Genomic DNA, 113,189 nt, shown 5'->3' on the forward strand with positions numbered 1-113,189 from the left:
CCCCCGAACCCACCCCCCGCCCCCTCCCCCGAAGGGGGAGAGGGGGAGGGGGCGGGGGAGGCCGCGGAGCGCCGCTTATCGGCCTTGAGCCCGCCGCCTGCCCGGGCTTCCGAGCCCGCCGCCTGCCTGGGCCCCGAGCCCGCCGCCTGCCGGGCCCCGAGTCCGCCGCCGCTCGTTGAGCTGCCTCGCCTCGTTGAGCTGCCTCGCCCTCGTTCGGCCGCCTCACGTTCGTCCAGTCGCTTCGCCGCTCGTCCGGCCCACTTGCTGCTCCTGCGTCCCTGTCGTTGCTCCTGCTCGTAGCCCCAAAACCCGTCCACCGCCCCGGCATTGTCAGTGGCTCGTGCGAGCATGACGGTGCGTTGGGAAACGGCCGGGACGACGTAGCGGTACGAGCCGTGGGCAGGGCACGAGTGCGGCGGGAGGGGGGAGAGCTGATGAGGCGAGGACGAGGGGCGGTCGGCCGCCGTACGTGGCGAGCCGGCGCCGACCCCGTGGAGCGGTCAAGCCTCGACCCCACGGGGCAGCCGTGCCTCGACCCCACGGGGTGGCCGTGCCTCGACCCCACCGTGTGGCCGTGTGCCGGCCCCGCGAGGCAGTCAGGCGCCGGCCTCAAGGAGCCGGTGCGTTTCGGCCGGGGCGGGCGATCAGCCTTCCATCGGGGGGATTTCGCCGGAGCCGCGGGGGATCAGGCGGGTCGGGATCTCCGTGCGGTGCGGCGGTTCGGTGATGCCGTCGAGGCGGCGGAAGAGCAGCCCGGCGGCCGTGCGGCCCATCAGGGCCGGGTCCTGGGCGACGACCGTGACCGCCGGCCGTACGAGATCGGCGAGTTCGAAGTCGTCGAAGCCGACGAGCGCGACCGGCCGCGGCGCTGCGCCGAGGACCCGCACGGCGGTGACGGTGACGCGGTTGTTGCCCGCGAAGAGCGCGGTGACCGGCTCCGGCGCGTCCAGCATGGCCGCGGCGGCGGAGCGTACCCGCTCGGGCGCGGTGGAGCCCAGCGACACCCAGGAGTCGTCAACGGGCAGCCCCGCGGCGGCCATTGCGCTGCGATAGCCGCGCAGCCGCTCCCGCGCGGTGTGGATCCGCGGCTGGTCGCCGATGAAGCCGATCCGGCGGTGGCCGTGCGCGATGAGGTGGGCCACCGCGTCCCGTGCGCCGCCGAAGTTGTCGCAGAGCACCGCATCCGCGTCGATCCGGCCCGCCGGGCGGTCGACGAACACGGTCGCTATCCCCGCCGTGATCTCCGGCTCCAGATAGCGGTGGTCGTCCCCGGCCGGGATGATGACCAGCCCGTCCACCCGCCGGGCGCACAGCGCCAGCACCAACTCCTGTTCGCGCGCCGGGTCCTCGGCGCTGGAGCCGTTGATCAGCAGCGCGCCGTGACTGCGGGCGACCTCTTCCACGGCGCGGCTGAGCGGGCCGTAGAAGGGGTCGGCGAGGTCCTCCAGGACGAGTCCGATGCTGGCCGTGCGGCCCTTGCGCAGGATCCGCGCCGAGTCGTTGCGGCGGAATCCCAGGGCCGTGATGGCTTCCTGGACGCGGCGTTCGGTGTCCGGGGTGACCCCCGCCTCGCCGTTGACCACGCGGGAGACCGTCTTGAGGCCGACCCCGGCGCGCGCCGCGACATCCTTCATCGTGGGACGGGTGCCATAGCGGCGGGACGTGCCCCGCGCGGTGTCGGTCACGGTCTGCGGTCCTGTTTCTCTCGGCGCCTGGGTGTGGCGTCGAGCATAGCCTCTAGACAACGTTGTCAAACGAGGGAAGACTGGCGTTCTCAACGCCGGGCCGGCAGCCCCGGCCCCCGGGCCCACCAGGAGATTCCACACCGATGCAGACGGACCTCAGCGCAGCGCTGGACATTGGCGGCACGAAGATCGCCGGCGCTCTGGTGGACGCCCGCGGCAGACTGCTCGTACGGGCCGCCCGGCCCACCCCGGCCGACCAGGACGGGGCGACGGTGATGCGTGCGGTGGCCGAGGTGGTCGGCGAGCTGTCCGCGGCCCCTGACTGGGGCCGGGTGGCGACGGTCGGCATCGGCAGCGCCGGCCCGGTGAACGCCCGGGCCGGCACGGTCAGCCCGGTCAACATCCCCGGCTGGCGCGACTTCCCGCTCGTCGCCGGCGTACGGGCGCTCGTCGGCGGCCGTCCGGTCGTGCTGGTCGGCGACGGCGTCGCGATGACCGCGGCCGAACACTGGCAGGGCGCCGCGCGCGGTCACGCCAACGCGCTGTGCATGGTGGTCTCCACGGGAGTCGGCGGCGGCCTGGTCCTCAACGGGCAGCTGCACCCCGGCCCCACGGGCAACGCCGGCCACATCGGCCACATCAGCGTCGACCTCGACGGCGACCCCTGCCCCTGCGGCGGCCGGGGCTGTGTCGAGCGCATCGCCAGCGGCCCGAACATCGCCCGCCGTGCCCTGGCCAACGGCTGGCGTCCGGGCCCCGACGGGGACACCAGCGCAGCCGCCGTCGCCGCGTCCGCACGGGCGGGTGACGAGGTCGCCCTACGCTCCTTCGAGCGAGCCGCGCAGGCGCTGGCCGCCGGGATCGCCGCCACCGCCACGCTCGTAGAGATCGACATCGCGGTCATCGGCGGGGGAGTCGCGGGCGCCGGAGACATCCTGTTCACCCCGCTACGCTCGGCCCTGCGGGAGTACGCGACGCTGTCGTTCGTCGCCGGCCTGACCGTCGTACCTGCCCAAATGGGCACCGACGCCGGGGTGGTGGGCGCCGCCGCTGCCGCCGCGCAACAGTCCCGTCTCGATGCCTTCGCCGCCGCACCCTGACGCCACCACAGGCCCCCGCGCGCCCCTTAGTCTGGTGCCGACCGCGCCGGACGACGACGTGCCGGCGGCCGTGCGCCGGCACGCGTGAGGTGCCCGGCGTACGGAACGGACCTGGGTACCGAGGGGAATTGGCGACGGTGACATCGGGGGAGCGTGAGCAGCGCGGGCCGGACGAGGTACCGGGGGCGGGCGGGGCACAGGGCACGGAGGGGGCGAACGTCCCCGGGGAGCCAGGCGGAGCCCCGCCGCAGGGCACGGGTGACGGACCGGCCGGTGCGGCACCGGACAGCCCGGCCGGCGGCGCGCCGGGTGCGCCCCGCGCCGCCGAGGCGAGCGGTCCCCGGCGCGGCACCGACGACGATCTGACCGGACGGCTGCTCGGCGGCCGCTACCGCGTCACGGACCGGATCGGCCGCGGCGGTATGGGAGTGGTCTGCCGGGCCGTGGACGAGGTGCTGGGCCGCGAGGTCGCGGTCAAGGTGCTGCGCGCCTATACGGACGCCTCCGCACCGGAGCTCGCCGATCTGCGCACCCGTATGCAGCGCGAGGCGCGCGCCGCGGCCCGGATCCGGCATTCCGGTGTGGTCACGGTCCACGACGTCATCGACGAGGGCGGCCGGCCGGTCATCGTCATGGAGCTGGTGGACGGCCCGTCGCTGGACGACGCCCTGGCGGAGCGCGGCCCGCTCGACCCGCGGGAGATCGCCCGGATCGGCGCCCAGGTGATGGACGCGTTGGACGCCGCCCACCAGGTCGGCGTGCTGCACCGCGATGTGAAGCCGGGGAATGTGCTGCTCGACCGCACCGGCCGGGTGGTGCTCACCGACTTCGGCATCGCCAGCATCGAGGCCCCGGGCGACGGCGCGACCACGAACCTCACCCGCAGCGGCGAACTCGTCGGCTCCCTCGACTACTTGCCCCCGGAGCGGGCGCAGGGCCAGGACCCCACCCCGGCCTGCGACATCTGGTCGCTGGGCATGACGCTGTACGCGGCGGTCGAGGGCGGCGGCGCGCCGTTCCGCCGTACGTCGGTGTGGTCCACGCTCACCGCGATCGTGACCGAGGCGCTGCCCGAACCGCGCCGGGCCGGCCCGCTGACGCCCGTGCTGCACGCGCTGATGGCCAAGAACCCGGCCGACCGGCCGTCCGCCGCGGAGGCCCGGAGCATGCTGCGGGCGGTGGCCGAGGGACGGGACCCCGCGCCCGCCCCGGCGCCCGGCGCACCGCATCTGCCCACCGCGACCGATCTGCGGCCGCTCACCCCGCCGGTCCCGCCCCAGGAACTCCCACTGCCGCCGCAGCCCCAGGGGCACCACCACTCCCCGTCCCAGGTCCCGGGCCCCACCCAGGCGCACCCCCGACCCCACACCCCGGCTCCGTCCCCGGCCGCCGCCCAGCAGCCCGGCTTTTCCTACCCGACCCACGGTGCGGCCGCCGGCCCGCCCGCTGTGGTGGCCGGTCCGTCCGTGGGTGGCACGGGCACCCACCCGCACCCGGCGAACCCCGGCGAGCGGGACACCGAGCGGCTGCCCGCGCGGCGCCGCCGTCGGGTGGCGCTGGCCGTGGCGGCGGTGCTGGCCGTGCTCGCCGCCGGTGGCGGGGTGACGTACGCGCTGGTCGGCGGCGGTCCGAGCGATGCGGTCGCGGACCACGGCCGGCAGTCGCCGGATCCGGCCTCGACGCCCAGCGGGCCGGGCGCACCGGGCACGGCCACCGGCAAGGACGACGCCCAGGGCAAGGACCGGGGGAAGACGCAGGACGCGGGGGCGGACGGCGGGGCGGGCGCGTCGGCGTCCGCGTCGGGCCGGCCCACGGACGGTGCGACGTCCAAGGGCAAGGACACCAAGCCCGGCGGAACGGGCGGGAGTTCGGGCGGTGACGGGAGCGGCGGAGCGGCCGGCGGCCAGGACGGCAGCGGTGGCGGCAGCGGCTCGGGCGGGACGCACGGCGATGACTCCGGGAGCGGTGGCACCGCAGGCAGCGGCGACCCGACCCCGGCGCCGACGTCCTGTGTGTCCATCGGCGGCGGCAGGACCAACTGCGACGTCTGGCGCACCGCGAGTTCCTACACCGCGTCGTTCCAGCAGGTCGGCACGGTGAACATGGGCACCAACTACTTCTACTGCCAGGCGAACCTGGGCCGCCGTGAGACCTACGGGAAGTGGACGAACGTCTGGTGGGCCAAGACGGACGACGACAGCGGCAACGCGGGGGTCTACATCAGCGTCGTCTACCTCAAGGGCGGGGCGAACGACCAGCCCGTCCCCGGGCTGCCGGTCTGCTGACGGCCGTTCGCGCAGCGCGGAGGGCGGGCGGGGCCCGGTGGCGGAGCCCGGGAACCCGCCCGCCGTGAGCGCCGGTCCGGCACTCAACTGACCTATCAGCAGCTGAACTTGGCGTCCGCCCAGTCGGCGTGGTCGTAGTCGATGCCGTCCCCGCCGTCGGTGACGACGAGGCGGACGGTCTCGGCCCCGGCGACCGCGGCGGACAGCGTCCGGGCGGCGTCGGTGCCGGTCACCGTCCCGCTCGCGGCGACCCGTTCGCCGTCCGCCCAGACCTCGAAGCCGGCCGAACCCCGGTCACCGACCTCGTCGTCGATCCCGACCCGGGCGCTGAACGCGGAGCACCTCCGGCCGGTGTAGAAGGTGACGTCGCTGGCCGCATGGACGCCCAGGCCCTTGGTGAAGCCGGTGCCGCCGATCCGGAGCGGGCCGCCGTCCCCGGCCGCGCTCTCCCCGACACTGGTGTTCCTCTCGACCGGGCCCCAGCCGTTGGCGGCGGTCAGCCAGGGCAGTTCGGCGGCGTACGCGGTCCCGGCGGGCGGCGGCACCACGAGGTGGGCGGTGCCGGGCAGGGTGGTGGTGACCCGTTCGCCGCGCGGTGAGCGGTAGTCGGCGGTCAGCGGCAGGTCGTACGCGCCGGGGGCGGCGCCGGCCGGTGCGGCGATCCGCCAGGTGGTGGTGAGGGCCCGGCCGCCGGGCAGCGCTCGGACGGTGGCGGGGGAGACGGCCGTGGCGTGCCAGCCCTGCGGGGCCTTGAGCGTCACCGTGAGGTTCCGGGCGGGGGTGCCGCCCAGGTTGCGGACGGTGGAGCGGATGTCCGTGGACGCTCCGGCCTCGACCAGGGGCGCGCGGTCGGTGCCGGTCTCGACGGCCGGCGGATAGGTCGCCCAGTCCTTGTCGGCGGCGACCCGGTAGACGGTGGTGCCGTGCGCGGGGACGGTGGCGGCGATGGCACCCGTGGTGTGGGTGTCGCGGTGCTGCCACAGGTCACGCAGCCGGTAGCCGGCGGCCTGGGGGAGGCCGAGGGCCCGGGCGGTGGTGGCGATCCGCTGCGGCCGGTCGGTCTCGTTGAAGAGCGCCACCGCCCGCTCGCCGCCCGCGAGTTGCTTGACCAGGGTCCAGCGGCCGGACTCGGACGCCAGCACGGTGGCCTGCTTGCCCAGGGCGTCCTGGTCGAGCGCGATGACGTCCTTGTTGGCCAGGATCTCGAACGTCTCCGGGCCGGCCTTGCGCAGATCGGAGCCGATCAGCAGCGGCGCGGCCATCATCGACCAGAGGGAGAAGTGGCTGCGGTACTCGGTGTCCGTCATCCCGCCGTTGCCGACCTCCAGCATGTCCGGGTCGTTCCAGTGTCCCGGGCCGGCGTACGGCGCCAGCGGCAGGTTCTGCCGGGCGATCGCCAGCATGCTCGACCAGGAGTCACTGATGTCGCCGGTCGTGCGCCACAGATGTCCTACGTCCGACGCCCACTCCCAGGGCTTGTTCTCGCCCCATTCGCAGATGCTGTAGACGATGGGCCGTCCGGTGGCCCGCAGCGCGTCCCGCATCGCGCGGTACCGCTGCTGGGCGTCCACGCCCTGGTTATTGCAGTTGTCGTACTTGAGGTAGTCCACACCCCAGTCGGCGAACTGCTGGGCGTCGGACTTCTCGTGACCGAGGCCGCCGGGGAATCCGGCGGAATTGCAGGTCTTGGTGCCGGCGCTGGTATAGATGCCGAACTTCAGGCCCTTGGAGTGGACATAGTCGGCGACCGCCTTGATGCCGTGCGGGAATCGGCGGGGGTCCGGTACGAGCTTGCCGTTGGTGTCGCGCGTGGGCAGCGCCCAGCAATCGTCGAGATTGACGTACTGATATCCCGCGTCCTTGAGTCCCTTGGCGAGGAAGAGGTCGGCGATGCCCTTGACCATGTCCTCGGTGAACTCGGCGCGGCAGTGCGTGGAGTTCCAGTTGTTGAAGCCCATCGGGGGCGTCTTGGCGAGCCCGTCGGGGAGCCGCGGCGCGGGGTGCGCGGGGGCGGCCGGTGCCGCGCCGGGGTTGCCCGGGGTACGGGCCGCGGCGGGCGGCGCGGTCGCGCCCGCCGCACAGAGCAGGGCGAGGGACAGCGCTCCGACGATTCGTCGGTGACCCGTCCGGCGGATGGAGCGGATAGGAACGCGCATGGTTCGCGTCCTCCGTCTTCGCGAGAGGTGGGGTGAGGTCGGGTACCTGCCACTGGCGAGTGCTTACGGTAGAGCTTGTTGGAGTCTGTTGGAAGAGGAGCGGTAACGGTTGATGCTCTGCCTGCCAAAACCCTTGACGCACCCAGCAGTTCAGAGTGAGATCCCATCACTCGCGTTCGTTTCTGTTTGGTTCCACCCCTGAGGAGGGGGCCATGGCCCAGTCACCGTTCAGCGGTTCGGATGCGTACGGGGAAGTGGCAGGACGTCGGATGTCCCGCCGGACGCTGCTGAGGGGCGCCGCGCTCGGCGCCGGGGCGGTGGCCCTGCCGGCCCTGCTCACCGCCTGCGACAGCGGCCCCAGCGGAATCACGATGGGCTCCAACGCCTCGGACGCCGTACCGAAGAAGGCCTTCGCCGCGGCCTTCGCGGCGTACGAGAAGAAGTCCAAGAAGACGGTGAAGATCAACACCGTCAATCACGAGAACTTCCAGGAGAACATCAACCGGTATCTCCAGGGGAGCCCGGACGACGTCTTCATGTGGTTCGCCGGGAACCGCATGCAGTACTTCGCGCAGAAGGGTCTGCTCTTTGACATCAGCGATCTGTGGCGGCACTTCGACGGATTCACCGACGCGCTGAAGAAGCAGTCGACGGGACGGGACGGCAAGCAGTATCTCGTGCCGTACTACTACTATCCCTGGGCCGTCTTCCACCGTAAGAGCATTTTCCGGGAAAGGGGTTACGAGATACCCCGGACCTTCGACGAGTACCGGGCGCTCGCCAAGAAGATGCAGAAGGACGGGCTGGTGCCGTTCGCCTTCGGCGACAAGGACGGCTGGCCGGCGATGGGCACCTTCGACTACCTCAACATGCGCGCGAACGGCTACGACTTCCACCTCGCGCTGATGGACGGCCAGAAATCCTGGAACAGCCCCCAGGTCAAGCAGGTCTTCGACCTCTGGCGCGGGCTCATGCCCTACCACCAGAAAGGCGCCAACGGCCGCACCTGGCAGGAGGCCGCACAGACGCTCGCGCAGAAGAAGGCCGGCATGACCGTCCTCGGACTTCCCCACCCCGGGCAGCAGTTCAGCGCCGCCGACCGCCCGGACCTGGATTTCTTCCCCTTTCCGGAAATCGACCCGGCGCACGGCCAGGACGCGGTCGAGGCACCGATCGACGGATTCCTGATGTCGCGCAAGGCCAAGGACCCGGACGGCGCCAGAGACCTGCTGAAGTTCCTCGCCACCCCGGAGGCGGAGAACACCTACCTCACGTACGACCCCAACAACATCGCGGTCAACAGCGGCGCGGATACCACCGCGTACACCGCACTGCAGAAGAAGGCCGTGCACCTCGTCGCCGGCGCCAAGCAGATCTCGCAGTTCATGGACCGCGACACCCGGCCCGATTTTGCCTCGACCGTGATGATCCAGGCGATCCAGCAGTTCCTCAACAATCCGGATGACATCGACGGCCTGGTCAACGACATCGAACGCCAGAAGAAGCAGATCTTCGCCACCGGATGAGCCCGGGTCATCGACGTGAGCGACCTACCGCGAGAAATGACGGGGAGCGAACCGCCGTGGTGAAAACCAGTGCCCGGCGCGCCGGAAGACCGTGGCCGCGGCGGCACACCCGCCGCGACCTCGTCGTCCTCGGCGCCCTACTGGGCCTGCCGATCCTGCTCGATCTCGCCCTGATCTGGGGCCCGACGCTGGCCTCCGTCGGACTGTCCTTCACCACCTGGGACGGTATCGGCGACCTCAAATGGGCCGGGCTGCAAAACTACCGGAACCTGTTCACCGACTATCCGCCGTTCTGGCCCGCGGTCCGCCACAATCTGCTGTGGCTGGCATTCCTCGGCCTGCTCGCCGCCCCCTTCGGGCTGCTGCTCGCCGTCCTCATCGACCGCGGCGTCCGCTTCAGCCGCTTCTACCAGTCCACCCTCTACATGCCGGTGGTGCTGTCGCTCGCCGTCGTCGGCTTCATCGCCCAGCTGATCCTCTCCCGGGACCAGGGCGCGCTCAACGCCGTACTCGGCGGGAAGAATCCCACCGACTGGCTGGGAGACCCCGGCCTCAACATCTGGATGGTGCTGCTGGCGGCCTGCTGGCGGCACACCGGATACGTCATGATTCTCTATCTCGCCGGCCTGAAATCCGTCGACCCCCACCTCAAAGAGGCCGCCGCCATCGACGGCGCGAACGAACGGCAGGCATTCTTCCGGGTCGTACTGCCCACCCTGCGGCCGGTGAACGTCATCGTCGGCGTCATCACCGTCATCGAATCGCTGCGCGCGTTCGACATCGTCTACGCCGTCAACAAGGGCCGCAACGGCCTGGAACTGCTGTCCGTACTCGTCACCGACAACATCATCGGGGAGGCCGGCCGGATCGGCTTCGGCTCCGCCATCGCCGTCGTCCTGCTCCTCGTGTCGCTCGGATTCATCGTGACCTATCTCGTCCAGGAACTCCGAGGGGAGCACCAGCGATGACCGTATCGACCGCCCCGCTTCCGGTGCCGACGCGTACCGGACCGGCCCGCCGCGGCCGGTTCGGCGTGCACCTCTTCCTCACCGCCGTTTCGCTGGCCTTCCTCACCCCGCTGCTGCTGGCCGTCTACGCCTCCCTGCGGCCCTACGAAGAGACCGCGCAATACGGCTATTTCTCCCTCCCGCGCCATCTTTCCTTCGCTTATTACCGCCAGGCATTCGTCGACTCCGGAATGAGCAAGTATTTCCTGAACTCACTCGTCATCGCCGTCCCCGGAGTCCTGCTCACCCTCTTCCTCGCCTCGTTCGTGGCGTTCGCCGTCTCCCGGCTCCGGATCCGCGGCGGTACCGCCCTGCTGATGGTTTTCACCGCCGGGAACCTGCTGCCCCAGCAAGTGCTCGTCACCCCGCTCTACGTACTCTTCAACAAGATCCCGCTGCCGTACTGGATGTCCGATTCGATGACGCTCTACGACTCCCTCTGGGCCGTCATCGCCGTGCAGATCGCCTTCCAGCTCGGATTCTGCGTCTTCGTCCTGGCGAACTTCATGCGCACCCTGCCACGGGAAATCCTCGAAGCCGCGATCGTCGACGGCGCCGGCGTCTGGACGCAGTACCGGCGTGTCACCCTCCCGCTGTGCCGGCCCGCGCTCGCCGCACTCGGCACCCTGCAATTCACCTGGATGTACAACGACTTCCTGTGGGGCCTGGTCTTCCTTTCGGACGGCGACAAACTGCCGGTCACCTCCGCCCTCAATAACCTGCGCGGCCAGTTCTTCACGGACTACAACCTGCTCGCCGCGGGCTCCGTCCTCGTCGCCCTCCCCACCGTCCTGGTCTTCCTCCTCCTGCAACGGCATTTCATCGCCGGCCTGACCCTCGGGGCGGGCAAGGGCTGACACGCCGTGCGCGCCGCCGGAGCCGGGCACGATGCGCCCCCGTCATATGCGGATTCCGGCGGTTCCGCGCAGGTACGCGCACCGGGTGTGCGGGTGAGGGTTTCGGTGCTGGAGGGGCTGGGGAGCGCTTGTTTGCCGGGGCCTCCCCGGCCGGACCGGCGGTCGAACAGGCAGCGTTCCCGGCCGTGCGCGCGGCCCGTGACCCCGAGCGTTTCCGTGGCAGGGTGTTGCGGGCAACTCACCTGGGTCTAGGGAAGAGGGGAAACCGTGATCGTCTGGCTGAACGGCACGTTCGGTGCGGGCAAGACCACTGCGGCTCATGAACTGCTCGACCTGCTTCCCGGAAGCACGCTCTACGACCCCGAACTCCTCGGCAACGGGCTGCGGCTGATGCTGCCGGCCAAGCGCTTCGAGGAGGTCGACGACTACCAGGACCTGCCGTCCTGGCGGCGCATGGTGGTCGACACCGCGGCGGCGCTGCTCACCGAGGTCCCCGGCCCGCTGGTCACCCCCATGACGCTGCTGCGGCAGGAATACCGCGATGAGATCTTCGGGGCCCTCGCCGCCCGCCGGATACCCGTCCGGCACGTTCTCCTCCATGCGGAGGAAACGATCCTGCGCGCGCGGATAGCGCACCGGGAGGAAACGCCCGGAGACGACGCCGTCAATGCGTCCGTACGCCGCTGGTGCCTGGCGCACCTCGGCCCGTACGCCGATGCGCTGCCCTGGCTGACGACCGACGCCCATGTCGTCGACACCACCCGCCTGACGCCCCGGCAGACCGCCGAACGCGTCGCCGAGGCGCTCCGCACCGGCGCCGGCGCCTGCGACATCGTGCAGACCCCCGAACCGACCGCCGAGACCCTCGCCGCCGGCGTCCTGCTCTTCGACGACCAGGACCGGGTGCTGCTGGTCGACCCCACCTACAAGGCGGGCTGGGAATTCCCCGGCGGCATCGTGGAACGCGGCGAGGCCCCCACCCGCGCCGGCGTCCGGGAGGTCGCCGAGGAACTCGGCATCGAACTCCCGTGCGCGCCACGCCTGTTGGTGCTCGACTGGGAGGCGCCCCGCCCGCCCGGCTACGGCGGCCTGCGGCTGCTCTACGACGGCGGCACGCTGAGCGACGACCGGATCAGCAAACTGCTGCTGCCCGGCGCGGAACTGCGCGCATGGCGCTTCGTCACCGAGGCCGAGGCGGAGACGATGCTGCCCCCGGTCCGCTGGAACCGCCTCCGCTGGGCCCTGCGCGCCCGAGAACAGGGGTGCCCGCTCCACTTGGAGGCGGGCGTTCCCGTTTGATCCGGAGCTGCGGCGGCGCGGTTGCTGCTGGGATCCCGTAGGGGCGGGTCGAACAGATCCCGTAAGGGTTACGAGCGCCCCTTGCAGGGCCTCAACTCAACGAGCGGGAGAGGTATTCCCGCCACCCATGACCCGACGTACACCCAGCATGACGACGCCCACCCCCACCGGCCTCAAACCCCCCACCAACGGGAGGGGACAGACCGGAGGACGAAGTCTGTAGGGCTGTCACCGCGCCCAAAAACACCACGCCCGCCGCAGGCGCAACGGCGAACAAGCCCCGCGGCGGGACGGCCAGGTACGTGGGGGCGCCGCAAAGCGCAACGGCGAGCAAGCACCGCGGGGGGACAGTCACCTACGTGCGCGGCGCCGCAAAGCGCGCAACGGCGAGCAACCCCCGCGGCGGGACAGCCAGCTACGTGGGAGGCTCAGCCAAGCGCCGCGTACCGCCGGAGGAACAGCGCCTCCGCCAAGGAGAGCCGCTCCAGTTCCTCCGGCGACACGCTTTCGTTCACCGCGTGGATCTGCGCCTCCGGCTCGCTCAGCCCGATGAGGAGGATCTCCGCGTCGGGGTAGAGACCGGCCAGGGTGTTGCACAGCGGGATGGAGCCACCCATACCCGACGTTTGCATCTCCGCGCCGTCGTAGGCCTCCCGCAGCGCCGCCGCCATCGAGGCGTACGCCGGGCTGCTGGTGTCCGCGCGGAACGGCTGCCCCTGGCCGACCTGCTCCACCGCCACCCGTGCGCCCCACGGCGCGGCCTTCTCCAGATGCGCCGCCAGCAGCTCCGTGGCCGCCGCCGCGTCCGTGCCCGGCGGGACCCGCAGGCTCACCAGGGCCCGCGCCCCGGCCTGCACGGACGGGGTGGCGCCGACCACCGGCGGGCAGTCGATGCCCAGCACCGTGACGGCCGGGCGGGCCCAGATCCGGTCCGCGACCGACCCGTTGCCGATCAGTTCGACGCCGTCCAGGACCTTGGCGTCCCGGCGGAACTCCTCCTCCGGATACTGCAGGCCCTCCCACGTCGCGTCGCCGGTCAGCCCGTTCACCGTCGTCGAACCGTCCTCGGCGCGCAGCGAGTCCAGGATCCGGATCAGCGCCGCCAGCGCGTCCGGGGCCGCACCGCCGAACTGGCCGGAGTGCAGATTGCCCTCCAGGGTGTCGACCTGGACGCGCACCAGGGTCATCCCGCGCAGCGTCGCGGTCACCGTCGGCAGCCCGACCCGGAAGTTCCCCGTGTCACCGATGACGACGGCGTCCGCGGCCAGCAGCTCCGGGTGCGCCTCGGCGTACCGCTCCAGCCCGCCGGTGCCCTGCTCCTCGGAACCCTCCACGATCACCTTGACGTTGACCGGGACCCCGCCGTGCTCCTTCAGCGCGCGCAGCGCCGTCAGATGCATGATCAGCCCGCCCTTGCAGTCCGCGGCGCCGCGGCCGTACCAGCGGCCGTCCCGTTCGGTCAGCTCGAACGGCGGCGAGACCCAGGCGGCCTCGTCCAGCGGCGGCTGCACGTCGTAGTGGGCGTAGAGCAGGACGGTCTTCGCGCCCTCGGGGCCGGGCAGGTAGCCGTAGACGGATTGGGTGCCGTCCGGGGTGTCGAGCAGCGCCACGTCCTGGAAACCGTCCGCCCGCAGCGCCGCGGCGATCCACTCGGCGGCCGCCTCGCACTCGCTCGGGGGGAACTGGGCCGGATCGGCCACCGACTTGAAGGCCACGAGCTCCGCCAGTTCGGTCCTGGCACGGGGCTGCAGCGCGGCGACGGTCTGCGCGAGCGGGCTGGCGGACATGAACGCTCCTTGTGGGCGCGGCGTGTGGGGGACCGGCCGCCCGGCCTCGTGAGCCGGCCGGGCCGGACGCAGGGCACGGCTTCCCGTAGGGGCCCTGCGGGTGTGCATTCCACCGATCTTCCCACAGGCCCCGTGCGCAACAGCGGCCCGTAGGATGCGAGGGCGGTACGCAGCCAGGCATCGAACGGGAGCAGAAGCACAGGTGAGCAGCGAGCGGGCAGCCGAGGGCAACCAGCAGGTGTGGGATGTCGTGGTGGTGGGGGCGGGGCCGGCGGGCGCCTCGGCCGCACACGCCGCGGCCTGTACGGGGCGCCGGGTGCTCCTCCTGGAGAAGGCCGAGCTGCCGCGCTACAAAACCTGCGGCGGCGGCATCATCGGCCCCTCCCGCGACTCCCTCCCGCCCGGCTTCGACCTGCCGCTGCGCGATCGCGTGCACGCCGTGACCTTCTCGCTGAACGGCCGGCTGAGCCGCACCCGCCGCTCCAAGCACATGCTCTTCGGGCTGATCAACCGCCCCGAATTCGACGCCCGGCTGGTCGAGTCGGCCAAGGACGCCGGTGCCACGGTCCGTACGGGCGTCACGGTCTCCCGGGTCGAGCAGCACGGCGCCGAGGTCCCGGACCGCCGCACGGTCGCGGTGGTGCTGGGCGACGGGGAGGTGGTGCTGGCGCGCGCCGTAGTCGGCGCGGACGGCAGCGCCGGCCGGATAGGAGCGCACGTCGGGGTCAAGCTCGACCAGGTCGACCTCGGGCTGGAGGCGGAGATTCCGGTGCCCGAGCCGGTCGCCGAGGACTGGGCGGGCCGGGTGCTCATCGACTGGGGTCCGCTGCCCGGCAGCTACGGCTGGGTCTTCCCCAAGGGCGACACGCTCACCGTCGGCGTCATCTCGGCGCGCGGCGAGGGCGCGGCGACCAAGCGGTACCTGGAGGACTTCATCGGCCGGCTGGGCCTGGCGGGCTTCGAGCCGAGCATCTCCTCGGGCCATCTGACCCGCTGCCGCGCCGAGGACTCGCCGCTCTCCCGCGGCCGGGTGCTGGTGTGCGGCGACGCGGCCGGGCTGCTGGAGCCGTGGACCCGGGAGGGCATCTCGTTCGCCCTGCGGTCCGGGCGGCTCGCGGGGGAGTGGGCGGTCCGGGTCGCGGAGGCCCACGACGCGGTCGACGCCCGTCGCCAGGCGCTCAATTACGCCTTCGCGATCAAGGCGGGCCTCGGCGTGGAGATGGGCGTGGGCCGGCGCATGCTCCAGGTCTTCTCCCGCCGCCCCGGCCTGATGCACGCCGCGGTCACCGGCTTCCGCCCGGCCTGGCACGCGTTCGCGAAGATCACCCGCGGGACGACCACCCTCGCCGAGATGATCCGCACGAACGGCGTGGCCCGCCGCGCGCTGGAGGCGCTGGACCGGGGGTGAGGGCGGGCCGGGGAGCCGTTCCGAGTGGGTGTCGCGGAGGGCCGGGGGCCGGGGAGCGTGTCGAGCGGGTGTCCCGGGGCCCGGGTGTGGTGCCGGGGTGCCCCAAGGGGCCCGGGCTCCGCTCCGCTTCAGGCTTCGGTGATGTGGAAGACGGGGTGGCGGGGTGCCGCGGCGCGGAGTTCCTCGTCGGTGGAGGCGGCGGTGACCTCGCCGAAGTACGCCTTCACCTCCCAGCCCCAGCGTTCGAGGTAGGCGCGCAGCAACTCCGGGGTCTCGGCGGGCGCCAACTCGACCGCGGTGAACGGGCGGACCCGCCGGCCGACCCGTAGTTCACCGCCGCCCGCCGCGCGGAGATTGCGCACCCATTCGGAGTTGCCGCGGGCCGAGACGAGATAACGGCCGTCCCCGTACGTCATGGGGTTGACCGGGACGCGGCGCCATTCGCCGCTCTTACGGCCCCGGACCGCCAGGTCCGCCGAGCCGGCGAGGCTGATGCCGCGGCGCGCGAGCCAGCCGATGACCCCGTTGAGACGGGCGGCGAAGCGGCTGGGCTTGAGGTAGCGGGACATGGGGTGGGCTCCTCGGGCTCGGGGGACTCTGGTCGTGCGGAGGCGCATGGTGGCCGTGTGAGCCGCATGGGTCACATGGGCCGCATGGGCCGCATGGGCGGCGTGATGCCACCCGGGGGACGCTGATCTGATTCGAGAGCACTGCTCTCGCTCGTGAACAGTGTGCACACGATCGGTGCGCCAAAGCAAGAGCACTGCTCTCGTTTTCGTGCAGGGCTCTCATTTTTGTGCGGCGCTCCGAAGCTGGCACACTGCTCACATGACTGCGATCCGAGGAGCCAGGGAACGGGCCCGTAGCGAAATCACCGAGGCCATCAAGGCGGAGGCACGTGCTCAGCTCGCCGCCGAGGGCGCCGCGAAGCTCTCCCTGCGGGCCGTCGCCCGCGAACTGGGCATGGCCTCCTCCGCGCTCTACCGCTACTTCCCCAGCCGCGACGACCTGCTCACCGCGCTGATCGTCGACGCCTACAACGCGATCGGTGAGGCCGCGGAGCGGGCCCGGGACCACCGCGGTGCCGCGACCGTGAGCCCCGTGGACCGCTGGACCGCGATCTGTACGGGCGTTCGCGCGTGGGCGCTGGCCCATCCGCACGAGTACGCGCTGATCTACGGATCACCCGTTCCCGGCTACCGTGCCCCGCGCACCACCACGGAACCCGCCGCCCGCGTCGGTCTGGCGCTGATCGGCGTGGTCCGCGAGGCCCATGCCGCCGGTGCCCTGAAGGAACCCGCCGAACCGCTGCCCGATCCGGTGGTGGCCGACGCCCTGGCGCTCGGTGCCGAGCACGGCGTCGAGCTGCCCGGCGCGGTACTAACCCGGCTGGTCGGGGCATGGGCCCAGCTCTTCGGACTGCTGAGCTTCGAGCTGTTCGGCCAGTTCCAGAACGTCATCGAGGCCCGTACGGAGTTCTTCGAGCAGGCCGTCCTCCAACTGGCCCGCAGCGTCGGCCTGACCACCCCGCGCTGAGCCGGACGCCCGCGGCCCGACCCGGCCCACCGATGCCCGCTCACCGCACCGCAGCCCGGTTGTAAAGCTGCGGTCGCACCGCGGCTCGCAATACCGCGGCTCGTCGTATCGCGTCTCCTCGTACCGCTGCGTGCGCACGGTGGCTCGCCCTACCGCTGCGGTCGTGCCGCGGCGTCGGCCGTTCCTTCGCCGCGGTCGTGCAGCCGCGTCGGTCGTTCCGCCGCGCCGCTCGCCGGCCGGTCGTACTCCCGCGGGAGTACGACCGGGCACTGCGTCCGGCCGACGCCGCCGCGCCCCGCAGCGGTCTAGCGTTGCGGCATGGAGAACGCACGGCCGCCGTGGGCGCGGCGCTGCCTCGGCCCGGCGTGGGAGCGGTGGCTGTCGGCCCCGCCCACGACCGGGCCCGACCGTCCGGCCGCCCGGCTGCCCTGGCTGTCGACGCTGGCGGTGACCGTCTTCGTGACGGTCGGCTCCGGCTTCGCCGCGCACCAGCAGCCGGACCGCGCCCCGCTGGACGCACTGGGACGCGCGCTCCTGGTCGTCGGCGCGGCCCTGTTGCTGTTCCGGCATCGCGCCCCGCGCACCGTCGCGCTCGGCACGGCCGCGACCACCGCGGCCTACCTCGCCGCCGGCTACCCCTACGGGCCGGTCTTCCTCACGCTCGCCCTCGGTGCCTTCGCCGCGCTCGTCGCCGGACACCGCGCGGTCGCCTGGTGCGCGCTGGGCGGGGTGTGGGCCACCCATCTCCTCGTCACCCATTGGCTCCACCGCTGGCTGCCGCCCCCGCACGACGGCCCCGCCCCCTGGAGCGACGAACTCTTCGTCACCGCCTGGGTGGTGGCCGTGGTGGCCCTCTCCGAACTGGTCCGCGTACGCCGCGAGCAGCTCGCCAGGGCCCGGGCCGAGCGGGCCGCCGCGGAACGCCGCCGGGCCGACGAGGAGCGGCTGCGGATCGCCCGCGAGCTGCACGACGTGCTCGCCCACAGCATCTCCGTCATCAACGTCCAGGCGGGGGTCGGCCTCGCGCTGCTGGACCAGGATCCGGAGCAGGCGCGTACCGCACTGACCACCATCAAGGCGGCGAGCAAGGAAGCGCTCGGCGAGGTCCGCCAGGTCCTCGACACCCTGCGCACCCGGGGTGCCGCGCCGCGCTCCCCGGCCCCCGGGCTGGACCGGCTGCCCGAACTCACCGAACAGGCCCGGCGCGCCGGCCTCGCCGTGGCCGTCACCACCGAGGGCACCCCGCGCCCGCTGCCGCCCGGCACCGGCCTCGCCGCCTTCCGCATCGTCCAGGAGGCGCTCACCAACACCGTCCGGCATTCCGGTTCCCGCACCGCCCGGCTACGGCTCCGCTACGCGCCCGCGGAACTGGACATCCGGGTCGACGACGACGGCCCGGCGAGCTCCACGACGGGCGAGCCGGCCGGCGGTGGCAACGGGCTGGTCGGGATGCGGGAGCGGGCCGCGGCACTCGGCGGCACCGTCGAGGCCGGCCCGCGCCGGGACGGCGGCTTCCGCGTCCGGGCCCGCATCCCCCTGACCGCTGCCGCGGCCGAGGACGCGCCCGATACCGTCACCTCGGCCCCACCCCCTGCCCCTGCCCCTGATCCGGAGTCGGCCCCCGCCACCGAGGAGGAGTCGTGATCCGCGTACTGCTCGCCGACGATCAGCTGCTGGTCCGGGCAGGCTTCAAGGTGCTGCTGGACGCCCAGCCCGGCATCGAGGTGGTCGCGGAGGCCGACGACGGGCAGCAGGCGCTGGCCGCGGTCCGCGCACACCGCCCGGACGTCGTCCTGATGGACATCCGCATGCCGGTGCTCGACGGGCTGGCCGCCACCCGGCGGATCACCGAGGACCCGCAACTGGCCGACGTCAGGGTCGTCATGCTGACCACCTTCGAGCTGGACGAGTACGTCTTCGAGGCCATCCGCGCGGGCGCCTCCGGCTTTCTGGTCAAGGACACCGAACCGGACGAACTGCTGCGGGCCGTGCGTGCCGTCGTGGCCGGTGACGCACTGCTCTCGCCCGGGGTCACCCGACGGCTGATCGCGGAGTTCGCGGCCCGCTCCAAGGAACCGGCCGCCGCCGACGCGCTGACCGCCCTGACGGAGCGGGAACGCGAGGTGATGGCGCTGGTCGGCATCGGCCTCTCCAACCAGGAGATCGCCCGCCGCCTGGTCGTCAGCCCGCTGACCGCCAAGACCCACGTCAGCCGCACCATGGTCAAACTGGGCGCCCGCGACCGCGCCCAACTCGTCGTGCTGGCCTACGAGTCCGGGCTGGTACGGCCCGGCTGGCTGGGCTGACCGGGCCGCCACACGACGTCCCGGACGCTCGCTCGCCCGCCGGACGCGACGTAGGGCCGGCGCAACACCCGCACCACTTGGACGACGAACAGCACACCGCCGACCACGGCGCTGACCGTGAGCCACGGCCCCTTCCATCCGCCGGGCAGGCCGGCCCACAGCACCGCACTGCCCAGCACCAGGAACCCGGCGACCCCCAGAAACCCGCCGCTGACCAGCGCGAACATGATCTCGACGGTGATCGCGTCACGCTCGGCGCGGCTACGGGCGGGCGACATGACGTCCCGCTCTCCTCTCAGGCATACCGTCCCGCTCCCTTCTCAGATGCCCCCCTTCTCACGCCACAGCTCGGCCAGGGCCTGCTCGCCCGTGACCGTGAGGGCGTCCCACGGCAGGCGGTTCCACAGGGCGAGGTACAGCTCTTCGGCCGGGCCCTCGATCGTGCAGTCGACGGGCTTGACGTCGGCCGCCGGCTGGTCCACCGGGCTGCCCGGGGCCGGGGCCGCGGTCGTACGTATCGCGCGCGGCGGGGCGTCGGAGAGGTGGACGGTCCAGTCGGCGCCGGGCACGTCCGTCGCGCGCACCCGGACGGTCCGAGGGATGTCGGTGCGCAGCTTGCTGCGCTCGAGGGAGTGCAGGCCCGTGAGGAGTTCGTCGACTCCGTCGGCGGCGAAGGCGGACGGCAGGGGGGTGAGGGAGGCGGCTGCCGCTTGCTGGGCGTCGACGCGGTGCACCGATGTCTCGTGGGCCTGCCGGCGGGCCCAGAACGCCAGCGGGGAGTCCGTCGGCAGGATCGTCCAGGCCGTCAGGTCCCGCGGGGCGCCGTGCAGCGCCAGGACGAGCTGGTGGTGGCCCTCGCGGAGCCAGGGCACGAGTTCGTCGTCGGTCAGATCGGGAGCCTCCGCGGGCCGGATGGGCTGCTGCAGCCCCTGCGCCACGATCTCCGTCGCCCAGCGGTGGACCCGGCCCACATGGACGACCAGGTCCCGTATCCGCCACTCGGGGCAGGCCGGAATGGCCGCGTCCGGGCCGGCTTCCTGGGCGGCGTCGGCGAGCAGACCGCCGTCCAGACGCAGCGTTTCGACGAACTCAGTGATCTCCATGCCCACGAGTGTGCCAGCCGCCACTGACAACGGACCGGCGCGGGTCCATCACCCCCGAGCAGCCAGGAGGACGAGGGGGGCGCGATGCGTGGACCGCGCCCGCACGCCCGGGCGGTGCACCCGTCGCCGTCGCGATCCCCCGGCGGCCCCGGCGGAGCGCCCGTCGCGACCTTCTAGCGGCCCGCGTGGTGCGCCCGCCGCGTCGCGTAGGCGATGCCCGCCGCGACCGCGGCGAGCAGGGCGACCGTGGTGAGGGCGACCGGCAGCGTGCTGGTCTCGGCGAGGAACCCGATGGCGGGCGGGCCGAGCAGCATGCCGCCGTAGCCGACCGTGGAGGCCACCGCGACCCCGTCGGACCCGCCGGCCTCACCGGCCCGGGCGATGGCGATCGGGAAGATGTTGGCGAGCCCGATCCCGGCGACGGCGAAACCGAGGCAGGCCGCCCAGGCGGTGGGGGCGAGCGCGCCGAGCAGCATGCCGGCGGCCGCCGTCGTACCGCCCGCGATCAGCGACCGGGCGGCCCCGAACCGCTGCACCACCGCGGTCCCCGACAGCCGCCCCGCGGTCATCGCCAGCGCGAACACCGCGTAGCCGGCGGCTGCGAGCCCCGGCCCGGCGGACAGGTCCTGGGAGAGGTGCAGCGCACCCCAGTCGGCCATCGCGCCCTCCCCGTAGGCGGTGCAGAGGGCGATCAGTCCGAAGACGAGGACGAGACGGCGCCCGCGGGACGGGCCGGCGTTCTGTGGGCGGTCCGAGGACGCCGGCAGCCGCTCGGGGACGACGGGGGCCGGGTGGGTGTGCAGGACGCGCCCCGCAACGGCCGTCACCAGCAGGCCGATCACGGCGAGCAGCAGCAGGTGCACGGTGGGGGAGAGGCGGCCCGCGATCAGGCCTCCCAGGCCCGCACCGAGCATGCCGCCCAGGCTGAAGGCCGCGTGGAAGCTAGGCATCACCGGGCGGCGCAGTGCCTCGATCAGGTCGACGGCGGCACTGTTCATCGCGACGTTGAGCGAGCCGTAGGCGGCGCCGAAGACCAGCAGGACGAGCCCCAGAGCGGTCGCCGAGTGGGTGAGCGGCGGGAGCACGATGCTCAGCGCCATGGCGGCCCCGGAGGCGGTCGTCACGGCATGGCTGCCGTACCGGCGGCACAGGCGCCCGGTCAGCATCATGAAGGCGACCGCGCCCGCCGACACGCCGAGCAGGGCGAGCCCGAGCGCGCCGGCGCCGGCGCCGGTCTGCTGCTTGATCGCGGGGATCCGCACGACCCAGCCGGCGAACAGGAAGCCGTCCATGGCGAAGAACGCGGTGAGGGCGAGGCGGAGTCGGGTCAGGGCGGCGCGGGACGGATCGGAGGGGGACGGGGTCGGGTGTCGATCGGCGAGGACGGGGCCGTGGTGCTTCCTCCAGGCCCACCGTATTTTGTTTAGCGTCGGCACAAAGTCAGAATAGGGGGGTGACCCAGATTCGGACAACCAGGTTGGAGCGGGGCCGTGGCGCCCTCGGACCCGCACTGGAGCTCGTACACACCGGACGCGCGCCCACCCGTGCCGTGCTGACCTCGGAACTCGGCGTGACCCGCGCGACCGCGGGCGCGGTGGCCGCCGAGCTCGAAGCGCTCGGATTGATCACCGTCGACTCCCGGCCGACCGCCTCCGCCGGCTCCCAAGGGCGCCCGTCCCACCGGCTGTTCGTCAACGAGAACGGCCCGGTGGTACTCGCCGCACAGATCCACGCCGACGGGTACCGGGTCGCCCTCGTCGGCCTCGGCGGGCGCATCGTGGCGACGACGAGCGGCTGCGGCACCATCCCCGCCGATCCGGCCCTCGTCCTCACCGAGGCCGTCGCGGCCGGCTCGGAACTGCTGCGCGAGACCGGGCGGCGCTGCCTGGGCGCCGGGTTGGCGGTGCCGTCCGCCGTCGCGGAACCGGATGGCGAGGCCCTCAACCCGCTGCACCTCGCCTGGCCTTCGGGCGCGCCGGTGCGCGCACTCTTCCTCCAGGCGCTCGCGGATGCCGGCATCCCCGGCGTCACCGAGGCGATCGGTTTCACCGGTAACGACGTCAACCTCATGGCGCTCGCCGAGCACCGGCACGGCGCCGGCCGGGGCGCCCGTGACCTGCTCTGCGTGGCCTCCGGCCACCGGGGCGTCGGCGGCGCGCTGGTGCTCGACGGGCGGCTGCACAGCGGCAGTTCGGGGCTGGCGCTGGAGGTCGGCCATCTGACCGTCAACCCCGAGGGTGCGCCCTGCCACTGCGGCAGCCGCGGCTGCCTGGACGTCGAGGCCGACCCGCTGGCCTTCCTCGTCGCGGCCGGCCGCGAACCGGGCCCCGAGGTCTCGCTGCTCCGGCAGGCCGCCGACCTGCTCCGGGACGATTACGCCGACCCGGGCGTACGCGCCGCCGCCGACCTCCTCGTCGACCGGCTCGGCCTCGGGATCGCCGGGCTCGTCAACATCCTCAACCCCGACCGCATCATCCTCGGTGGACTCCATCGCTCCCTGCTGGAGGCCGACCCGGAGCGGCTGCGCGCGGTGGTCGCCGACCGCAGCCTGTGGGGCCGTAGCGGCGGCGTACCGATCCTGCCGTGCAGCCTCGACTACAACAGCCTGGTGGGCGCGGCGGAGTTGGCCTGGCAGCCGGTGCTGGACGATCCGCTGGTGGTGCTGGGGCGGTAGCGACCGCCGCATCGCGGCAGCGGTCGAGCTCCTCGCAGCGGTGGCGATCCCGGCGACGGACCACTACACCCGCCCACCCCCCGAAGGGGGGGGTGGGTGGCGGGGAAAAATGAGGCGGAGGAAGCGGCGGAGGAAAGCGGCGGGAAGAGAATGCGGCCCAGCGCCGCAAACTAGGCCGAGGAGGCCGCCACCCGCTCCCCACTCCGCCCCCACTCCGCCGCGAAGGCCCGCGCCGGGTTGTCCGTCAGGCAGCGGGTCACCAGGTCGGCACCCAGGGCGAGTTCGAGCCGGGCCCGGAGGCGGCGGAGCAGGTGCGGCATGCCGGGGCCGCCGTCGACCGAGCGCGCGGCGGCCGTCGTGGTGTCCCCGCCGAGCAGGATCCGGTCACCGAAGCCCGCCTCCGCCAGCGCGGCCAGCGCCTCGGGCAGCCGCCAGTCCGTCGCGTGGTTCGCCCGCGACGGCCCGTCGAAGGCCAGATACGCGCCCGCCTCCGCGGCCGCCCGGTGGACCGCGAGATCGGGCGAGCGGTTGAGGTGCCCGAGGATCACCCGGTCCGGCGACACCCCCAACTCGCCACAGAGGAGCTCCAGTACGTCCAGCGCCCCGGTGCCCAGCTCCAGATGGACCCCGATGGCCGCACCCGTTGCCCGCTGGGCCTCGGCGGCCGCGGCCATGGTGTACCGGGCGTGCGGGTCCAGCCCGTGGAACCCGCCGGCCACCTTGATCATCCCGGCCCGCGTCCCGGTGCCGCCGATACCCTCGGTCAGCTCGGTGACGAACAAGTCGGCCAGACCCGGACGGACGCGTTCCACGGTTCCCGGCGCGTAGTGCGCCGCCTGATGCAGCCCGGTGGCGGCGACCACGGTGACCCCCGACTCCCGTGCCAGCCGCGGCAGTTCGGCGGCGCCCCGCCCCATGCCGTACGGCGTCCACTGGATCACCGCAGCGCCGCCGGCCGCCCGGAACGCGGCCAGTTCCGCGGCCGCGGCACCGGCATCGGCCAACTCCTGCCCCGGAAGTTGGGGGCTGCGCAGGAACAGGTGGTCGTGTGCGTCGCAGACGCCGAGATCGGCGGGCGGGATGTCGCCCAGGACCGTACGGATCGTCGGCCCGGTCACCACTGCCGCCCCGCGCCGAGCCCGGCGATGCCCGGAGCGGACAGGTGCAGCACCTGATAGCGATCGCCTGCGGACGGCGGAACGTCCGCCGCGGCGTCCGCCCAGAGGGTGAAGCGGATGAGCTCCCAGTGCCGTGGGTCGAGCGCCACCACGGCGCTGTGCGCGCCGTCCGACGCGGCCAACTCCTCCTGTGCGGCGGCCGCCTCCGCCACTACGGTGGCCACGTCGGCACCCTCGGGGAGGGCCTCGGCCCGCCGTGTGTACGCGCGGGGAACGGCACCGGCCGCCGGGCCGGGCCGGTGGAAGAGCCCCCGCCAGTGCTGGACGACCGGCCGCCCGAAGTCCCGGACCACACCGCGGAACCCGTCACCCAGCAGGAAGCGGTTCATCGCCTCGGGGTCCGCCCAGAGGTAGAACGGCGCGTACTGGTTGACCGGCGAGCCGTCGACACCCCGCTCCCGCATCCCGTACGCCTTGAGGCCGAGCCCCTCGTAGGCGTCCAGAAGGTGGCCCTTGGACCGCACCCGCTCCCGGATGATCCCCATGTCGTAGTCGGCGGGCAGGGTGACGGCGTATTGCATGGCGTGCATCGGGTCTCCGAAGTCGATACGGGTGCGGACGGACGGGCAGACGGGCAGAGGGACGGGGCGGACGGCGGTGTGTCACCCACCGTCGGCGGCCGGGGCGGGGCCGGCGGCGCTCCCGGTGGCCCGGGCCGCGAGCAGGGCCAGCACACCGCGTACCGCCGCATCGAACGGCGCCGGGTCGTCGGCCGCCCGGGCCAGTACGTATCCGCCCTGGACGACGGCCGCGACGGTGGCGGCGGTGGCTTCCGGATCGAGTCCGGCGGCCAGTTCGCCGCGGCGCACTCCCTCGGTGAGGACCTCGGCGATCCGTTCCTGGAGCCAGCCGAACATCTCGTCCAACGGGGCCCGCAGTTCGGCGCTCTGCACCACGTCGCGGTCCTGCGTCATCCGCCCGATCGGGCAGCCGCGCAGCACCCGCCGCTCGCGCAGCAGATAGGCCGCCACCCGGTCGTACGCCGTACCGGGAGTGGCCAGGCACTCCTCGGCGGCTGCCCTCATGTCCTCCGCGGTCCGCCGGATGGCCGCCAGGGCGAGGTCGGACTTGCCGGAGAAGTGGTGGTACATGCTGCCCTGTCCGACGCCGGCCCGCTCCAGGATCGCCTTCGGACTGGTACCGACATAGCCGCGCTCCCAGAGGAGCTCCTGAGTGCTACGCACCAGCCGCTCCTGCGCGCCGAGCCGTGGCTGCGCTGCCGGAGGGGCGGGCGGGTGCTCCTGAGTGCTCATGATCAAGACTGTACATACCAGTAGTTACAGAAATCAAGGGAGGGGTGAGGGAGGGTGTGGCTTGCAGCGAGGGGGGCGAGGAGCGCGAGGGGGCGAGGAGGGCGAAGGGGCGAGGAGGGCGAAGGGGGCGACGAAGCAGCCCCCTCGGCCCCGCGTACTCCCCGCGTGGTACTGGCGAAGCCGCTGGCCGTACGACGACTGGCGGGCCTCGGGGGACCAGGCTCGGAAGGGCAACGACGCCCGTCCCGCAAGGGCGGCGATCCCGTCCTCCCAAGGAGCTGATTGCGATGTTCGAGCTGGCCCAACCCTGGTCCGGTGGCGGCCCCGGCCCCTGGATCCTCTTCGTCCCGTTCCTCTGGGCGCTGGCGGTCTTCGGCCTGGTCACGCTGCTGCGCCGCACGGTCTGGCGCCACGGCGCGCCCGGTCCGCGGTTCGCCGGCGGCCCGCGCTCCGCCGCCCGTACGGGTCGCACCGCCGGCCCGTCCGGTGCGGACGTCCCGTCCCCGATCGCCGTACTGGGGCGTCGATTTGCGGCGGGTGAGATCGACGAGGAGGAGTGCTGGCGCCGGCTGTCCGTCCTGGAGGAGCACTTCGCCACCGGCGGACCCAAGGGCGGCGCGGCGTAACAGGCCGCGGCGTCTTCGCTCCTGTCCGCGGCGGCCGGCGGTCAGCGGTCAGCGGCCGGGGGTCAGCGGTCCGGTGGTCCGGCGCCCGGCGCCCGGCGGCTTCCCGGCTGGGCGCCGGTGCTGGCCGCCGGTAGTGAGGGGAGTGTCGTCTCTGCGTTTCTGCCCACGCTCCAGGGCAGTTGGCGGCTGTCGCCCTGTCGCCCTGTCGCCCTGTCGCCCTGTCGCCCTGTCGCCCTGTCGCCCTGTCGGATCGGCCGGATCGGTCGTCCGTTGGGACGGCTGATCGGCCGGATCGGTAGGCCGCCGGGTTGGCCGACCAGGGTCAGCCGACCCGGGCGCCCCGTACGCCGCTCCGGGGCGCGGTCTCGGCAGGCGTACGGGCGGGGGTGTCGTCCAGCGGCAGCGGGTCCCAACGGGAGCGGACCGTGCGGGCCTCCCCGGGCGCGGCGGTCAGGGCCGGAAGGGTGAACCACACGACCTTTCCGCCGCCCTCCGGGCGCATCCCCCAGCTCTCACTGAGCGCCGCGATCAGCGCCAGGCCGCGACCGCAGGTCTCCCAGTTGCCGGCGGTCCGGATCCGTGGCAGCCGGGGATCGTCGTCGTGCACGGAGACCGTCAATTGGCCGATGAGAAGGCACAGTTCGACGGTGCAGCGTTTGCTGGGGCTCGCGTGCCGGTGGACGTTGGCGAGGAGTTCGGTGACCCCGAGCGTCACGGGGTCTATCAGGGCGTCGAGATGCCAGCGCCGCAGCTGGGCGGAGACGATTCTTCGCACATGTCCGATGCGTGCCGGAACGGCGTGGAGCTCCACCGTGCAGTGCCTGCTGGGCTGCGTGATCACGACCGCGACTCCCTGATGAGGCCGGGCGCCCCCCGTTCCTGGCAGGGCGAAGATCGGATCCAGCGATGCCCACTGCACCACAGCGTCACCGCTGGTGAACCCTCAGTGATACGAGTCCAGGGTCAGTCAGACGGTGCGCTCCCGCAACCGCACCTCACCGGTCGCGGCGGCGGGTCAGGAACGCGGCGGCCGGGCCGTTTCCAGGGCCTTGAAGAAGAGTTCCGGTGTGTCGAGGGTGAGCGAATAGCGGTGGCCGTTGAGGGTGGCCAGCGCCCGGTCCCGCGCTGCGAACAGCGGTTTGTGGGCCTCGACCGACTGCAGCGGGGCGCTGTCGATCTCCGTGCCGTAACTGGTGAGCAGTACCAGTCGGCCGTCGCTGATGACCACCTGTCCGGCGCGGGTCAGCGACCGCAGTGAGCGCTCGATCCGTACGCCGGTCGCGGTGAACTCCGGCTCCGCCATGGCCGGCACCTCCTCGGTGAGACGGGCGGATCCCCTCCACCGCCCCTTGTGGGAAGTTTGCCGGGAGGGCGCCCGGCGCACCAGTGCCGCACGTCACCGGGCGGGGGCACGGTCCCTCGGGCGCGCCGGTCGCGGCGGTCCGTCGCTCACCGGATGCCGCCCTCCCGGGGTCCTTCACCGGACGACTCCGCCGGCGATCCCGTTGGCGATTCCGCCGGAAACTCCGCCGCAAGAAGCCCGCCCCAGGGCTGCCTTGGGGTCTCTCAAAGTGATGTTTATGCAGGTGAGAAGGGTGCGGCCGATGGCTATAGTCGGAAACAGGCCCGGCGGTGTGCGCGGGCTCGCAACCGTCTGAGGAGTGCGCCGGTGAGTACCGCACAGCAGCCCACGAGCCGGCCCGGCGACACGGTCGCGGCCGGGGCCCCGATGCCGACCGTCGACGTCGACCGCTCGGATCCGGACTACCGGGACTGGCTGAAAGAAGCCGTACGCAAGGTCCAGGCGGACGCCAACCGCACCGCCGACACCCACCTCCTGCGCTTCCCGCTGCCCGAGAAATGGGGCATCGACCTCTATCTCAAGGACGAGTCGACGCACCCCACCGGCAGCCTCAAGCACCGGCTGGCCCGTTCGCTGTTCCTCTACGGCCTCTGTAATGGCTGGATCCGGCCGGGCAAGCCCGTCATCGAGGCGTCCAGCGGCTCCACGGCGGTCTCCGAGGCGTACTTCGCCAAGCTGATCGGCGTCCCCTTCATCGCGGTCATGCCGGCCACGACCAGCCGTGAGAAGACCCGGCTGATCGAGTTCCACGGCGGCCGCTGCCATCTCGTCCAGGACCCGCGGACGGTCTACGAGGTCTCCGCCCGCCTCGCGGCCGAGTCCGGCGGCCACTACATGGACCAGTTCACCTACGCCGAACGGGCCACGGACTGGCGCGGCAACAACAACATCGCCGAGTCGATCTACCAGCAGCTGCGGCTGGAGCGGTACCCGGAACCGGCCTGGATCGTGGCCACCGCGGGCACCGGCGGCACCTCCGCGACCATCGCCCGTTACGTCCACTACATGCAGTACGACACCCGGATCTGCGTCCCCGACCCGGAGAACTCCTGCTTCTTCGACGGCTGGCTCACCGGCGACGCCAAAACGGACTGCGCCACCGCCTCCCGCATCGAGGGCATCGGCCGGCCGCGGATGGAACCGAGCTTCGTGCCGGGCGCGATAGACCGCATGATGAAGGTCCCGGACGCGGCCAGCATCGCCGCCGTACGCGCCCTGGAGGCGGCGATCGGCCGCAAGGCGGGCGGCTCGACGGGGACGGGGCTGTGGAGCGCCCTGAGGATCGTCGCCGAGATGGTCGCCGAGGGCCGTACGGGATCCGTCGTCACCCTCCTCTGCGACCCCGGCGACCGCTACCTCGACAAGTACTACTCGGACGACTGGCTGGCCGCCCAGGGCCTGGACATCACGCCCTATGCGCGCACGCTCGACGAGTTCCTGGCCACGGGGCGCTGGCCCTGCTGAGCCCGCGGCGGCTCACCTCCTGAGCCCGCTTCCGGGTGAGGGCCCGCTTCCGGGCAGGGGGGAAGGGGGCCGGGAGGCGGGAGTGACGGGGGCGGCATGGGGGAGTGACGGGGGCGGCATGCGGCCGACCGCGAGGCCACAGCGCCGACGGGGGCCGACGGGGCCGACGTCCGCCCGGTCGCGGTGCCGACGCGGCTGACCTCGGCTACGGGCGGGTTAGGCGGTGGTCCAGCGCCCGTGCCGACTCCCGGAAGGCCCGGCCCAGGCCTGGCCTGGCCAGCCCCATCGCCCAGCGGAACGGCGCCGGGCCGTCCGCCGCGAACGTCCACCGCAGACGGGTGCCACTGCCTACCGGCATCAGCCGCCAGTCCTCCAACAGGGCGCGCAATCCAGGGGCGTTGGTGGTGTCGACCCGGTAGGCGTAGTGCGCGTCCGGCTCGGCCGCCAGCACCGTCTCGGCGAAACGGGTGCCTCCCGTGAGCCGTACCTCGCGTCCCCGGCCGTCGTGCGTCGACGACGCCCACGCCACCCCCGTGAACCAGGATGACCACCCGGCCACGTCGTCCGCGAGCGCCGCATAGACCGCCCGGGGCGGCGCGGCGACCTCTCCGGTGAACACCAGCCGCAGCGGCGCGGACTCGGCGAAGTCCAGCTCGACGGCGCGAAGTCGGCGTGCCATGGACGAGCACCCCCTGGGGGACGGGAGGGAACGGGCCGGTACGGAAGGAACGGGTCAGTGCGGGAGGGGCCGGGCCGGTACGGGAGGACGGCCCGGTACGGGCAGGACGGGGCGGGGGCGGGAGGGAACCCGCTGGGCGGCAGGGGTGATGGTGGGTGAGGTGGCGGGGCGCACACCGTACCTGACGCATCATCAGCTGGCCAGCCCTTCACTCTCCGGGTGGGCGCCGCAGCCGTCAGACATCTCCGTCCACCCGTCCGCCCTTCGGACCGTCCTTCGTCCGCTGGCCGTCAGAGGTCTCCGTCCTCCGGGAGCTCGCCCGCCACCACCAGCTCCGGCGGCAACTCCGCGAACTCGGCCCGGGCTTCCGCGGGCAGTCCCGAGTCCGTCACCAGCACATCGACCTCGTCCAGCGTCGCGAACGAACTCAGCCCGACCGTGCCCCACTTGGTGTGGTCGGCGACCACCACCACCCGCCGCGCGGACCGGACGAAATGCCGGTTGGTCTCGGCTTCCGCCAGATTCGGCGTCGATAGCCCGGCTTCCACCGATATGCCGTGTACTCCGAGGAACAGCACGTCGAAATGGAGCGAGCGGATCGCGGCATCGGCGACCGGTCCCACGAGCGTGTCCGAGGGCGTCCGTACTCCGCCCGTCAGCACGACCGTCGCGGCCCCCGCACGGGGCGCCGCACCGCCGCTGGCCGCCGCCCGCTGGGCGGTGTAGAACACATCGGCCACCCGGACCGAATTCGTCACCACCGTCAGATCCGGCACGTCCAGCAGCTGCTGCGCCAGTGCGAAGGCGGTCGTGCCGCCCGCGAGCGCGATCGCGCTGCCGGGCGCCGCCATCTGGGCCGCTGCCTTGGCGATGTCCTCCTTGGCGCTCAGCTCCAGCCCGGACTTCGCCTCGAACCCGGGCTCATGGGCGCTCGGCTCGCTGACCGGCACCGCGCCGCCGTGCACCTTCTCCACCATGCCCTGGCGGGCCAGCGCGTCGAGATCGCGACGGACCGTCATGTCGGACACGCTCAGCTTGCGGGTGAGCTCATTGACCCGCACCCCGCCGCGTCGCCTGACCTCGTCGAGAATCAGGGCCCGCCGCTGCTCCGCGAGGAGGTTCTGGTTGTCGCTCACCCCACCCGTCCCTTCCGCCCGGCTCGCCGTGTCGTAGCGCCGGCTCCCGCCTGCGATCACTGATGCCCTCATCCTCGCACGAGGCACTGACACCGCCGCCGTCCCGACGAACACCGCCGGAACCGAGGCGACCGGTGACACCCCTGGACGCCTCCCTGCCCCTCCGGTTCGCCCGCCTCCCCTTTTGCCGGCGCCTGCCGCCCCGCCTGCCCCGCCCGGCCGGCTCCTGAGGCCCCGCCTGGCCGCCTCCTGGCGCCGCTGCACCCGGCGTCCCACCGATTGCGGGGCTACTGGCCCGCCGGGGGCCTGCCGCCTTGCCGGGGTCTGCCCGCCTGCCGTTGCCCGGAGTCCCCGGCCGCCGCTACCCGCCGCCTCCCGACGCCCTGCCTACTGCCCCTCGCGGAGCTTTGCAGGTCCTGGCGGCTGCCAACCGCCCCTCCCGGAGCCCTGTAAGTCTCCGCGTCCCGCCGAAAGCCCTCAAGGGGTCCTGTACGTCCCAGCGGCTGCCGGCTGCCCCTCCCGGAGTCCTGTACGTCCCGGCGCTCGGCCGACTGCCCCCTGGGGCCCTGTCCTCCCGGCGCCTGCCGGCCGTCTCTCCTGGAGCCCTGTACGTCCCGGGGCCCGCCGACCGCCCCCTGGGGCCCTGTGCGTTCGGCGCTCCGCCGACCGCGGCTCCCGGAGCCCTGCACGTCCCGGCGCTCGGCCGACTGCCCCACCCGCCAACCCGCCCGTTCCGGTACGCCGCCTAGTCGCCTCCCTCAACCCCGTCCACGGCCTGCTCCCGGCGCTGCCGCGCCTCCAGCCGCCTCCCGGGGCTTCCCCCGCCCCCTCCCCCTCTCCCCCTTAGGGGGAGGGGGCGGGGGTGGGTTCGGGGGTGGGGGGATGGGCGTCGCGCGCGAAGCGCACCCAGGGCACGCGGCGCATCCGGCGCACGCGGCGCACCCAGTGCACCTTGCCCACCGGCGCACCTGGCGCACCCGGAACACCTGAGGCCCCGGGGCCCCGCTCAAGTCGTGTCCGCCCCAGGCGGCATGGCGTGGATGCGTCGTCAGCGGGCCGCCGCGCCCATCCGTGTCTCAGTTCGGGTGGATGGGCCCCCGCCGGAAAGGGACAATCCTTGGTGCGCCGCATCACGTTAGCCGGCGTACCAACGCCAAGCCCGTATCAAGACCAACGCAGCACGAAGCCAACGCAGTACCAAGACCAACGAAGCACGAAGGCAACGCAGCGCGAAGCCACCGCAGTCGAAGCCACCGCAGTACGAATACGAAAACGATGCAGCACCAAGACCAAGTGCCGCATCACACAACAGGAACCCGCAACAAGCAGCCACGCACCACAACCGCCCCACAACAGGCGCCACACACAGCCACCAACCGCACCCCACGACACCACACCACGCCACAACCACACCGCACGCGCACCGGGCCCAGCCGCCGCGCGGCCGGGCCACACCGACAACGGGGGACACCAGTGGAGACCGCGGAACCGACACCGACCGACCCGCTCGAACACGATCCTTCAACGAACCGCACCACAGCGCCAGTTGGCCGCCCCACCGACACCCCCCAGCTCTCCCTGGAACCCCAGCTCTCCCTGGAGCTTCTGGTGCACGGTGTGGGTGGCACAACCGCCCAGGACATGCTCGGTGATCCGCGAGTTCAGTTGATCACCGGGGACGACACCGCCGCCTGTTACCGGCGTACGGAGGATGCCGACGCCGAGGAGCGGCCCGGTGACTACCGGGGCGAGCCGGTGCGGGAGGCGTACTGCTGGTCCAACCTCACCTCGGGCAACGGGGCGCGCGCCCTGTGGCTGATCCTGGTGCCCTTCATGGTCGCCAACCTCGCGCACTGGATGCGCCCGGCCGCACCACCCGACCACCGGGCGCAGCGGATCTACGACCTCCTGGTGCGGATGCTCGCCCTCTCCCTGACCGTCCTGCTCGCCGCCGCGGCCTGTGAGGTCGCCCTGGACCTCACGGCCTGGCAGTGCGCCGGAACCCCCGTGTGCGTGGCCGGGAAGTCCTGGCTGGGGTTCCTCAGCCCGGACAACGGCGGCTGGTGGAGCGCCCCCGGCCGGCGGCTGGCGCTCGCCTCGGTGGTGCCGCTGCTCGTCATCGGCTTCCTGTGGTGGCTCTCGCACCGCACCTGGAGCGCCTACGAATCCGCCTCGCCGCCACCACGGGTGCCGGGCAGCTCCCGTTACACCCCGGACGCCGAACGCACCGCGCTGAGCCTGGAGGGCTTCTGGTACGGCCGTCGGCTGGTCGCCCGGCTGCGTGCCGCGCACACCACCGCGGGGGTGCTCACCATCGCGGCGGTGCTGCTCGCGGCCGGTGCGAAGGCGGACGGGACCGGAGGGCACTATTCCGTTCTCGCGGTCACCGGGCGGGCGCTGACCGCCCTGGTCATCCTGCTCGCCGCGGCCACCCTGGTGGTCGTCTGGCGCACCGCGCGCAGTGAGGCCGCGCCGGACGAGGAGACCGACCGGCTCGTCGTCCGCGCGCTGCCCTACGCCGCCCTCGTGGTGCTCGGGCTGATCGCCGTGCACTCCGCCTGGGCGCGGCCCGGCTCGCACAGTTACGGTCCGCTGCCGGGCGCCGCGGCCTTCGGCGGTATCGCCGTCTTCCAGGGGGTGCTGGTCCTCGCCCTCGCGGTGACCGCCTGGGTGCTGCAGCGCGCCGCCGCCCGGGACGACGACGCACGGACGGCGCTACGAGGCATGGGCGGCCCGGCCGTCGCCCTGCTGGCGTGCGCGGTCGGCGGGGTGCTCTCCGGGGGAGTGGCCCAGCGCTTCGCCGACTGGATGGACGGCGGGGCGACGCCGGGTCAGGCGCACGCGCCCGTCCCCGGTCCGCCGGTGCTGCTGTCCTGGCAGGCCTCGGCCATCCCGGCGCTGCTGGTCGTGTGCGTGGTCGTCGCGGTGCTCGCCGCCGTCCGCGTGCTGATCGTCCGCCGCCGGGTCGCCGCGGACGTGCCCGGCCTCTACGACCCGCGCGAACGCCCCGACCACCGCCGTACGCGGGCGATCGCCGGCACCATCGCCCGCGCCGGGCTCACCGACGCGGCGCCCGTCCTGGTCGCCGCCACCTCCGCGGTCACCCTCGTCCTCGGCGCGGGCGCGGTGGCCGGCGCCTGGCTGACCGACCGCGCGCCCGGCCGCGCCACCGAGGGCGCACCGCCCGTCGTGCACGCCGCCGCCGAGACCGCCGAGTCCCTCGGTTCCTGGCTGATGAGCGCCGGCGTCATACTGCTGCTCGCCATGGGGCGGCGCGCCTACCGCGACCACTCCGCCCGCCGCACCATCGGCATCCTCTGGGACGTCGGCACGTTCTGGCCGCGCGCCGCCCACCCCTTCGCGCCGCCCTGTTACGCCGAGCGCGCCGTACCGGACCTCACCTGGCGGATGGCCACCTGGACCGAGCGGTTCGACGGCCGGCTGGTGATCTCCGGGCACTCCCAGGGCAGCGTGCTCGCGGCCGCCGCCGTCTGGCAGCTGGACCTGGTCACCCGCAGCCGGGTCGCCCTGCTGACGTACGGCAGCCCCCTGGAACGCCTCTACGGACGCTGGTTCCCGGCCTTCTTCGGCCCGCCCGCGCTCACCGGACTCCACCGCGAGATGGACGACTGGCGCAATCTGTGGCGGTTCACCGACCCCATCGGCGGGCCGATCCGGCTCACCTGTGAGGACGGCCGCCGGGTCGACCAGGGGCCGCTGCGCGACCCGCTCGCCTTCGGCCGTACGCTGCAGAATCCGCTGCCCGCCCAGATCCTGGGCCACGGCGACTACCAGGCCGACCCGGTCTTCGACACCGTCCGGGCCGAGCTGATCGCCCGGCTCGGCCCGGGGCTGCCGGGGATGCCGGAGCAGCGGCCGGCCGGCGGCCACCCGGACGGCCTGCCGACTCAGGGAAGTTCGGGCAGGTCCTCGGCGTAGAGCAGGGTCAGGTCGTCGGTGCTCGGGTCGGTCAGCTGCGCCACCCGGCCCGCGTGCCGCTCGACCATCGCCTCGAAGGTCTGCCGCGCGGTGCGGCCGTTGCCGAACGACGGGCCCTTCGGCAGCACCGTGAAGTACTTCAGCAGCGCCTCGCCGGCCCCCTCGGCGAGGTGGTACTCGTGCTCCTCGCCCTGCTGCTCGACGATCCGCAGCAGCTCCTCCGGGGCGTAGTCGCCGAACCTGATGGTGCGTGAGAAACGTGACGCCACACCGGGGTTGACCGCCAGGAAGCGTTCCATCTCGGCGGTGTAGCCGGCCACGATCACCACCACGGCTTCCCGGTGGTCCTCCATCAGCTTCACCAGGGTGTCGATGGCTTCCTTGCCGAAGTCCCGCCCGGAGTCCTCGGGGGAGAGGGCGTACGCCTCGTCGATGAACAGCACCCCGCCGCGCGCCCGGTCGAACGCCTCCTGGGTGCGGATCGCGGTCGACCCGATGTGCTCGCCGACCAGGTCCACCCGGGACACCTCGACCAGATGGCCGCGCTCCAGCACCCCGAGGGAGGCCAGGATCTCGCCGTAGAGCCGGGCCACCGTGGTCTTGCCGGTGCCGGGGGAGCCGGTGAAGACGAGGTGGCGGCGGACCGACGCGGCCTTCAGGCCGGCCTGCTGCCGGCGGCGGCCCACCTCGATCATGTTGATCAGGCTGCGCACCTCCCGCTTGACGCTCTCCAGCCCCACGAGGGTGTCCAGTTCGCCCAGTACCTCGTCGGACGGCCGGCTGTGCCCGGCCGGCTCCGGTTCCGGGGTCGCGGCGGTGGCCGGCGGCGGGCTCTGCGCCGGGACGTTGCCCAGCAGCCCGGCGGTCTGCGTCGCGTGCTGCACGGTGGGCGCGGTGCCGGTTCCGGGCGCGGGGACGGCCCGGCTCTCGTCACTGGTGCAGTCCTGGACGGTCGGCCCGTCGCCTTGTCCGGCGCCGCCCTCGGCGAACTCGTAGCCGCCGCGCGCGCACCGCTCCGTACGGCACCGGGTCAGTGTGGTACGGCAGCCGTCGATCACATGGAAGCCGAAGCCGGAACTGCCGGTGACCCGGCAGCCGTGGAACGTGCCGCGCCCCTCGGCGGAGACGTAGAACCCGGCCTCCGCCGGGGAACTGACCGTGCAGCCCTCGATGGTGGGGTCCGCGCCCTTGGTGACGATCACGCCGGTCTGGGCGCCGTCGATGGTGCAGTTGGCGAGGGTGCCGCCGCTGCCGTGGTCGCGGAACCAGGCGCCGGTCGCGGCCTCCCGGATCCGGCAGTCGTCCAGCTGGACGGTGGCTCCGTCGCTCACCGACACCGCGGTGTTCCGCACCTGGGCGAGGTCGCAGTCCACCACGTCGGCCCGGGAGCCGCGGTCCAGGACGAACAGCGCGTCCGGTACGTCGTGCACCCGGGTCGCGTCCAGTACGGCGGTGGCGCCGTCGCTGACCCACACCGCCGGGTAGTCGCCCGTACTGTCGTGGATCTCGCACTGGTTGGCGTCCACCCGCGTGCCCGGGTCCCATACGGACAGGCCGTTCCGCCCGAAGTGGCGCACCGTGCTGCGGGTCAGCGTCAGCACCGAACGGGACCGCAGGTCGACCGCGTTCTCCGGGATGTCGTGGATGTCGCAGTCGGCGAGGGTGAGCACCGCGTCGGTGTCCAGGGTGACGCCGTCGGCGGAGGTGCGGTGCACCGTGCAGTCGGTGAGATGGCCGGTGGCCCGCGCCGCCACCTGGATCCCGGTGCCCTTGATCTCGTACAGCTCGCAGCCCACCGCCTCGACCGCGCTGCCCTCGCCGTTGACCGCCAGGCCCGCGCCCGAGGCGTGGTGGACCTTGCAGTTCTCCAGGCGGGGGTGGGCCCCGTCGCGCACCGTGATCCCGGCCTGGCCGGCGGCCATCACCTCGCAGTCCTCGAAGAGCCCGCCGGCGCCGTCCAGGACGCTGATGCCCACACCGCCCGCGTTGTCGACGGTGCAGCGGCGCACCGTCGGGCGGGCCCCGCCGCGCACCTCGATGCCGGACGCGGACCGGGTCACCACCCGCAGCCCGGACAGCTCGGGGGCGCCGTCCTCCACCAGCAGCGCGGGCGCGGCCGAATCGGTGGCCTCCAGATGGAGGTCGTGCACGGTCGCCGACGCCCGTATCGTCAGCGCCACGCCGTCCGGCGGCGCGATCCGCACCGAGCCGCGCGACCCGTCCGCGCCGCGCAGCGTCACCGCGCGCACCAGCACCAGGTTCTCGCGGTACGTACCGGCCGGGACGGTGAGCACATCACCGTCCCCGGCGGCCTCCAGGGCTGCGGCGAGCGAGCTGTACTCCCCTGTACGGCGCCGCCATCGCGACGTGCCGGAGTGCGTCACCTGGACCGAGCCCTGTGCCATGGCGCTGTCGTGTCCCCACTTCGTGCGGCTGATGTCGGCCCGGCACGCTCCGTCCGCGGATGTCCGCATTCGGGTCCGCCGGGCCCCAGCCGGGAGGCTGGCGCCCCCACCGTAGCGCGCCCGGAGGGCGGCAGTTGACACGGTCAGCTGCTGGTCAGCCGCTGGGGTCCGGGGGCTCAACTCCCGGCGTCCGCGCGGCCCCAGGTCTGGCCCGCGCGCTCCCACTCCTGGTCCCACCGGCGGAAGCGACGCGCCATCAGCTGCCCGACGACCAGCCGCCGGCCGGCCTCGATCAGTCCGCCGGCCGCGGCGGCGGTGCCCAGACCGGCCAGCACCGCATGCGTACCGGCCGTGCTGACGTCCATCGGGCGCGGCATCACCCGGCCACGGCCGTCCGTCCAGATCCGGAACCCTTCGCCGGGCTCCACCGGATGCGGCGCCGCGATCTGCCCGATGTGCGGGCTGCCGTCGACGGCCGTCCAGCGGGCGATGACCCGGAGGTGCGCATCGCGCTGCGACGAGGTCTCCGGATCGGGGTCGAGCGGGGCGCGGGAGACCAGCCGGTCGACGCTGACCCGGACCAGATGCCGCTGCTGGTGCTGCAGCCGTACGGTCTCCAGCAGGGCGCCGTGCGCCGCCCGGCCGGTGAACCAGCCCGCCAGGGGCGCCGCGAGGACGATCAGGAGCGCGGCCGTGAGGGCCGCCCAGGCCTCGATCCGGTCCGTGCGGCGGCGCAGCGGATTGCGCCGCCAGCGCCAGACTCCGGTCATCGCGCGCATCGTCGCCCCCTCTCGTGTCCGTTGAATACCGCATCAGGGGCGGTCCACGCGAGGGTTGTGCGAAGAGAGAGCTACATCACGCCCCCGGCGCGCGATGCCCGGCGGTGGGGGGAAGGGCGGTCCGGCCGTGCGGCACGGGCCCGCCGTACGGCGCCGGCGCAGGTCAGCGCAGCCGGACGGCCAGCGTCACCTCGGCCCCCGGCATGCCCGTCCCGGCCGGCCCCGAGGCGACCGAGAACCGGTCCGCCACCAGGCGCGCCAGCCACAGCCCGCGCCCCTTCGGCGCGCCGTCCAGACCGGGCAGCAGCTCGGGGATCACCGCCTCGCTGAACCCGGGGCCGGTATCGCTGATCCGGCACTCCAGTTCGTCGCCGATCCGGCGCAGCACCAGCCGTCCCGAGCCGCCCGCGTGCTCCACGGCGTTGCCCGCGATCTCGTCGACGGCGAGCACGAATTCGCCCCGCCGGGGCTCGCACAGGCCCTCCCGGGCGGCGCATTCCTCGACCAGCAGCCGCAACTGCGGCAGCAGCCGGGCGGTGAACCGCCGCTGGAGCAGCCGGCGGCCGGACCCCTCGGTCGGGTCCGCCGGATCCGTGTTCACCACGGCCGTACCACCTCCTCCCACACCAGCCGCGGCAACTCGTCGCCGCCCAGCCGGCACAGCGTCCGGCGCTGCCCGCCCTCGCGGCGCACCTCGACCACATCGTGGCCCACGGCGCCGTGGACCAGCAGGAGCAGGCCGACGGCGCAGCTCACCGACAGGAAGTGCAGCCCGGTCAGATCCACCGTCAGCCGCCGGGCCGGTGCGGTGTGCGCCAGCGCGATCCGCAGCGCCCGCGTGAAGGCGTCCAACTGGGCGGCGTCCGCCTCACCGATGAAGCGCAGCGCGCCGTCCGGCTCGCGCTCCCGGCACAGGCTGCCCAGCCGCTCCAGCAGCGCGCGCGGATGCGCCCGTTCCATGGCGGTGAGCACCGCGTCGCCGAACCGGCGGCGGTCGTAGGCGCAGATCTCGGTGTACGGCCGGCCGGTGAACAGTGCCCCGGTGCCGGTCTCGCGATGCGTCATCGCCTCGATGCCGGCGCCGAGCGCGGCCACCCAGCCCATGTCGATGAACGCTCGCAGTCCCGCGTACCCCTCGGCCGTCGCCCGGTCCGTCTCGGCGTGCAGCCGGCCCATCTGGCGGGCGGCGGTGAACTCCGCGTCGGGGCGGATCACTTCGCGCATGCTGCTCACCACCAACTGGCCGCGCTCGCGGGCGCGCAGCGTGCTGCGGCTGGGGAAGTCGAGGCGGGCCAGCACCTCTTCCTCGGGCACGTCGGGGCAGGGCAGCACCAGGACCTTCTCGCCGGGGGCCAGTCCGAGCCGTACGAACGCCGTGACCACGTCCCAGCGCACCTCGTCATTGCCGTAACTCACAAAGGCGTGGTCCCCGGGGCGCAGCTGCTGGACGGGAAGGAGATGGTCGCTCCAAGGGTCGTTCGCAGGCATCGACACGCAGTTCTTTGTCTCCCGTCGCCCTCCGCCGGCGGCGGACGCGACCGGGTGGGGGCCGCGCCGGCCCGTCAGTCGAGTATCTCGAACGGGTCGCCGACGCGGATCGTGCCGACCCCGCGGGGTATCAGGTTCTGGCCGAAGACCAGACGGTCACCGAAGCGGCGGTGCCGGGCGAGGGTACGCAGCGGTTCCTTGCCGCGCTCCGCGGTGAGCTGGTCGGTGGTCGTGACGACACAGCGGGAGCAGGGCTTGACGATCTGGAAGACCACCTCGCCGATCCGGACCCGGCGCCAGTCGTCCTCCGCCCAGGGGGCGGTGCCGTCCACCACCACATTGGGCCGGAAACGGTTCATGGGCAGGGGGCCCTCGTCGGCGTGGTCGCCCTGCGCGATGAGGGAGTTGAGGGCGTCGAGCGAGGACGTCGTGGTCAGCAGCAGCGGGAAGCCGTCCGCGAAGCTGACCGTGTCCCCGGGTGCGGAGTACTCCGGATCGACCGGCCGGCGCTTCTCCGGGAGGTCGAGGTACATCAGCCGGCACTCGACACCCAGATACGCGCTGAACCACTCCGCGGCGGCGGTGCCCGCGGGCACCGCCTCGACCACGTCCCGCCAGACCTCCACCGGGAGGGTCCCGGTGTACTCGGGCACCTCCACCGTCAGCGGCTCCTTGCCGGGCGCGGTGAGGCGCAGGCCGCCGCCCGGCAGCTCCTCGGCATGCGCCAACGCCAGCGTCGGCTGCTGCCGCTGGGTGATCTGCCGGCGCTCGGCGTCCACCAGCAGCCACCGTCGGTCCCCGGCGAGCCCCCACGGCTCCACGACCGCCTCGCCGGGACCGGACCCCGCAATGGATTTGACCGGATAGAGATGGATCGACTGGAGCGCAGGCTTGAGCATGCGTTCCATCCTGCCAGGCACCTCTGACAGCGGATCCGGTGACCGGGTCAGTACCCGCGCGGATACTGCCGGCCGTACGGATCGTCGTACGCCGGGGCCGGCCGGGGCGCGACCGGAGCGGCCGGCCGCATCGCCTCGTAACCCGTGCCCGGGGCCGGGCGCTGGGGTTGCGGCGCCTGCTGCGGCTGGTAGCCGCCGCGGGACCCCGCCTGCTGGGGGATGTAGGGCGCCGGCGCCTGCTGCAGAGGGGCGACCGGATGCGCGGAGGCAGCCGGGTAGCCCTGCGCGGGTGAGGAGTGGGACGGAGCCGCCGGAAGTGCCGGCAGCGCCGAGGGCAGCACCGGCAAATACGACGAGCCCGTGTCGTAGGGCGAGGGATTCACCCTGATCGGCGCGATCTGCGGCGTGCCGCGCTCGGCCACGAGGCTGTCGTAGATCGGGGTGTCGGGGAAGGAAGGCGAAGCGTAGTAGCCGCCGTAGGTAGAGCGGGGGGAGGTCATGCGTCATAAGTTAAGCCCACGATGTGTCGATTGGGGAGCCTGAAAAGAAGGTTGTTTTACGTGTGCGGAGTGGCCATGGATCCACAATGCGAGCGAACTTGGGAAAATCGGTCGCGATCGCCCGTTGGAATCGTGTAAAGACCTCGCTTCTCGCGGGTGAACAACGGACGTTCGGCGCGGTCGGGGGGCACGTTAGGTTGAGGGAGGTCGCGTACGCGGGGTGCCACGGGTGCCAGCGCACGCGGCACGGCGGACGAGAGGAAGGCGCAGCATGTCGATGCCCAAAGGCGGCAACGTTCCGGTCCCGGCCCCGGCGGTACGGGTGGAACTGGGCTGGCGGGCCGGCCCCGGCACACCGGACGTCGACGCCTCCGCGCTCCTCCTTTCGTCCGGAAAGGTCCGCGACGACGGTGACTTCGTCTTCTACAACCAGCCCGTGCACGCCTCCGGCGCGGTGCGCCATGAGGGGAAGCGCGCCGAGGGCGGTGCTCCGACGGACGGCCTGACGGTGACCCTCGGCGCCGTGGAGCCGGCCGTCGACAAGGTGGTGCTGGCCGCCTCCGCCGACGGCGGCACCTTCGGGAGCGTCCCCGGGCTCCACATCCGCGTACTGGACGCGGCCGACGGCACCGAGCTCGCCCGGTTCGACAGCCAGGACGCCTCCACGGAGACCGCGTTCGTGCTCGGGGAGCTCTACCGGCGCCAGGGGGCGTGGAAGTTCCGCGCGGTCGGGCAGGGGTACGACAGCGGACTCGCCGGTCTGGCCGCCGACTTCGGCATCAGCGTCGAGGAGCCGCCCGCCACCCCGGCCGCCCCCGCGGCGGCGCCCGTTCCGCCGCCCACCGCTCCTGCTCCGCCGCCCGCCGCGCCCCCGGTCGCGGCGCCCGCGCCCCCGGTCGCGGCGCCCGCGCCCCCGGTCACGCCGCCTGCCGCGGCGTTCGCGCCCCCGTTGCCGGCCGGTCAACCGGCGGCGTCAATGGCGCCCCCGCCGGGGCCGCCCGCGCCGGTCCCCGCGCCCCCCGCCGTTCGTCTGACAAAAGTCACCCTCACGAAGGAGGCCCCCGCCGTCTCGTTGACGAAGCAGGGCGGCACCTCCGGGGTGATGCGGGTGAACCTCAACTGGAGCGGCGGCAGCGCCGGCAAGCGGCTGACCCAGAAGCTCGGCCGCAAGGCGATGCAGGCCATGGGCGCCCGCGGCGCCCTGCTGCCCCCGTCCGGCGAGCTGGACCTCGACCTGTGCGCGCTGTACGAACTCACCGACGGCGCGGCCGGGGTGATCCACCCGCTGGGCAGCAACTTCGGTGCCCTGCACGCCCCGCCGTACATCCAGCTCGACGGCGACGACCGCACCGGCGCGGTCGCGGCCGGCGAGAACATGACCATCAACCTCGACCACCAGGCGCGCATCAAGCGCATCCTGATCTTCGTCACCGTCTATGCCGGCGCCCGCACCTTCGAGGGCCTGAACGCGACGGTCACCCTCCAGCCGCAGCACGGCGCCCCCGTCGACTTCACCCTCGACGCCTGCACGGTCCCGTCCAACGTCTGCGCACTGGCCCTGATCACCCACACCGGCGGCGAACTCGTCGTCCAGCGCGAGGCCCGCTACCTCGTCCCCCAGCCCGGCGTCAGCCCGCAGCGCACCGTCGACCACGCCTACGGCTGGGGGCTCAACTGGTCGCCGGCCAGCAAATGACCGCCCCCCGGGGCGCGGCTCACGGTGCACCGTACGTCCGGCCCTTCCAGGCCGCGCCGCGCCCCCGGTAGTGCTGCACCGCCGAGTCCACCGTCATCAGGAGGTAGAGCAGCGCCGTGAACGGCAGCAGGGGCGCGGTCCACAGCGGCTGACCGTAGTAGCGCAGCATCGGCAGGTACGTCCCGCACATCACCGCCCAGGCCGCCCCGCCCAGCGCCGCGAGCACCGCCCCGCCGCCGGCCAGCCCCGCCACCAGCGCCACCGGTGGCGCCAGGTAGACCAGGGCCAGCCCCAGGACCGTGCCGAGCAGCAGCTCCGGCCGGTGCAGCAGCTGCGCGTACGCGCTGCGCGAGACCATCCGCCACAGCTCGGCCAGCCGCGGATACGGCCGCACGCTGTCCACCCGGTCCGCGAGCCCCAGCCAGACGGCGCCGCCCGAGCGCTTCACCGCCCGCGCCAGCGTCACGTCGTCGATCACCGCGTGCCGGATCGCCTCCGGAACCCCCGCCCGCTCCGCCGCCTCCCGCCGCAGCAGCACACAGCCGCCGGCCGCCGCCGCGGTCCGCGACCCCGGCCGGTTGACCCGGCGGAACGGGTACAGCTGCCCGAAGAAGTACACGAACGCCGGCACGATCAGCCGCTCCCAGCACGTCACCACCCGCAGCCGTGCCATCTGGGACACCAGGTCCAGGTCCGCCGACCGGGCCGCCGCCACCAACTCCCGCAGGCTGTCCGGGGCGTGGGCGATGTCCGCGTCGGTCAGCAGGAGATAGTCCGGTTCCATCCGCTCCCGTGCGAGCGCGATCCCGTGCCGGAGGGCCCACAGCTTCCCGGTCCACCCCGGCCCCGGCTCCCCGGGCGAGGTGACCGTCAGCGGCAGCCCGCCCCGCGCGGCCGCCAGCTCCCGCGCCAGCGCACCGGTCCCGTCGCCGCTGCCGTCGTCGACCAGGAACACCTCCGCCCGGCCCGGGTACTTCTGGCCCAGCAGCGAGGGCAGGCTCTCCGGCAGCACCGCGGCCTCGTCCCGCGCCGGCACCACCACCGCGACCGACGGCCAGCGGTCCGGGTCCCGGCGCTCCGGCAGCCGGACGTCGGTCCGCCAGAAGAAGCTTTGGCCCAGCAGCAGCCACAGCCAGGCCAGCAGCGACCCGGCACCGATCCACTCCATCGCTCCCACGGCCGCAGTCTGCCGCACCGGCCCGGCCGCCGGACGTCCCCGGCACGGGCCCGGACCGACGTGTCTCCCGGACGGGGCGCGGCGGGGGGACACGTGGGACCAGGGCCACCCGCTCGCCGGGCCGGTATGACAAGTGGGACCCGCCGCCCGGTAAAGTGTCCGGGTGAAGATCGCGCTGATGGACTCCGGAACCGGCCTGCTCGCGGCGGCCGCGGCCGTACGGCGACTGCGGCCGGACGCCGATCTGATCCTCTCCTCCGATCCCGACGGCATGCCCTGGGGCCCGCGCACGCCCGAGGACGTCGCGGCACACGCCCTCGCGGTGGCCCGGGCGGCCGCCGCGCACCGCCCCGACGCACTGATCGTCGCCTGCAACACCGCGTCCGTCCACGCCCTGCCCGCGCTGCGCGCCGAACTGGAACCGGCCGTCCCGGTCATCGGCACCGTCCCGGCCATCAAACCCGCCGCGACCGGCGGCGGCCCGGTCGCCATCTGGGCCACCCCCGCCACCACGGGCAGCCCCTACCAGCGGGACCTGATCGAACGCTTCGCCCGCGGCGTGGACGTCACCGGCGTCGCCTGCCCGGGGCTCGCCGACGCGGTGGAGCAGGCCGACGAGGCCGCCATCGACGCGGCCGTCGCCGTCGCCGCGGGCCGTACCCCGCGCGACGTGCGGGCCGTCGTCCTGGGCTGCACCCACTACGAGCTGGTCGCCGAACGCATCCGCGCCGCCCTCCAGCAGCCCGGCGCCCCGGCGCTCGTCCTGCACGGCTCGGCCGAGGCGGTCGCGGCCCAGGCGCTGCGCCGTATCGGTGCCGAGCCGGCGCCCGCGGCCACCCCGGCCGGCGGACTCACCGTGCTCCTCAGCGGCCGCACGGCGGAGCTCCCCGCCGCCACACTCGCGTACGCCGAGGGCCGGCTGCTGGCCCAGTCCCGTACGGACACCGCCGGGGCGCTGAGCGGCTGAACGGGGCGTTCGACACCCTGCCGCAGCGTGCGAAGACGCGTACGCTGCGTCTCATGAGGGACCACCCCCACGAGGGGGCAGCAGCCCCCGGCGCAGACGGCAGCACGGACGGCGGTACCGACGGCGGTACCGACGGCGGTACCGACGGCACCGGCCGGCCCGCGGGGCCGGGGCGGGTGCCCCGCGGCGCGTACGCGGAGATCCCCGAGGTCTGGCACGGCAGCGCCACCAACCGCATCCAGTGGCTGCTGGCCGCGATCGGGGCGGCCTGTCTGGCGCTCGGCATCGAGCTGGCCGTCGACAGCAGCTGGACCTCCGGACTGGCGCCGCTGGTGATGGCGGTGGTCGGCTGTGTCGCGGCCGGCCTGCTGGTGCTGTTCGGCACGCTCGCCTTCGTCCACGTCGCGGTCCGGGTCGACAAGGAGTGCCTGGAAGTGCGCTGCGGCCACATCGGGGTGCCGCGCCGCCGGATCCCCCTCGACACCGTCGTGGGGGCCGAGTTCGCGCCCCGGGTCACGCCCCGCCACTGGGGCGGCTGGGGCTACCGCTGGCGCCCGGACCAGGGCATGGCGGTCGTCGTCCGCCGCGGGGAGGCCGTGGTCCTCCGGCTCGGCGACGGGCGCACCTTCACGATCACGGTCGACGACGCCGAGGGCGCGGTCCGGGCCGTCCGCGGCCGGCTGCGGCCGCGCAAGGGGAGCCCGGCGGGCGCCTGAGCACGCGGCGGGGCGTGCGTCGGGGGCGTGCGGAGCGGGTCCGCGCTTCGGGCTCGGGGAGCCCCCCCCCGGGGCGTCCCGTAGGGTCGGAGCATGGCAACACCCGAATTCATCCGTGACCTCCGGAGCTCCATCGGCCGGCAGCTGCTGTGGCTGCCCGGGGTGAGTGCGGTCGTCTTCGACGACGACGGGCGGGTCCTGCTGGGCAAGCGGGCCGACACCGGCGGCTGGTCGGTGATCGGCGGCATCCCCGAGCCCGGTGAGCAGCCCGCCGAGACCGCGGTGCGCGAGGTCTACGAGGAGACCGCGGTACGGGTCGTCCCCGAGGGGGTGGTCCTCGTCGAGACCATGCCGCCCACGGAGTACCCCAACGGCGACATCTGCCAGTTCATGGACGTGACGCTGCGCTGCCGCGCGGTCGGCGGCCAGGCCCGGGTCAACGACGACGAGTCGCTGGAGGTCGGCTGGTTCGCCATGGACGCCCTGCCGGAGCTGGACGCGTACGCACTGACCCGCATCCGCCGGGCCGTCGCGGCCGGCCCGACGTGGTTCCACGGGATGGACGAGGTCTAGAAGAGGGCACCCGCCCGAAGGTACGGCCGCCTTACAGCAGCTCCGGCGACTACAGCTCCTCCGGCGGCTACAGCTCCTCCGTCGACGGGTCGTCCATCGGGGCGGAGGGATCACCGGGAAGCGGGGGCAGCTGCGAGCCCTCCGGGGCGTCCGGTTCGTCCGGCCCGGTCGGTTCGCCGGGCGAGTCCGGGCCGGTGTCCTGGTCGTCCGCCTCCTCCGTGTGCATCTCCCGTTCGTCCTTGCTGCAGGCCGAGATCCAGGTGCCGGTCGGCCCGCTCTCGTAGTGGCAGAACCAGCCGCGTACGGACAGCGTGCCGCGGTCGTCACCGGCCTCCCGCGGTGCCCGCAGGAAGAATTCGGTCATCACGTCCCGGGCCTGCGCGCACGGCACCGTGCCCCCGGCGCCCGGATCCGCGTACAGCGCGACGTCCCCCTCCTGGCCCAGTGCGTCCTTCAGCCGCCCGCAGCTCACCGGCTGGCCGGGCACACCCGGTGAGCCCTCCCCGGTGGGCTGCGGCCCGGGCCCCGTACCGGTGCCGCTGTCGTCCCCGTCCGCGCAGCCCGCCGCGGCCAGCGCGAGCAGCACGGTCGGCACGGTGATCAGCCTCCGCATGTGGGACTCCCTCGTGGGCGGTGCAGGCGGCGCGCTGCGTCGTACGACGCTAGGAGCCCGGCGGGAGCGCGGCGAACCGGGACGGCCGATCAGGTGACCCGGCGCGTCGCGCCCACCGGCACCGGGCCCGGGCCGCAGCGCACCGCCCGCCTCCCCGTCCGCCGTCCTGTGCCGGCCACCCGGGTGGCCGGCCCCCATCTCCCGCCCGCGAAGTGTGGTGCCGCGGCACATCGGTGCCCCGCCCGCCCGTGCCTAAGGTGCGGACATGACCACGATCGGCACTCCGGGCCCGGTTTCCCTCGACCTCGGCGGCCGCACCGCCCTCGTCACCGGCGCGGCCGGCGGTATCGGACGCGCCTGCGCGCTGCGGCTGGCGGCGGCCGGCGCCACGGTGCGGGCGGTCGACCGGGACGCCGCCGGCCTGGCCGCACTGGCCGCGGACCTCCCGGACGGCGCCGGCGGCACCATCGAGCCGCAGGTCCTCGACCTGACCGACCTCGATGCCGCCGAGCGGGCTGCGGCCGGCACCGACCTGCTGGTCAACAACGCCGGGCTGCAACTCGTCCGTCCCATCGAGGAGTTCCCGCCCGAGGTCTTCCACCAGGTGCTGACCGTGATGCTGGAGGCCCCCTTCCGGCTGCTGCGCGGCGCCCTGCCCCACATGTACGAGCGGGGGTGGGGGCGGATCGTCAACATCTCGTCGGTGCACGGGCTGCGGGCCTCACCGTTCAAGTCCGCCTATGTGGCGGCCAAACACGGTCTGGAGGGCCTGTCGAAGACCGCCGCCCTGGAGGGCGCCCCGCACGGCGTCACCAGCAACTGCGTCAACCCCGGCTACGTCCGCACCCCGCTCGTCGAACGGCAGATCGCCGACCAGGCCGCCGCGCACGGCATCCCCGAGGAGCGGGTGCTGGCCGACGTCCTGCTCGCCGACGCGGCCCTCAAGCGGCTGCTCGAACCGGAGGAGGTCGCCGAGGCCGTCGCCTACCTCTGCACCCCGCAGGCGTCCTTCGTGACGGGGGCCTCGCTCACCCTGGACGGCGGCTGGACCGCGCACTGACGATCCGGCGGCGGCGAGCGGCGGCAGGGGAGAGCCCCGAGCCCCTGGCGCACGGCGACGACCCGAAGGTATCCCTGTGACCATGCCCACCGATCCGTCCTCGTCCGCGCCCGCCACCGAACCGGCCGAGGCCCCCTTCCTCGCGCTGCTCGCCGCCGACGCCCCCGCCGAGGACTACGAGCGCCCGGTGCTGCGCGCCCGTGCCGAGGGTGCCGCGCCCGGCCGGCTCGCCGCCCTGGAGCGGGCCAAGCGCCAGGCGCTGCGGATACGCACCGAACTGGAGGGCCGCCGGCGGCGCGAGGCCGAACTGTCCGCGCTCTACGCCACCGCGCACGACCTGGCGGGGCTGCGCGACCTGGACGCCGTGCTGCGGGCCATCGTGCGCCGGGCCCGCTCCCTCCTGGGCACCGAGGTCGCCTACCTCACCCTCCACGACCCGGCCGCCGGCGACACCTACATGCGGGTCACCGACGGCTCGGTCTCCGCGCGGTTCCAGCAACTGCGGCTCGGGATGGGCGAGGGACTGGGCGGACTGGTCGCGCAGACCGCCCGCCCGTACGTGACCGACAGCTACTTCCACGACGAGCGGTTCCGGCACACCGGCACCATCGACGCCGGCGTCCGCGACGAGGGCCTGGTGGCGATCCTGGGCGTGCCGCTGATGCTGGGCAGCGGCGTCATCGGGGTGCTCTTCGCCGCCGACCGCCGCGAGCGGGTCTTCGAACCCGGCCAGATCGCCCTGCTCGCCGCCCACGCGGCGCACGCCGCGGTCGCCCTCGACACCGCCCGCCTGCTCGCCGAGACCCGTAAGGCGCTGACCGAACTGGAAGCGGCCAACGAGATCATCCGCGACCGCAGCGCGGTCATCGAACGCGCCTCGGACATCCACGACCGGCTGACGGAAGTGGTGCTGCGCGGCGGCGGGGTGCAGGACGTCGCGGCCGCGGTGGCCGAAGTGCTGCACGGCGACGTGGAGTTCACCGAACCCGCCGACGCCCCGGCCGCTGCCCTGGACCGTTCCCGGGCCGACGGGCACGCCGTACGGGACGGTGCCGACTGGGTCGCCGCCGTATCGGCGGGCGGGGAGGTCCTGGGCGCGCTGGTCCTGCGCGGCCACCCGGCCCTGGACCCGGTCGACCAACGGACCCTGGAGCGGGCCGCCGTGGTCACCTCGCTGCTGCTGCTCGCCCGCCGGACCGCGGGCGAGGCCGAACAGCGGGTCCGCGGGGAGCTGTTGGACGACCTCCTGGACGCCGCCGGGCGCGACCCCCGGCTGCTGCGGGAGCGCGCGGCCCGGGTCGGCGCCGATCTCGACGCGCCGCAGGTCGTGTTGGCCGCCCGGGTCGATGCCCCCGCGGCCCAGGACGCCGCCGGCGACCGGCGGCGCCTGTGGTCGGCGGCCTCCCATCTCGCCGCCACCCGGCACGGGCTGGCCGCGGTCCGCGACGGCGGCGCCGTCCTGCTGCTGCCGCTCGGGCCCGACGGCGATCCGGCCGGCCGGGCCCGGGAGATCGCCGCCCGGCTGGGTGCCGCGCTCCACGTACCGGTCACGGTCGGTGCCTCGGCCCCGGTGCCGGCCCCTGCCGGACGGCCCGCGGCGGTCGCCGACGCGTACGCGGAGGCACGGCGCTGCCGGGAGGCGCTGCGGGTGCTGGGCCGGGCCGGTCAGGGCGGGGCCGCCGCCGACTTCGGCTTCCTGGGACTGCTGCTCGCCGACACCCGCGACGTCGACGGGTTCGTGCGCCGCACGCTCGGCGTGGTCGCCGACTACGACGCCCGCCGCGGGACGGAGCTGCTGCGCACCCTGCGGGCGTACTTCGCCTGCGGGATGAGCCCCGGCCGCACCAAGGACGAGCTGCACGTCCACGTGAACACCGTGGCGCAGCGCCTGGAGCGGGTGGGCCGGCTGCTGGGGCCCGACTGGCAGAGCCCGGCGCGGGCCCTGGAACTCCAGCTGGCGCTGCGGCTGCACCAGCTCTCGTCCGCCGTGGAGCAGGGGAGCGAGCGGTAGCGGCACAGCGGACGGACCGGTGGGCGCGGGTGCGAAACGGAGGAGTAATGGGCCGTAGCTCCGGGTGCGCGCCGGTGGGGGGTGCGGCAGCCTGGATGCGGAGCCCTCCATTCCGTGAGTGCTCCGCACCTCCCGTGGCTTCCCGGCCCACGCGGACCACGGGCACCAGATCACGCACGAAGGAGTTGGACATGGCCGGCAAGGGCGCCAAGGACAAGATGAAGGGCAAGGCCAAACAGGCCACCGGCAAGATCACCGGTGACGACCGCCTGAAGGCCGAAGGCCGGATGGAAGAGGCCAAGGGCAAGGCCAAGGACACCGTGGACGACGCCGGGGAGAACATCCGCGGCACGAAGGAGTCCATCAAGCGCAAGACCGAGCGGTCCTGACGTCCGACGGGGGCGCGGTGGGCGAGCTTGCCCCGTCTCCCGGAGCGTCCCACGGCCCGCCGCGCCCCCGCCGCACATCAGACCCTCATCTCCCGCCCGTCGCCGGTCCTCCCGGAGGCGGGCCGCGGCTCGTCCTCCGCCACCGCCGCCAGGTCCCGGCTGCGGGTCTCCCGGGCCGCGCCCACCGCGACCAGCGTCAGCAGCGCGGCCGCGACGACGTACAGCGCGATCGGCGCCGGGCCGCCGAAGTCGGCGAGCAGCGCGGTCGCGATCAGCGGGGCCGGCGCACCGGCGGCGACCGACGCGAACTGGGCACCGATCGAGGCGCCTGAATACCGCATCCGGGTCGCGAACATCTCCGCGAAGAAGGCCGCCTGGGGCGCGTACATCGCACCGTGGAAGAACAGCCCGACGCCCACCGCGAGCAGCAGCGGACCGAACCGGCCGGAGTCCACCAGCGCGAAGAACGGGAACGCCCAGGCGCCGACGCCGGCCGCGCCCAGCAGATAGACCGGCCGGCGCCCGATCCGGTCCGACAGCGCGCCCCAGGCGGGGATCACCGCGAAGTGCAGCGCGGAGGCGATCAGCACCGCGTTCAGCGCGGTCTGCTGTGCCACCCCGGCGTGCGAGGTCGCGTAGACCAGCACGAACGCCGTGAGGACGTAGTACGAGATGTTCTCGGCCATCCGCGCGCCCATCGCGATCAGCACCTCGCGCCAGTGGTGCCGGAGCACGGCGACCAGGGGCAGCTTCTCCGCGCGGGTGGCCGGCCCCTCCGCCCGGCGGGCCTCGGCACGCGCCAACGCGGCCCGGAACACGGGCGATTCGTCCACCGACAGCCGCATCCACAGCCCGACCAGGACCAGGACGCCGGAGAGCAGGAACGGCACCCGCCACCCCCAGGTGGCGAACGCCGCGGCCGGTAGCAGCGCCGTCATCAGCGAGAGCACGCCGGTGGCCAGCAGTTGCCCGGCGGGCGCGCCGGTCTGCGGCCACGAGGCCCAGAACCCGCGGCGTCGCGCATCACCGTGCTCCGACACCAGCAGCACCGCGCCGCCCCACTCACCGCCCAGCGCGAACCCCTGGACCAGCCGCAGCACGGTCAGCAGTACCGGCGCCGCCGTCCCGATCGTGGCGTGCGTCGGCAGCAGCCCGATCGCGAACGTGGCACCCCCCATCATCAGCAGGCTCAGCACCAGCAGTCTCTTCCGGCCCAGCCGGTCGCCGAAGTGCCCGAAGACCAGCGCACCGACGGGCCGCGCGGCGAACCCGACCGCGTACGTCAGGAACGCCAGCAGGGTCCCGACGAGCGGATCGGAACCGGGAAAGAACAGCTTGTTGAAGACCAGCGCGGCGGCGGACCCGTAGAGGAAGAAGTCGTACCACTCGATGGTGGTCCCGATGAGACTGGCGGCGACGATGCGCTTGAGGTCGGTGGGTGGTGGGGGAGCGGTTGCTGCGCGGGCCATGTGCACCACTTCCAGGCGGTCGGCGGGATGTGCTCGTGCCGCCACACGGTAGGAACGCGCAGGTCAGTGGCCCATGTGGTGGGACGCCATAGTTCCGGGCACGGGGGTGCGCGGTCCCACCATGAGGGCCCGCACGGCCGCGCGGCAGCGCCGAAGCCGGCACCTGAAGGTGACGGGCTCGGCCAGACGGTTTTTGCTTGGCTGCGAAACGATCACCGGTTACGCTCCGTCGGCGCGCATGCGGCGCGAATCAGCAGGTGGGGGAAGTGGGGGAAGTAGGGGACATGGATGGCGAATTCGACAGATCCGAGGCCGGATCCGAGACCGGATCCGCGACCGGATCCGCGACCGGATCCAAGGCCGGACCCGAGAAGGGGATGAACGCCGGGGCACAGGCGGTCGCGGCGGTGGTGCTGGTCGGGGGACTCGCGGGGGGCATGTGGGTCATGGCGAAGGCTTCGGGGCAGGAGGTCGAGGAGAGCAAGCCGGCTGCTTGCTCGCCCGCGCATGACGACGCCCGGCCGACGCGGCAGGCTGCGTCGAAGCACGTCGCCTCGAAGCGCGTTTCGGGGGCGCAGCTGTGCACGGCGCTGAACCGTGCGGACCTGCCGGAGCTCCTCGGAACGCCGGCTGAGCGGGCGGAGACCGCTGACGGCAGCGAGAGCACGACCAAGCTCGCCGGCGGCACCACGTTCGTCACCCCCGAAGCGGAAGTGACGCTGAAGACCTACTCCGTGCAGCTCTCGGCGTCCTCCGACGACCTCTCGATCGCCCGGACGGCCGACCTCCTGGGCAATACCGCGGAGAAGCGAACGGTTCTCGGGCGTCCCGCGGTCCTCTCCTCGGACCGGACCATCGCCATCCGTTTCAACTTCGAGGGTGGCAAGCCCGGCAAGGCCGACTCCGCGCCCGGCGGTAGCGCCCGCCGCCTGCAGGTCGCCAGGAACGCCAAGGACGGCGGCGGCTCCTTCGAGGTCGTCGTCTGGCGGCAGGACGAGGGGATGCCCGATGACGCGGCGTTGCTGCGCGTCGCCGAGAAGGTCCTGCCGACGGTTCCGGGCTGGGACGCCGGCTGACGAGGCCGTGGGACCGCTCCGGGATGCGGGGGGACCGGCGGCGGCCGACCCTGGGACCAGGGCCCCGCGCCGGACGAGGAGGACTCACGTGCCGGATCGTGCGCACCAAGGCGCGACGTCGCCGCCCGGGGCCCGGCACCGCATGTCCGAGGCGGCCTTCCGCTCCCTGTACCGCCGGCTGCGTGAGCGGGCGCTGGACGGCCCGGATCCCGGGCGCGGAGCGCTGGGCCACCTCACCCCCGAGCGGGTGGTGGCCGCCGCCACCGAGGTGCGGGCCGGCCGGACCGTATCGCTGGCCGCCCCCCTCGAGACCACACCGGGGCCGGACGACCCGCAGCCGGCCACCCACCGGATGACCGCACCGGCGCCCGGCGAGGCCGGCGCCCCGGGACTGCACTTCGCCCTCGACCGGTTCGCCATGAACGTGCACGGGGACGCGGACAGCCACCTCGACGCGCTGTGCCATGTGATGTTCGACGGCGAGCTCTACGGCGGTGTTCCGGCGAGCAGCGTGACGCCGCACGGGGCCGGCGCGCTCACGTCGGACCTGGTGCGCGACGGCATCGTCGGCCGCGGTGTGCTGCTGGACGTCCCGCGCCTGCGCCAGGTGCCGTGGCTGGAGCCCGGTGACCACGTGACCGCCGACGACCTCGTGGCGGCCGAGGCGGTCCAGGGCGTCACGGTCGGGCCGGGCGACCTGCTGTTCGTGCGCGTCGGGCACCGCCGCCGGCGCCGGAGCCTCGGTGCCTGGAACGCCGCGCAAGCGCGGGCCGGCCTGCACCCGGCAGCGATGCCCTTCCTCGCCGAGCGGCGGGTGGCCGCCCTGGGGTCGGACGGCAACAACGACACGGCCCCCAGCGCGGTCGCCGAGGTCCCGTTCCCGGTGCACGTACTGGCCATGAACGCCCTGGGGCTGCACCTCATGGACTACCTGAACTTCGAGGAACTGGTACCGGTGTGCGCACAGCTGCGCCGCTGGCACTTCCTGTGCGTGGTCGCCCCGCTGCGGATCCCGGCGGCCACCGGCTCCCCGGTGAACCCGATCGCCGTCCTGTGACCGGGCCGGGACGGGCGGCCCGTTCCAGGTGCTGCGCCGTCCCTCGGCGTATACGTTCGAAGGAGCGGAGAAGGCTACCGGCAGGTCCCGGCAGCGGCCGGCGATCGCAACGGCAAGGACGGTGGTCGCTGTGGGCGGCACCTCCCACTACGACGTCATCATCATCGGCACCGGCGCCGGCGGCGGCACCCTCGCCCACCGGCTCGCCCCCTCCGGCAAGCGGGTGCTCCTCCTGGAGCGCGGCGGCTGGCTGCCGCGCGAACGCGACAACTGGGACTCCACCGCCGTCTTCGTCAAGGCGAAGTACCGGGCCCCGGAGTTCTGGCTCGACCGGCACGGCAACGAGTTCCCGCCCGAGGTCAATTACTACGTCGGCGGCAACACCAAGTTCTACGGCGCGGCGCTGTTCCGGTTGCGCCCCGAGGACTTCGGCGAGCTGCGCCACCACGACGGCGTCTCTCCCGCCTGGCCGCTCGGCTACGAGGACCTGGAGCCGTACTACACGCAGGCGGAACACCTCTACCTGGTGCACGGCCGGCACGGCGAGGACCCCTGGGAAGGGCCGTGCAGCGGACCGTACGCCTACCCGCCGGTGGAACACGAGCCGCGCATCCAGCAGTTGAGCGACGACCTGGAGAAGCGCGGACTGCACCCCTTCCACCTTCCCATCGGGGTCGACCTCACCCAGGACGGGAACGGGCGTGCGGCCCACTCCAGCGTCTGCATCCGCTGCGACCGGGTGGACGGCTTCCCGTGCCTGGTCCGTGGCAAGTCCGACGCCCAGGTGATCTGTGTGGAACCGGCACTGCGCCACCCCGGCGTCGAACTGGTCACCCACGCCCGGGTGACGAGGCTGGAGACCGACCCCACCGGACGCAGCGTCACCACCGTCGTCGCCGAGCTCCCGGAGGCGGAGCAGGCCCGGTTCTCGGCCGACATCGTGGTCGTGGCCTGCGGGGCGGTCAACTCCGCGGCCCTGCTGCTGGCTTCGTCCGACGACCACCATCCCCACGGGCTGGCCAACAGCTCGGACGTGGTCGGCCGCCACTACATGCGGCACAACAACCTCGCGCTGATGGCGATTTCGAAGGGGCCCAACGACACCCGGTTCCAGAAGACCCTCGCCCTGCACGACTGGTACCTGGGCGCGGACGACTGGGCCTACCCCCTCGGCGGGATCCAGATGCTCGGCAAGTCGGACGCCGAGCAGATCCACGGCGAGGCGCCGCGCTGGGCCGGCGCGGTCACCCCGGACCTGCCCTTCGAGGTCCTGGCCCACCACGCCGTCGACTTCTGGCTGTGCGGGGAGGACCTGCCGCAGCCGGACAACCGGGTCACCCTGGACGCCGACGGCCGCATCCACCTCGCCCTCGACGGGACCAACAACATCGCCGGCCTGACACGTCTGCGGCACAAGCTCCAGCACATGCTCGGCCACCTCGGCATGCACGAGGACCATCTGCTGTCCCACAGCATCTACCTGCACAAGGGCATGCCGATCGGCGCCACCGCCCACCAGGCGGGCACCGTGCGGTTCGGCCACGACCCGGCGTCCTCGGCCCTCGACCTCAACTGCAAGGCCCACGACCTGGACAACCTGTACGTCGTCGACACGAGCTTCTTCCCGAGCATCGGTGCGGTCAATCCGTCCCTGACGGCCATCGCGAACGCCCTGCGGGTGGGCGACCACCTCCTCGCCCGGCTCGGCTGACCGGCCCGCGAAGACGCACCACCGATCGGGCGAAGATCGTCAGTCGGGCAGCGCAAAGCGGACCGCTCCGCCGGGCCGTCACCCCTCCCCGGTGGTTGTGTGACGCCTGCACCTCCGGGCCACGGCCCGGCTGATCCCGGGCCACGCAGTGGAGGAGTAGGTCATCGTGAGTTCCCCCGAGGGCGCACCCCAGGACGTGATCCCCGCGGATCTGCTGAAGGGCCAGAAGGCGCTGGTCACCGGCGCGAATTCGGGCATCGGCCGGGCCACCGCCGTCGCCCTGGGCCGGGCCGGCGCCGATGTCGTCGTGAACTACGTGGCCGGCCGCGAGGAAGCCGAGAAGGTGGTCGAGGAGATCGCTTCCTTCGGAGTGCGGGCGGCGGCCTACGAGGCGGACGTCTCCGACGAGGAGCAGGTCGTCGCCATGACGGACCGGATGGTCAAGGAGTTCGGCACTGTCGACATCCTCGTGGCCAACGCCGGGCTGCAGCGGGACGCGTCGTTCACCGACATGACCCTCGCCCAGTGGCAGAAGGTCCTGGACGTCAACCTCACCGGGCAGTTCCTCTGTGCCCGCGAGGCGACCAAGGAGTTCCTGCGGCGCGGGGTCGTCCCCGAGGTGTCGCGCGCGGCGGGCAAGATCATCTGCATGAGCTCGGTGCACCAGGTCATCCCCTGGGCCGGCCACGTCAACTACGCCGCCTCCAAGGGCGGTGTGCAGATGATGATGGAGACGCTGGCGCAGGAACTCGCCCCGAAGAAGATCCGCGTCAACGCGATCGCCCCCGGAGCCATCAAGACCCCCATCAACCGCGACGCCTGGGACACCCCCGAGGCCCAGCAGGATCTCCTGCGGCTGATCCCCTACGACCGTGTCGGTGTCCCCGAGGACATCGCCCGCGCGGCCGTCGCGCTCGCCTCCGACCTCCTGGACTACGTCGTGGGCGCCACCCTCTACGTGGACGGCGGGATGACCCTCTTCCCCGGGTTCGCCACCGGCGGCTGACCGGCCCCGCGCACATCGGCCCCCGCGCACGCCGGTCCCGAGGAGACCCCCATGCACACCGCGGTTTCGTTGCTGGCCGGCGCACCGGCGCAGCTGCTCCCGGCCCGATCGCTGATGGCCTTCACCCTCGCCTCGCACATCGTCCTGGTGCCCTTCGGCGTGGCGCTGCCGCTGATCACGCTCATCATGCACGGCCATGGACTGCGCCGGAACGACCCGACCGCCCTGCTGCTGGCCCGGCGCTGGTCGGCCGTCATGGCGGTCCAGTTCGCGATCGGCGTCGTCACCGGCACGGTGCTGTCCTTCGAGTTCGGGCTGCTGTGGCCGGGCATGATGGGCCGGTGGGGCGATGTCTTCGGCATCGGGTTCGGTGTCGAGGCCTGGGCGTTCTTCCTGGAAGCCGTGCTGATCGCCATCTACCTCTACGGCTGGCGCCGGCTGCCCTCCCGGACCCACTTCCTGCTCGCACTGCCGCTGCCCGCCGCCGCCCTGCTCGGCGCCTTCGGGATCCTGGCCGCCAACTCCTGGATGAACACCCCGCGGGGCTTCTCCCTCGACCCCGCCGGCCACCCCGTCGACGTGAAGATCTGGAAGGCGATCTTCACGCCCATGTTCGGCCCGGAGTACTGGCACTTCGTCGTGGCGATGCTCGTGACGGCCGGCTACGTCACGGCCGGCGTCTACGCCGTCGGCTGGCTGCGCGGCCGCCGGGACCGCTACCACCGGCTCGGCTTCACGATCCCCTTCACGCTCGCCGCGGTGTTCACCCCGGTGCAGCTCGTGCTCGGCGACTCCATCGCCCGGCAGGTCTTCCACAAGCAGCCGGTGAAGTTCGCCGCGATGGAGATCGTCTGGAGGACCGACACCCATGTGCCGGAATACCTCTTCGGGCGGATGCACCCGGACGGGAGCATCTCCGGCGGCATCAAGATCCCGCAGCTGGACTCCGTCCTCGCCGGCTTCCGCCCGGACACCCGGGTGACCGGGCTGACCTCCGTCCCGGCGGCCGACCGGCCGACGGCCACCCAGGCCACCCTCATCCACTGGACCTTCGACATCATGGTCGGCATCGGCTCCGTGCTGGTGGTGCTCGCCCTCTGGTACGCCCTGGTATGGCTGCGCCGCCGCGGGCTGCCCGCGTCACCGTGGTTCTTCCGCTGCGCCGCCGTGGCCGGTCCCGCCTCCGTCGTCGCCGTCGAATGCGGCTGGATCACCACCGAAGTGGGCCGCCAGCCGTGGATCGTCTACCAGAACATGCGGGTCGCAGAAGCCGTGACCTCGACCCGTTCCACCAGCCTGTGGATCATGTTCGGCCTGGTCGTGGTGGTGTACCTGGTCGTCTTCGGCTCGTTCCTCGCGGTGCTGCTGAAGATGCGCACCCGCTGGCGGCCCGCCGACGGGACGAAAGGCCAGGGGCTGCCGCCGGCGGAAGGACCGGAGCGGGAGACACCGGAGAAGGAGACACCGGAGACGGACACGCCGTACGGTCCGCGCTCCGCGGGGAGCCGGCCGTGATTGCCGGGGTCATCGCCGTCGTCCTGCTGCTCGCGGTCGCCGCCTACGCCTGTGCCGGCGGCACCGACTACGGAGCCGGGTTCTGGGACCTGGTCGCGGGCGGCGCGGAGCGCGGCGAGCGGCCCCGCCGGCTGATCGACCATGCGATGGCGCCCGTATGGGAGGTCAACAACGTCTGGCTGATCTTCGTGCTGGTCATCATGTGGACCGGATTCCCGGTCTTCTTCCAGCGGGCGTTCACGGCGATGTGGCTGCCCCTGGCGCTGGCCGCCGTCGGCATCGTGCTGCGCGGCGCCGGCTTCGCCCTGCGCAAGCCCGCCCGGCGGCCGGCCCGACGGCGCCTGTACGGGGCGATGTTCGCCCTCTCCTCGCTGCTGACGCCGTTCTTCCTCGGCGCGGCGGTCGGTGGGGTGGCCTCGGGGCGGGTGACCGCGGCGACCACGGCATCGGCGGACGCCTGGGCCAACCCCACCTCGATCCTCTTCGGCCTGCTCGCCATCGCGACCACGGCCCTGCTCGGCGCGGTCTTCCTGGCGGCGGACGCCCGCCGCTTCGCCGCGCCCGAACTCGACGGCTACTTCCGGCGGCGCGCGCTGGCCGCCCTGGTGGTCGTCGCGATCCTGGCCGTGGTCACACTGTTCGTCACCCACGGGGACGCGCCCCACATCTGGCACGGGCTCACCCACGGCGTGGGGCTCGTCTTCGTCGTCGTGTCCGCGCTGGCCACACTCGCCACCGCCTGGCTGCTGATCCGGCCCTCCGGGGCCTGGTCCCGGGTCACGGCGGCCGGCGTGGTCGCGTCCGCTGTCCTCGGCTGGGGCACGGCACAGCGCCCGTACCTCATCCCGACCTCGCTGACCGTCGCCGAGGGAGCGGGCGCGCCCACCACGCTGCGCTGGCTCGGGCTCGTCACGCTGGTGGCGCTCGTGCTGATCGTCCCCGCGGTCGCGCTGCTGTACTGGCTGGACACCCGTGGCGAGCTGGAGGGCCTCACCGACGCCGACCTGCGGCGCCAGGGCGCCGGTGACGAGGGCTGACGCCGATGGCGGTCGGGAGCCGCGGTGTTCGTCGTCCGGCGCGACGGCCGGCCGGAACCGGTCCGGCTACCGCCGGTCGAGCGCCGCGTTCAGGGTGAGGGCCGTGTCGATGAGGGCGAGGTGGGTGAATGCCTGGGGGAAGTTGCCGAGTTGACGGCCCGTCAGGTCGATTTCCTCGGAGTACAGGCCCAGGTGGTTGGCGTATCCCAGCATCTTCTCGAACACCAGCCGCGCCCGGTTCAGGCGTCCCGCGCGGGCCAGGGCGTCGACGTACATGAACGTGCACAGCGAGAAGGTGCCCTCGGAGCCGCGCAGGCCGTCGGGGGAGGCCCCGGGGTCGTAGCGGTAGACCAGGCTGTCGCTGACCAGCTCCTGATCCATGGCGTCCAGGGTCGATGCCCATATCGGATCCTCGGGGGTGAGAAACCCGACGGTCGCCATGCGCAGCAGCGAGGAGTCCAGTACGTCACCGCCGTAGTGCTGGACGAAGGCATGCCGTTCCTCGCTCCAACCCTTGGCCATGACCTGCTCGTAGACGGCGTCCCGCTCGGCGCGCCAGCGTTCGGACGCCGACGGCCACCCCGTCGACTCGGCGAGTCGCAGGGCGCGGTCGAACGCGACCCACGACATGACCCGGCCGTAGGTGAAGTCCTGGCGACCGCCGCGGGTCTCCCAGATGCCCTCCTCCGCCTGGTCCCAGTGGTCGGCGAGCCAGTCCAGGTCCGCCCGCATCGAGGTCCATCCCCCGTGCCCGACCTGGAAGCCGTGCCGGTGGGCGAAATAGATGCTGTCCAGCGCCTCGCCGTATATGTCCAGTTGGAGCTGCGACGCGGCGCCGTTGCCGATCCGGACCGGCGCGGAGCCCGCATAGCCCTCCCAGTGGTCGAGGATCTGCTCCTCCAGGTCGGAGGAGCCGTCGACCTTGTACATGATGTTGAGCGGGCCGGTGTCCCCACCGCTGCCGGCCCGCTCCTTGACCCGGTCGCCCAGCCAGATGATGAACGCCCGGGCCTCGTCCGTGAAGCCCAGTCCCAGCAGGGCGTACACGGAGAAGGAGGCGTCCCGGATCCAGGTGAAGCGGTAGTCCCAGTTGCGTTCGCCGCCCAGTTGCTCCGGGAGAGCCGCCGTCGGGGCGGCCACCACGGCGCCGCTGGGGGCGAAGGTCATGAGTTTCAGTGTGATCGCGGAACGCTCCACCACCTCCCGCCAGCGCCCGGTGTAGCGCGACTGCGCCAGCCAGGAGCGCCAGAACTCCACGGTTGCGTCGAAGAGGCGTTGGTGTTCGTCGAGGCGGACCTCCGTGGGCGGCCCCTCGCCGCCCATCTCCAGGATCAGCCCCCGCTGCTGCCCGGCCCGCAGGGTCAGCGAGAGGTGCAGGGCGGCATCCCGGTCCGTGAGAACGTCCATGAGCCGCTCGTCCTCCGGTTCGCGGATGGGGTGCACGGTGAGTTCCGTGCCGTCCTCCGCGACGAAGACCGCTCCGTGCTCGGTGATGTGCAACTGGTGGGCCGTACGCCCGTAGTTGAAGCGCGGGGCGATCTCGACCTCGAAGGACATGCTGCCGCGCACGCAGCGGACCATGCGCACCAGCCGGTGGCCGGCCGTGACCGTCGTCCCGGTCACGGGCATGAAATCGAGCACCTCACCGGCGCCCGCCTCGGTCATGAAGCGGGTCACCAGGATCGCCGTGTCGGGCAGGTACAACTGCTTGGTCGAGTGGGTCCGGTGCGCCGGCCGGACCGTGCAGTGCCCGCCCTTCTCCTTGTCCAGAAGCGCCCCGAACACACTCGGCGAGTCGAACCGTGGGGAGCAGAACCAGTCGACCACGCCCTCGGTGGTCACCAACGCCGCGGTCTGCAGATCGCCGATGAGACCGTGGTTCTCGATCAGTGGGTAGTCGTCCATCGGGGCGCCCCTTTCGGCGTGTGAGCCACCCGAACGCTGCCGCCCTCCGCCCAGCGTAAGGCGGGGGCCGGGTCCCGGCGCGCCGAGCCCGGGGCGGCGGTCGCGTGCCGACGGCCCCTACTGCGGGGCTTCTTCGTGGCGCACCGGCCCGCGCACCGGCCCGCGCACCGGCCCGCGCACCGGCCCGCGCGGCGCCACGGGCGTCGCTGCGGACGGAGGGTGAGGACGCACGAGGCACCGGGCTCGCTGCTCCAGCTCCAGCTCAACGTCGTCGTGCTGGTCCTGGCCATCCTGGGTGAGCTGCGCGAGCCCGGTCGACGTATTCGAGCGGCCGCCCTCCGGGAGGTGCGCCGACCAGCCGGTGTCCACTGCCACCCGAGGCCGGGGGCCGGGGGCCGTCCGCTAGGCGCAGTCCGCGTCGAGCCGGTCGCCGTCCAGGTGCCGTACGAGCGCCTCGCGGTGCAGATCGGCGACCGGGGCGAGGAGGTCGGGGTGGCGCAGCAGGGCCGTGGCCCGGCGGTCGCGTTCGTCGGGACGGGTCAGCCGGCGGAAGTCGGGGGACGCCCCGGCGACGTGCTCACCGTCCGCGAGGGCGGCCACCGCGTCCTCGGCGAGGCGGGGGGTGGTGAGCAAGCAGGCCGCCCAGCTGGCCACGACCTCGTCGACCCAGCTCCGCCAGGCTTCCTCGGGGGCCTCGGGCCCGGACGCGTCGGCTCCGGTGAGCCAGTCCAGCCGGGCCGAGCCGCCGGGGCCGACCAGCGCGACCAGAGCGGCGTCCGCCGCCGTGGGGTAGCGCAGCCAGGCGGCGACCGTGACGGCCTGGCGCGCCTGGGCCTGCGCGAGGGCCGTGTCGAGGGCACCACCGGTGACGGGGTAGGAGCGCAGCAGCCACTGCGCGGTGGAGGCTATGACCGGCGAGATGTCGGCGGACAACGGCACGGGGTCCCTTCTCTGGCGGCGCCGGCAGCGCCGGCATCTTCGGCGGCGAGGGCGTCCGGGGCGCGGAACGGGGAGGGGTGCGGAACGGGGCGGGGGCGCGGCCCGCGGGACCGGGCCTCCGGCAGCCTAGGCGCCCGGCCTATCGGGCGAAATGACGCAGCTCACGCGAAAGCCCATGAATTGTGTCCGCCCTCGTGACGGCATCCCCGCCGCCGTCCGTCACCCACCGCCTCCCCGTCCCCGCCTCCCCGTCCCCGCCTCCGGGTGACAACGCGGCGCCAACCAGGGCCAAGACGCCCCTCTCCCCGTTAGGAAGCGCCGTGCCCGGGAATCCGTGGTGAGGCCCGCAGCACGGTGCGCGGGCGGCACGGCCCACCGTTTCAGGAGGCACTCATGGCACACGGCGGCAACATCATCGACGAGCTGACCACCGACCACCGCGAGGTCGAAGACCTCTTCCGCCGGATCGAGGCCATGCCCAGCGGCCACAAGGACCGCAAGAAACTCATCGACCAGGTCACCATCGAGCTGGTACGGCACTCCGTCGCCGAGGAGCAGTACCTGTATCCGGCGGTCCGCGAGCACGTGGCGAACGGCGGCCCGATGGCCGACAAGGAGCTCAAGGACCACGCCGAGGTCGAGAAGATCCTCAAGAAGCTCGAAGGCTGTGCGGCCGACGACCCGCAGCTGGACCAGCTCTTCATGCTCCTGAAGGACTCGGTCACCAGCCACGTCCAGGACGAGGAGGCCAACCTCTTCCCCCAGCTGCGCGCGGTCTGCTCCGCCGACGCCCTGGACACCCTCGGCGACAAGATCCGTACCGCGAAGAAGATGGCCCCCACCCGCCCGCACCCTTCCGCGCCCGACACCCCGCCGGCGAACAAGCTGCTCGCGCCGGGGGCCGGGCTGGTGGACCGGGCCAGGGACTTCATCACCGGCCGTGGGAAGTCCGCGTAGCGGCGCTGCGGAGCGGCGACGGCAGCACGCCCGGCCGGGCGCAGACGCACGCCCGATCGCGGGCGTATCGTCCCGATATGGTCCATGCGCGGTGCGGCAGATGCGGCAACCGGCCGGGGAGGCTGACGCGGTGACGGACATCTTCGGGTCCGTCGCCGCCGGGGGCTCCGACATGCTGCTGGACGCCCCCCTGGTCCAGGCCGTCCAGGAATCGGGGGCCTCCGCCGGCCTGGTGTTCCTGCTGCCCCCGGGCGACAGCCGGCTGCACCTGACCGTCATGACGGGCATCTCCCGGCGGATCGTCGCCCCCTGGGAACGGATGCGGCTGGCCGGATCGGTCCCGGTCACGGACGCGGTCCGCGAGCGGCGCCTGGTCTGGGTCGCCGGACACGAGGAGATGGCCCGCCGGTACCCCCGGGCCGCCCTGGCCCTGCCGTACGCCTTCGCGCTGGCCACCGCGCCGATCACCGCCGACGGGACCGACTGGGGCGGCCTGGCGCTGCTCTGGCCCGGCTCGCACCCGCCGGACCTCTCCCCGCGCGAGCACGACAGCCTCCGCGCCTGCTGCCACCACCTGGGACTGCTGCTGCAACACGCCGCCGACACCGGCCACCCGGTCCTGCCGGGCCCGGAGCCGCGGATCATCCCGGCGCTGCGGACCCGCGCGCCCGGTGCGGCCGAGGCGCTGGCCGCCTTCGATTTCGCCGAGCGGCTGCCCGAGGGCGCTTGCGCGCTGGACCTCGACGGCCGGATCACCTTCCTCACCACCACCGCCGCGGAGCTCGTCGGCGCCACCGTCGGCGAGCTGCGCGGCGCGCTGCCGTGGGAGGCGCTGCCCTGGCTGCGCGACCCGGTCTTCGAGGACCACTACCGGGCCGCGGTCATCAGCCGGCAACCGGTGTCCTTCACCGCGCTGCGCCCGCCGGACCGCTGGCTGTCCTTCCGCCTCCACCCGGACGCCGGCGGCCTCAGCGTCCTGATCGCCCCGGCACCCACGGACCGGCCGACGGACCGGCCGACGGACCGGCCGACGGACCGGATCACGGACGGGCCCGCGGACCGGGCCACCGCCGCGGACCGTCCCGCGGACGGCCCGGGCCCGGCCCGGCCGGCCGGGCCCGCCGGGCCGAGCCGGACGGACGTGCTCTACCACCTGCTGCACCTGGCCGCCGCACTGACCGAAGCGGTCGATGTGCAGGACGTGACCGAACGGGTCGCCAACCAGATCATGCCCGCCTTCGGCGTGCACGCCCTCGCCCTGACGACCGCCGCCGAGGGACGGCTGCGTATCGTCGGCCACCGCGGCTTCACCGCCGACGTCCTGGACCGCTTCGAGGGCCTGCCGCTGACCGCCGACACCCCGGTCGTCCGCGTCCTGAGCAGCGGCGTACCCAGCTTCTTCGCCACCTTCGAGGACCTCAGACGGGCCTACCCCGAGGCCGTCCTGCAGGACGACATGGCCGCCTGGGCCTTCCTGCCCCTGATCGCCTCCGGCGCACCCGTCGGCTCCCTCGTCCTCGCCTACGACCGGTCGTTCCCCTGGGCCCCGCAGGAGCGCGCCATGCTGACCTCCCTCGCCGGGCTGGTCGCCCAGGCCCTGGACCGCGCCCTGCTCTACGACACCAAACACCGGCTCGCCCGCAGCCTGCAGGCCGGACTGCTGCCCACCCGCCTGCCCCGGATCCCCGGCCTGGACGTGGCCGCCCGCTACCTCCCGGCCGGCCGGGTCACCGACATCGGCGGCGACTTCTACGACCTGATCCACCTCGGGGACCGCACCGCCGCCGCGGCCATCGGCGACGTCCAGGGCCACAACGTCAACGCCGCCGCCCTCATGGGCCAGGTCCGCACCGCCGTCCACGCCACCGCCGGCGCACCTCCGGGCGAGGTCCTCGCCCGCACCAACCGCCTGCTCACCGACCTGGACGCCGGACTGCTGACCAGCTGCCTCTACGTCCACCTCGACCTCGCCGAGCACCGCGCCAAGATGGCCAGCGCCGGCCATCCGCCCCCATTGCTGCGCCACCCGGACGGGTACACCGAGATCCTCACCCTGCCGCCCGGCCTGCTGCTCGGCATCGACCCCGACGCCGACTACCCGACGACCGAGATCACCCTCCGGCCCGGCAGCGTGCTCGCCCTCTACACGGACGGCCTCGTCGAAACGCCCGGCGGCGACATCGAGGAGGAGATCGCCGGCCTCGCCGGCCACCTCGCCCGCTCCGGGCCCCCGCCCATGGAGACCCTCGCCGACGACCTCCTCCGCCGCACCGGCCTCACCTCACCGCGGGGCGACGACATCGCGCTCCTCCTCATCGGCGCACAGGCCGACGACGACGGCACCGCCCCCGGCACCGGACGTGACACACCTGGAAGGGACTGCTCCGATGGCTGACCGGACCACCGATGTGTGGGGGGCACGGACCCCGTTCGGCGCGGGCGACCGATGGCCGTCCCGCGGGGACCGGTACCTGACCGTGCCGGACGACGAGGTCGAGCGCTGGGTGCCGTCCGCCTGCGTGCTGTGCTCGAACGGCTGCGGACTGGACATCGCGGTCGCCGGCGGACGCATGGTCGGCGTACGCGGCCGGGAGGACGACCGGGTCAACCACGGCCGGCTGGGACCGAAGGGCCTCTACGGCTGGCAGGCCAACCACTCCGGCGACCGGCTCACCCGGCCGCTGGTCCGGACCGGCGGCGCCCTCCGGCCGGCGGACTGGGAGACCGCGATGCGTGCGGTGACCGACCGGTCGAAGGCGGTGCTCGCCGAGCACGGGCCGCTGGCCATGGCCTTCTACACCAGCGGCCAGCTGTTCGCCGAGGAGTACTACGCCCAGGCGCTGATCGCCCGCGCCGGTATCGGCACCCCGCACCTGGACGGCAACACCCGGCTGTGCACCGCCACGGCGGAATGGGCGCTGATCGAGAGCTTCGGCAGCGACGGCGTCCCCGGCTCGTACACCGACATCGACGTCTGCGACACCCTGCTGCTGGTCGGCCACAACGTCGCGGAGACCCAGACCGTGCTGTGGTCGCGGATGCTGGACCGGCTGCACGGCCCGGACCGCCCCCGGCTGGTCGTGATCGACCCGCGGGCGACGCCCACCGCGCGCGAGGCCGACGTCCACCTGGCCCTCCGGCCGGGCACCAACGTCGCCCTGCTCAACGCCCTGCTCCACGAGCTGATCGACAACGACCGGATCGACCGGCACTTCCTCGACGCGCACACCGTCGGCTTCCCGGACCTGGCGGAGGTGACCGCGCAGTACCCCGCGGAGAAGGCTGCCGACATCTGCGGCGTACCGGCCGACGACATCCGCGCGGCCGCCCGGATCATCGGCACCGGACAGCGGCTGGTTTCCACCGTGCTGCAGGGCGTCTACCAGTCCCACCAGGCCACCGCCGCGGCCGTCCAGGTCAACAACATCAACCTGGTGCGCGGCATGATCGGCCGCCCCGGCTGCACCGTCTTCCAGATGAACGGCCAGCCCACCGCCGAGAACACCCGCGAGACCGGCGCCGACGGCACCCTGCCGGCGTACCTCAACTGGCAGAACGACGCGCACGTACAGCGGCTCGCCGATGCCTGGAACGTCGACGCCCTGCAGATCCCGCACTGGTCACCGCCCACCCACGCCATGGAGATCTTCCGGCACTGCGAGAACGGCTCGATCAGGTTCCTGTGGGTCACCGGCACCAACCCGGCCGTCTCCCTCCCCGAACTCCACCGCATCCGCGCCATCTACGGCTCCGACCGGCTGTTCCTCGTGGTCTCCGACGCCTTCCCCACCGAGACCACCGCCCTGGCCGACGTCGTCCTGCCGGCCGCGATGTGGGGCGAGAAGACCGGCTGCTTCACCAACGCCGACCGGACCGTGCACCTGTCCGAGCGGGCCGTCGACCCGCCCGGTGAGGCCCGCAGCGACTTCGACGTCCTGCTGGACTACGCCCGGCGCATGGACCTCACCGACCGGGACGGCCGCCGCCTGCTCCCGTGGAGCCGCCCCGAGGAGGCCTGGCACGACTTCATCGCCCTCACCCAGGGCCGCCCCTGCGACCAGTCGGCCCTCACCTACGACGCGTTGCGCAACGCCGGCGGCATCCAGTGGCCGTGCACCGACCGGGCACCCGACGGCACCGAACGCCTCTACACCGACCACGTCTTCCCCACCGCGGCCGACCGCTGCGAGGACTACGGCCACGATCTGACCACCGGCGCCCAGAAGGACGCCGACACCTACCGGGCCCACGACCCCGACGGCCGGGCCGTGCTCAAGGCGGCGCACTACCTGCCGCCGCACGAACCGGTCGACGAGCGCTACCCCCTGCAGCTCACCACCGGCCGCATCGTCCACCACTGGCACACCCGCACCAAGACGGCGCGCAGCCCGCAACTCCAGGACGCCGCGCCCGAGATGTGGGTCGAACTGCACCCCGAGGACGCCGCACGCGCCGGCATCGCCGAGGGCGACCTGGTACGCGTCGCCTCCCGCCGCGGCGACCTCGTGGCCCCCGCCGTACTGCGCGGACCCCGACCCGGCGTGGTCTTCGCCCCGTTCCACTACGGCTACTTCGACCAGGCCGACCCCGACCGCCACAACCGGGCCGCCAACGAACTCACCCGCACCGAATGGGACCCGGTCTCCAAACAGCCGGTCTACAAGGTCACCGCGGTCCGCATCGTCAAGGTCGCCGATGCGGCGGCCGGCGGCCGGCCCGTCGTCATCAGCGAACCCGGCCTGAGCGCCGTGGCCCCGCCGCAGCCCCCGAAGGAGCGGCCATGAGCAAGACCGGCCTCCTGCTGAAGGAACTCCACGCCTCCGAAACCGAGTTGGCGGCCGCCTGCCACGCCGTGGCCGAGCGCCACGCCGCCGACCACGGCACCTACTACCCGTGCCACACCCTCGCCGCCCAGTGCGACGCACACGCCGAGCAGATCCGCGGCTGGGGCGGGCGTTACGGGGCCGCCCTCCACCCGCCGGTCCACTCCGACCTGCTGACCGCGGCCAGGGACGCCCTGCGCCACGAAGGCTCCGAACTCCTCGGCCGCCGGACCGAGTCCGGCCTCCTCCTGCTCCGCGATCTGCGCCGGCTGTACGTCAAGGCCGAGGCCACCTACATCAACTGGATCATGCTCGGCCAGGCCGCCCGGGCCCTCCGCGACCAGGACCTGCTGACCGCCCTCGGCCCGCTCCAGCAGCAGACCCGCACCCAGGCCACCTGGATCACCACCCGCATCAAGGAAGCCGCGCCCCAGATCCTGGTGGCTACCGACTGAGCGAGGCGGCGCGGCGCCCGCCCCTTACGCGGCCCGGCCGGCCAGGAACAGGGCCAACGGCCCCACGGGCAGCAGGAACCGGCCCTCCGCCGCCGCCTCGATCGCCGTGTCCATGAACCACCACGACAGCTTGCGGTCCGCGGCCGCGCCCCCGTCGCGCTCCCGCACCCCGGAGCTCAGGCCGCCCGCCTCGAAGAGGTGCACCCGGGCCGCCGAACCGAGCGACACCGCGTACGAGCCGAGCGGCTTCCAGGACGCGGCCACCATGGACCGCCCGGCGGCCCGGAATGTCGTCGCTCATGCCGGCTGAGCGTAGCGGCCGGCCCGGGGCCGCCGCGGCGGACGTCAACCTGTCCGCCCGGCGTTCCTCCGGTCGGTGGGCTCGGCTCACGCGCCGCCGGTGGGGCGGGAGTTGGCGTGGTCCGGGAAGAGGGTGCGGGCCACATGGTGGGTGTCGGCGTACTCGATGACCGAGGTGATCCGGCCGTCGCGGACGGTGTAGATGCCGAGGCAGCGGTTGTCGTACCGGTCGCCGTGCACGGTCGTGGCCTTCGCGGTCCATTCGGCGACCACCCGGTCGCCCTCGGCCACGGTGCTGACCAGCGCGATGTCCATGGTGCCGGGGACGAAGGCGGGCCCCATGCCGCCGAGGAAGTCATCGACGATCGCGTCGCGGCCCTGCCACACCCGGGAGACCGGCAGGTCGCCCGGGTAGTGCCAGGTGGCGTCCGCGGCGAAGCTGTCGCGGATGACGTCCGCGTCGCCGTCGCGCACGGCCTCGACGTAGCGGATGACGACGGACCGGGGGTCGGTGAGGGTGCTCATGAGCGTGCTCCTTGTTCGGGTTGCGTTCGCGGGCCGGTGTTTTCCGGCCCGGGGGGAGGGGTTCAGGACAGGGTGAGGACGGCCTTGCCGCGGATGCGGCGGTCGCGCAGGTCGGTGAGGGTGGCCGCGGTGTCGGCCCAGTCCGCGACGCGGCCGATCTCCGGGTGCAGCCGGCCCTCGTCGGTCAGCCGGACCAGTGCCGCCAGGTCGTCGTCGAGGCGGGTGTCCGCGTCGAGGTAGTGGAAGTGCCGGAGCACGGCCGATTCGGGGCCGCGGAAGAAGTCGAAGAAGTCGAGCGTGGCAGGGGTGCGGCTGGCCTGGCCGAACCAGATGAGCGTGCCGCGCCGGGCCAGCCGCGCCAGGGCGAGCGGAAGGGCCTGGCCGCCGGTCGACTCCAGCACCAGGTCGAACGGACCGCTCGCGTCGGCGACCTCGTGGACGATCTCCGCGGCGCCGAGTCCGGCCAGCCGGGCGCCGCGTTCGGCGTCCCTCGTCACGGCGGTGACCTGCGCCCCCGCCGCGGCCGCGAGCTCGGTCACGTAGTGGCCCACACCGCCGGACGCACCGGTCAGCAGGACCCGCCGGCCCACCACGGGACCGGCGGCGCGCAGCAGCCGCAAGGCGGTGAGACCGGCCAGCGGCAGCGCCGCGCCCTGGAGCACCGGGACCCCGTCCGGCAGTACCGCGAGCGCGTCGGTGGGCACCGCCACGTACTCGGCCCAGCCGCCCGCCATGGGGTGGCCGACGACCCGGGTGATCCCGGACGGTCCGCTTCCGTCGGCGGCCGGCTGCACCACCAGCCCCGCGACGTCCTTCCCGGGGCGCTCGCCGGGGACCGGCCGCTCCAGCTTGAACGTCTCGCCCCGGTTCACCGAGAACGCCTCGACCTTGACCAGCGCCTCATGGGGGCGCGGGGTCGGCTCGGGGACGTCGGCGAGCACGACCGGCTCGGCGGGATCCCCGGTCGGTATCAGGGCTTTCATCGTGGTCGGTCCTCCTCGGTGGCCTCCGGGGGCCGTCCCCGGTGCGGCGCCTCGTGCGGCGTTGGGACCATCTGACCGGGCGGCGGGCCGGCCCGGCCAACAACCGGACCACCCGGCCGACAACGCGCAGTTGTCGCATAAGGTCAGCGGCATGGATCTCGACCTCGCCCTGGTCCGCGCGTTCACCACGACCGCCGGGACGCTGCACTTCGGGAGGGCCGCCGAGGAGCTGAGGACCAGTCAGCAGGCCCTGTCCAAGCGCATCGCACGGCTGGAGGAACTGCTGGCCGTGCGGCTCTTCGTGCGCAAAGGGGGCATCCGGCTGACCGAGGCGGGCGAGCGGTTCCTGCCGGCCGCGCACGAGGCGCTGGCGGCGGGCGAGCGCGCGATCGCGGCGGTGAGCGGGTCCGGCCCGGCCGTACGGATCGACACCTGGGGCCATCTCTACGCGCCGATGCGCACCGTCGCCCAGGCCGTGCAGGCGCTCGGGCCGGTGCGGCTGGAGCCCGGCCCGGGACGCGACTGGCCCTCGGTCGCGCAGGCCCTGCTGCATGGCGGGACCGACCTGGGCTTCGGCCGGGTGCACCCGCTGCCCGGTGGCCGCGACGTCGGGCTCACCCAGCGGCTGGTGCGGCTGGAACCGGTCGACGCGGTGGTCGGCCCCGAGCATCCGCTGGCCGGCGCGGACGCGCTGCGCCCGGCCGACCTGCGCGAGTGCACGCTGTGGTGCCCGGCCGAACTGACCCGGCTGGACTTCCTCCGCCGCTTCGCCGACGCCTTCGGCATCACCCGGCGGCAGGACGGCCCCAACCTCGGCCTGGACCACCTCGTCCAGCACCTCCGCGGCGACACCGCCTGCTTCACCCTCTTCCCCGCCGACGCCCCGCTCCCCGACCACGCGGGCCTGCGCGCGATCCCGCTCGTCGAGCCGGTCCCGCTGTACGCCTGGTCGCTGGCCTGGCGCGAGTCCGCCCGCCACCCGCTGCTCGACACCCTGCTCCGCGGCTTCACCGAAACCGGCCGCTCCCGCCGCTGGCTGGACTACACCCCCCGGCGCGACTGGCTCCCCGACACCGACCACGCGAAACTCGCCGTGGACCAGGAACGCCGTGGGCCAGGGGGCGTCAGGGCCGGGGGAAGACACTCCTAGCCGCCGCGCGGGCCCTCGCGGTCGATCAGGGTCTGCACCCCGTCGAGGATGCGGTCCAGGCCGAAGACGAGCGGGTCCTCGGCGGTGGGGGCGAAGGCGCCGGCGGCGACGGCCTTGGTCAGGGCGGGGAAGCGGTCGGAGTGCCGGTCGAGGAGCTCGCCGGTGAGGCGGTTCCACTCCTGGTCCTGCTCCGCGTCGAAGTCGACCAACTGCTGGGCGAGGTTGCGGATCAGCCCGACGACGAGCAGGAAGACCTGGTGCCGCTGCGCCGCGGTCAGACCGGTCGGTTCCAGGGCCGCCAACGCGGCGTCCAGCCAGCCCAGTTGACGGGGACCCATGGCCTGGCGGCGCATCGCGGTGGCCGCGAGGAGCCAGGGGTGGGCCTGGTATACGGCCCAGGACCGGCGGGCCCACTCGGTCAGCTGCGGCCGCCAGCCGTCTCCCGCCACCGAGAGGTCGGGCCGCTCCGCGAGCACGGCCTCGATCATCAGCTCGACCAGCTCGGCCTTGCCGGGGACGTAGCGATACAGCGCCATCGCCGAGACGTCGAACGCGCCGGCGACCTTGTTCATGGAGACGGCTTCCAGGCCCTCGGCGTCGGCCAGCGCCACGGCGGCCTCCGCTATGCGGTGGGGGGTGAGGCTGGGCTTGGGCCCCCGGGTGGGCCGGTCCTGCTCGCCCCACAGCAGCGCGAGGCTCGCGCGCACGTCCCGCGCCTCCTTGGCCTTGGTGGTCCTGGCCACGGTGGCCCTCCTTCTCCTCGCAGTCGACGGAAGCCGGTTGACGTCCGCTCCAACTGTATATACCGTAAAGCTCACTGCTGATGACGTAAACAGTTTAGGGGGAACACTCATCATGCTGGGAACCGTCCTTGGGGCTTCTGCTGCCGCCGTTGTTGCCGCGCCGGCGGCGGGTCTGCTGGGATACCGCCAGGTCAAGCGCGCCGCCCTGGCCCGGCGGCTGCGCATCACCGCGCCCGGCGGGATCGACGAGGCCGGCTTCGTCCGGATCGGCGGCATCGACCAGTACGTCTCCGTCCGCGGCGAGGACCGCCGCAATCCGGTCGTCCTGGAGCTGCACGGCGGCCCCGGCGCGTCGAACCTGATCTTCGCCCCACGCACCCGCGCATGGGAGAAGCACTTCACGATCGTGCGGTGGGACATGCGCGGCGCCGCCAAGACCTTCGGCCGCGGCGGTCCGGCCGGGCAGGGCGAGATGAGCCTGGCGCGGCTGCAGAGCGACGCCCTGGAGCTGACCGAGCACGTCCGGGCCCGGCTCGGCGCCGGCAAGGTCCTGCTGGTCGCCAACTCCTTCGGCACGTTCGTCGGGCTCCGCCTGGCCCGCAGCAGTCCGGAGCTGTTCTCCGGCTACGTCGGCACCGACCAGAACATCGTCGCGGGCGGCCGCGACCGGTCCTCCTACCGCGCCCTGTGCGAGCGCCTCCGGGAGGCCGGCAAGCGCAAGGAGCTGGCCGCCGTCTCCGCCATGGGACCCGACGCCTCCGCCTGGAGCGCCGAACAGTGGTCGCAGTACGCCAAGTTGGTCGTCACGTCCGATCCGCTGACCTACGACACCATGAAGACCGTGGTGGTCCGCTCGCTCTGGTTCTCCCCGCTGCACAGCCTCCGCGAGCTGCGCACGTACTTCACGGGCATGAGCTTCTCCGAGCAGCTCGGGCCCGAGGCCATGGGCATCGACGAATGGGCCGAGGGGACCGCGTTCCGCATCCCGTTCTTCCTCTTCCAGGGCGACCGAGATGTGCTCACCCCGCCCGAGCCCGCCCGGCGGTTCTTCGACGACGTCACCGCACCGGTCAAGGACTTCGCGCTCATACGCGACGCCGGCCACTTCGCGTCGTTCCGCCACCCCGACCAGTTCCTGGACCTGATGCTCACCAAGGTGCGGCCCGTGGTCACCGGCCGGCCGATCGCCTCCTGACCACGCGGAGCGGGGGCGGGCCCCGGCGAGGCCCGCCCCTACGGTTCCGGCTGCACGGTTCCGGCCGCAGGCGCCGGACCGCCGCTGTCAGACCGCGGGGGTCGCTGCCCAGCTGGCCAGCAGCCGCAGCCGTTCCTCGGTCTGCGAACCAGGCTCCGGCGTGTAGACCACCAGCATCTGGTCCGGCTCCCCGGATACGGTCAAGGTCTCGTACGGCATGGTGAGTTCACCCACCACGGGATGCCTCATGCGCTTCGCCCCGGCGGTCTTCTCCTTGACCATGTGGTCCGCCCACAGCCGACGGAAGTCCTCGCTGCCCAGCGACAACTCGCCCACCAGCGTGGCCAGTTGCCGGTCGTGCGGATGGCTGCCCGCGTCCAGGCGCAGATAGGCGACCGTCTCCGCGGCCACCGCCGGCCAGTCGGGGTACACCTCTCGCGCCTGCGGATGGAGGAAGACCTGGCGCGGCATATTGCGTTCCTCGGGCGGCATCTGCGAGAAGCCGACGACGGCGTCGCCCAGCGCGTTCCAGGCGAGCACGTCCATGCGCCGGCCGAGGATGAACGCGGGGACCTTGTCGATGCTGTCCAGGAGGAGGCGCAGTCCTGGGCGGATCTTCTGGGGCGCGGAGACGGCGGCGGCCCTTCGGCGGGTGGCGGGCCTGGCCACCGTGCGCAGATACTCCTGCTCGGTGTCGTCGAGACGCAGCACGCGCCCGACGGCGTCGAGCACGGCATCCGAGACGGAGGGGCCGCGGCCCTGTTCGAGGCGGATGTAGTAGTCGACGCTGACGCCCGCGAGCTGGGCGACCTCCTCACGCCGCAGGCCCGGCACCCGTCGCCTGCCGTGACCGGGCAGACCGACCTCCTCGGGCTGGATACGGGCGCGCCGCGAGCGCAGGAAGTCACCGAGTTCCCGGTCCGGGGATATGTCCATGACGTGATCCTAGGCGCCGCAGCCGATCCGCTCCTGGTACTGCCAGACCCAGGAAAACGGCAACCCTGGGTAAGGGCGGCGGACCGGAGCAAGGTGGGGTCATCGCCGGGAGACGCCCGGCGGCAACCACTCTCACCAGGAGTTCCCATGTCGTACGACACCCTCACCGGCCGTACCGCCGTCGTCACCGGAGCCGCCAGCGGGATGGGTGAGGCCACCGCCCGGCTGCTCGCCTCACACGGCGTGCGGGTGGCGCTGCTCGCCCGCCGGGCCGAGCGGCTGACGGAACTGGCCTCGGAGATCGAGGCAGCGGGCGGGCAGGCCCTCGCGGTCGTCACCGACGTCACCGACCCGGCGTCCGTGGAGGCGGCGACGGAACGGGTGCACGCCGCGTACGGCCAGGTCGACCTGGTGGTCAACGCGGCGGGCGTGATGCTGCCGAACCCGATCACCGAGGGCCGCTCCGACGAATGGCAGCGCATGCTCGACACCAACGTCGCGGGCGCGCTCCGCGTCATCCGCGCCTTCACAGCCGACCTGATCGCGGTGGCGGAGTCCGGCCGGACCGCGGACCTGGTCAACATCTCCTCGATCGGCGCGCACATCCCCTTCCCGAATTACGCGGTGTACGGCGCGACGAAGGCCGCGCTGACCTACCTCTCGCAGTCCCTGCGCACGGAGCTGGGCCCGCGCGACGTCCGCGTCACCAACATCGAGCCGGGCCTCACCGACACCGAGCTGGGCGGCCACATCGACAACGCGGAGCTGTCCGGCCAGCTGGACGGGATGTTCGACGCCCTGACCGGCCTGTCCGCGGACGACATCGCGGACCTGATCGCCTACACGACCAGCCGCGCCCGCCACGTCAACCTGCGCCAGGCCATCGTGCTGCCGACCCGCCAGGCGTGAGCCGGGGAAGGGGGCGGGGAGAGGGCGGGGAGGGGGAGGGGCCCGGTGTGTGAGACCTCGCACATCGGGCCGGTGAATCTGGTGGATTCCCGCTCTTTCCGTGTATGCCTGGTATTTGCCTTCGCCCGGCCGAGGCGAAGTGACCGGGATTACCCGGTGGCTCGCGCCGAAAACACAGCGCAATCACCGAAATTCCATCTCCGCATTTCTTTGTCGAGTTTCCGTACACGTGGGGGGATTGCTCGAGAGGGGCAGCAGCACCGTGCATCGTCTGAAGGTGACCGCGACGGCACTTGCCGTCGGGGCGCTCGTTTCCGTCCCGGCGATCGCCGAGGGCGCCGCGAATTCCTCGTCCCAGCCGTCCACCACCGCCCGCCCCTCGGCTGCCACCGCGCCCCGGCCCGCATCGGCCGGGCCGGCCGGAATCCCCGGCAGCTGGACGACGAAATTCGCCGATGAATTCAACGGGACGACGCTGTCCCGCAGCTGGACGCCCGGATGGTTCGGCACCGGGGTCACCAAGCCGATCAACGGCAAGGAACAGGCCTGCTACGACTCCCGCCAGGTCACGCTGCCCGGCGACGGAGCCCTGCACCTGAAGGCCACCGCACGGCCGTCGACCTGCGGCGGGCAGACCAAGCCGAACACCGGGGCGCTGGTCAGCAGCAACGGCCGGTTCTCCTATACCTACGGAGCCGTGGAGTGGCGCGCGTACCTCCCCTCCGGCGGGACGCAGATAGCCAACTGGCCCGCCCTGTGGTCCAACGGCCAGAACTGGCCGACGGACGGTGAGAACGACACGATGGAGGGCCTCGGCGGAAAGGCCTGCTTCCACTTCCATTCGCCCTCGGGCGGTCCAGGCGGCTGCGTACCCGGCAATCTCAGCGGGTGGCACACCTTCGCCGCCGACTGGGAGCCTGGCAGCGTCACTTACTACTACGACGGCGTGAAGGTCGGCCGGATCGCGACGGGCATCACCAGCTCGCCGCAGTACCTCGTCATGGACCACACGGTGTCGTCGTCGATCGGCGGACCGACCGTTCTGCCCAAGGACATGAAGGTCGATTACGTACGGGTCTGGCAGCACTGAGGCCCGCCGGGAGGGGCGTCCCGGCCAACCGCCATACTGCGTGCGATCTTTCTCCCCGCCCGAAGGGAATCGCACGACGTGAACCCGCCTGCCTCCGCCTCCTTCACCCGCACCTCGGTCGTCGTCGTCGGCGCCGGGCCCGCCGGGCTCACCGTCGCCAATCTGCTCCGCGCGGCCGGCGTCGACTGCGTGGTACTGGAGGCGGAGAGCAGGGAGTTCATCGAACAACGGCCGCGCGCCGGCTTCATGGAGGAGTGGGCGGTACGCGCCCTGTCCCGGCACGGTCTGGCCGGCCGGCTGCTCGAAACGGCCGAGACCCAGGCGGAGTTCGAGTTCCGTTTCGACGGGCAGCGGCACACCTTCCGGACGGCCGAACTGTCCGGCCGCCGGCACTTCGTCTACCCCCAGCCGCTGTTGGTCACCGACCTGGCCGCGGCATACATCGACCGGGCGGGCGGTGACGCCCGCTTCGGCGTGCGCGACGTCCGGCTGCACGACATCGACGGCGACCGGCCCGCCGTGTCGTACACCGATCCTCGGACCGGCGCGCGGCACCACCTCTCCTGCGACGTCATCGCCGGCTGCGACGGCGCGCGGGGGGTGACGCGGGCGGCGATACCCGCCGGACGGACCGTGCTGACCCGCTACGACCACGGCGTCGCCTGGCTCGCCCTGCTCGCCGAGGCCCCGCCGTCCGCCGACGGTGTGGTCTTCGGCATCCACGAGCGCGGGCTCGGCGCCCATATGGCCCGCAGCCCCCAGGTCACCCGCTACTACCTCCAGGTCCCGCCCGGTGAGGACGCGGACGACTGGCCGCACGCCCGCGTCTGGGACGAGCTGCACACCCGGCTCGCCGCCGCCGGGGCGCCGCCCCTGACCGAAGGGCCCCTGCGGGAGAAGGTCGTCCTGGACATGCACAACTACGTCGTGGAACCCATGGCGTACGGCCGGCTCTACCTGGCGGGCGACGCCGCACATCTGGTCGCGCCGATCGCCGCCAAGGGCATGAACCTCGCCATCAACGACGCCCTGCTGCTCGCCGAGGCGCTGATCGCGCACCACAACGGCGACGACACCGGCCTGGCCGGCTACTCGGACGCCTGTCTGCGGCGGGTCTGGCAGTACCTGGAGTTCTCGCAGTGGCTCTCCGAGGTGCTGCACGGCGCCTCGTCCGGCGACCGGTTCCGGGCCGGCACGGCCTCCGCCCGGCTGCGGCGGCTGCTGGGGTCCCGTGCGGCGGCCGAGGCGTTCGCCGGTCTGTACCTCGGCGAGGAGGCCGACCTGTGAGAAGGCCGGTCCGGGAGAAGGCCGATCTGTGAGGCCGCCGGTCCGGCGGACCGGGCGGGACGACTCGGCGGGACCACGTCCGGTGGCATGACTCACAGGGAGCCGGAGGGTGATGTCCCGGAACGCTGGGTACGGGCCTCATGATCGCCGGGCGGAATACCGCGCCGAAGTGGTAGAAATTCGGCGAAACCATCGATGAGCCGCCAGGAGAAGGGAGACGCCATGTCCTCGAAGCGCCGTCGCAAGAAGAAGGCACGCCGCAAGAACGGAGCCAACCACGGCAAGCGGCCCCAGTGCTGAACTGAGGACACGACCGTCCTCACCCATAGCCGGCACCCCTGGGGACGACTCCCGTCAACCCCGCGGGCGCCGGCTACGCCTTCGTACGGCAGGGCTTCGCCGACTGGTCAGCGCCTGGACGGCGGTTTCGTCAGGGCGTCGGCTATGCGGACCGTGGCCTGGACCTGGGTGGCATCGCGCCGGACCGGGTTGAACGACAGGACCGCACGCCGCTGTTGGTCCCGCGTGGCGACCATGGCCGAGGCGTAGCCGAAGCCTTCGCCGGTCTTCCCCCAGAAGGTGATCCCGTTCACCATGACCGTCTGCAGACCCGCGGCGTAGCGCGCCGGGGTGCCGTCCACCATCCGCACCTCCTCCGGCGGCAGCGTGAACATCCGGTCCAGCTCACGGGACGGCAGCAGCTCACCGGAGAACAGGGCGGTGAGGAAACGGTCCAGATCGCCCGTGGTGGAGATCATCTCGCCCTCGCCCCAGGCGGCCGACTGGTCGAAATCGGTGATGTCCAGGAGGGACCCGTCCGTCATCTTCATATAGCCGTGCACATGCGGGCCGTGGATCCGCGGGTCGTTGCCCGGCACGCAGGTGTGGTGCAGGCCGAGCGGGCGCAGTATGCGGTCCGCGACGACCTCTCCGTAGGGCCGGCCGGTCAGCCGCTCGATGAGCAGCGCCAGCAGGACGTAGTTGATGCCGCGGTACTCCTGTTTCCGGCCGGGCGTGAACTTCATCGGGCCGGGCGGGAGGAGAGCGACGAGCTGCCGGGGTGTCCACCGGTCGTAGCGGTGCCGGGCGACGGCCTCGGGCGTGGACAGGTCCGGTGTGCCCTCTTCGTCGGGGAGCCCGCTGGTGTGGTTCAGCAGCTGCAGCACCGTGATCGGCGGGAACCCGGCGGGCAGCAGCCCGGGCAGATGGCGCTGGATCGGCGCCTCCACCGCGACCCGGCCCTCGGCCGCCAGCTGAAGCACCACCGTGGCGACGAAGACCTTGGTGATACTGCCGATGCGGAAGGTGTCGCGGGCCCGGACCGCCCGGCCGGTGTCCCGCTCGGCGACGCCCGCGGTGCCGTACCACCGGCCCGCCGAGCCGCTCACCCGCACCTGCGCCGCGGTCAGCCGCGGATGCTCCAGATCGCCGATGGCGGCCCGCAGCGCCGGAACGTTCAGCGGAGGCACCGGTACCGGGGGAGTGGGCCGGGCGGACGGGACGGTGGGGACGGACGGGACGGGCCGGTGCGGCGGGCGGGGGCCGGGCGCGCGGCCGGCGGCCTGCGCGAGGCCCGGCGTCGCCATGACCGCCGCACCGGACAGCGCCGCACCCACAACTGCCCTGCGGGACAAGGAAGAAGAACTCATGTGACTCAGCATGAGGAAAATCCGGCGCGATTCCGTCAGGGCTTTCCCCGACCCACCCCTGATCCGCCCCTGAGACAGCCCTGAGAACGCCCTGATCCGGTGCTGCTCCGGCGCTGATCACGGCCGTGGCACGGCACGGAACGGCAGCACATACCGTGACACTCACGCTCAAAACCCCGGCTAACAGGAAACATCAGTATGTGATCTAGAATCGACGGATGATCTTCATTGTCGTCAAGTTCCCCGTGAAGCCCGAGCACGCCGAAGAGTGGCCGCAGCACGTCCACGCCTTCACCAGTGCCACCCGTGCCGAACCCGGCAACCTCTGGTTCGAGTGGTCACGCAGCCTGGAGGACCCGAACACCTACGTCCTCGTCGAGGCGTTCCAGGACGACGCCGGCGAGGCGCACGTCAACTCCGACCACTTCCGGGCCGGTCTGGAAGCCATGCGCCCGCTGCTGCGCCGTACCCCCGAGATCGTGAGCACCACCATCGAGGGCGCCCACGGCTGGAGCGCGATGGGCGAACTCACCATCGGCTGACGAGACGGACGAGGCTGACGAGGCTGACAAGGCCGACGAGACGGACGAGACGGACGAGACGAACGAGACGGACGACGAGCGGGGGCACCGGCACCGGCCCGCTCAGCCGACCAGATGGTCGAGGAACCAGTCCCGGGCGAGCTCGGACACCCGGTCCAGGGCGCCGTGCTCCTCGAAGAGGTGGGTGGCGCCGGGGACGACGTCGAGACGGGTCTCGCAGCGCAGCGCGGATTCCGCCTCGCGGTTGAGGTCGAGGACCAGCGGGTCGTTGCCGCCGACGATCAGCAGGGTCGGTGCGCGGACGCCGGCCAGCAGCGGCCCGGCGAGGTCCGGGCGGCCGCCGCGGGAGACCACGGCGCCGATGTCCGCGCTCGGGGAGGCGGCGGCCCTTAGCGCGGCGGCGGCCCCGGTGCTCGCGCCGAAGTAGCCGATCGGCACGGGGACGCGGCCGCGCAGCCACTCCGTGGCGTCGGTCAGCCGCTCGGCCAGCGTCTCGACGGCGAAGACGTTCGCCCGGTTGGCTTCCTCCGCCGGTGTGAGCAGGTCGAAGAGCAGGGTGCCCAGGCCCGCCCGGTTGAGGGCGGTGGCGACCAGGCGGTTACGGGGGCTGTGCCGGCTGCTGCCCGAGCCGTGGGCGAACATCACGACCGCCTTGGCGCCCGCCGGCAAGCTCAGATCGCCGGTCAGCCGGACCCCGGCGGCGTCGATGGCCACTTCCTCCTCGACGTCCACGTCCACCACGGGGGCCGCGCCCTCCTCGGAACCCACGCCTTCCCCGGCGCCCGGATTCTCGTCGGCGGCCGCGCCGGCACCCGTACCGGGCCGGGCGGCGGCCTGCGCCAGCAGGGAGACCACTTCGTCGTCGGGGGTCTGGGAGAAGTCCTGATACCACTCGCCCACGGCGGAGAACCCGAACGGCGTGGAGAGACAGACGAATTCATCGGCGCTGCTGCGGAGCCGTTCGGCCGCGTCCGGAGGCGCCACCGGCACGGCCAGCACCACCCGGGCCGCGCCCTGCGCCCGTACCACCTCACAGGCGGCGGCCGCCGTGGAGCCGGTCGCGATACCGTCGTCCACCAGGATCGCGGTCCGTCCCTTGAGGGACAGCCGGGGGCGTCCGGCGCGGAACTTCTCCGCCTGGCGCACCAGTTCCGCCTCCTCGGTGCGCTCGACGGACGCCAGGTCCGCCTGGCCGAGGTGGCCGCGACGGACGATGTCATCGCTGATCACCCGCACGCCGCCCTCACCGATGGCGCCGAAGCCCAGCTCACGCTGGTACGGGACGCCCAGTTTGCGGACCACGATCACATCGAGCGGGGCGTTCAGCGCCCGCGCCACCTGGAAGGCCACCGGGACCCCGCCCCGCGGCAGGCCCAGCACCACGGGGTCTTCCTGCGCCAGCTGCCGCAGCGCTTCGGCAAGGCGCTGACCTGCGTCGACGCGGTCGGTGAACAGCACGATGGGCACCCCCTGCCCAGGCGACGGATGTCACGTCCACACCAGTCCCGGACCCCGTACACCTGTCTCCGACGTAACCGCAAGTGGGGGGCGGGCGCAAGTCGGGCCGGTCGCCGTCGGCCGTACACCGGCCGGATGCCGCCGACCGTGGTTACCGTCGTGCACATGGAACACATCCGGGCGGTACTGATCGATATCGACGGGGTGCTCACGGTGTCCTGGAAGGCGCTGCCGGGCGCCGTCGAGGCCATGGAACGACTGCGCGCCGCGGACCTCCCGCTGGCCCTGGTCACCAACACCACCTCGCGCACCCGCGCCGAGATCGCCCGGCGACTGAGCGGGGAGGGCTTCCCCGTCAGCGCCGACGACATCCTCACCGCACCCGCGGTCACCGCCGCCTACCTGCAAGAACACCATCCGGACGCCCGATGTCTGCTGATCAACAGCGGTGACGTCCGGGCCGACCTGGAAGGCGTCGAGATCGTGCAGGGGACGGAGCGACCGGAGACGGACCGACCGGAGACGGACTCCGGGGCGGCGCCGGATGTGGTGGTCTTCGGAGGGGCGGGCGAGGAATTCAGCTACCCGGCGCTGAACGCGGCGTTCCGGCATCTGCGGTCCGGTGCCCGGCTCGTCGCCATGCACCGCAATCTGTACTGGCGCACGGCACAGGGGCTGGACCTGGACACCGGCGCCTTCCTCCTGGGCCTGGAACGGGCCGCCCGGGTCGATGCCGTGGTCACCGGAAAGCCGTCCGAGGCGTTCTTCGCCGCCGCACTGGCGCACCTGGGCACGTCCGCCGCCGACACGCTGATGGTGGGTGACGACGTCGAGTCGGACGTGCTCGCGGCCCAGCGCTGCGGGATCACCGGCGTGTTGGTGCGGACCGGCAAGTACCAGCAGGAGGCCGTAGAGGCGGCCGACGGGACCCCGGACCGGGTCATCGACTCGTTCGCCGATCTGCCGGCGCTGCTGGGCCGCTGAGCAGCGCGGCGATGTCCGTCGCCGCCCAGTGGCCGTGGGCGCCCGGGCAGCCGGCCAGATAGCCGGCGGCGCGGCGTGCGCTCCAACCGTGGGAGGCGATGATCCCGGCCGCGATGTGGCGCAGATAGGCCGCGGACGGTGGGTTCAGGTCGACGGCTCCGTCATCACTGCTCCAGGGGGCCGTGAACGTCAGCACCGGCAGGCCCTCCAGCCGCCCGGCACACACCAGCGTTTCGTAGCGGCCCGGGCCGATGCGCGCCCTTCCCGCACGCAGCACCTCCGTGAGATCGAGTTCCCCGCCCGGTTCCCGGTACATCTCCTGGGCGGCGATGTCGGAGAACTGCTGAGCGGTCAGGAGGTAGAGCCGCGCGGGGAGTTCGGCGGCCCGGCCGTCGGTGCCGTGCGGCGGGTGCGGGGCGCGGTGGTCGGGGTCGTAGAAGGCGCGGCCGCCGGTCCACACCTGCGACGTGGTGGCGAAGTACATCCGGCCGGGCAGCATGACCGGCTCGGTACGGGCGGGCGGGCTGGGGTCCCGGCAGCCGGGATAGCTGCGCAGCCCGCCGGGCGGACGCCCGCCGGCCAGGTAGTACGTCAACCGGTCGAGGTGCATGTTGGAGCCGTAGGCGGCGTACCACAGGTGACGCTCGCCGTCCGGGCGGGCGGTGGCGTCATCGAGGCGTCGTGGCCTGGTCACGTCTTCACGCTACGCGCCGGGGGAGGCATCGCGCCTGCTCCGCCCCCGTGCGGTCGCCCGAGGGCCGGAAATGGCCTGACCCGGCCGGGTCGGCGAAATGAGGGCGGCGGCGCGGGTTTTGCGCGGAATCAGCTGGAGAAGCGCACTGGGCGGAAAGGGTCGCCCGAAGGACGGAGGCAGTGTGCCGGACAGCGCGGCAGGAACCGGAACGGACCGGACAGCACGGCGGACAACGGAGGGAGCGCCGGGGAGGGCAGCGGGCGTCGGCCGCCGGGGGGTGCTCGCGGCGACCGCGGCGGCCGGCCTCACGCTGCTCACCGGCTGCGGGGAGGCGCCGTCCGCCGGCCGCTCGGACGCCAAGCCCGCTCCCCGGCCCTCGCCCGCCTCGCCCGGCGCGTCCGCCCCGCACGGTTCTCCCGCCCCGGCCCGGACACCGCACCGCCCGCACCGGCCCCGCCCCGAACTCCCGCGGGGTGGCCGGGAGTTGTTCCCGCGGTACCGGATGGTCGGCTTCTGCGGTCTGCCCGGTGCGGCGGCGCTCGGCCGGCTCGGGACCGGCGATCCGGCGGAGCGCGCCGACGAGATCGAGAAGACGGCCCGCCGTTTTGCGGCGGGGCGCGAACCGCTGCCCGTACTGGAGCTGCTGGCCGTGGTCGCCAACTCCACCCCCGGCCCGGACGGCAGCTACCGTTCCCGGACGCCCGCCGCGACGATCGCCCGCTTCCACCGGCTGGCACGCCGCCGGCGGGCGATGCTGCTGCTGAACGTCCAGCCCGGGCGGGCGGCGGTGCTCGACGAGGTCAAGGCGCTGCGGGAGTGGCTGGTCCACCCGGACGTGGGGGTGGCGCTGGACCCCGAGTGGGAGATGGGCCCCGGCGACATACCGGGCGACTCCTACGGGCGGACCGACGGCCATGAGCTGACCTCGGTGGCCCGCTATCTGTCGGGACTGGTCGAGGCGCACGATCTGCCGGAGAAACCGCTGGTCTTCCATCAGGTCGCCACGTCCGTCGTACGGGAGCAGTCCGCGCTGCGGCCGCAGCCGGGCGTGGCGCTGATCAAGAGCGCCGACGGCATCGGCTCGCCGGGGCTCAAACGCGGTACGTGGAAGCGGCTGGTGCGCGACCTGCCGGACGGGCTGCACACCGGTTTCAAGCTCTTCTACGAGGAGGACGCGCAGGGCGGCGGCCGCCTGATGACGCCGAAGGAGGTGCTGGCGCTCAGGCCGCAACCCGAGTACGTGATGTATGAGTGAGCAGGCCGTCCGCCGGTGAACGGGAACGCAGACCGTCCACGGGCGGACGGGAACTCAGTACCAGTGCCGGTCCGCCCGTTCCCGCCAGGCGTCGTAGGCGCGGGCGCCCAGCTCCGGGTGGAGCTGCTCCATCGTGATCGCGCGCCGGTCGAGCGGTTTGCCGAATTCCTCGTACTGGAACGAGTCGTCGAACCCCAGTTTCCGGGTCTCCTCCAGATCGCAGCTGAAATACACCGCGTCCAGCCGCGCCCAGTAGATGGCGCTCAGGCACATCGGGCACGGTGCGCCGCTGACGTAGATCGAGCAGCCTCGCAGCATACGGGCGCGTGCGGGGACCGGGTCGGAGGAGCCTTCCGGGCGCGGTACGTAGGCCAGGGTGCTTTCGTCCTGGCGCTCCCGGGAAATGGACGGGGCCTCGGGGTTGAGCCGGCGCACGGCCTCGCGGATGCATTCCACCTCGGCGTGCGCGGTGGGGTCGCCGGTGAGCAGGACGCGGTTCTGGCCGCGGGCGACGATCTCGCCGTCGCGGGTGAGCACCGTGCCGAAGGGGCCGCCCCAGCCGTTCTCCACGGATTCGGTGGCGAGCCGCGCCGCCTCCGCCATGAGGTCCTCCGGGTCCATCGCGCACCCTCCGATCGGCATCGCCCTTCGCGCGGAATCGGGGAAACCGGCTGAGCCGGCGGCCCGTTCGGCGCGGAAATTGCTTGTGGGTGAGGCTACTTCACGGCGGGCCCACCTGCGCCGCGGGCCGTACGGAGGCACCATGGCCCTATGTTGCTGGCCGATCTCGCGCAGGTGTCAGGGGAGGTGGCCGCGACCTCCGCGCGGTCGCGGAAGATCGCGCTGCTGGCCGGGCTGTTCCGGGCCGCGGCGCCGGAGGACGTCCCGGTGGTCATCCCGTATCTGGCCGGGCGGCTGCCCCAGGGGCGGATCGGGGTGGGCTGGAGCGTGCTGCGCGAGCCGGTTCCGGCGGCGGAGCGGGCCACGCTGACCGTAGGGGAGGCGGACGCGGCGCTGACCGGGCTGGCCGGGGTCGCCGGGGCCGGGGCGCAGGCGGAGCGGCGCCGGCGGGTGCGGGAGCTGCTGGGCGCGGCGACCGCCGAGGAGCAGCGGTTCCTGGTCGGGCTGCTCACCGGCGAGGTGCGCCAGGGCGCGCTGGACGCCCTCGCGGTCGAGGGGCTGGCCGCGGCGACCGAGGTGCCCGCCGAGGACGTCCGGCGGGCGGTGATGCTCGCGGGCTCGCTGCAGGACGTGGCCCGGGCGCTGCTCGCGGAGGGGCCGGCGGCGCTGACCCGCTTCCGGCTGACCGTCGGCCGGCCGGTCGGGCCGATGCTGGCGCACAGCGCGAAATCGCTGTCCGAGGCCATCGACAAACTGGGGGCCTGCGCCGTGGAGGAGAAGCTGGACGGCATCCGCGTCCAGGTGCACCGGGACGGCCCGGACGTACGGATCTACACCCGCACGCTGGACGAGGTCACCGGGCGGCTGCCCGAGGTGACCGCCGCCGCCCGGGAGCTGCCGGCCACCCGCTTCATCCTCGACGGTGAGGTGATCGCCCTCGGACGAAGCGGTCGCCCGGTGCCGTTCCAGCAGGTCGCGGGACGGTTCGGGTCACGGGTCGATGTCGCCGCCGCGCAGGCCGCGCTGCCGCTCTCCGCCGTCTTCTTCGACGTCCTGGCGGTGGACGGCCGGGAACTGCTGGAACTGCCGGGCGCGCGGCGGCATGCGGAGCTGGCGCGGCTGGTGCCGGAGCCGATGCGGGTGCGGCGCTGTGTGGTCGAGGACCCGGCCGACGCCGCGGCCCGCGCGGCCGCCGAGGAGTTCTGGACCCGGACCCTCGACCGCGGCCACGAGGGCGTCATGGTCAAGGCGCTCGACGCCCCGTACAGCGCGGGCCGCCGGGGCGCCGCCTGGCTGAAGGTGAAGCCGGTGCACACCCTCGATCTGGTGGTGCTCGCGGCGGAGTGGGGGCACGGCCGGCGCACCGGAATGCTGTCCAACCTCCACCTGGGCGCCCGCGACCCGGACGGCGGGTTCGTCATGCTCGGCAAGACCTTCAAGGGGCTCACCGACACCGTCCTCGCCTGGCAGACCGAGCGGCTGCGGGAGCTCGCGGTGTCCGACGACGGGCATGTGGTGACCGTGCGGCCGGAACTCGTCGTGGAGATCGCCTACGACGGGCTGCAGACGTCCTCCCGCTACCCGGCGGGGGTGACGCTGCGGTTCGCGCGCGTGGTGCGCTACCGGGACGACAAGACGGCCGCGGAGGCGGACACGGTGGGCACCGTCCTCGCCGCGCATCCCGGCGGGGAGGCGTAGGCCGTGGTGGCGCGGCGCAGCGCCGGGTTGCTGCTGTACCGGAGTGGCGGGGCCGGCGTCGAGGTGCTGCTGGCGCACATGGGCGGCCCGCTGTGGGCCCGGCGGGACGCGGGCGCCTGGTCCGTGCCCAAGGGTGAGTATCTGCCGCCCGAGGAGCCGTGGGCCGCCGCCCGGCGGGAGTTCGAGGAGGAGCTAGGGATGCCGCCGCCCGACGGCCCCTGTCTGCCGCTGGGGGAGACCCGGCAGTCCGGCGGCAAGGTGGTGACCGTGTGGGCCGTCGAGGGCGATCTCGACCCGGAACGGATCGTGCCCGGCACCTTCACCATGGAATGGCCGCGCGGCTCCGGTACGGTCCGCAGCTTCCCGGAGATCGACCGGGTGGCGTGGTTCTCCCCGGACGAGGCACACGGGCGGCTGGTGACGGGGCAGCGGGTGTTCCTGGAACGCCTCGCCGAGCGGCTCACGGCCGCCGACTGACCTCCGGCGTCCGCCGAGGCCCCGCGCCCTGGCCGGAACCGGCCGCCGGGCCGCCGCGCACCGCGCCCCGCGCTCCCCGCCTTCACCACCTGTGCACACGCCCGGCCGCCCCTCGCCCTGGACACCCCGTCCCCGGCCCGGCAGGCTGGCGGCGGGGCCCGGGGGAGGCCCGGAACACAGGGCTCCCGCAACGGGGTCATGAGCATGCCGCGGGGGCCGCATGTTGCGCATCCACTTCGAGGACCGGGACGTCGCGCGGGTGCAGATCGCCGCGGAACCCGATCCGCTCTGGGAAACGGTGCTGGCGATGCACCAGCTGGTGCCGGCCGGTCCCGCAGTGCCGGTGTACGCGGCCTGGCGGTCCCGGGCCCGGCGCGAGCTGGACGCGCGCGGGCTGGCCCGGGCCGCCCGGCTGATCAGCGTCCTCGCCCCGGCCGGCGCCCGCTACTTCCCGGACTTCCTCACCCCCGACGCGGCCCGCGAGGGGCTCGCCGCGGGCCTGGCGGCGCTCCGCGCCACGCCCGCCGAACGGCTGGTCGCGGAGGCCGCCCGGGCCGCGCTGCCGGCCCGGCTGCCGCGCTGGACCGGTGCGCTGGCCGCGGGCAGCCGGCAGCCGCTCGACGAACTGGCCGCCGCTTTTGAGGAGGTGCACCGTGCGGTGGTCGCGCCCGACTGGACACAGGTGGCCGCCACGGTCGGCTGCGACCGCGCCACCCGGACCCGCGCGTTCTGCCGCGGCGGGGTGGACGGCATGCTCAACTCCCTGCGTCCCTCCGCGAGTTGGGATCCGCCGGTGCTGTCCGTGGACTATCCCTGCGAGCGCGAGCTGCATCTGCGCGGCCGCGGGCTGCGGCTGATCCCGTCCCACTTCTGCTGGCGCCGGCCCATCGCGCTCGCCGACCCCGGCCTGCCGCCGGTCCTCGTCCACCCGGTGGAACACCCGACCGGCTGGGCGCCGGCCGCCCCCCGCGGCTGCCGCCCAAAGGCCCTGTCCGCCCTGCTCGGCCGCACCCGGGCCCGGGTCCTCGCCGCCCTCGACGCGCCCGCCACAACCGGTGAACTCGCCCGCCGCCTACGGGTCTCCGCGCCGTCGGCCAGCGAGCACGTCAGCGCGCTGCGCGACGCCGGCCTGGCCCGCAGCCGGCGCGACGGCGGTTGCGTCGTCCATGCCCTCACCCCGCTCGGCACCGCGCTGCTGCACGGCGAGCTCGCGCCGGCACGCCTGCCGGAGTGAGGGCGGGACGCTTCCTACGGGCAGACCTGGATCTTGCGGCCCTGTCCGGCCCGGAACCGGCCGAGCGCCTCGGCGTAGCGGTCCAGGGGGAGGCGGTCGCTGATGAAGACCTCCGGGTCGAGGACGCCCGCCGCGAAGAGTTCCGCGGCGCGTTCGTAGCTGTGCAGGACGGCCATCGAGCCGGTGATGGTGATCTCCTGGTTGTAGATCCGGTACGGCTCGATGACGGCGCGGGCGGCGTAGTCGGCGACGCCGAACTGGAGGAACGTGCCGCCCTTGCCGACCCGGCCGAGCGCGTCCTGGATGGCGCGTTCGTTGCCGGTGGCGTCGATGACCACGTCCCAGCCGCGCGGCCGGTCCAGCTCGTCGGCGGAGCCGGCGGCGTTGCTGCAGCCCAGCGTGCGGGCGGTGGCCAGCCGCTCGGGGTTGATGTCGATGACGTCCACGCCGGCCGCACCGGTCCGCTTGGCCAGCTCCAGCATCATCAGGCCCATCGTGCCCGACCCGTAGATCAACACCTGGCTGCCCAGTTGTTGGGAGCGCAGGATGTCGTAGCCGCGGACCGCGCAGGACAGCGGCTCGATCAGGGCCGCGTCCTCGGTGCGGACGTGGTCGGGCAGCTTGACGCAGTTCGCGACCGGTGCCACGGCGAACTCGGCGGCGCCGCCGGCCGTGGTCACCCCGATCGCGGCCCAGCGCTCGCAGAGGTTGTTGCGGCCGATCCGGCAGTAGTGGCACTCGTGGCAGTACAGGGAGGGGTCGACGGCCACCCGGTCGCCCTCGGCGAGCTCGGTGACCGCGCTGCCGGTCGCGACGACCGTACCGGCGAACTCGTGGCCCGGCACGACCGGCAGGGTGGGCGCGAACTCACCCTGGAGGATGTGCAGATCGGTGCCGCACAGCCCGCAGGCGGCGACCTGGACCACGACCTCGCGGGGCCCGGGGGTGGGGTCGTCCACGGTGGTGACCTCGACCTTGCCGGGGGCGCTGATCAGTGCGGCCTTCATTTCACGGTTCCCTTCGTTGCACGGCCGCGAGTCATTTCACGGCTCCGAGCGACAGGCCCTGGACGAGTTTGTCCTGGGCGGCGAACCCGGCGACGAGCACCGGGAGCGAGATGACGGTGGCGGCGGCGCACACCTTGGCCAGGAACAGGCCCTGGCTGGTCACGAGTCCGGTCAGGAACACCGGCGCGGTGCCGGCCACGATCCCGGTCAGGACCCGGGCGAACAGCAGCTCGTTCCAGCTGAAGATGAAGGAGATCAGCGCCGTCGCGGCGATGCCGGGCAGGGCGACCGGGGCCACGATGCGGGTCAGCGTGGTGGTCAGCCCGGCACCGTCGATCGAGGCCGCCTCCAGCATCTCCACCGGCACCTCGGCGAGGAAAGACCGCATCATCCACACCGCGATCGGCAGGTTCATCGACGTGTAGAGGATGACCAGCAGCCAGATGCTGTCGAGCAGCCCGGTGTTCTGGGCGACGAGGTACACCGGCAGCAGCCCGGCCACCAGCGGCAGCATCTTCGTGGAGAGGAAGAAGAAGAGGACGTCGCTCCACTTCCGCACCGGCTTGATGGCCAGGGCGTACGCGGCCGGGACGGCGAGCGCCAGCACGAGCAGGGTGGAAACCACCGATGCCGTCAGGGAGTTGAGCAGCGGCGGCCAGGGGCTGACGCCGCTGTCCGCGCCGAAGAACTCCCGGTAGCCGTGCAGGCTCAGCCCCGCGCCGACGCTCGGCGGGTTGGTCGCCGCGTCCGCCTCGCTGTGGAAGGACGTCAGCACCATCCAGGCGACCGGCAGGAAGAAGGCGATGCCGCACAGCCAGGCCGCCAGGCCCAGCAGGCTCCCGGTCCGCCGTGGGCGCCGGGTCAGGGGTGCGCGGTTCATCGGGTGACCTCCTCGCGCAGCAGGGACGAGACGGTACGCAGCGCGAAGGTCGCCACGAGCAGGGAGCACACGACCACGACGACGCCCTGCGCGGACGCCCGTCCGTAGTCGTGGGCCTGGTAGAAGGTCTGGTAGATGGTGTACGGGAGGTTGGCGGTGCCCAGGCCCCCGGACGTGATGGTGAACACCGCGTCGAAGTTCTGGACGACGTAGACGGTGCCCAGCAGCGCGGCCAGTTCGAGGTAGCGGCGCAGATGCGGCAGGGTGAGGTAGCGGAAGATGTCGAAGGCGGAGGCCCCGTCCATCCGGGCCGCCTCGACCGCGTCGGTCGCCCGGCTCTGCAGCCCGGCCAGCAGGATCAGCATCATGAACGGTGTCCACTGCCAGATCAGCGACACCTCGACGGCGGCCAGCGGCACGTCGGTCATCCAGTCCGGCTGCGGTGCGTTGTCACTGCCGAACAGTCCCCATATCCAGGTCAGCGAGCCGTTGATCAGCCCGTACGAGGCGTTGTAGAGGGCGTGCTTCCACAGCAGCGCGGAGGCCACCGGGACGACCAGGAACGGGGTGATGAGCAGCGTCCGGACGATGCCGCGGCCGCGGAAGCCGCGGTCCAGCAGCAGCGCCAGGCCCAGCCCGAGCGCCAGGCTGACCAGCACCACGGTCACGGTCAGCAGCACCGTCGTGCCCACCGAGGACCGCAGTGCCGGATCGGTGAAGACCGCCCGGTAGTTGGCGAGGGCGGCGAAGCCGCGGTGGTCGGGGGCCAGCGCGTTCCAGCGGGTGAAGGAGATCACCACCGTCGCCACGAACGGGAGCTGGGTGACGACGATCAGGAAGACCAGGGCGGGCAGGAGCGGGGCGCGCCGGGCCCAGTCCTTGGCCCGCCCGGCGCGGCGGGCGCGGGCGACCGGTCCGCCGGCCGGCGGTGCTCCCGGACGCGCGGCCTTGCGGGCCGGCTCAGTGGTCTGCGTAGGCATCGGACACCTCCTGCGCCAGTCGCTGGCTCGCGGTAAGGGCCTCGGGCACGCTCTGCTTGCCGGCGATGGCCGCGCTGATCTCGTGCGAGACCTTGGTGCCGAGGTCGGAGAATTCGGGGATACCGACGAACTGGATCCCGGGGGCGGGGCGTTGCTGGACGCCGGGGTCGCCGGGCCGGGCCGAGCCGATGGCGTGCCGGGTGGCCGCGGCGAAGGCGCCGGCGGACCGGGTGTAGTCGGGGTTGCGGTAGAGCGAGGCCCGTTTTCCGCCGGGCACCCTCGACCAGCCCAGTTCGCGGCCCACCAGCCGTTCGTAGGAGGCGCCCGAGGCCCAGCGGATGAACTTCCAGGCCGCGTCCTGGTGCGTGCTGGCCTTCTGCACGCCCCAGGCCCAGGTGTAGAGCCAGCCGGAGTTGCGGGTGCGTTCGACCGGCGCGGGGGCGTAGCCGATCCTGCCGGCAACCTTGGAGCCGGTGGTTTCCAGGGAGCCGGCGCCGGCGGTGGCGTCGTACCACATGGCGACCTTGCCCTGCTGCATGTCGTTGAGGCACTCGGTGTAGCCGGCCTGCGGGGCACCCGCCTCGCCGTGCTTGCGGACCAGATCGACGTAGAACCGGGTGGCCCGGGTGAATTCCGGGCTGTCGACCCGTGCCTTCCAGTCCTTGGTGAACCACGTTCCGCCGAAGGTGTTGACGACGGTGGTCAGCGGGGCGGCCAGCTGGCCCCAGCCGGGCTGGCCGCGCAGGCAGATGCCCTTCATGCCCTTGCGGAATCCGTCCAACTTGGCTGCCAGCGCGGCCACTTGGTGCCAGGTGGGGTGGGCCGGCATGGTCAGACCGGCGGCCTTGAGCAGGTCCTTGCGGTACATCAGGAAGGACGATTCGCCGTAGAACGGCTCCGCGTAGATCTTGCCGTCGGCGGCGGTGAGGGAGCTGCGGAGCGGCGGGAGGATGTCGTTCTGGTCGAACGTCCGGTCCTTGCCGGCACGGGTGCCGAGCTCCGCCAGCCAGCCGTTGCGGGCGTAGATGGGGGTCTCGTAATTGCTGACGCTGGCCACGTCGTACTGGCCGGCCTGGCTGGAGAAGTCCTGGCTCATCTTGTCGCGCAGGTCGTCCTCCGGCAGCACGGTGAAGTTGACCTTGATGCCGGTCTCCTTGGTGAAGTGCTCGGCGGTGAGCCGTTGCAGATCCACCATCTGCGGGTTGTTGACCATCAGGACGTTCAGGGTGTCGGCGCCGTCGTTGCCGGCGTCACCGGCGCCGCGGTAGCAGCCGGTGGTGGACAGCGACAGGGCCAGGGTCAGGGCGGTGAGCCCTGCCGCGCGGGGGCCGCGGCGTGGCCCGGGGGATCGTGCTCGCACGGCTCATACCTCTCTTTTTCACTGCATGTCGGCATGTCGGGGATACGAAGTCGTGCCGAGGCACGGCGGGGGAACCGCACGAGGGCCCGCGGTGCGGGTGCGGCCTCGGCGGCGGCTGGTGGTGTGGTGCGGACCGGTTCGGTCCGGGCCTTGGGTCAGACCCGGAGCACCTGCGGCCCCAGGAGGGAGTAGCGGTGGGCCTCCGGCGCGGACAGCCCCGCGTCGGTGACGATCGTGTCGAAGTCGCCGACCTCGGCGAACCGGCAGAAGCTGCTGGCGCCGAATTTGCTGTGCACCCCGACCAGCACCCGCCGCCGCGAGGAGCGGACGGCCTGCTCCTTCACCTCCGCGACCGCCGGGTCGGGGGTGGTCAGTCCGTGCTCCCGGGAGACGCCGTTCGCCCCGAGGAACGCCAGGTCGATCACGAACCGGGAGAGCATGTCGCGGGCCCAGGACCCCACCGTCGCCTGCGTCCCGGAGCGCACCCGGCCGCCGGCGAGCAGCACGGTGGCGGACTCCGCGGCGGAGACCAGGGACGCGGTTCGCAGCGAGGCGGTGATCACGGTCAGCGGGCGGTCGGTCGGCAGCAGCATGGCGACCAGTTCCGGGGTGTAGCCCTCGTCGACGAACACCGTCTCGGCGGAGCCGACCAGCTCCGCGGCCGCCGCGGCGATCCGCCGCTTCTCGGCCACCTGCTGGGTCTCCCGCCGGGCGAGCGTGGTCTCGAAACCGGCGCTCTCGACCGGGTACGCGGCCCCGTGCGTCCGCCGGACCAGCCCGCGGCGCTCCAGCTCGCTCAGGTCGCGGCGGACCGTCTCGCGGGCCACGCCGAACTCGGCCGCGGCGTCGGCGACCTCGACCCGGCCGGACTGCCGGGCCAGCGCGAGGATGCGGTGCTGGCGTTCCTCGGCCCTCATGGCTCACTCCTGCCCGGTGTCCGGTGGTTTCCGGTGGCTTCCGTTCGGTCACGGGCCTGCCCGTTTCCGCCCGCATCAGGTTTATAGCAACCGGGGCCGACCGAAGTCCTGCCCGTCGGGACAGAAAAACTGCCCGTTTTTGCCCGCTCCGGACCGCTTCTGCACCGGCCGGGGCCCCGGGCGGCTGCCCGTACCGCTCCTGTGGGGTGCCCGTGGCCCACCGCGGCCGCCCGATCGGATCCGGCCGCCCGGAGCGGTGGTGCCGGCCGCAGCGCCGCATAGTCTGGACGGCATGAGCTCGGAGATGCGGTCGTTGGCGGTCACCTCGGTCGTGGAGGCGGAGGAGTGCGCGGTGCTGCGGGTCAGCGGGGAACTCGACCTCCGCACCGAGCAGGCGTTCCTCGCCGAAGCGCGGTCGGTGGTCTCGGCCGGCCACCGCTTCCTCGTACTGGACCTGACCGCCCTGCGCTTCTGCGACTCCCGGGGGCTCAGCTGCCTGCTGGCCCTGGAATGGCTCTGCCGCCGCCTGGAGGGCCGGCTGCTGCTGGCCTCCCTCGGCGTACGGATGCTCCGGTTGCTGGTCGGCACCCAGTCCCTGGGCGTCTTCTCCTGCTACCCGACGGTCGGCCATGCGCTGGCCGCCGTCCCCGACGGCGCCCGCCCGGCCTGGCCGCCCGCCGTCGAGGACCCGTCCGTGTGAAGCGGCGGTTCACCCGGGTGACGGCCCCGGGCAGCGCATCCCCAGCCACGCCCCGTTGAACCGGGCGAAGGTGATCTTCCGGTACGGGCCGGACTCGTAGAGCAGCCCGAACGTGCCGTCCGCCAGCCGGGTCAGCGTCGAGTACGCGGCCGGCCCCGGCACCACGGTCCGGGACACCGGCCAGCTCTCCCCGTCGTCGCACGAGCCCCGCACGGTGAGGTTCTCCCGGGCCCGGGCGCTCGCCGTATTGCTGAACAGCAGCCAGTGCGCCCGCGGCCGGCCGGCCCGGGCCGCCGGGTCGTACCGCAGGATCGAGGCGTTGTTGGCCGGGTCGGGCAGCTCGTCGTCGGCCGCCGGGGCGCTGTAGGACAGCCCACCGTCCCGGGAGTGCGCGACCAGCCGCCGGGGCGTGCTCGTGGTGCGGCTGTTGAGCAGCACCCGCCCGTCGGCCAGCTCGACGGTCTTGTTCTCGTCCATCCGCGGCCCCACCGGCGTCCCCAGCCGCCAGGTCGCCCCGTGGTCGTCGCTGTACGCGCTCGCCGCCCACATGCTGCCGTCCGCCTTGCGGAACGCGTACTGCTGCAGCAGCCGCCCGCCGGACAGCTGGCTGCCGGAACCGGACGAGGCGAAGATGCCGCGCCAGGACGGGTCCTTGAGGGCGCGGGTGATCCGGCGGTGCCGCCAGCTGCGGCCGCCGTCGTCGGAATAGCTGTAATCGGTGTGCAGCACGGAGGTGCTGTCGTGCGCGTTGCCGGTGCCCGCGGTGCCGAAGCCGACCCCCTTGGGCGCGTACGCGTGGAAGAGGAAGATCCGCCCGGTCGTCCGGTCCACCAGCAGGCTCGGGTCCCCGGCACCGACCCCGCCGTCGTAGTCCACCGCCGCCCGCGGCGCGCTCCAGGTGCGCCCCTTGTCGACGCTGCGCCGCACCATCACGTCCACGTCGCCCGGCAGATCGGCCGCGCTGTGGTTCCGCCGGTCGTACGCCGCGATCAGCGTGCCGTCCGGCAGCGTGGCCAGCGCGGGAATGCGGTACGTGTGCGCGCCCTGCCCGGACACCGCCAGATCCGTGGTCTCGAACAGCGCCCCTCGGCCGGCTCCCGGGACCGGCACGGCGGCGGGGACCCCCGGCGCGGCCGGCAGGGCAGCACCGACCCCCGCGGCGAGCAGCACGGCCAGCGTGCGGAAGCGGGCGGCTGCGGGCACCGGGACCTCCAGGCGGACACGACGGCGGCCGCTCCAGCCTGCGCGAGGGCGTCCCGGCGGGCGCGCCGACCGGCCCCGTCGGGGTGACCGGACCGCGCGCCCGGAGCAGCCGGCCACCTTGCGCAACCCCGCCCCGCCCAGAACCCTGGGACCGGGAACCCGGCAGTTCCGGAACCCGGGACACCGCGTCCACCGCCCGCCCCATGGACGCGCGACGGCATGCCCGTCATCCTCTGCACCACCGGTGCCCGACCGGCACCGGCTCCCGCACCTCGACACGGGAAGGCGGACCGGATGGCCTCCACCGCGGCACCGGCGACGGCCGCAGAGCCCCTCCCGGAACGGGCCGACGTGGTGATCGTCGGCGGCGGGGTGATCGGCGCGAGCATCGCCTTCCACCTGGCCGAGGCGGGCGTCGGCCGGGTGCTCCTGCTGGAGCGCGACCGGCCCGCGTCCGGGTCCTCCGGCAAGCCGATCGGCGGCGTCCGCGCCCAGTTCTCCGACCCGCTCAACATCCGGCTCGGCCTGCGCAGCCTGGCCGCCTGGCGGGACTTCACCCGCCGGCCCGGCGCCGACATCGGCCTGACCACCGTCGGCTACCTCTTCCTCCTCGCCGACGACCGCGAACTGGCCGTCTTCACCGAGGGCGTCGAGACCCAGAACCGGCACGGCGTCCCCAGCCGCATCGTCGGCCCGCGCGCCGCCCGGGAGTTGTGCCCCTACGTCGACCCCCGCGGCATCGTCGCCGCCGCCTACTCACCCACCGACGGCCACGCCCTGCCCCGCGCCGCGGTCGCCGGCTATCTGCGCGCCGCCCGCCGGCTCGGCGCGACCGTCCGCACCCGCTGCCCGGTCACCGCCGTCGACACCGCGGACGGCGTGATCCGTGCCGTGCACACCCCGCACGGCACGGTCCGCACCTCCACCGTCGTCTGCTGCGCGGGCGCCTGGTCCCGGGCCGTCGGCGCGCTGGCCGGGGTCGCCCTCCCGGTCACCCCGCTGCGCCGGCAGATCGCCTTCACCGGCCCGCTGCACCCCGCCCCGCCCCGGATCCCCTTCACCCTCGACTTCGGCTCCACCCTCTACTTCCACAACGACGGCGCCGGCGGCCTGCTCATGGGCCTGTCCGACCCCCGCCAACCCCCGGGATTCGGGCGGGAGTTCAGCCGCGAATGGCTGGCCCCGCTGCGCACCGCCGCGGCCCGCCGGGCCCCGGACCTCGCCCGCCTCCCGGTCGCCGACGGCTGGGCCGGCCTCTACGAGATGACCCCCGACCGCAACGCGCTGATCGGCGAGGCCGGCCGCCCCTGCCGGTTCCTGTACGCCACCGGCTTCTCCGGCCACGGCTTCCTCCAGGCCCCGGCCGTCGGCGAACTCGTCCGCGACCTCTACCTGGGCCGCGAGCCGTTCCTTGACATCGGCCCGCTCGCCGCGACCCGCTTCGACGGCGGCGCGCCGCCCGCGGCCCGCCCGGAGGCCCACATCATCTGACCCCGCCCGGCACCCGTCCCGTCCCCGTCCCCCCGGAGCTGCGTATGGTCCCCACCTGGCAACTGCGCGCCGCGTTCGCCCGCCGGCTGTCCGGCATGTACGGCACCGAAGTCCCCGCGTACACCACGCTGCTGGAGGTGACCGGGCAGATCAACGACGAGGTCGCGGCCCGCGACCCGGAGGCCGGCCGGCTCGGCGGCCCGGGCCGGGTCGGCGTGGAACGGCACGGTGCCATCCGCGTCGGCACACCGGAGGAACTCCGGCAGGCCGCCCAGGTCTTCGCGGCGCTCGGCATGCACCCGGTGGGCTTCTACGACCTTCGGGACGCCGGCGAGGGCGCGGTGCCGGTCGTCTCCACGGCCTTCCGGCCGACCGACCCCGAGGAACTGGAACGCAACCCCTTCCGGGTCTTCACCTCCCTCCTGACCACCTCCGACCGCCGCTTCTTCGGCCCGGACCTCGCCGCCCGGCTCGACGCCTTCCTCGCCCGCCGGCAGCTCTTCCCGCCCGAACTCCTCGCCCTGGCCGCCCGCGCCGAGGCCGGGGGCGGGCTCCCCGACCCCCAGGCAGAACGTTTCCTCACCCTCGCGGCCGCCGCGTTCGCCCTCTCACCGGAGCCGGTCGACCGCGCCTGGTACACCGAACTGGAACGGGTCTGTGCCGTCGCCGCCGACATCGGCGGGGTGACGACCACCCACCTCAACCACCTCACCCCGCGCGTCCTGGACATCGACGCCCTCCACCGCCGCATGGGCGAACGCGGCATCACCATGATCGACCGGATCCAGGGACCCCCGCGCTGGGAGGGCCCGGACGTCCTGCTGCGCCAGACCTCCTTCCGGGCCCTGGCCGAGACCCGGACGTTCCGCGAGCCCGACGGCCGGCTCACCCGCGGCGCACTGCGCGTCCGGTTCGGCGAGGTCGAGGCGCGCGGGATCGCGCTCACCCGCGCCGGCCGGGCCCGCTACGACCACCTCATGGCCGAGACCGACCGCCGCACGGCACTGCGCCCGGGCGCCGACCGGCAGCGGACCGCCCGCTGCCTCTGGCTCCAGGGCTTCCCCGGCTCCGAACACCAACTCGCCGTCTCCCACCTGGCGTTCTTCACCTACCGCCCGGAGCCCGCGCGCCCCCGGGACGGCCGGCGCCCGCCCGCCGACCTGGCCGGCCTGCTCACCCACGGCTGGCTCACCGCCCACCCGATCGTCTACGAGGACTTCCTGCCGCGCTCCGCCGCCGGCATCTTCCGCTCCAACCTCACCGGGGCGGGCCGCCACGACGCGGAGCTGGCCGGCGCACCCTTCGACGCCGACCGGCTGTCCGGGGCGATCGGCCGCCCGGTGGCCGACCCGTACGCGCTCTACGCCGGGCAGCAGGACCGTTCGCTGCGGCAGGCGCTGTTCACCCTCCGGGCGGGTGCCGCGCTACGCGCCCTGGACCACGGGGAACTGATCGACGCGGAACCCGTCCCCGCCCCCTGAACGCCCCTTCGCCCCTTCTCACCCCAGGAGCGCGACATGCCCGCCGCCACCCCCGCCGGCCCCCGGCTCCCCGACACCGCCGCGCTGCGCGCCCGCGCGGCCACCGCCCTCCGCCGCTGCGGCGCCGACCTCGACGCCGTCGCGGCCGCCTCCGGCAAGACCCTCCCGGCCCGTACGCCCCTCACCGGCGGCCTCCTCGCCGACCTCGCCGCCACCACGCCGGAGCAGATCGACGCGGCCGTCGCCGAGGCGCACCGGACGTTCCAGGAGTGGCGCACGGTGCCCGCGCCGCGGCGCGGGGCGCTCGTCAAGCGGCTGGGCGCGCTGCTGACCGCCCATCAGGAGGACCTCGCCGACCTGGTCACCATCGAGGCCGGCAAGATCCGCTCCGAGGCGCTCGGCGAGGTCCAGGAGATGATCGACATCTGCGATTTCGCGGTCGGCCTGTCCCGGCAGCTCTACGGCCGCACCATCGCCGGCGAACGCCCCGGCCACCGGCTCTCCGAGAGCTGGCACCCGCTCGGCGTGGTCGGTGTGCTCTCCGCCTTCAACTTCCCGGTCGCCGTGTGGTCCTGGAACACCGCGATCGCCCTGGTCTGCGGCGACCCGGTGGTCTGGAAACCGTCCGAGCTCACCCCGCTCACCGCGCTGGCCTGCGACGCGCTGCTCGCGCGGGCCGCCGCCGACACCGGCGCGCCCGCCGGGGTGCACCGGCTGCTGCTCGGCGCCCGGGACTGCGGGGAGCACCTGGTCGACGACCCGCGGGTGGCCCTGGTCAGCGCGACCGGCTCGGTCCGCATGGGCCGCGAGGTCGCGCCCCGGGTGGCCGCCCGGTTCGGCCGTTGCCTGCTCGAACTCGGCGGCAACAACGCGGCCGTGGTCACCCCGTCGGCCGATCTGGACCTGACCGTCCGCGCCGTGGTCTTCTCCGCCGCCGGCACCGCGGGCCAGCGCTGTACGACGCTGCGGCGGCTGATCGTCCACGAGGACGTCGCCGACCGCTTCCTCACGCGGATCGTCCGTGCGTACCAACAGCTGCCGCTGGGCGACCCGTTCGACCCGGCCACCCTGGTCGGCCCGCTGATCGGCCCCGCCGCCCGCACGGCGATGTCCGAGGCGCTGGCCGCCGCGCAGCGGGCCGGCGGCAAGCTGCTGACCGGTGGCGAGCGGTGCCTGGCGGACGAGGCCCCGGAGGCCGCCTACCTGCGCCCGGCGATCGTGCGGATGCCCGAACAGAACGCGATCGTCCGCACCGAGACCTTCGCGCCGATCCTCTACGTCCTGACCTACCGCACCTTCGAGGAGGCGCTCGCACTGCACAACGACGTGCCGCAGGGGCTGTCCTCCAGCATCTTCACCCGCGACCAGCGCGAGGCCGAACGCTTCCTCGCCGCCGACGGGTCCGACTGCGGGATCGCCAACGTCAACATCGGCACGTCGGGGGCGGAGGTCGGGGGCGCCTTCGGCGGGGAGAAGGAGACCGGCGGCGGCCGCGAGTCCGGCTCCGATGCCTGGCGTGCCTATATGCGCCGGGCCACCAACACCGTCAACTACTCGACGGACCTCCCGCTTGCCCAGGGTGTCAGCTTCGGGTGACCACCGCCTGGCCGGCCGCCCGGCTACCAGGTCCGGCCGAGGTCCCGGACCAGGGTGGGGGAGGGGCGCGGGATCTCGCCGAAGTCCTCGTCGTCGCTGTCCACCACGAGCTGGTTGATCACGTGCTCCAGGGCGGCCGGCAGGGTGGGGGCGAGCCCGCTGTGCCACTGGACCAGGAGGTTGTGCCGGGCCGCGTCCGGGAGCAGCTGCTTCTCGTCGAACGCGGCCACCGAGGGACGCTCCTCATCGGGCCCGTGCGCGGCCTGCTCCCGCCAGTACGCGGCGTCGCGGTATTCGCCGTTGCGGCGGTGCGAGAGGTACAGGCAGTAGGCGGCGGTCCGGCTGCCGGCGCCGGCGCCGAAGTGCCACCAGAAGTGCGCCGCGTCGGTGCGGCCCGTGATGTGCAGCAGACAGGCGAAGACCAGCGCACCCTCGGGGTCGATGTGGTGGTCGTCGACCAGCCGCTCCAGGCTGGCCGCGGCCGCCGCGGCGTTCACCACCAGCGCACAGGCCAGCTGGAGTTCATGGGTGGCCTCGTCCCGGGTACTCGGATAGCCGCTCGGCGCCGCCCGGTCGGCCCGGACCGGCAGCCCGGCCGGCCCGGCCCCGTCCGCCGCGAGGGCGCCCGCCGGTACGGGGACGCCGATCCGGCGGGGGCCGCCGGGCGGCGTCGGCCCGCCGAGACCGTACAGCCCCGCCGGTCCGTCGGTCCCGGCGACCGCGGCGGCGGCGCTGAGCAGCGTCTCAACGGTCTCCCGCCGCCCGGTGGAATGGGTGTGCGACATGGTCAGTTCCCCCTGGGATTTCCCTGATCGATTCCGAGCGCCGCGGCGAGCTTGCGCTTGCCGCGGCTCGCGTAGGAGCGGACGGTGACTTCGTCGACGCCGAGCAGGGCGCCGATCTGGGCGTCGCTGTAGCCGATGACGTGCCGGAGCACGATCACGTCGCACTGCCGCTCCGGCAGTCTGGCGATCGCCGCGTACAGCCCCAACTGGCTTTCCAGCATGGCGAATTGCTGCTGGCACTCGCGCAGCAGGGCATGGGTGACCACGGCGAAGGCGGCGGTCTCGGTGAGGGCGGTGGGCTGCTGGTGGTCGTAGAGCCACTCCACCACCCGCTCCTTGAGGACCGACCAGGCGTACGCCTCCACCGACGCCTGCCGCAGCGCGTGCGGCCACAGCCGGCCGAGCTGCTCGTAGGCGGCGAGCGCGACCTCGCGGGCCGCGGGCTCGCTGCCCGTGTGCAGATAGGCGTAGGTGAGCCACTTGCGGGCATGGGTCGCGAGGAACGCCTCGAAGGTTATGGACAGCTGGCGGTCGGACCGGGCCGGTGTGACAGGCGGAAGCGGGCACCGGGGGAGCGCGGCTAACTCCGTGATGAGGGTGTGCGCCGGGGCGCACGCCGGTAGAAGTCGGTCCCGGTCTGCGCTCACGAGCAGTCCTCGTTCCGTTTGCCGTGCGCCGCTGACCGGGTGGCGGGGTCCCGAGGACAGCGGGAGGGCGGTTTGCCCTCACCCTCCAATGAACCGGAAACAGGGCCCGTTTGTGGCACGAGGGGCGCAAAAATCTTCCGCTGCGTATTCATATGACTACCCATGACGATGGCATGTGACGAATCGTGACACCGGCATGGCGGGCTGTCACTGCCTGCGCGGGTGTGCGCCCCGCATGATCCGGCCGTCACCGGGCAGAGCTCCCACAGTCCAGCGCACAACGGCCGAAAGCCCGCGCTGGGGGCGCACGCTTCCTTCGCATGCGCCCCCGGCCCGCCCGGCCGGCGGCGCTGTGTCCGAGTGTGAGCCGTACCTGGGGAGGCAGCGGACGATGAACGAACACGAGCCCGTGGTGGACCTACAGCTGGACCGGGCCCACTCGTCCCGGATCTACGACTACTTCCTGGGCGGCAAGACCAACTTCCTGGCCGACCGGATGGCCGCCGGCAGCGTGCTCGGAGTGTTCCCCGCCGCACTGGTCGCGGCCCGCATCAACCGCGAGTTCATGCACCGCGCCACCCGCTTCCTCGCCGAGTCCGGCCTGCGCCAGTTCCTCGACATCGGCACCGGCATCCCCACCCCGCCCAACCTGCACGACATCGCCCAGGGCAGCGCCCCCGACGCCCGGGTCGTCTACACCGACAACGACCCGATCGTCCTCGCGCACGCCGCGGCCCTGCTGCTCAGCACCCCCGAGGGCCGCACCGCCTACGTCCAGGCCGACGTCACCGACCCCGGGGGCATCCTCGGCGCGCCGCAACTCCTCGACACCCTCGATCTGTCCCGGCCGGTCGCCCTCAGCCTCAACGCCCTGATGCACTTCGTCCCCGACGACGGCCGGGACCGCGCCCACACCATCGTCGAAACCCTCAAGGCGGCCCTCCCCAGCGGCTCCACGCTCGCCATGAGCCACGCCACCGCGGACTTCGCCCCCGAGACGATGCAGAAGATCCTCAAGATCTACGGCGATGCCGGGACCCGCCTGCAGTTCCGCTCCCGCCCCGAGTTCCTCCGCTTCTTCGACGGCTGGGACCTGCTGGAGCCGGGCATCGCCCTCTCGCACCAGTGGCGCCCGGACGACCCTGCCGACGCCACCCACGTCACCGACGCCGAGGCCGCCTGCTACGCGGCCGTCGCCCGCAAGCCCTGACGCGAGGAGAGCCGGGCGCCGACAGCGGGCCGGAAGCGGGCCGGACGGGGCCGCCCCGCCCGCTCATTCCTTCCGGTACCCGTACGCCTCCCCGGCCGCCGCCGCGACCGCGTCCAGATCCGCCCCGGCCGAGGCGGTGACCACCGCGGCCACCGCACCCTCCACGAAGGGGGCGTCCACCAGCCGTGCGCCCTCGGGGAGTTCGTCCCCCTCGGCGAGCAGCGCCTTGACGGTCAGCACCGCGCTGCCCAGATCCACCAGCAGCGCCACCCCGGCACCGCGGTCCACCCGCCGGGCCGCCTCGGTGATCAGCTCCGCGCTGGTGCCCAGCCCGCCGTCCGGGGTGCCGCCGGCGGCGGCCACCGGCGCCTTGGCGCCGCCCCCCGCCAGCCCGACGGCCAGCGCGGCCACGGACTCCGCGACCGGCCCGCTGTGCGACACCAGCACCACCCCGACCAGCGCCTGCGCGCCGCCGGCCGGGCCCTGGCCGCTCACCTCGCCACCGCCGCTCACCTCGCCACCTCGGCGAGTGCCGCGAACAGCAGCGCCGAGGACGTGGCCCCCGGGTCCTGGTGCCCGATGCTGCGCTCGCCGAGATAACTCGCCCGCCCCTTCTTGGCCAGCATCGGCACCGTCGAGCGCGCGCCTTCCTCGGCCGCCCCGGCCGCCGCCTCGAAGGACGTGGCCAGCCCTGCCACGGCGGGCACCAGCGCATCCAGCATCGTCTTGTCACCCGGCGCCGACCCGCCCAGCTTCCCCACCGCGTCCACGCCGGCCCCCAGCCCGGCCCGCAGCTCCTCGGCGGACACCTGCGCCGCATCGCCCAACGCCTTGCCCGTACGCCGCAGCAGCGTGCCGTACAGCGGTCCGGACGCCCCGCCCACGCTGGAGATCAGCTGCCGCCCGGCCGCGGTCAGCACCGCGCCGGGCGTGGCCGGCGGCTCCGCCTCCACCATCTTCACCACGGCCGCGAAACCACGCTGCATGTTCGTGCCGTGGTCGGCGTCACCGATGGCCGAGTCCAGCTCGGTGAGCCGCTCCGCCTCCCGGTCGATGGCGGCGGCCGCCGCCGTCATCCAGCGTACGAAGAACGCGGCATCCAGGGCCGTTCCGGACACGGACCACTCTCCTCAGATCGAGTTGCTCTCGGTTCACCTGCGGCAACGGGTACCCAGCTACATACACGGGCACCAGGACGGGTAAACGGCCCGGCGCCGCCGGGGGATCCGCTAGCGGCCCCACCGGAGCCCGGCCGTCTGCACCGGCGCGTCCCACAACCGCAGCAGCTCCCCGTCCACCTGGCACAGCGTCACCGAACAGCCCGCCATGTCCAGCGACGTCACGTAGTTGCCGACGAGCGTACGGGCCACCGCCACCTTGCGCTCGTCGAGCACCCGGCGCACCTCCGCGGAGAACCCGTACAGCTCCAGCAGCGGTGTCGCGCCCATGCCGTTGACCAGCACCAGCACCGGCAGCCGCGGTTCGAGGTCCTCCAGGACCGCGTCCAGCGCGAAGTCCGCGATCTCCCGCGAGGTCATCATCGGCCGCCGCTCCCGCCCCGGCTCACCGTGGATGCCCACCCCCAACTCCAGCTCACCGGCGGGCAGATCGAACGTCGGGCTGCCCTTGGCCGGCGTCGTGCAGGCGCTCAGCGCCACCCCGAAGCTGCGTGAGGACCGGACGACCTGCCGGGCCACCGCCTCCACCCGCTCCAGCGGCATGCCTTCCTCGGCCGCCGCTCCGGCGATCTTCTCCACGAACAGCGTCGCGCCCGTGCCGCGCCGCCCGGCCGTGAACGTCGAGTCCGTCACCGCCACGTCGTCGTCCACCAGCACGCTGGCGACCTGGATCCCCTCGTCCTCCGCCAGTTCCGCCGCCATCTGGAAGTTGAGCACGTCCCCGGTGTAGTTCTTCACCACGAACAGCACCCCGCGCCCGCTGTCCACCGCGGCCGCCGCCCGCACCATCTGGTCCGGTACGGGCGAGGTGAACACCTCTCCGGGGCACGCCGCGTCCAGCATCCCGGGCCCGACGAAGCCCGCGTGCAGCGGCTCGTGCCCGCTGCCGCCCCCGGACACCAGCGCCACCTTCTCCGTCACCGGCGCGTCCCGCCGCACCACCACCCGGTTCTCGGCGTCCACCACCAGCTCCGGATGCGCGGCGGCCATCCCCCGCAGCGCATCACCGACGACGGTCTCCGGCACGTTGATCAGCATCCTCATGGGTACCTCCTGGCGAGACTAACAGGTGTGCCTGTGACCGGCGTCTTTGCAGGTCAGAGTGTCTATGCAGCATTGTTGATCTTGGCGGTCCATGGCGGGCGCAAGCGACCTCCAGCGGGACTGATGCTGACCTCATGCTGACTCTACTGATGCTCCGTCAGCTATTGGGTCGAGGACTCGACACGGCTGGTGAGATCGCTCCAAGGGCAGTATCTGCCCCCACGCGACCAAGGTCACGTGTGCCGGAGGCAGACTTTGCGGGCGTCGCCCGCGAACGGTCGAGACCGGACCCGCACCGCCCGGCGCGGACGGGGATGACCCACCGCCGGCTGGACCGGGTGGCGGCCGCCGAAGGCCACTCCGTCCGGACTTGCTGCCCGTACCTGCGCAGGCGCGCCATCAAGGTCGCCCTCCCGAGCGCTGTGCCCGATGAGGGGGCCTTCCGTGGAAGCCCTGGAGAAGCAGGCCGCCTCCGAGGCAGTGGGTGCACGGCAGTCGGTCGCGGGAATCATCGTTTTTCCTGCTCCCGACAGGCCGAGAGCCCGCGTGCGGGCTGCGACCGGCATGAACTCGGGCGCGACGGAGACCTGTCCCGGGGTGCGGTGGTACGCCAGGGGCCGGCAGAGGCCAGGCGGAGCGTGGCCCCCGGCGGGATGTGAACCTGCGACACCCGCTTCCGGTGCGGGGTCACCTGCCTGACCGGTGGTACTGGCGACTGCAGGGTGGTGTGGTGCTGTCCTTGCGGGGCAGCGCCAGCCGGCCAACGCACCCTGAAGCGAGACGAATCGCCTGCATACGGCCCGGAAAAAGATGCCGTCACCTGGCAACTCCCCTGCCCCTCACGGACATCGACCCCAGCCGAACGGGGCGCACCTCACACACTCGCGTCGAGATCACAGGGAAGCGTTTCCGGCGCCGGAAGAATCATCCGGAATTCAACATTCCAGAGTGCCGGCAAGAAGGCCGCTCCAGCGGCCTCGCGTTCAGTGCAAGCGAAGTAGGGCGTTAAGTCGGCCTCAAGGGGAATGGGAATGATTGTGCCGATGTAGACCCATTAATCATGTTGAAATCTGCACTAATAACCCTTGGGCTCCCAAGATGCGCAATGATCAGCCACACCTTTGCAACAAAGACGCGTTACGCAGGGCGTTGGGCCGCCCTAGGCTGAGTGCTGTTGATCTTTGCTGGTCACGGCGTTAACGGGGGCACTTCCGTGGCAGAACCAGGTTCAGAGCTGACCACTCTGGCCACTGCGTCAAGAAGCCTTGCGCTCTTTCGGCGCAAGCAAGTCGAACAACTCATCACGGAGGGCGGCCAGGGCCAAGGGGGTTCGCTACACCGCTCGTTGGGCGTGTGGCAACTGACGATGCTCAGCGTCGGTGCGACCCTGGGCACCGGAATCTTCGTCGTGTTGGGCCAAGCCGTACCCGAGGCGGGCCCCGCGGTGGTGATTTCTTTCGTCATCGCGGGTCTGACGGCCCTGTTCTCTGCACTCTCCTACGCAGAACTGGCCGGCGCTGTGCCGGTGTCGGGGTCCTCCTACTCCTACGCGTATGTGACTCTCGGAGAACTCGTCGCCTGGATCTGCGGGTGGTGCCTGATACTTGAATATGGGGTGTCAGTCGCGGCCGTGGCGGTGGGCTGGGGCCAGTATCTGAACGAGCTGTTGGACGGGACCCTCGGGGTGACGATCCCTGCCGCACTGGCCTCACCGCCGGGCGCCGGCGGCTACTTCAACCTCACTTCGTTGCTCGTTGTACTGCTCGCCATGGTCTTCCTGCTGGGCGGAGCGAAGGAAAGCGCCCGCGCGAACACCATCATGGTGGCCGTGAAGATCGCGACGCTGGTGCTCTTCTGCGCTGTCGCCTTCCTGGGGATCCGAGCGGGCAACTATGCGCCGTTCATGCCGCTTGGCATGGCCGGCGTGAGCGCGGCGAGCACGACGCTCTTCTTCTCGTACGTCGGCTTCGACGCCGCGTCCACCGCGGGTGAGGAAGCGCGCAATCCGCAACGGGACCTTCCACGCGCCATCATGCTCTCTCTCGCGATCGTCACGTTGCTGTACTGCCTCGTTGCTGCGGCCGCTGTAGGCGCCATGCCCTGGCAAGACTTCAAGGGTTCGGAAGCCGCACTGGCCGAGATCATGAAAGACGTCACCGGCCAGAGTCTCTGGGCCGTACTACTGGCAGCTGGAGCTGTCGTAGCCATCGCCAGCGTCGTACTGACCGTGCTGTACGGACAGACTCGGATTCTCTTCGCGATGTCGAGGGACGGCCTGGTCCCCAAGGTGTTCGCCCGAGTTCACCCTCGCACGGGTGCCCTGCGTGCGAACACCGTGATCGTGTCGCTCTTCTGCGGCTTCCTCGCTGCTGCAGTCCCTCTGGGGCAGCTCGCTGAGGCCACGAGCATCGGCACCCTGTTTGCCTTCGCCCTCGTCAACGTCGCTGTGATCGTGCTGCGGCGGACCCGCCCGGACATGCCGCGAGCCTTTCGCGCCCCCCTGTTCCCCCTCGTCCCGGCCGTTGGCTTCATCCTGTGCGTGTGGAGGATGTTCGACCTTGACGCCGTGACCTGGAAGGTCTTCGGGATGTGGATGGCGGTGGGTCTCGCCTTCTATTTCGGGTACGGCAGACGCCGCTCCAGGTTGGCTGCGGCGAGCGAATAATCCACGAATCGTGCGCAAGACGAACGACATTGATGAGTGCATCGTGCGGGCGTTGTCCGGAGATGCTCGCCGCACCTTTGCGGATATCGGCGTCGAGGTCGGCCGATCTGCCCCAGCCGTCAAACGCCGTGTGGACAGGCTGTGCGAGGAAGGCGCGATCCTGGGCTTCACCGTCCGGATCAATCCGCACTCGGCCCGTGGGCAGACCGAGGGGATCATCAAGCTTTACTGTCACCGCAACACCACACCCGAGATGATCCGACGGGGATTGTCGAATCACCCCGAAGTGGTATCTGCGTCCAGGATCACCGGGGATGCCGACGCTTTGGTGCACGTCTCCGTGTCAGGAACCAGGCACTTCGAGCAGGTGCTACAACGCATCACGGCCGAGCCTTTCGTCGAGCGTGCGAAATCTTTCCTGGTTCAAACGCCACTCATTCGGAGAATTGGCGTCGTCTCACCCATGGATTAATGCGCAACAAATTCAACACTGGGTGTCGCTTTGACGATTCTTTACCGCGCAGTTCGATTAATTGTGATTTCGAACACTTGCCAAGATCACTCCCTCTTATAAAGTAATGGGCGCACCACTTGTGACCGCCGGGATTAAATTCCAGATCTCGGTTATGGGGTGCGTCATTCAAAAAGGGGAAACAAATGAACAGAATCAAGCTCGCTGTCGCGGGCGTCGCGGTGGCTGTTTGCGCCACGGCCGTTACGACGACCAGCGCATTTGCGGATTCTTCCGCAAAGAGCGAGACCACCGCAGTCGCCTTCCAGGAGGCGTCCACCAAGCCGGAGAAGATTGCCGGAGGTGACGGTCGCGTGGAACCGCGTTGCGGCTGGGCCGGTTTCGCGAAGGGAATTGCCCAGGGAGTCGTGGGCAACGCCGTCTACGAAGGCTTGAAGTATGCGGCGAATCACCCTGTAAAGGCCCAGGAGAAAATGTTCCGGCGGGGTGGGATTCCTGCCCCCTCGGAGGTCGGTGCGGCCGGAATGTCCCGTGCCTTCGACTAACGTTGTAAAGACTGCTTGATCATTCCTGTGCGGCGGGCGCCTACGCCGGGCCCGCCGCACAGCCTCGCCCGGAAGGCATCTGGAACGGTGGAAGATTCGAGTCCCGAAAGTGAGCCGCTCGCGCAATGGAGCAAAGCCAAGAGGCGTACTCTATTGGCGTTCGGTGCTGCCATCCCCCTTGTGCTGTCCTTTCACTTCGGCATGACGGCTCTCTACGAAATGCCTTTCAATCCGGTCAAGGAGAGGTATGGCGACGAAATCACTTCCTACATGTTGCCGTACTTCGTCCAGGATTGGCATCTGTTCGCGCCTGACCCTATCGACAGGGACAAGGGCGTGCTGGTGCGGGCCAAGAAGCGCCAACCGGACGGATCGACAGTCACCACGCAGTGGACCGATGTGACGTCGCCAGTTTTGCAGCAACTTTATGGCGAGCGGTTCTGGCCTTCGAAAGGATTCCGGGTTTCCTCCGGCGTGCCGCAGCTACTCGAATCCTGGCGTGACCCTGAACTCCAAAAGATGAGAGTTAAAAATCAGGTCGCCGACACTCCTGGCAAGGGGGTTCGAAAAGGGGAGAAGGGGAAAGAAAACCCTCCCCTCAGCCAAGGTGAAAAGGATTCCCGAGACGAGGCAATCCAATTCGCCCAGTCGTTCGCCAGCGCTCAAGCGAGCAAGCTGTGGGGGTCCGATGTGGAATACGTGCAGGTCCGGATCGTCACCAACGAATTTCCCAGGTTCTCGCAACGCTACACGCGAGACACCAAGGGAAAGGTTTCATACTATGATCTGGCGTGGATGAAGCCGGTCAAGGTTGAACAGTGACGAAAAAACAGATCCGAACCGGCATCAAAGGCAATGCTATGTTTTCCAGCATGAAGACGATGGCCTACTCCCAACTCGAGAGGTTGAGCGGCAGCCGGCAGGCACTTGTCGGAGCGGCACTCACGAGAATTGTGTTGGGGGCTATTGGGCTCTACTACTACCTGCGGGACTATTTTCACCGAAGCTTTCTCTGGGGCCCTGAAGGGGTGTGGCCTTGGCAGAACTTCACCGGGCCGGACAACGACGCGTTCTCCCTGTACTCGCTCAGCAAGTCCGAGACATGGTTCCAGCTGGTGTTCCACGCCGGTGCGGTGATCGCCCTGCTGTTCATGCTGGGATGGAAGACCCGGGCGATGACAGTTCTGCACTACATCTTCCTGTGGTCCCTTCAGCACCGAAATCCGGTACTTCTGGACGGTGGTGACAACGCGACTGCCATAGCCCTCGTCTTCTTCATATTCGTCGATTCCGGTTCCCGCTTCTCGCTCGACGCCCGACTGAGCCGCCGGAAGCAAGTGAGGCCTGATGCTGGGTCCATGAGGTACCGGATCGGATCGCTCCTGCACCATGCTGGCTTGCTGGCCGTCATTCTTCAGGTATGCACGATCTATCTTGTTTCGGGAATGTACAAGGTCCAGGGCGAACGGTGGCAGAACGGTACCGCCCTCTATTACATCCTCCGGGTAGGCGAGTTCGGTTGGCCAGGCGTCAACCACCTCATCTACGAGCACGCCACCCTGGTGGTGGCAATGACATATGCGACGGTATTTTTCCAGCTGGCGTTCTCGTTCCTCCTGCTGAAGCGTTCCCTGCGGCCCTTCGCTGTCACCTGTGGAATTCTCCTGCATCTGGGAATAGCCGTTTGCATGAGCGGGCTCATTACGTTCTCGTCGACCATGATTGCGCTGGAATTGCTCATCATGGGCGATGAGCACTATCTCCGCCTTGCCGACAAGATGCGAAAGCTGGTCGGTAAGCGCGACGGCCTCGAACCGGCGGCTGGCGCCGTCTGAGGTGGGCATGGCTCCAGGATCCGGTCCGGTTGGAGTGAGGCTGACTCACATGTTGCGCTACCAGCGCCGCCACCTCCTCCTGCTCTGCGTCACCGTTATGTTGGCACTGTCCTCCTGTGTATTCTTCACACCCCGTCCGTCAACTCTCAGCAGCGCGACGACGGGCGATGCCGCGCTCGCCGCTCGGGTACGAGCAGCGGCAGGCAGCGCACGTGGATACCGTGGTCTCGCCGTAGCCGCCATCAACCGCGACGGGATCCGTTTTGCAGGGCTGGGCGATTCAGGCAATCCCGAGCAACCAGATGTCGACAAGTCCACGCTGTTTGAGGCCGGTTCGCTCGGAAAGCCGATGACGGGCATGCTCCTCGCCGAACTCGCGTCCCGAAACAAGCTGCGCCTTGACGTACCTCTGCAGAAGCTCCTGCCCGATATGCGCTTTGGTGACCCGGCATTGGGCTCGGTCACTCTCCGGGATCTGGCAAGCCATCGGGCCGGACTCGACCTGATGCCGTCGAACCTCCATATGTTCATGCGCGGCGCGGAGTTGCGAATTATGGGCAAGGACCCCTATCGAGGGATGACTGAAGAGGACGTCTTTGCGGCCGGGCGGAATGCTGCTTCCAGCGGAACGGGAAGGTTCCGGTACTCAAATCTCGGCATGGCGCTTGCCGGTCAGGCGGCCGCTCGCGTCGTGGGTAAGCCATATGAAGCGCTCCTGCGCCAGTACGTACTTGCGCCCTTGAATATGAGGAGTACCCGAACGGTCCACTCTGACGCGGCAGTACCTCGTAGCAGTGCGACCGGATATAAAGCCACCGGTGCTGTCATGCAACATTGGCTCGCATCAGGTTACACACCCGCCGGCGATGTCTGGTCGACCAGCGAGGACCTTGCACGCCTCTTGCTGGCCGAGCTACGCGGCACGGCACCAGGTGCCGAAGCGGCTGTGCCGCGGTTCGACGCCGCTGGCGCTGGAAAGATCGGGCTGGGTTGGTACACCACCCGCACACAAGGCCGAGAAATCACCTGGCACGACGGCTCAACTGGGGGATTCACCTCCTACATGGGTTTCGACCGGTCCAGCCGCCAGGGCGTAGTCGTTCTCTCCAATACAGATCAGCCTGTCGACGCTCTCGGGAAAAGTTTGCTGGGTCTCACTGTCGAAAGGGAGTACCCTGCGCATGACCTACCTCAAATAGCGCTGACAGTACTGTGCAGCATAGGAGCCGCAGGCCCTGTCTTCTACGTAGCATGGCGCAGATTCCCAAGGAAGATATATGCCATACACCTGGGCTTCAGTGTCGCTTTCGGAGTCATTCTTCTTGTCCTCTTGCGGCGCATCGGCGACTGGCTTTCCGTGCCGCCACTAGCATGGGCGTTGGGCAGCGCACTCTTGTCCGTCGGCTTCTTGCTGGGCGTCAGCCGATGCCCTCCACCGGATCACGATCAACGGCTGGACGTCGGAGCGGCTCTGTCGGCAGCCCGGTACGGAGTTGCTCTTCTGTCGTTGCTTCTGCTCGTCATCTCCGCCGAGCTCTGAGAGAAGGCACGAGGCAGCCCTGCACAGCGATGCATCGGTGTAGCAGGTCCACGTCTCTCCGACTGGCAGGGGCTTCCCCGCGACCAAGGCGCACCGGGGTGAGATACGCACCGGCCGCACACCGACCTCCGGGAGCTCTACCGGGCCGGAACTGCGTTGCTCGGCATCCGGCCGGAGGCGGGAAGAGTCCATACCGGCGGCACGCAAAGTGAGTTGTTCCGCAAAGAGGTCATCAAAGCAGAGGGCATTGCCGGACGCAGGGGTGTGGGGTGGCCGGGCGAGTCACCTTTGACATGCGGCGATGTAAAGCTTACTTTCCATCCATGCGAAATGAGGTTCGCCGCCTGCGTGTTGACCTAGGCCTCACCCAGCAAGCGCTGGGTGCGGCGCTGGGGGTTTCCCGGCAGACAGTGAACGCGATCGAGCAGGACCGCTACGACCCGTCGCTACCGCTGGCCATACGCATCGCCCGGCACTTCGGGCTCACCGTTGAGGAGATCTTCCATGTTGACGACGCCTAGCATCCGCCGCGCGGCGAACCGTTGGGCCGTTCTCGCAGTGACTGTTGTCGGGGGTGCGGCCATGGCAGTGATCATGGCATTGCGTGGTGAGACCGCTCTGGCCATCGTGTTGCCTGTGATCATCGTCGGGTACGGATTGACCGTTACGTTCGCTGCGGGGCGCAGCGACGTCGCCGCGCTGTTCAGCGGGCGCGAGGAGGACGAGCGTCGCCGCTTGATCAACTTGAGGGCGGGAGCGACCACCGCAAACGTGCTGATGCTCGTGCTCGTGTGCGGCGCCTTCTACGAGATGCTTCACGGTGAATTCGGTGGCACCTTTTCGCGGCTGAGCGCACTTGGCGGCATTACCTACGCCGCTTGCTCGGCCAGCTACTCGCGGGCGAAGAGCAAGCATTCGGTCGATGCGGCTGAATGACCCTCTTCCTGGCCGGGGCTGCAACCGCATGAGCTTTGCCCGGCCTCCCGGCCGCGCAGTCTGCCGGGAGACCGGGTACGACCTACGACGTGACCGCGTCCGGGAGGTCGGGGGGGCCGGCAGGTGACCGGCGGCGGCCGGAACGGTGAGGACCATGGTCATCCCGCCGCCGGGAGTGTCCTCGGCGGTGAGGGTGGCTCCGATGGCCTCGGCGAAGCCGCGGGCGACGGCCAGGCCGAGGCCGACGCCCGCGCCGCGCGGGGCGTCACCGTAGCGCTGGAACGGTTCGAAGATGCGGTCCTTGGCGTCGTCGGGGACCGGGGCCGCGGTCGGCGACGCGCACCTCGACCCGGCTTCCCAGCGCGCTGGCGGAGACGAGTACCGGCTCGCCGTCAGGGCTGTACTTCACCGCGTTCTCGACGATGGTGGCGACCGAGCGCTCCAGCAGGCCCGGATCGACGGCGACCATCGGCAGGTCCTCGGGAATGTCGAGGACGACACTGTCCTCGGGCACGCCGCCGAGGGCCATCGGCACGACCTCGTCGAGGTCCACCTCGCGGATCAGCGGCGTGACGGTGCCGGTCTGGACCCGGGACATGTCCAGGAGATTGCCGACGAGGTGATCGAGGCGGTCGGCGCCTTCCTCGATGCCCGCCAGGAGCTCTGCCTGGTCCTCGTCGGACCACCCGATGTCGTCGGAACGCAGGGAGCTGACCGAGGCCTTGATGCCGGCGAAGGGAGTCCGCAGGTCGTGGCTGACGGCGGCGGGCAGGGCGGTGCGGGTGCGGTGGCCCTCGGCGAGCTTGCGGGCGTTTTCAGCCTGGGACTGCAGGCGCCGGCGGTCGAGGACGACGGCGGCCTGGGCGGCGAAGGCTGCCAACACCCGGCGGTCCTCGGCGGGCAGGACACGGCCCGACAGGGCGAGTGCCATGTGGTCGCCGACGGGCATGTCGACGTCCGCGTCCTCGGGGCGGGCGAGCGGACTGGTGTCACCCACGCTGCCCGAGCACGTCCACGGTGCCGTCTCGGACTCCCGCTCCAGCAGTGCCACGGCATCCATCGCGAAGGTCTCGCGCACCCGCTCCAGGAGGGCGTTCAGAGTCGTTTCGCCCCGCAGCACGCTGCCCGCCAGGAAGGAGAGGATCTCCGACTCGGCGCGCAGGCGGGCGGCTCGGTGGGTGCGCCGGGCGGCGACGTCGACGACCGAGGCGACCGAGATCGCCATCAGCACGAAGGTCGTCAGGGGTCGAAGCGGTAGCCCATACCGGGCGAGGTGAAGAAGTGCCGGGGATGCGCCGGGTCAGCTTCCAGTTTTCGCCGGAGCTGCGCCATGTAGACGCGGAGGTAATTGCTCTGGGTGCTGTGGGAAGGCCCCCACACCTCCTCCAGCAGCCGCT

General features: G+C 72.5%; 101 protein-coding genes and 2 pseudogenes (1 of these 103 running past the window's edge). 56 read left to right on the top strand and 47 right to left on the bottom strand.

Going from position 1 to position 113,189, the window contains the following annotated elements; all coding sequences use genetic code 11:
- Window positions 1-644: 644 nt before the first annotated feature.
- Window positions 645-1,685 (bottom strand): LacI family DNA-binding transcriptional regulator, encoded by a 1,041-nt coding sequence (locus IG62_RS0106110; protein ID WP_030798449.1) that lies wholly within the window; start codon window positions 1,683-1,685, stop codon window positions 645-647.
- A 143-nt stretch (window positions 1,686-1,828) separates the two neighbouring features.
- Here IG62_RS0106110 and IG62_RS0106115 point away from each other — a divergent pair, with 143 nt between their 5' ends.
- Entirely contained in the window at window positions 1,829-2,785 is a 957-nt protein-coding gene (locus IG62_RS0106115; protein WP_030798451.1) for an ROK family protein, read from the top strand.
- A 137-nt stretch (window positions 2,786-2,922) separates the two neighbouring features.
- The gene (locus IG62_RS0106120; protein ID WP_420711050.1) at window positions 2,923-5,070 is read left to right on the top strand and encodes a protein kinase domain-containing protein; all 2,148 of its coding nucleotides are present in this window, start codon (window positions 2,923-2,925) and stop codon (window positions 5,068-5,070) included.
- 95 nt (window positions 5,071-5,165) lie between these two features.
- On the opposite strand, the gene IG62_RS0106125 is transcribed toward IG62_RS0106120, so the two are convergent.
- Window positions 5,166-7,226, bottom strand: coding sequence for an NPCBM/NEW2 domain-containing protein (locus IG62_RS0106125; protein WP_199812424.1), 2,061 nt, complete (start codon window positions 7,224-7,226; stop codon window positions 5,166-5,168).
- 269 nt (window positions 7,227-7,495) lie between these two features.
- Between IG62_RS0106125 and IG62_RS0106130 the strand changes: the two genes are divergently transcribed.
- The 4 genes from IG62_RS0106130 (at window position 7,496) to IG62_RS0106145 (ending at window position 11,915) form a co-directional block, all read left to right on the top strand.
- The gene (locus IG62_RS0106130; protein ID WP_030798454.1) at window positions 7,496-8,752 is read left to right on the top strand and encodes an ABC transporter substrate-binding protein; all 1,257 of its coding nucleotides are present in this window, start codon (window positions 7,496-7,498) and stop codon (window positions 8,750-8,752) included.
- Between the two features lie 56 nt (window positions 8,753-8,808).
- Window positions 8,809-9,720 (top strand): carbohydrate ABC transporter permease, encoded by a 912-nt coding sequence (locus IG62_RS0106135; protein WP_030798455.1) that lies wholly within the window; start codon window positions 8,809-8,811, stop codon window positions 9,718-9,720.
- A complete protein-coding gene (locus tag IG62_RS0106140; protein ID WP_030798456.1) occupies window positions 9,717-10,616 on the top strand; it encodes a carbohydrate ABC transporter permease in 900 nt (299 codons plus the stop codon). Before IG62_RS0106135 ends, IG62_RS0106140 begins: the two co-directional genes overlap by 4 nt.
- A 267-nt stretch (window positions 10,617-10,883) precedes the next feature.
- The gene (locus tag IG62_RS0106145; RefSeq protein ID WP_030798457.1) at window positions 10,884-11,915 is read left to right on the top strand and encodes an NUDIX hydrolase; all 1,032 of its coding nucleotides are present in this window, start codon (window positions 10,884-10,886) and stop codon (window positions 11,913-11,915) included.
- Between the two features lie 428 nt (window positions 11,916-12,343).
- Here IG62_RS0106145 and IG62_RS0106150 read toward each other — a convergent pair whose 3' ends face one another.
- Window positions 12,344-13,702 (bottom strand): dipeptidase, encoded by a 1,359-nt coding sequence (locus IG62_RS0106150; RefSeq protein WP_030798458.1) that lies wholly within the window; start codon window positions 13,700-13,702, stop codon window positions 12,344-12,346.
- A 202-nt stretch (window positions 13,703-13,904) separates the two neighbouring features.
- On the opposite strand from IG62_RS0106150, the gene IG62_RS0106155 reads away from it, so the two are divergent.
- The gene (locus tag IG62_RS0106155; RefSeq protein WP_030798459.1) at window positions 13,905-15,110 is read left to right on the top strand and encodes a geranylgeranyl reductase family protein; all 1,206 of its coding nucleotides are present in this window, start codon (window positions 13,905-13,907) and stop codon (window positions 15,108-15,110) included.
- 128 nt (window positions 15,111-15,238) lie between these two features.
- On the opposite strand, the gene IG62_RS0106160 is transcribed toward IG62_RS0106155, so the two are convergent.
- On the bottom strand, window positions 15,239-15,679 hold the full coding sequence (locus IG62_RS0106160; RefSeq protein WP_030798461.1) for a nitroreductase family deazaflavin-dependent oxidoreductase: 441 nt from the start codon (window positions 15,677-15,679) through the stop codon (window positions 15,239-15,241).
- 259 nt (window positions 15,680-15,938) lie between these two features.
- On the opposite strand from IG62_RS0106160, the gene IG62_RS0106165 reads away from it, so the two are divergent.
- From IG62_RS0106165 to IG62_RS0106175, 3 genes are all read left to right on the top strand, one after another.
- Window positions 15,939-16,646, top strand: coding sequence for a TetR/AcrR family transcriptional regulator (locus IG62_RS0106165; protein ID WP_030798464.1), 708 nt, complete (start codon window positions 15,939-15,941; stop codon window positions 16,644-16,646).
- Window positions 16,647-16,964: 318 nt separating this feature from the next.
- A complete protein-coding gene (locus IG62_RS0106170) occupies window positions 16,965-18,290 on the top strand; it encodes a sensor histidine kinase (protein WP_051797687.1) in 1,326 nt (441 codons plus the stop codon).
- A complete protein-coding gene (locus tag IG62_RS0106175) occupies window positions 18,287-18,952 on the top strand; it encodes a response regulator transcription factor (RefSeq protein ID WP_030798467.1) in 666 nt (221 codons plus the stop codon). Before IG62_RS0106170 ends, IG62_RS0106175 begins: the two co-directional genes overlap by 4 nt.
- On the opposite strand, the gene IG62_RS46110 is transcribed toward IG62_RS0106175, so the two are convergent.
- From IG62_RS46110 to IG62_RS0106190, 3 genes are all read right to left on the bottom strand, one after another.
- Complete coding sequence (locus IG62_RS46110) at window positions 18,913-19,230, bottom strand: DUF6332 family protein (RefSeq protein ID WP_030798468.1); 318 nt, start codon at window positions 19,228-19,230, stop codon at window positions 18,913-18,915. The two genes, IG62_RS0106175 and IG62_RS46110, sit on opposite strands and share 40 nt — an antisense overlap.
- Before the next feature lie 42 nt (window positions 19,231-19,272).
- Complete coding sequence (locus IG62_RS0106185) at window positions 19,273-20,055, bottom strand: maleylpyruvate isomerase family mycothiol-dependent enzyme (protein WP_030798469.1); 783 nt, start codon at window positions 20,053-20,055, stop codon at window positions 19,273-19,275.
- Window positions 20,056-20,228: 173 nt separating this feature from the next.
- Window positions 20,229-21,491, bottom strand: coding sequence for an MFS transporter (locus tag IG62_RS0106190; protein ID WP_420711048.1), 1,263 nt, complete (start codon window positions 21,489-21,491; stop codon window positions 20,229-20,231).
- Window positions 21,492-21,508: 17 nt separating this feature from the next.
- Here IG62_RS0106190 and IG62_RS0106195 point away from each other — a divergent pair, with 17 nt between their 5' ends.
- A complete protein-coding gene (locus IG62_RS0106195) occupies window positions 21,509-22,729 on the top strand; it encodes an ROK family protein (RefSeq protein WP_030798471.1) in 1,221 nt (406 codons plus the stop codon).
- A gap of 170 nt (window positions 22,730-22,899) precedes the next feature.
- On the opposite strand, the gene IG62_RS0106200 is transcribed toward IG62_RS0106195, so the two are convergent.
- The 3 genes from IG62_RS0106200 to IG62_RS0106210 all read right to left on the bottom strand — a co-directional run bounded on the left by IG62_RS0106200 (window position 22,900) and on the right by IG62_RS0106210 (window position 25,160).
- On the bottom strand, window positions 22,900-23,847 hold the full coding sequence (locus IG62_RS0106200; RefSeq protein WP_420711049.1) for a phosphotriesterase: 948 nt from the start codon (window positions 23,845-23,847) through the stop codon (window positions 22,900-22,902).
- Window positions 23,844-24,437 (bottom strand): DUF4865 family protein, encoded by a 594-nt coding sequence (locus tag IG62_RS0106205; protein ID WP_030798474.1) that lies wholly within the window; start codon window positions 24,435-24,437, stop codon window positions 23,844-23,846. Before IG62_RS0106205 ends, IG62_RS0106200 begins: the two co-directional genes overlap by 4 nt.
- 72 nt (window positions 24,438-24,509) lie before the next feature.
- A complete protein-coding gene (locus tag IG62_RS0106210; RefSeq protein ID WP_051797688.1) occupies window positions 24,510-25,160 on the bottom strand; it encodes a TetR/AcrR family transcriptional regulator in 651 nt (216 codons plus the stop codon).
- A gap of 287 nt (window positions 25,161-25,447) precedes the next feature.
- On the opposite strand from IG62_RS0106210, the gene IG62_RS0106215 reads away from it, so the two are divergent.
- A complete protein-coding gene (locus IG62_RS0106215) occupies window positions 25,448-25,786 on the top strand; it encodes a membrane protein (protein ID WP_030798479.1) in 339 nt (112 codons plus the stop codon).
- Between the two features lie 322 nt (window positions 25,787-26,108).
- Here IG62_RS0106215 and IG62_RS0106220 read toward each other — a convergent pair whose 3' ends face one another.
- Both IG62_RS0106220 and IG62_RS0106225 read right to left on the bottom strand, forming a co-directional pair.
- Window positions 26,109-26,627, bottom strand: a complete 519-nt coding sequence (locus tag IG62_RS0106220; protein ID WP_030798481.1) for an ATP-binding protein — start codon at window positions 26,625-26,627, stop codon at window positions 26,109-26,111.
- 174 nt (window positions 26,628-26,801) lie between these two features.
- Complete coding sequence (locus tag IG62_RS0106225) at window positions 26,802-27,089, bottom strand: hypothetical protein (RefSeq protein WP_030798483.1); 288 nt, start codon at window positions 27,087-27,089, stop codon at window positions 26,802-26,804.
- Between the two features lie 426 nt (window positions 27,090-27,515).
- Between IG62_RS0106225 and IG62_RS0106230 the strand changes: the two genes are divergently transcribed.
- Entirely contained in the window at window positions 27,516-28,613 is a 1,098-nt protein-coding gene (locus IG62_RS0106230; RefSeq protein WP_037837897.1) for a PLP-dependent cysteine synthase family protein, read from the top strand.
- A 205-nt stretch (window positions 28,614-28,818) separates the two neighbouring features.
- On the opposite strand, the gene IG62_RS0106235 is transcribed toward IG62_RS0106230, so the two are convergent.
- Entirely contained in the window at window positions 28,819-29,292 is a 474-nt protein-coding gene (locus IG62_RS0106235) for an SRPBCC family protein (protein WP_030798487.1), read from the bottom strand.
- 290 nt (window positions 29,293-29,582) lie between these two features.
- The gene (locus tag IG62_RS0106240; protein ID WP_030416704.1) at window positions 29,583-30,428 is read right to left on the bottom strand and encodes a DeoR/GlpR family DNA-binding transcription regulator; all 846 of its coding nucleotides are present in this window, start codon (window positions 30,426-30,428) and stop codon (window positions 29,583-29,585) included.
- Window positions 30,429-32,069: 1,641 nt separating this feature from the next.
- Between IG62_RS0106240 and IG62_RS0106250 the strand changes: the two genes are divergently transcribed.
- Window positions 32,070-34,367 (top strand): hypothetical protein, encoded by a 2,298-nt coding sequence (locus IG62_RS0106250; RefSeq protein WP_234326316.1) that lies wholly within the window; start codon window positions 32,070-32,072, stop codon window positions 34,365-34,367.
- Here the strand turns inward: IG62_RS0106250 and IG62_RS0106255 are convergent.
- The 6 genes from IG62_RS0106255 to IG62_RS0106280 form a co-directional block, all read right to left on the bottom strand.
- Window positions 34,337-36,772 carry a right-handed parallel beta-helix repeat-containing protein gene (locus tag IG62_RS0106255; RefSeq protein ID WP_030798491.1) on the bottom strand — a complete coding sequence of 812 codons (2,436 nt, stop codon included), beginning with the start codon at window positions 36,770-36,772 and terminating at the stop codon, window positions 34,337-34,339. The two genes, IG62_RS0106250 and IG62_RS0106255, sit on opposite strands and share 31 nt — an antisense overlap.
- Before the next feature lie 176 nt (window positions 36,773-36,948).
- Window positions 36,949-37,542, bottom strand: a complete 594-nt coding sequence (locus IG62_RS0106260; protein WP_078871864.1) for a hypothetical protein — start codon at window positions 37,540-37,542, stop codon at window positions 36,949-36,951.
- 172 nt (window positions 37,543-37,714) lie between these two features.
- On the bottom strand, window positions 37,715-38,155 hold the full coding sequence (locus IG62_RS0106265) for an ATP-binding protein (RefSeq protein WP_030798494.1): 441 nt from the start codon (window positions 38,153-38,155) through the stop codon (window positions 37,715-37,717).
- Entirely contained in the window at window positions 38,149-39,039 is an 891-nt protein-coding gene (locus IG62_RS0106270; RefSeq protein WP_030798496.1) for an MEDS domain-containing protein, read from the bottom strand. The genes IG62_RS0106265 and IG62_RS0106270 overlap by 7 nt, the downstream gene beginning before the upstream one ends.
- A 74-nt stretch (window positions 39,040-39,113) precedes the next feature.
- The gene (locus IG62_RS0106275; RefSeq protein ID WP_030798498.1) at window positions 39,114-39,938 is read right to left on the bottom strand and encodes an MOSC domain-containing protein; all 825 of its coding nucleotides are present in this window, start codon (window positions 39,936-39,938) and stop codon (window positions 39,114-39,116) included.
- A gap of 47 nt (window positions 39,939-39,985) precedes the next feature.
- Window positions 39,986-40,438 (bottom strand): DUF6643 family protein, encoded by a 453-nt coding sequence (locus IG62_RS0106280; protein WP_030798500.1) that lies wholly within the window; start codon window positions 40,436-40,438, stop codon window positions 39,986-39,988.
- A gap of 271 nt (window positions 40,439-40,709) precedes the next feature.
- Between IG62_RS0106280 and IG62_RS0106285 the strand changes: the two genes are divergently transcribed.
- On the top strand, window positions 40,710-42,134 hold the full coding sequence (locus IG62_RS0106285; RefSeq protein ID WP_030798502.1) for a TerD family protein: 1,425 nt from the start codon (window positions 40,710-40,712) through the stop codon (window positions 42,132-42,134).
- Window positions 42,135-42,153: 19 nt separating this feature from the next.
- On the opposite strand, the gene IG62_RS0106290 is transcribed toward IG62_RS0106285, so the two are convergent.
- The gene (locus tag IG62_RS0106290) at window positions 42,154-43,302 is read right to left on the bottom strand and encodes a glycosyltransferase (protein WP_030798505.1); all 1,149 of its coding nucleotides are present in this window, start codon (window positions 43,300-43,302) and stop codon (window positions 42,154-42,156) included.
- Window positions 43,303-43,474: 172 nt separating this feature from the next.
- Here IG62_RS0106290 and IG62_RS0106295 point away from each other — a divergent pair, with 172 nt between their 5' ends.
- The 3 genes from IG62_RS0106295 to IG62_RS0106305 all read left to right on the top strand — a co-directional run bounded on the left by IG62_RS0106295 (window position 43,475) and on the right by IG62_RS0106305 (window position 45,567).
- Entirely contained in the window at window positions 43,475-44,278 is an 804-nt protein-coding gene (locus tag IG62_RS0106295) for a glutamate racemase (protein ID WP_030798506.1), read from the top strand.
- A gap of 53 nt (window positions 44,279-44,331) precedes the next feature.
- The gene (locus tag IG62_RS0106300) at window positions 44,332-44,994 is read left to right on the top strand and encodes a hypothetical protein (protein ID WP_030798508.1); all 663 of its coding nucleotides are present in this window, start codon (window positions 44,332-44,334) and stop codon (window positions 44,992-44,994) included.
- Between the two features lie 93 nt (window positions 44,995-45,087).
- Complete coding sequence (locus IG62_RS0106305; protein ID WP_030798510.1) at window positions 45,088-45,567, top strand: NUDIX hydrolase; 480 nt, start codon at window positions 45,088-45,090, stop codon at window positions 45,565-45,567.
- Window positions 45,568-45,634: 67 nt separating this feature from the next.
- Here the strand turns inward: IG62_RS0106305 and IG62_RS0106310 are convergent, their stop codons facing one another.
- On the bottom strand, window positions 45,635-46,180 hold the full coding sequence (locus IG62_RS0106310) for a hypothetical protein (RefSeq protein WP_030798512.1): 546 nt from the start codon (window positions 46,178-46,180) through the stop codon (window positions 45,635-45,637).
- Between the two features lie 265 nt (window positions 46,181-46,445).
- Between IG62_RS0106310 and IG62_RS0106315 the strand changes: the two genes are divergently transcribed.
- From IG62_RS0106315 to IG62_RS0106325, 3 genes are all read left to right on the top strand, one after another.
- Complete coding sequence (locus tag IG62_RS0106315; RefSeq protein WP_030798514.1) at window positions 46,446-47,240, top strand: 3-hydroxybutyrate dehydrogenase; 795 nt, start codon at window positions 46,446-46,448, stop codon at window positions 47,238-47,240.
- Between the two features lie 82 nt (window positions 47,241-47,322).
- Window positions 47,323-49,251 (top strand): helix-turn-helix domain-containing protein, encoded by a 1,929-nt coding sequence (locus IG62_RS0106320; RefSeq protein WP_030798515.1) that lies wholly within the window; start codon window positions 47,323-47,325, stop codon window positions 49,249-49,251.
- 191 nt (window positions 49,252-49,442) lie between these two features.
- Window positions 49,443-49,640 (top strand): CsbD family protein, encoded by a 198-nt coding sequence (locus tag IG62_RS0106325; RefSeq protein WP_030798517.1) that lies wholly within the window; start codon window positions 49,443-49,445, stop codon window positions 49,638-49,640.
- 77 nt (window positions 49,641-49,717) lie between these two features.
- Here the strand turns inward: IG62_RS0106325 and IG62_RS0106330 are convergent, their stop codons facing one another.
- Window positions 49,718-51,109: an MFS transporter gene (locus IG62_RS0106330; RefSeq protein WP_037837873.1), complete on the bottom strand. Its 1,392-nt coding sequence runs from the start codon at window positions 51,107-51,109 to the stop codon at window positions 49,718-49,720.
- A 197-nt stretch (window positions 51,110-51,306) separates the two neighbouring features.
- On the opposite strand from IG62_RS0106330, the gene IG62_RS0106335 reads away from it, so the two are divergent.
- The 6 genes from IG62_RS0106335 to IG62_RS0106360 all read left to right on the top strand — a co-directional run bounded on the left by IG62_RS0106335 (window position 51,307) and on the right by IG62_RS0106360 (window position 58,511).
- Window positions 51,307-52,185: a DUF6215 domain-containing protein gene (locus IG62_RS0106335; protein WP_324604609.1), complete on the top strand. Its 879-nt coding sequence runs from the start codon at window positions 51,307-51,309 to the stop codon at window positions 52,183-52,185.
- Window positions 52,186-52,327: 142 nt separating this feature from the next.
- Window positions 52,328-53,242, top strand: coding sequence for a cyclase family protein (locus IG62_RS0106340; RefSeq protein ID WP_030798521.1), 915 nt, complete (start codon window positions 52,328-52,330; stop codon window positions 53,240-53,242).
- Between the two features lie 121 nt (window positions 53,243-53,363).
- Complete coding sequence (locus IG62_RS0106345) at window positions 53,364-54,953, top strand: GMC oxidoreductase (RefSeq protein ID WP_030798523.1); 1,590 nt, start codon at window positions 53,364-53,366, stop codon at window positions 54,951-54,953.
- Between the two features lie 166 nt (window positions 54,954-55,119).
- On the top strand, window positions 55,120-55,959 hold the full coding sequence (locus tag IG62_RS0106350) for an SDR family oxidoreductase (protein WP_030798524.1): 840 nt from the start codon (window positions 55,120-55,122) through the stop codon (window positions 55,957-55,959).
- A 51-nt stretch (window positions 55,960-56,010) separates the two neighbouring features.
- Window positions 56,011-57,474, top strand: a complete 1,464-nt coding sequence (locus IG62_RS0106355) for a cytochrome ubiquinol oxidase subunit I (protein WP_030798525.1) — start codon at window positions 56,011-56,013, stop codon at window positions 57,472-57,474.
- The gene (locus tag IG62_RS0106360; protein WP_037837875.1) at window positions 57,471-58,511 is read left to right on the top strand and encodes a cytochrome d ubiquinol oxidase subunit II; all 1,041 of its coding nucleotides are present in this window, start codon (window positions 57,471-57,473) and stop codon (window positions 58,509-58,511) included. Before IG62_RS0106355 ends, IG62_RS0106360 begins: the two co-directional genes overlap by 4 nt.
- Before the next feature lie 66 nt (window positions 58,512-58,577).
- On the opposite strand, the gene IG62_RS0106365 is transcribed toward IG62_RS0106360, so the two are convergent.
- Both IG62_RS0106365 and IG62_RS0106375 read right to left on the bottom strand, forming a co-directional pair.
- Entirely contained in the window at window positions 58,578-60,416 is a 1,839-nt protein-coding gene (locus tag IG62_RS0106365) for a glycoside hydrolase family 15 protein (protein WP_030798527.1), read from the bottom strand.
- A gap of 402 nt (window positions 60,417-60,818) precedes the next feature.
- Window positions 60,819-61,349, bottom strand: a complete 531-nt coding sequence (locus IG62_RS0106375; RefSeq protein WP_030798529.1) for a hypothetical protein — start codon at window positions 61,347-61,349, stop codon at window positions 60,819-60,821.
- Window positions 61,350-61,748: 399 nt separating this feature from the next.
- Here IG62_RS0106375 and IG62_RS0106380 point away from each other — a divergent pair, with 399 nt between their 5' ends.
- The 4 genes from IG62_RS0106380 (at window position 61,749) to IG62_RS0106395 (ending at window position 67,590) form a co-directional block, all read left to right on the top strand.
- Entirely contained in the window at window positions 61,749-62,312 is a 564-nt protein-coding gene (locus IG62_RS0106380) for a hemerythrin domain-containing protein (protein WP_030798530.1), read from the top strand.
- Window positions 62,313-62,484: 172 nt separating this feature from the next.
- Window positions 62,485-64,707 carry a SpoIIE family protein phosphatase gene (locus tag IG62_RS0106385; RefSeq protein ID WP_051797699.1) on the top strand — a complete coding sequence of 741 codons (2,223 nt, stop codon included), beginning with the start codon at window positions 62,485-62,487 and terminating at the stop codon, window positions 64,705-64,707.
- Window positions 64,700-67,096: a molybdopterin oxidoreductase family protein gene (locus IG62_RS0106390; protein ID WP_051797689.1), complete on the top strand. Its 2,397-nt coding sequence runs from the start codon at window positions 64,700-64,702 to the stop codon at window positions 67,094-67,096. Before IG62_RS0106385 ends, IG62_RS0106390 begins: the two co-directional genes overlap by 8 nt.
- Window positions 67,093-67,590, top strand: a complete 498-nt coding sequence (locus IG62_RS0106395) for a hypothetical protein (protein WP_030798536.1) — start codon at window positions 67,093-67,095, stop codon at window positions 67,588-67,590. The genes IG62_RS0106390 and IG62_RS0106395 overlap by 4 nt, the downstream gene beginning before the upstream one ends.
- A 24-nt stretch (window positions 67,591-67,614) precedes the next feature.
- Here the strand turns inward: IG62_RS0106395 and IG62_RS0106400 are convergent, their stop codons facing one another.
- The 3 genes from IG62_RS0106400 to IG62_RS0106410 form a co-directional block, all read right to left on the bottom strand.
- Window positions 67,615-67,857 carry an NTP pyrophosphohydrolase gene (locus tag IG62_RS0106400; protein ID WP_030798538.1) on the bottom strand — a complete coding sequence of 81 codons (243 nt, stop codon included), beginning with the start codon at window positions 67,855-67,857 and terminating at the stop codon, window positions 67,615-67,617.
- A 120-nt stretch (window positions 67,858-67,977) separates the two neighbouring features.
- Window positions 67,978-68,415 carry a nuclear transport factor 2 family protein gene (locus IG62_RS0106405; protein ID WP_030798540.1) on the bottom strand — a complete coding sequence of 146 codons (438 nt, stop codon included), beginning with the start codon at window positions 68,413-68,415 and terminating at the stop codon, window positions 67,978-67,980.
- Window positions 68,416-68,477: 62 nt separating this feature from the next.
- A complete protein-coding gene (locus IG62_RS0106410; RefSeq protein WP_030798543.1) occupies window positions 68,478-69,398 on the bottom strand; it encodes a zinc-binding dehydrogenase in 921 nt (306 codons plus the stop codon).
- Between the two features lie 151 nt (window positions 69,399-69,549).
- On the opposite strand from IG62_RS0106410, the gene IG62_RS0106415 reads away from it, so the two are divergent.
- Window positions 69,550-70,548 (top strand): LysR family transcriptional regulator, encoded by a 999-nt coding sequence (locus IG62_RS0106415; protein ID WP_051797690.1) that lies wholly within the window; start codon window positions 69,550-69,552, stop codon window positions 70,546-70,548.
- On the opposite strand, the gene IG62_RS0106420 is transcribed toward IG62_RS0106415, so the two are convergent.
- Window positions 70,545-71,291, bottom strand: coding sequence for a TetR/AcrR family transcriptional regulator C-terminal domain-containing protein (locus IG62_RS0106420; protein WP_051797691.1), 747 nt, complete (start codon window positions 71,289-71,291; stop codon window positions 70,545-70,547). The two genes, IG62_RS0106415 and IG62_RS0106420, sit on opposite strands and share 4 nt — an antisense overlap.
- A 112-nt stretch (window positions 71,292-71,403) precedes the next feature.
- Between IG62_RS0106420 and IG62_RS0106425 the strand changes: the two genes are divergently transcribed.
- A complete protein-coding gene (locus IG62_RS0106425) occupies window positions 71,404-72,486 on the top strand; it encodes an alpha/beta fold hydrolase (protein ID WP_030798547.1) in 1,083 nt (360 codons plus the stop codon).
- 87 nt (window positions 72,487-72,573) lie between these two features.
- On the opposite strand, the gene IG62_RS0106430 is transcribed toward IG62_RS0106425, so the two are convergent.
- Entirely contained in the window at window positions 72,574-73,422 is an 849-nt protein-coding gene (locus IG62_RS0106430) for a helix-turn-helix transcriptional regulator (RefSeq protein WP_030798548.1), read from the bottom strand.
- Window positions 73,423-73,569: 147 nt separating this feature from the next.
- Between IG62_RS0106430 and IG62_RS0106435 the strand changes: the two genes are divergently transcribed.
- From IG62_RS0106435 to IG62_RS50040, 4 genes are all read left to right on the top strand, one after another.
- Complete coding sequence (locus IG62_RS0106435) at window positions 73,570-74,331, top strand: SDR family oxidoreductase (RefSeq protein ID WP_030798549.1); 762 nt, start codon at window positions 73,570-73,572, stop codon at window positions 74,329-74,331.
- Between the two features lie 277 nt (window positions 74,332-74,608).
- Window positions 74,609-75,421: a glycoside hydrolase family 16 protein gene (locus tag IG62_RS0106440; RefSeq protein WP_158794987.1), complete on the top strand. Its 813-nt coding sequence runs from the start codon at window positions 74,609-74,611 to the stop codon at window positions 75,419-75,421.
- 78 nt (window positions 75,422-75,499) lie between these two features.
- Window positions 75,500-76,708, top strand: a complete 1,209-nt coding sequence (locus IG62_RS0106445; protein ID WP_030798551.1) for a 4-hydroxybenzoate 3-monooxygenase — start codon at window positions 75,500-75,502, stop codon at window positions 76,706-76,708.
- Window positions 76,709-76,930: 222 nt separating this feature from the next.
- The gene (locus tag IG62_RS50040) at window positions 76,931-77,008 is read left to right on the top strand and encodes a 50S ribosomal protein bL37 (RefSeq protein ID WP_373558710.1); all 78 of its coding nucleotides are present in this window, start codon (window positions 76,931-76,933) and stop codon (window positions 77,006-77,008) included.
- A gap of 107 nt (window positions 77,009-77,115) precedes the next feature.
- Here the strand turns inward: IG62_RS50040 and IG62_RS0106450 are convergent, their stop codons facing one another.
- On the bottom strand, window positions 77,116-78,357 hold the full coding sequence (locus IG62_RS0106450) for a serine hydrolase domain-containing protein (RefSeq protein ID WP_030798552.1): 1,242 nt from the start codon (window positions 78,355-78,357) through the stop codon (window positions 77,116-77,118).
- Window positions 78,358-78,575: 218 nt separating this feature from the next.
- Between IG62_RS0106450 and IG62_RS0106455 the strand changes: the two genes are divergently transcribed.
- Window positions 78,576-78,899: a putative quinol monooxygenase gene (locus IG62_RS0106455; RefSeq protein WP_030798553.1), complete on the top strand. Its 324-nt coding sequence runs from the start codon at window positions 78,576-78,578 to the stop codon at window positions 78,897-78,899.
- Between the two features lie 102 nt (window positions 78,900-79,001).
- On the opposite strand, the gene IG62_RS0106460 is transcribed toward IG62_RS0106455, so the two are convergent.
- Window positions 79,002-80,357 carry a phosphoribosyltransferase family protein gene (locus IG62_RS0106460; protein WP_030798554.1) on the bottom strand — a complete coding sequence of 452 codons (1,356 nt, stop codon included), beginning with the start codon at window positions 80,355-80,357 and terminating at the stop codon, window positions 79,002-79,004.
- Window positions 80,358-80,522: 165 nt separating this feature from the next.
- Between IG62_RS0106460 and IG62_RS0106465 the strand changes: the two genes are divergently transcribed.
- Complete coding sequence (locus IG62_RS0106465) at window positions 80,523-81,341, top strand: TIGR01458 family HAD-type hydrolase (protein ID WP_030798556.1); 819 nt, start codon at window positions 80,523-80,525, stop codon at window positions 81,339-81,341.
- Here IG62_RS0106465 and IG62_RS0106470 read toward each other — a convergent pair.
- Complete coding sequence (locus IG62_RS0106470; RefSeq protein ID WP_030798558.1) at window positions 81,298-82,035, bottom strand: hypothetical protein; 738 nt, start codon at window positions 82,033-82,035, stop codon at window positions 81,298-81,300. The genes IG62_RS0106465 and IG62_RS0106470 overlap by 44 nt on opposite strands.
- Before the next feature lie 277 nt (window positions 82,036-82,312).
- On the opposite strand from IG62_RS0106470, the gene IG62_RS0106475 reads away from it, so the two are divergent.
- Window positions 82,313-83,290, top strand: a complete 978-nt coding sequence (locus IG62_RS0106475; protein ID WP_030798560.1) for a hypothetical protein — start codon at window positions 82,313-82,315, stop codon at window positions 83,288-83,290.
- Between the two features lie 54 nt (window positions 83,291-83,344).
- On the opposite strand, the gene IG62_RS0106480 is transcribed toward IG62_RS0106475, so the two are convergent.
- The gene (locus IG62_RS0106480) at window positions 83,345-83,911 is read right to left on the bottom strand and encodes a nucleoside deaminase (protein ID WP_030798562.1); all 567 of its coding nucleotides are present in this window, start codon (window positions 83,909-83,911) and stop codon (window positions 83,345-83,347) included.
- 150 nt (window positions 83,912-84,061) lie between these two features.
- Between IG62_RS0106480 and IG62_RS0106485 the strand changes: the two genes are divergently transcribed.
- The 3 genes from IG62_RS0106485 to IG62_RS0106495 all read left to right on the top strand — a co-directional run bounded on the left by IG62_RS0106485 (window position 84,062) and on the right by IG62_RS0106495 (window position 87,320).
- Window positions 84,062-85,609, top strand: coding sequence for an ATP-dependent DNA ligase (locus IG62_RS0106485; protein WP_030798564.1), 1,548 nt, complete (start codon window positions 84,062-84,064; stop codon window positions 85,607-85,609).
- A 3-nt stretch (window positions 85,610-85,612) separates the two neighbouring features.
- Window positions 85,613-86,086, top strand: a complete 474-nt coding sequence (locus IG62_RS0106490) for an NUDIX domain-containing protein (protein ID WP_030798566.1) — start codon at window positions 85,613-85,615, stop codon at window positions 86,084-86,086.
- A 220-nt stretch (window positions 86,087-86,306) separates the two neighbouring features.
- Window positions 86,307-87,320, top strand: a complete 1,014-nt coding sequence (locus IG62_RS0106495) for a DUF5937 family protein (RefSeq protein ID WP_030798567.1) — start codon at window positions 86,307-86,309, stop codon at window positions 87,318-87,320.
- A 14-nt stretch (window positions 87,321-87,334) separates the two neighbouring features.
- Here the strand turns inward: IG62_RS0106495 and IG62_RS0106500 are convergent, their stop codons facing one another.
- The 5 genes from IG62_RS0106500 to IG62_RS0106520 all read right to left on the bottom strand — a co-directional run bounded on the left by IG62_RS0106500 (window position 87,335) and on the right by IG62_RS0106520 (window position 92,464).
- The gene (locus IG62_RS0106500) at window positions 87,335-88,327 is read right to left on the bottom strand and encodes a zinc-dependent alcohol dehydrogenase family protein (RefSeq protein ID WP_030798569.1); all 993 of its coding nucleotides are present in this window, start codon (window positions 88,325-88,327) and stop codon (window positions 87,335-87,337) included.
- A 31-nt stretch (window positions 88,328-88,358) separates the two neighbouring features.
- Window positions 88,359-89,207 carry a carbohydrate ABC transporter permease gene (locus IG62_RS0106505; RefSeq protein WP_030798571.1) on the bottom strand — a complete coding sequence of 283 codons (849 nt, stop codon included), beginning with the start codon at window positions 89,205-89,207 and terminating at the stop codon, window positions 88,359-88,361.
- Window positions 89,204-90,187 carry a carbohydrate ABC transporter permease gene (locus tag IG62_RS0106510; RefSeq protein ID WP_030798573.1) on the bottom strand — a complete coding sequence of 328 codons (984 nt, stop codon included), beginning with the start codon at window positions 90,185-90,187 and terminating at the stop codon, window positions 89,204-89,206. The genes IG62_RS0106505 and IG62_RS0106510 overlap by 4 nt, the downstream gene beginning before the upstream one ends.
- Window positions 90,168-91,547: an ABC transporter substrate-binding protein gene (locus IG62_RS0106515; protein ID WP_030798576.1), complete on the bottom strand. Its 1,380-nt coding sequence runs from the start codon at window positions 91,545-91,547 to the stop codon at window positions 90,168-90,170. The genes IG62_RS0106510 and IG62_RS0106515 overlap by 20 nt, the downstream gene beginning before the upstream one ends.
- 155 nt (window positions 91,548-91,702) lie before the next feature.
- Entirely contained in the window at window positions 91,703-92,464 is a 762-nt protein-coding gene (locus IG62_RS0106520; protein ID WP_030411226.1) for a DeoR/GlpR family DNA-binding transcription regulator, read from the bottom strand.
- Between the two features lie 292 nt (window positions 92,465-92,756).
- On the opposite strand from IG62_RS0106520, the gene IG62_RS0106525 reads away from it, so the two are divergent.
- Window positions 92,757-93,164, top strand: coding sequence for an STAS domain-containing protein (locus IG62_RS0106525; RefSeq protein ID WP_374102747.1), 408 nt, complete (start codon window positions 92,757-92,759; stop codon window positions 93,162-93,164).
- A gap of 9 nt (window positions 93,165-93,173) precedes the next feature.
- Here the strand turns inward: IG62_RS0106525 and IG62_RS0106530 are convergent, their stop codons facing one another.
- Complete coding sequence (locus IG62_RS0106530; RefSeq protein WP_037837879.1) at window positions 93,174-94,367, bottom strand: sialidase family protein; 1,194 nt, start codon at window positions 94,365-94,367, stop codon at window positions 93,174-93,176.
- 294 nt (window positions 94,368-94,661) lie between these two features.
- On the opposite strand from IG62_RS0106530, the gene IG62_RS0106535 reads away from it, so the two are divergent.
- The 3 genes from IG62_RS0106535 to IG62_RS0106545 are packed head-to-tail and all read left to right on the top strand — an operon-like array spanning window position 94,662 to window position 98,935.
- A complete protein-coding gene (locus IG62_RS0106535) occupies window positions 94,662-95,858 on the top strand; it encodes an NAD(P)/FAD-dependent oxidoreductase (protein WP_030798582.1) in 1,197 nt (398 codons plus the stop codon).
- A gap of 44 nt (window positions 95,859-95,902) precedes the next feature.
- Window positions 95,903-97,339, top strand: a complete 1,437-nt coding sequence (locus IG62_RS0106540; protein WP_051797693.1) for a 2-oxoadipate dioxygenase/decarboxylase family protein — start codon at window positions 95,903-95,905, stop codon at window positions 97,337-97,339.
- Between the two features lie 36 nt (window positions 97,340-97,375).
- Window positions 97,376-98,935 (top strand): aldehyde dehydrogenase family protein, encoded by a 1,560-nt coding sequence (locus IG62_RS0106545; protein ID WP_030798589.1) that lies wholly within the window; start codon window positions 97,376-97,378, stop codon window positions 98,933-98,935.
- Window positions 98,936-98,958: 23 nt separating this feature from the next.
- Here the strand turns inward: IG62_RS0106545 and IG62_RS0106550 are convergent, their stop codons facing one another.
- The gene (locus tag IG62_RS0106550; protein WP_030798592.1) at window positions 98,959-99,720 is read right to left on the bottom strand and encodes a hypothetical protein; all 762 of its coding nucleotides are present in this window, start codon (window positions 99,718-99,720) and stop codon (window positions 98,959-98,961) included.
- Window positions 99,721-99,722: 2 nt separating this feature from the next.
- A complete protein-coding gene (locus IG62_RS0106555; protein WP_030798595.1) occupies window positions 99,723-100,367 on the bottom strand; it encodes an RNA polymerase sigma factor in 645 nt (214 codons plus the stop codon).
- Between the two features lie 391 nt (window positions 100,368-100,758).
- Between IG62_RS0106555 and IG62_RS0106560 the strand changes: the two genes are divergently transcribed.
- On the top strand, window positions 100,759-101,577 hold the full coding sequence (locus IG62_RS0106560; protein ID WP_030798597.1) for an SAM-dependent methyltransferase: 819 nt from the start codon (window positions 100,759-100,761) through the stop codon (window positions 101,575-101,577).
- Between the two features lie 63 nt (window positions 101,578-101,640).
- On the opposite strand, the gene IG62_RS0106565 is transcribed toward IG62_RS0106560, so the two are convergent.
- The 3 genes from IG62_RS0106565 to dhaK form a co-directional block, all read right to left on the bottom strand.
- Window positions 101,641-102,090, bottom strand: a complete 450-nt coding sequence (locus tag IG62_RS0106565) for a PTS-dependent dihydroxyacetone kinase phosphotransferase subunit DhaM (protein WP_234326314.1) — start codon at window positions 102,088-102,090, stop codon at window positions 101,641-101,643.
- Entirely contained in the window at window positions 102,087-102,695 is a 609-nt protein-coding gene (gene dhaL / locus IG62_RS0106570; RefSeq protein ID WP_030798603.1) for a dihydroxyacetone kinase subunit DhaL, read from the bottom strand. Before dhaL ends, IG62_RS0106565 begins: the two co-directional genes overlap by 4 nt.
- A 111-nt stretch (window positions 102,696-102,806) precedes the next feature.
- Complete coding sequence (gene dhaK / locus IG62_RS0106575; RefSeq protein WP_030798604.1) at window positions 102,807-103,799, bottom strand: dihydroxyacetone kinase subunit DhaK; 993 nt, start codon at window positions 103,797-103,799, stop codon at window positions 102,807-102,809.
- Window positions 103,800-105,033: 1,234 nt separating this feature from the next.
- Between dhaK and IG62_RS0106580 the strand changes: the two genes are divergently transcribed.
- From IG62_RS0106580 to IG62_RS46120, 8 genes are all read left to right on the top strand, one after another.
- Window positions 105,034-106,464, top strand: coding sequence for an amino acid permease (locus IG62_RS0106580; protein WP_051797702.1), 1,431 nt, complete (start codon window positions 105,034-105,036; stop codon window positions 106,462-106,464).
- Between the two features lie 10 nt (window positions 106,465-106,474).
- The gene (locus IG62_RS0106585) at window positions 106,475-106,936 is read left to right on the top strand and encodes an Lrp/AsnC family transcriptional regulator (protein WP_030798609.1); all 462 of its coding nucleotides are present in this window, start codon (window positions 106,475-106,477) and stop codon (window positions 106,934-106,936) included.
- Between the two features lie 185 nt (window positions 106,937-107,121).
- Window positions 107,122-107,481, top strand: coding sequence for a hypothetical protein (locus IG62_RS0106590; protein ID WP_030798612.1), 360 nt, complete (start codon window positions 107,122-107,124; stop codon window positions 107,479-107,481).
- An 87-nt stretch (window positions 107,482-107,568) separates the two neighbouring features.
- Window positions 107,569-108,303, top strand: coding sequence for a DUF5819 family protein (locus tag IG62_RS43090; protein WP_158794988.1), 735 nt, complete (start codon window positions 107,569-107,571; stop codon window positions 108,301-108,303).
- Window positions 108,300-109,316, top strand: coding sequence for an HTTM domain-containing protein (locus IG62_RS0106600; protein ID WP_158794989.1), 1,017 nt, complete (start codon window positions 108,300-108,302; stop codon window positions 109,314-109,316). The genes IG62_RS43090 and IG62_RS0106600 overlap by 4 nt, the downstream gene beginning before the upstream one ends.
- Window positions 109,317-109,365: 49 nt before the next feature.
- Entirely contained in the window at window positions 109,366-110,856 is a 1,491-nt protein-coding gene (locus tag IG62_RS44300) for a serine hydrolase domain-containing protein (protein WP_158794990.1), read from the top strand.
- 323 nt (window positions 110,857-111,179) lie between these two features.
- A complete protein-coding gene (locus IG62_RS0106610) occupies window positions 111,180-111,377 on the top strand; it encodes a helix-turn-helix transcriptional regulator (protein WP_030798622.1) in 198 nt (65 codons plus the stop codon).
- The gene (locus tag IG62_RS46120) at window positions 111,361-111,792 is read left to right on the top strand and encodes a hypothetical protein (protein WP_107052916.1); all 432 of its coding nucleotides are present in this window, start codon (window positions 111,361-111,363) and stop codon (window positions 111,790-111,792) included. Before IG62_RS0106610 ends, IG62_RS46120 begins: the two co-directional genes overlap by 17 nt.
- 82 nt (window positions 111,793-111,874) lie before the next feature.
- On the opposite strand, the pseudogene IG62_RS46125 reads toward IG62_RS46120, so the two are convergent.
- Both IG62_RS46125 and IG62_RS41445 read right to left on the bottom strand, forming a co-directional pair.
- Window positions 111,875-113,017 (bottom strand): annotated as a pseudogene (locus IG62_RS46125) (sensor histidine kinase); the annotation flags it as partial.
- Window positions 113,018-113,031: 14 nt separating this feature from the next.
- Window positions 113,032-113,189: pseudogene (locus tag IG62_RS41445) on the bottom strand (response regulator); it runs 533 nt beyond the window's last position.

Origin of the sequence: Streptomyces sp. NRRL S-337, assembly GCF_000720175.1 — a bacterium.
In the GTDB taxonomy this organism is placed as follows: Bacteria; Actinomycetota; Actinomycetes; order Streptomycetales; family Streptomycetaceae; genus Streptomyces; species Streptomyces siderophoricus.

Bases quoted from the DNA above. Each gene is read 5' to 3' on its own strand.
- IG62_RS0106115 (WP_030798451.1), top strand. From the start codon at position 1,829: ATGCAGACGGACCTCAGCGCAGCGCTGGACATTGGCGGCACGAAGATC.
- IG62_RS0106125 (WP_199812424.1), bottom strand. From the start codon at position 7,226: ATGCGCGTTCCTATCCGCTCCATCCGCCGGACGGGTCACCGACGAATC.
- IG62_RS0106130 (WP_030798454.1), top strand. From the start codon at position 7,496: ATGTCCCGCCGGACGCTGCTGAGGGGCGCCGCGCTCGGCGCCGGGGCG.
- IG62_RS0106140 (WP_030798456.1), top strand. From the start codon at position 9,717: ATGACCGTATCGACCGCCCCGCTTCCGGTGCCGACGCGTACCGGACCG.
- IG62_RS0106150 (WP_030798458.1), bottom strand. From the start codon at position 13,702: ATGTCCGCCAGCCCGCTCGCGCAGACCGTCGCCGCGCTGCAGCCCCGT.
- IG62_RS0106160 (WP_030798461.1), bottom strand. From the start codon at position 15,679: ATGTCCCGCTACCTCAAGCCCAGCCGCTTCGCCGCCCGTCTCAACGGG.
- IG62_RS0106165 (WP_030798464.1), top strand. From the start codon at position 15,939: ATGACTGCGATCCGAGGAGCCAGGGAACGGGCCCGTAGCGAAATCACC.
- IG62_RS0106170 (WP_051797687.1), top strand. From the start codon at position 16,965: ATGGAGAACGCACGGCCGCCGTGGGCGCGGCGCTGCCTCGGCCCGGCG.
- IG62_RS46110 (WP_030798468.1), bottom strand. From the start codon at position 19,230: ATGTCGCCCGCCCGTAGCCGCGCCGAGCGTGACGCGATCACCGTCGAG.
- IG62_RS0106185 (WP_030798469.1), bottom strand. From the start codon at position 20,055: ATGGAGATCACTGAGTTCGTCGAAACGCTGCGTCTGGACGGCGGTCTG.
- IG62_RS0106205 (WP_030798474.1), bottom strand. From the start codon at position 24,437: ATGCACGCCATGCAATACGCCGTCACCCTGCCCGCCGACTACGACATG.
- IG62_RS0106210 (WP_051797688.1), bottom strand. From the start codon at position 25,160: ATGAGCACTCAGGAGCACCCGCCCGCCCCTCCGGCAGCGCAGCCACGG.
- IG62_RS0106215 (WP_030798479.1), top strand. From the start codon at position 25,448: ATGTTCGAGCTGGCCCAACCCTGGTCCGGTGGCGGCCCCGGCCCCTGG.
- IG62_RS0106225 (WP_030798483.1), bottom strand. From the start codon at position 27,089: ATGGCGGAGCCGGAGTTCACCGCGACCGGCGTACGGATCGAGCGCTCA.
- IG62_RS0106230 (WP_037837897.1), top strand. From the start codon at position 27,516: ATGCCGACCGTCGACGTCGACCGCTCGGATCCGGACTACCGGGACTGG.
- IG62_RS0106235 (WP_030798487.1), bottom strand. From the start codon at position 29,292: ATGGCACGCCGACTTCGCGCCGTCGAGCTGGACTTCGCCGAGTCCGCG.
- IG62_RS0106250 (WP_234326316.1), top strand. From the start codon at position 32,070: ATGCTCGGTGATCCGCGAGTTCAGTTGATCACCGGGGACGACACCGCC.
- IG62_RS0106255 (WP_030798491.1), bottom strand. From the start codon at position 36,772: ATGGCACAGGGCTCGGTCCAGGTGACGCACTCCGGCACGTCGCGATGG.
- IG62_RS0106260 (WP_078871864.1), bottom strand. From the start codon at position 37,542: ATGACCGGAGTCTGGCGCTGGCGGCGCAATCCGCTGCGCCGCCGCACG.
- IG62_RS0106270 (WP_030798496.1), bottom strand. From the start codon at position 39,039: ATGCCTGCGAACGACCCTTGGAGCGACCATCTCCTTCCCGTCCAGCAG.
- IG62_RS0106275 (WP_030798498.1), bottom strand. From the start codon at position 39,938: ATGCTCAAGCCTGCGCTCCAGTCGATCCATCTCTATCCGGTCAAATCC.
- IG62_RS0106280 (WP_030798500.1), bottom strand. From the start codon at position 40,438: ATGACCTCCCCCCGCTCTACCTACGGCGGCTACTACGCTTCGCCTTCC.
- IG62_RS0106285 (WP_030798502.1), top strand. From the start codon at position 40,710: ATGTCGATGCCCAAAGGCGGCAACGTTCCGGTCCCGGCCCCGGCGGTA.
- IG62_RS0106290 (WP_030798505.1), bottom strand. From the start codon at position 43,302: ATGGAGTGGATCGGTGCCGGGTCGCTGCTGGCCTGGCTGTGGCTGCTG.
- IG62_RS0106300 (WP_030798508.1), top strand. From the start codon at position 44,332: ATGAGGGACCACCCCCACGAGGGGGCAGCAGCCCCCGGCGCAGACGGC.
- IG62_RS0106305 (WP_030798510.1), top strand. From the start codon at position 45,088: ATGGCAACACCCGAATTCATCCGTGACCTCCGGAGCTCCATCGGCCGG.
- IG62_RS0106310 (WP_030798512.1), bottom strand. From the start codon at position 46,180: ATGCGGAGGCTGATCACCGTGCCGACCGTGCTGCTCGCGCTGGCCGCG.
- IG62_RS0106315 (WP_030798514.1), top strand. From the start codon at position 46,446: ATGACCACGATCGGCACTCCGGGCCCGGTTTCCCTCGACCTCGGCGGC.
- IG62_RS0106320 (WP_030798515.1), top strand. From the start codon at position 47,323: ATGCCCACCGATCCGTCCTCGTCCGCGCCCGCCACCGAACCGGCCGAG.
- IG62_RS0106325 (WP_030798517.1), top strand. From the start codon at position 49,443: ATGGCCGGCAAGGGCGCCAAGGACAAGATGAAGGGCAAGGCCAAACAG.
- IG62_RS0106330 (WP_037837873.1), bottom strand. From the start codon at position 51,109: ATGGCCCGCGCAGCAACCGCTCCCCCACCACCCACCGACCTCAAGCGC.
- IG62_RS0106340 (WP_030798521.1), top strand. From the start codon at position 52,328: ATGTCCGAGGCGGCCTTCCGCTCCCTGTACCGCCGGCTGCGTGAGCGG.
- IG62_RS0106355 (WP_030798525.1), top strand. From the start codon at position 56,011: ATGCACACCGCGGTTTCGTTGCTGGCCGGCGCACCGGCGCAGCTGCTC.
- IG62_RS0106365 (WP_030798527.1), bottom strand. From the start codon at position 60,416: ATGGACGACTACCCACTGATCGAGAACCACGGTCTCATCGGCGATCTG.
- IG62_RS0106380 (WP_030798530.1), top strand. From the start codon at position 61,749: ATGGCACACGGCGGCAACATCATCGACGAGCTGACCACCGACCACCGC.
- IG62_RS0106385 (WP_051797699.1), top strand. From the start codon at position 62,485: ATGCTGCTGGACGCCCCCCTGGTCCAGGCCGTCCAGGAATCGGGGGCC.
- IG62_RS0106390 (WP_051797689.1), top strand. From the start codon at position 64,700: ATGGCTGACCGGACCACCGATGTGTGGGGGGCACGGACCCCGTTCGGC.
- IG62_RS0106395 (WP_030798536.1), top strand. From the start codon at position 67,093: ATGAGCAAGACCGGCCTCCTGCTGAAGGAACTCCACGCCTCCGAAACC.
- IG62_RS0106400 (WP_030798538.1), bottom strand. From the start codon at position 67,857: ATGGTGGCCGCGTCCTGGAAGCCGCTCGGCTCGTACGCGGTGTCGCTC.
- IG62_RS0106405 (WP_030798540.1), bottom strand. From the start codon at position 68,415: ATGAGCACCCTCACCGACCCCCGGTCCGTCGTCATCCGCTACGTCGAG.
- IG62_RS0106410 (WP_030798543.1), bottom strand. From the start codon at position 69,398: ATGAAAGCCCTGATACCGACCGGGGATCCCGCCGAGCCGGTCGTGCTC.
- IG62_RS0106415 (WP_051797690.1), top strand. From the start codon at position 69,550: ATGGATCTCGACCTCGCCCTGGTCCGCGCGTTCACCACGACCGCCGGG.
- IG62_RS0106425 (WP_030798547.1), top strand. From the start codon at position 71,404: ATGCTGGGAACCGTCCTTGGGGCTTCTGCTGCCGCCGTTGTTGCCGCG.
- IG62_RS0106430 (WP_030798548.1), bottom strand. From the start codon at position 73,422: ATGGACATATCCCCGGACCGGGAACTCGGTGACTTCCTGCGCTCGCGG.
- IG62_RS0106435 (WP_030798549.1), top strand. From the start codon at position 73,570: ATGTCGTACGACACCCTCACCGGCCGTACCGCCGTCGTCACCGGAGCC.
- IG62_RS50040 (WP_373558710.1), top strand. From the start codon at position 76,931: ATGTCCTCGAAGCGCCGTCGCAAGAAGAAGGCACGCCGCAAGAACGGA.
- IG62_RS0106450 (WP_030798552.1), bottom strand. From the start codon at position 78,357: ATGAGTTCTTCTTCCTTGTCCCGCAGGGCAGTTGTGGGTGCGGCGCTG.
- IG62_RS0106455 (WP_030798553.1), top strand. From the start codon at position 78,576: ATGATCTTCATTGTCGTCAAGTTCCCCGTGAAGCCCGAGCACGCCGAA.
- IG62_RS0106465 (WP_030798556.1), top strand. From the start codon at position 80,523: ATGGAACACATCCGGGCGGTACTGATCGATATCGACGGGGTGCTCACG.
- IG62_RS0106480 (WP_030798562.1), bottom strand. From the start codon at position 83,911: ATGGACCCGGAGGACCTCATGGCGGAGGCGGCGCGGCTCGCCACCGAA.
- IG62_RS0106485 (WP_030798564.1), top strand. From the start codon at position 84,062: ATGTTGCTGGCCGATCTCGCGCAGGTGTCAGGGGAGGTGGCCGCGACC.
- IG62_RS0106495 (WP_030798567.1), top strand. From the start codon at position 86,307: ATGTTGCGCATCCACTTCGAGGACCGGGACGTCGCGCGGGTGCAGATC.
- IG62_RS0106500 (WP_030798569.1), bottom strand. From the start codon at position 88,327: ATGAAGGCCGCACTGATCAGCGCCCCCGGCAAGGTCGAGGTCACCACC.
- IG62_RS0106505 (WP_030798571.1), bottom strand. From the start codon at position 89,207: ATGAACCGCGCACCCCTGACCCGGCGCCCACGGCGGACCGGGAGCCTG.
- IG62_RS0106510 (WP_030798573.1), bottom strand. From the start codon at position 90,187: ATGCCTACGCAGACCACTGAGCCGGCCCGCAAGGCCGCGCGTCCGGGA.
- IG62_RS0106520 (WP_030411226.1), bottom strand. From the start codon at position 92,464: ATGAGGGCCGAGGAACGCCAGCACCGCATCCTCGCGCTGGCCCGGCAG.
- IG62_RS0106525 (WP_374102747.1), top strand. From the start codon at position 92,757: ATGAGCTCGGAGATGCGGTCGTTGGCGGTCACCTCGGTCGTGGAGGCG.
- IG62_RS0106535 (WP_030798582.1), top strand. From the start codon at position 94,662: ATGGCCTCCACCGCGGCACCGGCGACGGCCGCAGAGCCCCTCCCGGAA.
- IG62_RS0106540 (WP_051797693.1), top strand. From the start codon at position 95,903: ATGGTCCCCACCTGGCAACTGCGCGCCGCGTTCGCCCGCCGGCTGTCC.
- IG62_RS0106545 (WP_030798589.1), top strand. From the start codon at position 97,376: ATGCCCGCCGCCACCCCCGCCGGCCCCCGGCTCCCCGACACCGCCGCG.
- IG62_RS0106550 (WP_030798592.1), bottom strand. From the start codon at position 99,720: ATGTCGCACACCCATTCCACCGGGCGGCGGGAGACCGTTGAGACGCTG.
- IG62_RS0106560 (WP_030798597.1), top strand. From the start codon at position 100,759: ATGAACGAACACGAGCCCGTGGTGGACCTACAGCTGGACCGGGCCCAC.
- dhaK (WP_030798604.1), bottom strand. From the start codon at position 103,799: ATGAGGATGCTGATCAACGTGCCGGAGACCGTCGTCGGTGATGCGCTG.
- IG62_RS0106590 (WP_030798612.1), top strand. From the start codon at position 107,122: ATGAACAGAATCAAGCTCGCTGTCGCGGGCGTCGCGGTGGCTGTTTGC.
- IG62_RS44300 (WP_158794990.1), top strand. From the start codon at position 109,366: ATGTTGCGCTACCAGCGCCGCCACCTCCTCCTGCTCTGCGTCACCGTT.
- IG62_RS0106610 (WP_030798622.1), top strand. From the start codon at position 111,180: ATGCGAAATGAGGTTCGCCGCCTGCGTGTTGACCTAGGCCTCACCCAG.
- IG62_RS46120 (WP_107052916.1), top strand. From the start codon at position 111,361: ATGTTGACGACGCCTAGCATCCGCCGCGCGGCGAACCGTTGGGCCGTT.